Consider the following 115,343-nt stretch of genomic DNA (forward strand, 5'->3'; position numbering starts at 1 on the left):
TGTAGCTCAACTGGTAGAGCAACTGACTTGTAATCAGTAGGTTGGGGGTTCAAGTCCTCTCGCCGGCACCATTTTTTACAACATTCTACACGTATTACTGCGGAGCCGTGGTGTAGAGGCCTAACATGCCTGCCTGTCACGCAGGAGACCGCGGGTTCGAATCCCGTCGGCTCCGCCATTTTTATTAAAACACATGTTTCCACAAGAAAGTGGGAAGGCTAACACTGCTCCACTTTATTTTTTTGGACAATTTTATATGGCTCGGTAGCTCAGTCGGTAGAGCAGAGGACTGAAAATCCTCGTGTCGGCGGTTCGATTCCGTCCCGAGCCACTTTATGTCTTTCAAATCATTGAGATTTGATTGGGCATACAACCTGGAGGCTTAGTGAAGTGGCTAAACACGGCAGACTGTAAATCTGCTCTCTTCGAGTTCGGTGGTTCGAATCCATCAGCCTCCACCATTTTTATTTTTAGTACGAGCCATTAGCTCAGTTGGTAGAGCACCTGACTTTTAATCAGGGTGTCGAAGGTTCGAGTCCTTCATGGCTCATCTCAAATGCCGTTAATCCTTAGGATTGACGGCATTTTTGTGTTATCAAAGAGCGGAACCTTGTCTGATGTGTAGTTGGATCACAAATTGTTCATTATTAGGGATGGGCTTAGCAACATGAGAAAATTAAATTATCGCTTTGATGTGATACAATAAGCTAAGTTAAAGCCAACAAAAATTGATTAGAAGGAAAGGCAACCCGCTATGGATATAAACTTGCTGAAGCAACAGGTTGAGAATATTATCGGGGCTCCGTTACCACTGAAGACACATTCCTCTGCCGTTCAGGTGACTCGGTCTGAAGTTTCGCAGCTGACGGATAGGGAAGTGCAACTGATCGAATTGCTGCTTACTGCGGCAAATGAGGGTGCGAAACCGTTGGTGCCTTCCAAACGGGAGGATGAACTCCGAAGTATCGAGCTCGGTGAATGGATACAGGAACGAGTGGAGCGTAAGGAACTGGGATGTCCAGTTCCAGATAGAATGGCAGTAAAGCCTCTTTTGAAAGTACCTATGCTTCCCTTTTTGCTAAGTGGAGAGAAAAGCTCGGGACTTGTGATTCAATTCTCGAAGTTGAATAAATTACTTCGCAGTTATTTTGGTGGAGATATTGTGTTACTTCCGCTCAAAGAAGACTGGTTGATCCTGGTGAGTGAGGATTTGCTGGAGGATCTCCGTGAAGAGAGTAAGGAAGGTATGTCGGCAGAACGTGAAATGCTTGGCGAATTGTGTCAGGGATTGTATGAACTGATAACGAATGAATGGGTCGGTGGCGGCTTTTATTTGGCTGTGGGTGACCTTGTGACAAGTGATGAATTGATTGTTGGTTCTGTTGTGTCGCTGAGCGAGACGCTGCTTCTCGGACGGATGTTCTATGTGACAGAGCATATTCATCTGCCTTGGGAACTGCAATTGGAGCGTTTGATATATAGCATTCCGGAAAGCCAACGTTCACAGTTCATTGAAGAGAATGGTATTCACTTAAGTGTGTTGAAGGATGAGGAGACGCGGACAACGCTCGAAGCTTTTTTTCAACTAGATTGCAATATGAGTGAGACGGCTAAGCGACTTTACGTTCATCGCAATACATTAATATATCGGATGGACAAGTTCAAACAAGAGACAGGACTTGATGTAAGAACGTTTCAGGATGCGGTTTTAGTTAAGCTCGGACTGTTGCTGTACAAAGTTACGAAAAGGACTTAATTTTTTTGTGCAGTTTGTGTATGGCGGTGTTTAGGCTCCATAGGTTAATATAAATATAGAAATTGTATCCGATTACATTTAAGTCATTGAAACTTACAATAATTATTCCTAGGAGGAAAAACACATGGCAGGCGTACGCTTAGAACACATTTACAAGAAATATGCAGGATCAGACAAAGCAACAGTAGTAGATATCAATCTTGATATTCAAGACAAGGAATTTCTAGTATTGGTTGGTCCTTCCGGTTGCGGTAAATCCACAACTCTTCGTATGATCGCTGGTCTTGAAGAAATTTCTGAAGGTAAATTGTACATTGGCGACCGTGTCGTTAATGATGTAGCTCCTAAAGATCGTGACATCGCGATGGTATTCCAATCATACGCTTTGTACCCACATATGAACGTATATCAAAACATGGCATTTGGTTTGAAACTACGTAAAGTGAAGAAAGAAGAAATCGATCAACGCGTTCGCGATGCTGCGAAAATTCTCGATATCACTCACTTGCTTGATCGTAAACCAAAAGCACTTTCCGGTGGTCAACGTCAACGTGTTGCCTTGGGACGCGCAATTGTCCGCGATCCACAAGTCTTCCTTATGGATGAGCCACTTTCAAACTTGGATGCTAAACTTCGTGGACAAATGCGTGCTGAAATCACGAAGCTGGTTAAACGTTTGGAAACTACTTGTATCTACGTAACGCATGACCAAACAGAAGCTATGACGATGGGTGATCGCATCGTTGTTATGCAAGATGGCTTTATTCAACAAGTTGCATCTCCTGAAGAGTTGTACAACCAACCACAAAACATTTTCGTAGCTGGATTCATTGGATCCCCTACTATGAACTTTGTAACTGGTTCTATTGTAGAACAAGGCGGAGCGGTTTACTTCCAATCCGATCGTTTCAAAGTTGAAATCCCACAAGGCAAAGCTACTATCCTGAAAGAAAAAGGATACCTTGGTGGTAAAGAAGTTATCATGGGTATTCGCCCTGAAGATATTCATGAAGAGCCAATCTTCTTGGAAGGTTCCCCTAACAGCATCTTCACAACAACTGTTGATGTGACTGAAAATCTTGGTCATGAAATGCTATTGTACTTGAACAATGCAACTCCATTGATCGCTCGTGTAGATGGACGTTCCAACACTCGTGAAGGTGATAGCGTGAAATTAGCTATCGACATGAACAAAGTCCATGTCTTTGATAAAGAGACTGAATTGAATGTATTCTACAATTAATCGGTAACGATTAATCCGAAACCGCCCTTCGGGGCGGTTTTTTTGTATTAGAAATAGCACCCGTGATTGATTTAAGAGGCATTTTCATTTACGATGATTACATTGAATTAAAGTATGGGTATGGAACACATATTTACATAATATTCGCAGGCTCATTCAGGAGCTAGGACGAGAGAGCTCAATTCGTCGCTTCGTGATCTGGATGACCAGATGAGAAAGGGAGAACATCATGGTTAAAAAAGTGAAAGTGTCAGAAATGGTTAACCAATTCGGACTAGAGGTTGTCTCTGGAGAAGAGGGCCTGAAACGGCCGATTACAGTAGATGATCTATATAGACCAGGTCTGGAAATGGCCGGTTACTTTGAGTATCATCCACCTGAACGTGTACAGATCTTAGGGAAGACGGAGCTTGCCTTCATTGAAATGCTTCCACCTGATCAACGTAAGGATCGGATGGAGCGTTTATGTAGTAATGAGGAGACACCGTGTATTATTGTAACGAGATCATGGGAGGTTCCTGACGAACTGATTGAAATCAGTAAGAAGAACAACATTCCAATTCTACGCAGTAGTATGGCAACCACGATTCTGTCCAGCCGGATTACGAGCTTCCTGGAGCGGAAACTGGCTCCTACGGCGACCATTCACGGTGTACTAGTTGATGTGTACGGGGTGGGTATGCTTATTACCGGAACCAGCGGGATCGGGAAAAGTGAAACAGCACTGGAATTGGTTAAGCGTAGTCATCGTCTCATTGCCGATGATGCAGTAGAAATTCGCCAGACTTCGGACAACCAGTTACATGGTACAGCGCCGGAGTTGATTCGGCATTTGCTAGAAATTCGTGGAGTCGGTATCATAAATGTAATGACACTCTTTGGGGCAGGTGCAATCCGTAACAACAAACGGATCTCTCTAGTTGTGAAGCTTGAAGCATGGCAGCAAGAGAAGCAATATGACCGCCTTGGACTTGATGAAGAGACCACTCGGATTATTGATACAGATGTGCCACTAGCAACGATTCCTGTCCGTCCTGGACGAAACCTTGCTGTTATTATCGAAGTAGCCGCAATGAATTTCCGTCTCAAACGGATGGGATATAATGCCGCACTACAATTTACTACGAAGCTGACGGAGACAATTGCAGAAGATGTAGATGATTTGGATTAGGAGCGTGAATAATGGGCACTTTGTTATTAAATCCGATTGTTTTCTCAATTGGTAGTTTGAGTGTACGTTGGTATGGTTTGATACTGGGAGCCGGAGCATTAGTAGGATTGCTGCTTGCGATTCGTGAGGGGAAACGTTTCGGTATTCCTTCGGAGTTTTTCATGGATGTGCTGCTATTCGGTGCTCCTTCCGCAATTGTAGCCGCTAGAATTTATTATGTTGCCTTTACATGGGATCAATATAAGAATGATTTATGGAAGGTATTTGCAATATGGGAAGGTGGTATCGCTATTTATGGCGCCTTAATCGGTGCGATTATATGTGCGGTCATCTTAGTTCGTCGTAGGGGATATAATTTCTGGCGTATTGCAGATATTTGTGCACCGGGCCTCATCGTCGGTCAGATGATTGGTCGCTGGGGTAACTTTGTTAACCAAGAAGCCTATGGCGGCGAGACTACGCTGACCTTCCTTAGAGATCGATTGCATTTGCCTTCATTTATCATCGATCAGATGTATATAGATGGCGTTCTCCATCATCCAACGTTCCTGTATGAATCTGTGTGGAGTCTGGGAGTTCTAATTCTGCTCTTTATTCTTAGAAGAGCTAAATTCCTACGTTCAGGAGAGTTATTCTTCTCTTACTTCATTCTCTACTCCATCGGTCGCTTCTTCATCGAAGCACTGCGTACAGACAGCTTGGCGTTCCAAGGTCCTGCGTGGCTAGCCTCATTTATTAATGGGTTATGGTCTCCAATGACTTGGTTCGGCTTCGAGCAGGGGGCACTGGATCCATCTTACGGAAATATAAGAATATCTCAATTATTGCCTATATTAATCGTTATTGGAGCAATTGTGGCAATGGTGCTGAGACGCAAATTGATTGCGAATCTGCCGTATTACAGTGATCCGATTGTTTCCACGAAGATTAGTGAGGTAGACAGTCTACCTGCTGCGGCTTCACAGGAGAAGGGCACTACACCAGCAAAGGGTACGATGGCAGATCATCTAGATGAGACAGAAAAGAAGGAGTAAAGATATAAATGATAGATACAGTGTTATTTGATCTTGATGGAACGATTATTAATACGAATGAATTAATCATTTCGAGCTTCCAACATGTTCTGGATAAGCACATGTCACAGTCATTCACTAGGGAACAGATTATTCCGCATATGGGGATGACTTTGGAGCAACAGCTACAGATTTTTACGGGGAATGATGACGTCGCGGAAATGGTCGTTGACTATCGTGCACATAACGCTATACATCATGATAATATGGTCAAGGAATTTCCGCATGTTAAAGAAGTAATAGCAGCTTTGCATGAACGAGGTATCAAGCTCGGCGTGGTGACGACGAAGATTAGACCTTCTACTTTGAAGGCGTTAGAAATGTTCGGGTTGTTAGAGTATATGGACACTATTGTCACTGTAAATGATGTTGAACATCCGAAGCCTCATCCTGAACCGGTTTTAACGGCGCTAGAAAGATTGAAGGCTGATCCGCAGCGCACGCTTATGGTAGGTGACAGCGCGGCAGATATACAATCAGCGAATGCAGCTGGCGTGAAGTCGGTCGCAGTGGCTTGGTCGCTTAAGGGTGTGGAAGTACTGCAGAAGTACGACCCGGATTATATCCTAAATGACATGACTGATATATACGATGTGTTGGGATGGGAGCCAGAGAAAAAGTGAGAAATATGCGGCGTTATCCAGTTGAGGGTCCAAACGCATTGTGGCAATTGTACCGTACAGTGAGTCCTTGGAAGGGTGTAAAGAATTTCATCTTTATCCAGATTGCACGTTATTGCCCGGTGTTGTCACTGAAAAACTGGATTTACCGTCATATCTTAGGCATGAAGGTTGGAGATCATACCGCCTTCGGCCTGATGGTGATGGTCGATGTATTTTTTCCTGAGTTGATTACGATTGGTCGTAATTCGGTGATTGGTTATAATACAACGATTCTTGCACACGAGTATCTGATCAAGGAGTATCGGCTTGGCGAAGTGAATATTGGCTCGGAAGTGATGATTGGAGCCAATACTACAATTTTACCGGGGATAACGATAGGGGACGGCGCGGTGATCGCAGCAGGCTCTATTGTGCATAAGGATGTGGCAGCGGGTACGTTTGTGGGTGGTAATCCACTACGCGTTCTGGAGCGCCACAGTCAGGAAGAGAGGTCATCTAATTTATAGGTGGCCTTTTTGTCTTTTAATCGAGAGAAAACCATTCATGCAGTGCTCCATAAAAAAGGTGAAGTTCGACGGTTTTGGAGATAAAGGGTATTACTTAAGAAGGCGATTCCTGCGTTGATAGCGAAATGATAATATTGAAGTCATTAATCCATTAAAGGAGTCCTTGAAATGAGTGACATGTCCAACGTTAGTAATGCATTTCATACCTTTATCAAAGAAGCACCCGAACAACAGCAAATCTGGATGGAAACTGTGAAGAGATTGGGTGCGAGCAGCAAACTCGATCCCAAAACGGAAGAACTGGCCTATATAGCTGTTCTTGCAGCTACGAGGATGGAAAGTGGTCTTTCCTTCCATGTGAAACACGCCAAGTCGCTTGGAGCAACGCGAGAGGAAATTATCAGCGCTATATTGGTGGGACTTCCCGCGGTTGGTAATACAGTTATTCAAAGCCTACCAGTAGCTATCAAAGCCTATGATGAAATATAATGATTAAATTGAAGAACGGATCGTTCCGAGGTGGACGATCCGTTCTTTTTCACGTTTAGCGGTTAACTACATTCTCCGGTTACTTAAGTTTGATACTGACATTCTCTTTAATTATTTTGCCTGGATACGTTGTGATATCAAATGTTAGTGGTTGCGGGTAGCTTTCTTGTTTTAAGCGATAGGTTATCGTTTCAAAATCGTCACCGGCAAAACCAATTCCAGAACGTCCAGCTTGAAATGTATGTGTCATCCCATCAGCATCCGTAAATTCGTAGCTTAAGTATAATGAAGAGCCATATTCAGAGTCTCGAAATACTTTTAATTGGAGCTCAGTTGAGTCTTTGCCTGCGGTAACATCAACAAATTGCACCGAGGAATCAGGTACGCTAATTAATTTCTTAGCCTCCGTGTCGATAACGAGCTTCAAATTACTACCGATGGATTCTTCAATACCGGAGAATTGAAAAGTTAACTCGTCTAAGCTAGTGTAATATAGGCTTCTAAAATACATCGAAGAGATAAGGGCTCTCCCGTTAACTGAGCTAGTGGTTGAGCCTGTTGAATCTATAATCCGGTCTCCATCTTGACCCTTTATATTTAGCTGGGGAGCGAAGTAGTTTTGTATTTTTTTATTAGGGACCTCGTTATACTGCAGTTGGATTTCCGTGCTAAGTGGTCTTATCGTTGCTTCTGTGATCGTGATCTCATGGTCGCCTATGGAAGCCTTTTGGTTTATCTCTGAAGTCTGTTCTAAGTCAGCATAAAGACTGGAATCTAACGTGACAGGGATATCAAATTGTACTCGTTTGTCGTCTGATTGCTCGCCCATGCCCCACTTCCCGGAAAATGTGAATTGCTCAGGAGTATGGCCATTATAGAACTCGAGTGTATAGTAACCGTGCTCAAAGTTGGTTGGACTTCCAGGGGGATTCTTCAGTGGATCCGAGAATTGAATCCCAGCCTCCAAATAGTTGCCTTCGGCATCAACAAAACTGGCGTTGTTTGTATGAATCGGCACGTTAGCAGGTAGATTCTCCGAAGTATAGAATACGACCATGGTCCGGCTATCAGCGAGAACACCGTCAATGGTCACCTTTAAGGCGCCATGTGTAACAGTTTGATTCAAAGGTTGGTATAATCCGTGATCTGCGGCTTCCTTCATTTCTGGTGTAAACATAGAGGTCACATAGTCTGGGATATCCATATGACTTCCAAGAACATCTTTATCTTGGGAATGTATCGAACCTCGAATTTGCAAAACTAGGATCAACAATAAACAACAGGCTAGAGCCCCTGCAGGGATTACCCATCTTCGTCTAAGAGAAGAACTTCTTCGTTTCATTCGTCCACTCTCCATTCCGCTCCGTAGTGCGATGTCCAATTTACTCACATCTACAAGCTTCTCGGCCAGTTTACTGTTCTCATATAACTGGATCAAATCGATTTCTTCACGCTCAGCCATAATACCGTTCACCTCCCCAGTCCATCTGTTTCCGAATTTGCTTCAACCCTTGATGCAGCCAAGTTTTGATGGTACCCTCGGGACGGTCAAGGACTTTTGCGATATCCGTAAGTGTCATGTCCTGATAGTATTTCAACATGAGCACATGACGGTACTTCGGTTTCATTTGCTCCAGAGCCATTTCTAAGTCCATACGCACCACACTGATCATTTCCGCAGTACCTGTTGTTGTATCCATCGACACTTCAGGAGTAATTCTTCTACGACGTTTCTGTTCATCTATGCTGCAGTTAATAAGAATTCGAATAAGCCAAGGCATAAAGGAATCGGGGTCTTTAAGCTGAGTACATTTACTCCAGGCACGGCATACCGTCTCTTGTACTACTTCTAAGGCGTCGGCTTCATTTCTTAAATAGCTGTAGGCGATGCCAAACAATTTCCTCTTATGTATCGATATCAATTGGTAAAAGGCATCTTCGTCTCCCCTGCATGCAGCGGCAGCCCATCCTTTCTCTATCATTTGTACGGGCTCCTTTCCGTGTAAACCGTAGTTGAAAAGATAACTGATAGGTAACTCTAAGGTAACTAACTTGGCGCCAAATTATCGAGATAAGTACAACATAGTAGAATCTATTCACTCTTTACATATAAAGACGGCGGGGGGAAGCAAACGGTTTTTTATTGTTATGTAATATTAATTTTTTTCACATAGCGTTCAATTTTGAATAAGAGTTGTAGGGTCTAAGGTGGACAATTCCCCAATTTATAGGAGATAATATTTGTGTTGTAAATTAACAGCAGGGAGCTGGTATAGTGAGTCGGATTGTGAAGGAACGTTTGCCACAATTAGACCTGTTTCGGGCGTTTGCTATCTTTTGTGTTATTCAGGTCCATTCTTCTTCGTTTGCGGCTGCGGAGCAGGCGTTAAATTCACCGATTTTTTATTTCTATAATTGGATGAATATTTTCTTTAAGGTAGGCACGCCTTCTTTTATTTTTCTCAGTAGTTTTGTCTTATTCTATAATTATTTCGATCAACCGGTAAATGGTGCGTTGGTTCGCAGATTCTACAAGAAACGGCTAACGTACATCATATTGCCGTATATATTAGTCTCTTGTTGCTACTATATTGTGCTTGCACATGAACGTGGTATTCTACGCTCAACACCGATTCTGGAGCATTTACAGACGCTTGGCTTTAAGCTGTTAACGGGTACAGCGTATACCCATCTATATTTCGTGTTTATTAGTATCCAATTCTATATTCTATTTCCGTTATTACTATGGTTGTTCCAGTCATTCCGTAAGCATAAAGTGTTGTTGGCCCTTATCCTGCCACTCGGGCTTGCGCTGCAATGGAGCTTTGTATTTTTGAATAAATATCAATTACATCTTCCGAATAAAGGGAGCTACGCCTTATCCTATATGGCTTATTACATGATGGGTGCGGCGTTTGCTATTTACTTCGAGCAGATTAAGGGCTGGCTGAAGACGGATTGGAAAGAGATGTCGAAGCGCTACAAGTTGTATACGGTAGCTCTGTGGTCTAGTTGGTTAATTATTGCTTTCGTTCATGTTCAGTTGTGGTATTCCTATCGTTTGGGTCTGAGCAGACCGAATACGTTCTGGTTTGAATTACTGTGGAACGTTCATACGTTGTTCTCAGCTATTGTGCTCATGAAGGCTGCTTTTATAATTCACCGTAAGGCTCCAGCGTTTTGGGTTAAACTTTTTACTCGTATGGGTGAGATATCCTTCGCCATTTATTTATTCCATCCAGTTGTACTGCTATATTATCGTAAGATAAGAAATCATATCTATCTTCCTGGTGAGTCTTTGCGATATTTACCCTTTATCGTTGGTGGATCACTTTGCGCTCTAATCATCTCATGGATTTTCGTACAGTTCTGTTTCAAGAGGCTGCCGTTCGCATCTCTATTCCTAGGGAGTGTTCCTGCCTCTTTAAGAAAGAAGGAAAGTCCTACCGGGAAGAATTCAGATCACAACCAACCAGCTCAAGCAAATATGTAACGTTTAATCGCCGACTTGGATATCAAGTCGGTTTTTTCTCGTAGAAATGGATACTTTCCATATACGGATAGCACCATGACATACTTAATTTCCACTAATAAAGACGCACTCATGACATGTGCAGATTTTACCACTATACTAATAGTACTATCGTAAATAGTCGATTTATTTGAGTACATATTATGGGTAACAAGCAAGCTTTGGTGCGTTGACGATTCAGGAAAAAGTATGATAAGATATCCCATATTCTTTAATTAGGTAGTATGGTAGCACTTTAATATGATAAAGTGAATTTGAGAGGTGAAGGTCTTGTCGAAACCCAAAGGATTTGAAAAACCGTCCGGCGTTCGTGACTATCTTCCTTATGCAGTGGAGAAACTTCGGGCGATTGAGCGCAGTGTGCTAGATTGTATGGCGGGCTGGGGATACCGTCAAATTATGACCCCAACAATGGAATATTATGAAACGGTAGGCGTGGCAAGCTCTACATCGGACCATAAGTTGTTCAAGTTGCTTAACAACCGGGGAACCTCGATGGTTCTACGTTCGGATATGACGACTCCAATTGCTCGGGTTGTATCTTCTCTATTGCGGGAGGAGCCACTACCACTTCGCCTGTCTTATCATGCGAATGTATTTCGGGCCATTGAAGAAGAAGCAGGGCGGGAAGCTGAATTTTTTCAAACCGGGGTGGAGCTTGTTGGAGATGATTCACCAGAGGCGGATGCCGAGGTCGTAGCACTTGCCGTTGCTTCGTTGCAGGCTGCTGGAGTGACTTCATTCAAAATCGCGCTGGGACATGTGGGATTTCTGAATGGGCTTCTGGAAGATGCGGTTCCGGGAAGGGAAGATGTTCGGGAGGCACTCAAGGAAGGTCTACTACATCGCGATTATGTGGGTTACCGCGAAACACTGGCGCAACTATCCCTTGCTGCGGAACAGCGGGATGAACTGGAAGGGATCCTGAGGCTTCGTGGAGGCAAAGAGATCTGCTCTCAAGCGCGAGAACTAAGTCAGAATCCGCTCGCTCAGGCGTCGGTAGAACATCTTAGTCAAGTTTGGGACGCATTAGAGGATTACGGCGTTGCTCAGCATGTAATGATCGACCTTACCATGATCGGAGATTTTTCTTACTATACAGGAATGACATTTGAAGGTTATGCGGCTGAACTCGGCTTCCCAGTATGTAGTGGCGGTCGTTATGATAAATTATTACAGCAGTTCGGGCGTCCAGCGCCGGCAACGGGCTTCTCACTAAAGACGAATCGGATCTTAGACGGTGTAAATGGAATTCAGGTTGAACCAGCGCTACCGATTCTTCTGCAATACGATGTTGCCCATCGCAAAGAAGCTTTTGCTGAGGCGAAGAGATTACGGAGTGAAGGTCGTAGTGTTGTGATGAAGCATAGCGATGGACCTGACGACCTGATCTGTGATACCGCGGGTAAGGGTAAACGTAAAGGGCCATTGGGACCAGCTTACGGCGAGATAGTCAGTTTTGTTGAGGGGGACTGAACCTTGGGAGAAATTATTAAAGTAGCTATGCCAAAAGGGCGTATTTATAAAAAAGCTGCGGAATTATTTCGCGCGGCAGGTCTACAAATTCCAGTGGATGTCGATGAATCCCGTAAACTGGTCATCTCACTTCCGGAGATTGGTATGGAATTTATTATGGCCAAACCGGTCGATGTGCCAACCTATGTGGAATATGGAGTTGCAGATATCGGCATTGTCGGTAAAGACGTACTCATGGAAGAGAACCGAGATGTATATGAACTGCTTGACTTGGGAATTGCCCGTTGTCGTATGTCAGTCATCGCTCTGCCAGATTGGGAGCCCGGCATACATCAGCGCGTGGCGACGAAGTATCCCAATGTGGCTTCACAATATTTTCGCGAACAAGGTCAGCAGGTTGAGGTTATTAAGCTGAATGGATCCATTGAGCTTGCGCCATTAATTGGATTAGCTGATCGGATCGTTGATATGGTGGAGACTGGCCAGACCCTGCGGGAGAATGGTTTAGTGGAAATGGAGAGCATTTTTGAAATTACGAGTCGGTTGGTTGCCAACCGTGTAAGTTATAGGATGAAGAACGCAGAAATTCAAGCGGTTTGCGATGCACTAAGCCGTGTGATTCAAGGAGGCGTGCAGGGATGAGAATAGTTGCGGCACAGGATTATGATTTGCGTCGGGAAGTAGAGTACGGATCTCCTGAGCAGAATGAAGCTGTTAAACATATTGTGGCGGCTGTGAAGCAAGAGGGTGACGCTGCCCTACTGCGTTTTACGGAGAAATTTGATGGAACAAAGCTGGAAGCAGGGGCGCTACGGGTAACGCAGGAGGAGCTTAAGGCAGCTTATGAACGTGTGGAACCATCATTTGTGACTGCGATAGCGGCTGCAGCGGTTAACATTCGGGCTTTTCACTCTAGACAGAAACGAAATTCTTGGATGGATGTGCAACCTGACGGCAGTTTACTAGGACAAATTATTCGTCCTCTTAAACGGGTCGGTGTATATGTTCCTGGAGGGAAGGCTGCATATCCTTCCTCTGTACTAATGAATGTAATTCCAGCACAGGTAGCTGGTGTGCCGGAGATTGTAATGGTGACACCACCAGCAACAGGTGGGCAAGAGGGAATTGACCCCTACATACTAGTAGCTGCGGCGGAAGCCGGAGTCAATGAGATTTACCGTGTCGGCGGGGCGCAAGCCATCGCGGCGCTCGCTTACGGCACGGAGAGTATTACTCCCGTGGACAAAATCTGCGGTCCAGGTAATATCTACGTCGCTCTAGCGAAACGTGAAGTATACGGGGTAGTGGACATCGATAGTATCGCCGGACCTAGTGAAATTGCTATTTTAGCTGATGATGTTGCGGATCCTGCCTACGTGGCAGCGGATCTGTTATCCCAAGCAGAACATGATGAGATGGCATCTGCCATCTTGGTAACAACCTCACCGGATTTTGCTAAGGCTTGTCAAAGAGAAGTGGAACAACAACTGGCGGAGCTACCGCGGAAGGTAATTGCGGGGGCGTCGATTGAAAATTACGGGGTTATTCTCCTTGTGAATTCGATTGAAGAAGGCATCGATGTCATTAACCGATTGGCACCAGAGCATTTTGAGTTAATTGTGGAGAATCCTATGGGTTATCTCGGCATGATTCAGAATGCGGGAGCAATATTCCTCGGTCCCTATAGTTCAGAGCCCGTAGGGGATTATTTTGCCGGACCTAATCACATTATTCCGACCAATGGAACGGCGCGTTTCTCATCGCCGGTGGATGTAGATGATTTCATTAAGAAATCAAGTGTGATCTATTACAGTAAGCAAGCGTTGCTGGAGAACGGTGAGACCATTATGGAGCTAGCACGAAAAGAAGGGCTGGAAGGTCACGCCCGAGCAATAGAAATTCGGCTTCGCAAAGAAGGAAAGGTGGAATAGGCAATGACAGCAAGTAATGAGGAAGTAAAGGGACGTAGTGCAAGTGTTAACCGTAAAACGAATGAGACAGATATCAAACTTCAATTTGCGGTAGATGGTACAGGGAAGTCTTCACTCGAAACGGATGTACCGTTTCTGAATCATATGCTTGATCTGTTTACGAAGCATGGCCAATTTGACCTGTCAGTTGAGGCGCATGGGGATATAGAAATTGACGATCACCATACAGTTGAGGATATCGGGATTTGTCTCGGGCAGACTTTGCGCGAAGCATTGGGTGACAAAAGAGGAATAAAACGTTATGCGAGTGTCTTTGTCCCGATGGATGAAGCGCTGGCTCAGGTAGTGATAGATGTTAGTAACCGTCCTCACTTTGAATACCGTGCAGAATATCCATCGGACCGGGTAGGCAGCTTTGATGTACAGCTTGTCCATGAATTCCTCTGGAAGTTAGCGCTTGAAGCACGGATTACGCTCCATGTGATTGTACATTACGGTCAGAACACGCATCACATGGTCGAAGCGGTATTTAAGGCGCTAGGAAGAGCGCTCGATGAAGCGACGAGTATTGATCCGCGTGTAAGCGGTGTGCCGTCGACGAAGGGAGTGCTATAGATCGTGGGCATAGCCATCGTTGATTACGGAATGGGCAATTTGCACAGCGTTGGCAAAGCCGTCGAACGTTTGGGGTTTGAAGGTATTGTGACTGGCGATGAGCGGGTGATTCTGGAGGCGGATGGCGTCATATTGCCAGGCGTGGGCGCCTTCGGCGATGCGATGGAACATCTGCGCGAAACCGGATTGGACGCGTTGGTGCGGAAGGCCGCGGCAAGTGGCAAGCCGCTGCTTGGCATTTGCCTTGGTATGCAGCTGCTCTTCGACGAGAGTGAAGAGCATGGCCGCAACACGGGCCTCGGTATTCTACCGGGCCGTGTAGTACGGTTTCAAGGCGGCAACTATAAGGTGCCGCATATGGGCTGGAACCGGCTGGAGTTTAAGCAGCCGGATAGTCCGCTTCTGGCAGGGCTTACGGAAGGACACGTATACTTTGTCCATTCCTATCATGTACTGCCAGAGCGCGGGGATGATCTGCTGGCCGTGACCGATTACGGCCATCCGGTGACGGCTATTGTAGGCCGTGACAATGTGTACGGCATGCAGTTCCATCCCGAGAAGAGTAGCGAGCTTGGCATGGCGCTGCTCGGTAACTTCCTCTCCCTCGCTGAGGGACGTAAGGAGCGGAGCTGATTAGCTGAAAGAGTAAATAGTGTTTTCTGACAGTAGAAGATATATGCAGATCGTAGCGGAGAGGGCGGAATTGTCCTGAAGAAGAGAAGCGGTCGCCTTTGCCTCCGAATTTTCACTGTTAACAGTGACGTATTCAAAAAAATTTGGAGGCAACAGCGATCGTAAGGACAATCCGTCCGCGTAGCGGTCATCTACAGATAAATTTTGATTAATTTGAGCGGAGGAAACAAACTATGTCTTCATTCGTAATCTACCCTGCAATTGATATCCGGGGAGGAAAATGCGTTCGTCTTGTTCAGGGCGACTATGGCCGTGAGACGGTCTATAATGAAAATCCACTAGAAGTGGCTAAATCCTGGGAAGTCCAAGGCGGGAGCTTTATCCACTTAGTTGATCTGGACGGAGCCAAAGCTGGTCATCCTGTTAATGATGAACTAATTGGTCAAATTGCCCGTAGCGTGCAGGTTCCTGTACAAGTGGGCGGTGGTTTACGGACTCTGGAGGACGTGAAGAGACTGCTATCTCTCGGCGTTAGTCGGGTTATTATTGGAACGGCGGCAATTGAAGACCGCGAGTTTACCGAAGCTGTACTTGGTACTTACGGCGATAAAGTAGCCATAGGTATTGATGCCCGGAACGGCTTCGTTGCCACACGTGGTTGGCTCGAGACCTCCGAGGTTCAGGCGGAGGAGTTAGCTAAACAGCTTGCTGCGAAGGGGGCTGAGACGTTTATCTTCACCGATATTTCTCGTGACGGTATGATGCAAGGACCTAATGTGGAGGCCATTGTCTCGCTTGCCAAAGCATCAGGTAGAACGGTTATCGCCTCTGGTGGCGTTACTGTTCAAGATGATCTGCTAAGTCTAGCAGCGCATGCGGATCAGGGCGTAGGTGGGGCCATCGTGGGCAAAGCCCTTTATACAGGAAGTATTGATCTTGCTCAGGCTCTTCTCGCGATAAATAATAAATCTCTACTTTAGAGATGAAAGGAAGTCGATGACCGTGCTGGCTAAGCGAATTATCCCCTGTTTGGATGTGAAGGATGGGCGGGTTGTGAAAGGCGTGAACTTTGTCAATCTACGTGACGCTGGCGATCCGGTGGAACTGGCAGCGCTGTATGACCAAGAAGGTGCAGATGAACTTGTCTTTCTCGACATCTCGGCTTCAAATGAGGGCCGTGCGACGATGATTGAAGTTGTGAAACAAACAGCAGGAGAAATTGCAATTCCCTTCACAGTAGGCGGAGGCATTTCTCAAGTGGATGATATGAAACGTATCCTACGTGCAGGAGCAGATAAGATTGGCATTAACACGGCTGCTGTACTCAATCCTGATCTGATTAGTGACGGAGCACGTCGGTTTGGTTCCCAGTGCATTGTAGTAGCCGTTGATGCTAAATACAATGAGATATGGGGCGAATGGGAAGTATATACACATGGAGGTCGTAAACCAACAGGCATTCGTGCTCTCGCTTGGGTAAAAGATGCGGAATCCCGTGGGGCAGGAGAGATACTCCTAACGAGCATGGACGCCGATGGTACCAAGGATGGTTTTGATCTTCCACTGACAAAGGCGGTAAGCAGTACCATAGGAATTCCAGTCATCGCTTCCGGCGGAGCGGGGAAAACGTCAGACTTTTACGACGTATTTACAGAGGGTCAGGCAGATGCCGCTTTGGCAGCGACTATTTTTCATTATAAAGAGATTGCGATACCCGACCTGAAACAAGGTTTAAAATTAAAAGGGGTGGAGATACGATGAGTCAGTCATTAGAGCTATCACTTCCGCTCGCAGATCTTGCGGACAGTATTAAATGGGATGAGAACGGTCTGGTTCCGGCAATAGTACAGGATGTGGATACCAAAGAGGTACTTACGCTTGCTTACGTGAATCGTGAATCGCTGGGCAAATCCGTTGAAACAGGGCAAACTTGGTTCTGGAGCAGATCCCGCGCGGAACTTTGGAACAAGGGCGCAACTTCAGGTAACACGCAGCAGATCATTTCGATGCGTTATGATTGCGATGGAGATACACTGTTATTCCTAGTAGATCGCAAAGGACCTGCTTGTCATACGGGCGCTGAGAGTTGTTTTTTTCGTACGGTGGCAACAGCGGGTGAGCAAGGGTCAGCCCAAACTTCGACTACTGAAGATGCCCCACGTCAAAGCGACCGTTTCGCGGTGCTTACTGAACTGGAGCAACTGATTGCAGAGCGTTATGAAAGTCGTCCAGAAGGGGCTTATACGACCTATTTATTTGAAAAAGGTCTTGATAAGATTCTCAAAAAAGTGGGCGAAGAGACCGCTGAGTCCATTATTGCGGCTAAAAATGGGGATAATGACGAACTTCGGTATGAGGTAAGTGATTTGATCTATCACTTGCTTGTATTGCTGAGAGAACGGGGATTATCATTGGACGAAATCATGCAGGAACTGGAGCGGCGTCATGAACGTCCGCGCCGTGATTAGGACGAGGTGAAGAAACGATGCTAATCGACTATCATACTCACCATGCACGCTGCGGGCATGCCGTGGGCAATCTGGAGGATTATGTGCGCCGTGGAATAGAGATCGGCTTGTCTCAAATCGGCTTGTCGGACCATATGCCATTGCTACATGTCGATCCAGCTACATATTATCCAGAAATGGCGATGGCCAAAGAGGAACTACCACGCTATGTGGAGGAAGTTCTGGAACTGAAGGAGAAGTATCGTGGCCAAATCGAAGTGAGACTAGGTTTGGAAGGCGATTATATCGAGGGCTGGGAAGCTGAAATTGAAGCCATCGTACAAGGCTATCCATGGGATTATGTGATCGGATCCGTTCATTTCTTGGGAGAATGGGATGTTTCTGACTTCCGCCAAGTACATAATTGGGAAGGTCAGGACATTTTTGCAGTGTATGAACGGTATTATAATGCCGTACAAAAAGCTGCAAAGACTGGGTTCTACGACATTATGGGGCATTTGGATGTGATCAAACGTTTCGGTCAAAAGCCAGATCCGGTGCGGGATAACGAAGTTATTCAGTTGGAGCAGGGCGTGCTGTCGACGATCGCTGGGGCAGGTGTAGCGATGGAACTGAATGCTTCGGGATGGTCTAAGCCTTGTGCAGAGGCCTTTCCTAGCCGGCGAATCCTCGAATCAGCGTTAGAACTTAGAATCCCACTTACCGTGGGTTCAGATGCCCATGATCCGCTGAAACTGGGTGATAACTTGGATGTAGCTCGCCAAACGCTGCTTGAAATTGGGGTAACTGAGCTAGCTACTTTCCAAGGACGGAAACGGATTATGATTCCACTCGTAAATAACTGATAATGAAACTTACTATGCAATCCTGGGAGGATGTTATGGAATCCAAGCTGCGAATCTTTTCCGGCTCATCGAATCCGAAGTTAGTAGGGCAAATTTGTAGGACGTTAGGTGTAGAGCCGGGGCAAGTTACGCTGTCACGCTTTAAAAGTGGAGAGATTTACGTGCATTATGAGGAAAGCATTCGGAATTCCGATGTGTTCATTGTGCAGTCACTCTCTCATCCGATCAATGAGCTATTTGTGGAGCTACTGGTCATGATTGACGCTGCAAAACGAGCCTCAGCCCGAACAGTCAACATTATTATGCCCTATTACGGATACGCTCGTCAGGAGCGAAAGTCTGCTCCAAGGGAGCCCATTTCGGCAAAATTGCTAGCCGATGTGCTGACAACCGCAGGCGCAAGCCGGGTGGTAACGATTGATTTGCATGCTCCGGCCATCCAGGGGTTCTTTAATATCCCTGTGGATCATCTCACTGCGCTCGACTTAATGACGGATTATTTGAAATCCAAGGATATCAGAAATCCCGTAGTAGTATCACCCGACGCAGGAAGGGCCTCTATGGCTGAGAAGCTCGCGAGTGGTCTGGATTCTCCATTTGCCATCATGATCAAGAAGCGTACTGCTCATAACGAGTCTTCCATCACGCATGTCATTGGGGATGTGGAGGGCCATACACCGATTATTATTGAAGATCTCATTGATACGGGATCGACAATCATCAATGTGGTCGAGGCGCTCAAAGAGCGGGGAGCAGAAGATTCATTCGTCTGTGCGACACATGGGTTATTCTCCGGTGATGCACTTGAGCGACTGGATCATCCGAATATTCGGGAAGTCGTCACTACGGACTCCATTGCACTGCCAGAAATTCATGCCTCCAGATTTAAAGTATTGTCTGTTGCGCCTATGCTGGCACAGGCTACGCAGTTTATTATGGAGGGCGGATCTATCGCAGCACTGTTTAAGGACCGTGGGATTTAACCTGGATTTGTAATCTGGATTGGCGATGAGTAGGTATAATAAAGATAACTGTAAAATCCATAAGCATAGAGCGCCGCCCTTCTGGGGCGGTTTTTACTTTGTTTATCATAAAAACAGGCTGATCGCGGACACCTGCCCTTGATCAGCCTGTTTTTGAAAAGTACGTCTAATCCTATGGGTTAAGCAACTTACCTAATACAAGTAATCTAGATAAGATAACAGCTGCTTCCGCCCGAGTTGTATGACTGCCAGGAGCAAAACTTGCTTCGTTCTGCCCCTTCATGATGCCTACCGCAAGCAGCAATTCTACATCTGCACGTGCCCATGCATGCACTTGGTTAGCGTCCTTATACGCGCCAAGCTGAGAAGATTCTTGAGCGACCGCTACTTGCAGCAGCTTCAGCGCCCGAGCTGTCATCACAGCCATTTCTTCTCTGCTGATTTGGGCATCTGGATGGAAGGTACCTTCCTGGTAGCCATTCACTAGCCCGTAATGGGCTGCCGCTGCAATAGCTTCACTATACCAAGCGTTGGACTTCACATCTTGGTACGTAACACTGTTGCCATTACTATGGAGGTCTAGCGCTCTAACAAGCATGGTTGCAAACTCGGCCCGACTTACCGATTTCCCTGGTGCAAACTGATCGGAAGACATACCTCTCACAATGTAACGAGAAGCTAGTTGCTCTATCTCCTTTTTAGCCCAGTGAGCGGTAATATCGGAGAAAGTCAATGGGTTGCTAGCAATGGTAAAGATCCCATTGGTCGTGCTCTTGATGGTAACAGTCGTTGTTCCGTCAGCATTCACCTCGAACAATGCGGGTACATAGCTTAACGTGCCTGATATTGGATCATAGAGTAGTACAACCGTAGTCGCAGGATCTACCTTTCGATTTACAGTCATCTGACGTTCAACGTATGTTGTACCATCATAATGAGTAATCTCAGTTGTTTTACTACCTTCAGTCACGCTTACAGTAAATTTCTTGGCGTCGCCAATGAGTTCTACACCTTGCTTCTTGGCTTGTTGCGCTAACCCGGCTTGCTCTGATTCTGTAATTGGCGATACATGAATAGATATAACCGCCTTATTAGAATCAATAACACCGGCTTGCTTCAATATTTGTTCGGTCAATGACAGCGGGAAGAGATACTCTGCCCCATTGCCGACAACTGCAATAATTGTATCAGGGTTAGTAGTAGCTGCAGCCACTAGCGCAGATGCAGTTAGATTGACGTTTCCATCAGCGCCAACCTTAAGCTCAATCGTTGTCTGGCCAGCTTCAAGCCCTACCTTCAGCGCAGCATCAAATGTGGTTGTAGGAGAACTGGATGGGGTTGTTCCGGACGAACCACCGCTACCATTACCTCCTTGGCCTCCACCCGAACCTGGTTCACCCGGATCACCGGGATCGACAATCGGTGGGTTCTTGAGAGAGGCAAAACCTTGGTTAATTTCATTGAAACGGAATTGTGCTGCAGGATTGGACACCATCTTCATCCGATCTCCGCGAACGATTACATTATCTACTGTTGCAGAGCCCTTCACTTGAGGTGTCACGTCAATTCCGTTCGTGCCAGTACCGTCGATGACGATATTTTGCAAAAGAACATCCTTCATCGTAAAGTCACCGTGGGCGATGAGCCCGGCGTAGGTACTGTCATTTGCGACATTGTTACGCACTATGATTGTGCCTGTCATATCGCTTTCTCCGGCAAATAACCACAAGGCCCCTAGACTGACCCCGTATCCAGTGTCATAACTGCCAGTTCTTGTTAGCGTGTTTCGTTCCACTACAGTAGTTCCCTCAAATGGCTCTGCGCTGAAACGGGTTGAAACTGCAATCCCTGCGCCATTGGTTACCGTATCCTTCACAATATTATCCTGAATTTTGTTATCCTTGCCGCCAAATACGACAATGTTATCCGCAAGCCACGGAATCGATACAGTGTTAAAGCGAGCGGTATTATTCACACTAGGTGTTCTTTCCGTACCGTTTACATCCTTAAGCTTCGGATCTGTAAAGGACCACATGGCGATTCCGTCATCACCTGGGTATCGAATATCGCTCTGCTCCATCATGCTGTTATGGGTACCAACGGCAAAATTGATTCCATCAGCCATCAAATTACGGATACGCAGTCCCATCATATAGAGTCCGTTAGTACGTGCTGTCTCACCAATCGGCTGCGTCAACCATAGTCCTGCTTTGGTATGCTCAATCCATACTTGTTGAATGACCGACTCCGGACCAAATGCTCCGTGAAAAGCATTGGTGAAACCTTCATCGTCCCGCTCATTAATCCCTCCGTCAATCAGCAGATCATATACTTCGATCCGGCCACCATGACCAAAGAATTTGGCGCCATTTAGCGTTGTATACCACATGCCGGCACCACGGATTACTGCATTGTCCAAATTCAGCAGTTCATCGCCGAAGTCGAAGGTGCCTACTGGGAACCAAACCCCAGCACCTCGATTATTCGCAGCCTGTAGGGCCATATTGAATTCCTCAGTATCATCAATTCCATCATTAGCTACCGCGCCAAACTCGGTCACCGAGATGAAGCCATCCGGCATCTCATTAGCGGGTGCGACTTGTTCCATATCGACCAAATCGATAACATAGAACTCTGAATGATTGCCTGAGTCCTTCTTCAACTGGATGGTTGCACCTTGCGGAACGTCCCCGATCAGTGTATGGATTTCATCAAAGAAGCGATGTCCACTTCCTTGGCGTGGATCGTTGGACCATGGATAGCTTCCGTATTCCCATGCATATTTCGATGTTAGGTTCAGTGTTTGCTTAAAGACTCCATCGATATAAAGGGATAGGGTCTCATCAGCACCTAATCCATCCTTGCTATCCGGTATCGAGTACCGGAGTACAAGAGAGTTTGCTGGTTTAGCCAGCGTAAATTCCACATAATCACCGCTATTTTCCAAGCTTACAGCCTTGCGGCCGGAAGCCTCGGAAGCGATACTACGATATTTGCGGGATGGACCTATTAGCGTTCCGTTGGTCTTCATGTCTTCCGCTTCATAGCTAATATAAGGAACCGTAGCTCCCCGGTAAGCCTTGTTCACGCTGCTCTTGACGGTTAGGCTGTCAACTTCCGCCTTAGCCATAGCTTCGCTCGATCCGCTTAACGAAACGGAGTTCATGCCTGCTCGAAGATTCAGCGTTATCTCAGCTGTACCCCAGCTGGATGAGCGCTGAATAGTTAGGTCATCTTGTTGCAATCCGTTTACTGACAGATGCAATAGTTGTTCTACATCAGCGCTATTTCTATAACGGATCAGCCCTGAATATACACCTTCCGTTTCCGCATTCACTGCGAAATGGATGACCGTATCACTCTTAAATGCATCTTTTGCTGGATAGGTAACATCTGAAGTTACCGGCTTGAAGCTCCATAATGCTTCCTCAAGGGAAGGTGGTGCAACGAAGCTGATTCCGGCTGCTTTATGCAACAATAATCCGTTTGATCCCTTGGCATTGGAAAGTATACGATACCCCAATTTATCCTCCATCGTCCATTGAGTGCTTAAATCCACCTTAGAACTGGAGGCTATTGGTTCCAGCTTGTCATTTAAAGCCAAGTAATGATTGGTTGATGTATTTTTGAGCAGATAACGTCCATTATAATCCTCTACTAACCACTTAGAAGAAATATTGCTTTCGCTTGCATCAGCTAATACAATTTTTCCACCACGCTCTGCTAGTACTTTATCTTGTGTACCTGGAACGGATATAACAACCATGTTGGTATCATCTTGAAGCGGAGTTGTTGTATTCAAATTCCGATACTCTTGCATGTTTGGTGTTGTGAATAGCTGAGGAGCCGGTTGAAGCTCCCATTGCACAGAACCCCATGAATCCGGGAATAAGCCGCGTTCTGCATAGCCAGTATTATTTTGAATGTTAATGAACTCATCATCGTAGCCAGTATACTGGCTGCGTAAGGTTACCTTTTCTCCATCTAGTGCCCGTTTGACGGACCAGGATGAAGCGCCGCTATCAGCAGGAGGTCCTTCCTTACTTTCTATGAAGGTGTAGTCCTCGGTTAATGTTAAATAGTGTCCAGTAGCACGATTCTGGATCAACTGCTTGCCATCGGGCCCTGTTGAAATGAGCCAATGAGCATATCCGTTGTCCTCCGTAAGATCACCATACAACACGACTCCGCTGCTATTTTCATAAAGATAGGATGGACCTGTTACACTCTTAATTCGTACTGGTGTCTGCGGAATAGGTTGCGGGTCAATTTGTACTGATTCTGCTATAAAGATAGATTCTGTCCGATCAGCTGCTCCGGTCGCCTTACTTACTTTAAAGACAGGTCTGTCCTGATCATCGAACGTGGCGTATATATAATGTTCATTCGTCCATCCACTCTTGATGTTAACTTCCTCCGCTGCGGATCGCTTCATAAGCACCCATTTGATACTGGCCCAGCCGTCACCCACTTCAGTCCGTGTTTCTACGGCTAGTGCAGGTTCTTCATTTCCTTCGATTCCTGCAAGATTCTCAATGGATAGAGTTCTGCCACTACCTTGGTTCTTCATCGTTACAGGACCGTTAGGGCTACTTTCCTTGAGGAACCAAATGGAATAATCCCCATCGGCTGACCCATAGATTGCTGTACCGATAGCACCTGTGTTGCGATCATCGTTAAGGTATTGATCAGACGAGCCTTTAAGTTTGAATCGATAAAGTGGGTTTTTATCTTTTGTTACAGGGATGAACTTCCACTGTGGGCTTCCCCAATTCGGATTTATTACACTATACTCTGCATACTTAGTTAGATTTTGCAGTGAAATAAACTGTCCAGGCACGCTATCGCTTATATTGCTAATCAAATACAAGTTACCGCCTAGGTTTTTACCGCTCCAGATGTATGCCGCATCCACGTTTGTTAAATCGTCTATTGGAGTGACCTGGATATGGCCGTCAGGCATATCGGCAATGTTCATATAGTGGCCTGTTTCACGGTTTTGGAACAGCTTCCGTCCATTATGCTTCACCACAAGCCATTGGTCGCGCTGATCTTCCTGGCGTATATTTCCGTATTTCAACGTTCCGTCCAGATTCTCATATAAATAAAATGGCTGCCAGTTGTTCTGGATACGAATAAATTGATCGGAACCGTCTATAGGAGTGGAAGGATCGATTAATTCCCATTGAGCCCCAAGGCTATTTGCATCGGATGAAGCAATTGCGGAACCTCCCGCTCCTGTTGAAATATATAGGTCAGGGTTACCCACGTTCTGAATGGTCTTGTAACCGTCATAGCTATCAGACTCTGTTAAGGACCATTGGTAAGTCGCTTCCGTAACGGTTGCGGGTCCAGCTTTGAGCAAACCTCCCTCATCGAGCATCAAGTAATCATTGCTACCTACGTTGCGAATACGTTTGCTGAGATCGTAGTCCTCCACAACCCAGGAGTATTTGGGGTCATTGGTGGAGTTTTCACTGATTGCTCCATATTTAATATTTCCGTTATCATCATATAAGAAGTCGGTAGCCACCTTACCATCCGTATAGGCCCCGATCCGAACGGAGGGTAACTCAGAAATGGAAACAATCTTCCAGAGTGCATTAACTCCGTCTGCTCCTCCTGCCCAATTATTTGAGCGAATATTGTTGTCGTCTCCGTATTGTGGATTTATCCAGTTTCCAGGGAGACCTACATTTTGGAATACCACGTATCCCTGTTTTACTGCAGCTTCCTGTAGCCAATGGCTAAAATCGGAATTGTCGGAGTTTTTCGTGGCAAATATCCCTGCCCAGGATCGTTCTTCTTCATTTTGTGTAATCAGATTACCTGTTGCTGCGTTTCGTATACTAATCTGATTACTGTTTTCTACACTATCTATATACCATTGAGAGTACATATCACCTGCATCTCTAACGCCGCGCATTACTGCACCGGTATCTTTATCTTCATAGATGACTTCATTAGGACGCATATTACTTTGAATCCGCACCGGGGGAGTAGCATCGACCGCAATGAATGCCCATTGTGGACTCTCGAAGGTGATGTTGATATCCGAGCTGGCTTCGGCAAAACCAAGCTGATCTTCCTCATGAATGACTAGGTTACCTTGCGGCATTGTTGCACTACTAATCACCATAAAACCTTCACGAGTGGATTGGTCGATGATCCACTGTACATCGCTAGAGTCACCAGATGACGTAGTCGTCAGTGCTTGATGACGCTGGGATGTCTGCGCAATCGTGATGTAATTACCTGTTTTGACGTTTTTGATTCGGGACAATCCATTTGCCGAGTCTACAATCCAATGTGCTGATTCGTCATGTGGATTTGTCATGCCGTACCTGACTGTGCCGTTTGAGGCTTCGTACAGGTAGTTGTTTTTCCATTTGTTCATAATCATTACGGTGCCTGAAGGAATCTTTGTCGCACCACTACCTCCAGATGCTGCTTGAGCCGAATACGAAGGAATGACTGACAAGATGAGCAGTAGGGACATCAGGCTCGCAAAAAGTGGCCTGAATCGTTTCATACTCGAGACCTCCTTTATAATTTGGACTTCCCTACCATCTTAGGATAATAGCGCTTACAATTTGGTGTGTGTTTTTATGTTAAAGAGGTGTATTTGTACGCAACATGTTTCTGAAGAGACGTTACAGATATTGTAGACCTTATACGCCAGAATCCCCGCGGAATTGCGATATTTTCTGACACAAAATTCACGAATAGCGGATTCAGGGTCCGCAACCAATAGAGCCTTGCAATTAAGGATCATATAAAACTAGTAATTAGCAGTTAAGTATTGCCCTACATGTCGATAATAACCACTTGCATACAGGATGGGAGGAGCGCTTTCACTATGGTATACTGTTTGGAGAGATAGGTAGGATTAAAGACTTAGAAGATATGAAGGAGGTGCCTTGCATGAAAGAGAAAAATCAGCCGGCGGAGAGCGCGGGATCTAATGTGCTACCCATCTCCATGGATGCGGGCTTTTTCTTCCAGAGAGCCGTCTCTTCATTGGACCGCTATCACTATGACAAGGCATTGAAATATTTTCGCAAAGCAGTGGAATATGAACCAGAGAACCCGGTTAATCATTGCAATATGGCGGGGATCCTGTCAGAAATGGGAGATTATGAGGCTTCAAATGCCGCACTATCTGTCGTTCTGAAGGAGATCGATCCGTCTATGACGGAATGCTATTTCTATATGGCGAACAATTATGCGAATATGGACTTGTTTGAAGCGGCTGAAGAGGCTTTGGTGAAGTATTTGGAGGAAGATCCCAATGGTCAGTTTCTAGGGGAAGCCGAAGAGATGATGGATCTATTACAATATGAACTTGATCGACCTACCAAACTGAAAAGTATTAAATCCAGAGAAGGTTTTGTAGAGCATGATCAGGCTCGGGAACTGCTAGAAGAAGGTAAGTTCATCCAAGCGGTGAAGCTACTGGAGGGAGTTGCCGAGAAACATCCTGATTTCCTTGCTGCGCATAACAATTTGGCACTGGGATATTATTATCTTGGTCGGTTCGCGAAGTCGAAGGATACGATCTATGGGGTGCTAGAACAGGAGCCAGGTAATTTGCATGCTCTTTGTAACCTCGCGATATTCTACCAATATGAAGGACAAGAAGAGTTGCTTCAGGAGCTTACTGGACGCTTACGTAAAGTGGTACCGTTCCATCAGGAGCATGTTTTTAAACTAGCAACGACTATGGGAATCTTGGGCGAACATGAGGCAGCTTACTCTCATTTCAAAAGATTACTGCAAGATGAGGAAGTTAATTATGATCCTTGTCTATATCATTATGCTGCAGTGGCGGCATACCATTTAGGTCGCTATACGGAAGCTAAGAGATTGTGGCATCAAGTGAAGAAACTTGATCCTGATTCCGTTATCCCCATGTTCTATTTAAGCCGGATCGAGGGGATAGCAGCCGGAGAGCAGGCTTTACCGATTAGTTATAATTATCATCTTCCATATGAGGAGCAGTTCAGGTTATGGGAGAAGTCGAAGGAATGGCTCCCTAGTGATATGGGAGAGAATCCGATGATTCGTTCTTCTTTCTTCTGGGCACTTCGCCATGGCGATTACAATACAAAACTGCAAGTTATTCAGGCCTTTGGCCGGATCGCTGATAAGGAAGTAGAGGAAGCGTTGCAGGCATTTCTACTTGAGCCGGAAGAGGATCAGTATTTGAAGGATATGGCCCTTTTTGTACTCCGTAGCTTGGGTGTTAAGAAACTATTACCGATGATATCGGATGGCATAACGATAATGGTCGATCCAAGTAAGGTGCCCTCTGAGTTACCAGAATGGAAGAGTGAGTGGCAGTCTGTTGTGGATCTGGCGTTATCAAATATGAGAAAAAACTATGATCTTCAGCAGCGGCATGATCTGGAAACGTTGTGGGTTGATTTTTTGACTCGACTATATCCGGAGACTCCCGTTATACGTCATGTTGAAGGCTGGGCTGCGGCGTTAGAATATTTAACAGCGAAAATGCATGACCGCTCAGTCACGTACGAGGATGTAGCCAAACAATATGGTGTTTCGGTATCTACTGTCCGTAGATGCGTTGGTCGTGTGAATGAAGTGTGCGGGGTTAAGGACAAGATGGAGTCTTTGTTTCCATCAGTTCAGTAGTATTAGGGTTATAACGTGAAGTGAGCATGAACCTCCATCTTTGCTTGAAAGAGGGTAAGATAGGACCCTTTTGGGCAAAACTTGTTATAAGTGTATGTTCAAAAAGTCGGCTACTCAGTACCGAGCGCACGCGTTACTTTGTGATCAATTCTTATTTTCAAGCGGGAGGTTTAAGTTAAATCCATGTATAAATCTATTGTTATTGGAACGGGTCCAGCAGGTTTAACGGCTGCCATTTATCTAGCAAGGGCTGATCTGAATCCGATCGTTATTGAGGGAATTCAGCCGGGGGGACAATTAACTACGACCACCGAGGTAGAGAATTTCCCTGGGTTTCCACAGGGGATTATGGGTCCAGAGCTCATGGACAATATGCGTAAACAAGCCGAACGCTTTGGTGCTGAATTTAGGAGCGGATGGGTTGAAGAAGTCGACTTCACTAAACAGCCTTTCAAAGTGAAGGTTGAAGGTGGCGATGAGCTGGAAGCAGAAACCGTCATTCTGTCGACAGGAGCTTTGGCCAAATATCTAGATATCCCTGGTGAGCAGGACAATATTGGACGAGGGGTTAGCACCTGTGCGACTTGCGATGGGTTTTTCTTCCGAGGGAAGAAACTTATTGTAGTCGGAGGTGGGGACTCTGCGATGGAGGAAGCTAGCTTCTTGACGCGTTTTGCGTCCAGCGTGACGGTGGTCCATCGGCGGGAAGAGCTACGGGCATCCAAGATTATGCAGGAACGTGCCAAGAACAATGAGAAGGTACACTGGGCACTGGGGCGTACGCCGCTAGAAGTTGCCACGGATGAAAAAGGTGCTGTCATAGGTTTGAAAGTGCGTAATAACGTAAGCAATCAGGAAGAACTAGTCGAGGCGGATGGAGTCTTTGTCGCTATAGGGCATACGCCGAACACGAAATTTTTGGGGACTCAGATTGAGATCGATAAGCATGGCTACATTGTAGTCATGCCTGGAACAAGTGAGACGAACATACCCGGTGTCTTCGCATGTGGAGATGTGCAGGACACGCGCTACCGTCAGGCGATTACGGCTGCAGGATCTGGATGCATGGCTGCGATGGATTGTGAGAAGTTCTTGGAAGGTAGCATGGTTCACGATTGGAGCAAGAATTAGAACAAAGGCTGTCCCAAGTAGGTCAAGTAGATGACCCATGGGACAGCCTTTATGTATATTGAAGCTGCTAAATCCAGCCTTTCCCTTCGGCAAGACGAACGGCCTCGATACGGCTCTTCACTTCCAGTTTGTTCATGATTTCCGAAATATAATTGCGGACCGTCCCATAAGAGAGATGTAGAGAGTCGGCGATCTGATTAGCGGTCTGACCGCCAGCGGCGAGCTTCAGAATTTCTCTCTCCCGCTCCGTTAGTGGATTGTTCTCTTTGATGCTGCCGAAAATAAGTTCTGGAGATATTTCTCGGTGCCCTGCCATGACACGGCGGATCGATTCAGCTAGCTTATCGCTGGATTCGTCTTTGAGTAGATAACCATGGACTCCCGTTTTGATGGCACGCTCGAAATAACCGGGACGAGCGAATGTTGTCAGAATGATGATTCGACAGGGGCATGAGTTCTCTTTTAAAATATCAGCGACATCTAGCCCGCTCTTCAAAGGCATCTCGATATCCATCAGACATACGTCCGGCTGTATCCGCTCGATTAGAGAGAGAGCTTCTGCTCCGTCTGCTGCCTGTCCGATGACCTCAATGTCATCTTCCAGATCTAGTAGGGAAGCGAGCGCTCCTCGTAGGAGTCGCTGGTCTTCAGCGATGATAATACGAATCATGCGGTCTCACCTTCCTTCCGTTCCTTAACGATGAGGGGGACTGTAACAAGGAGCCTGGTTCCCCCTTTTTTACCCGGAGATAATCTTAAGGAGCCCTCAATGAGGGAGAGGCGCTCAGCCATGCCCTTTAGTCCGTTACCTTGAAGGGATTCATCTCCCTCATGTTTCAGTCCAACGCCATCATCTTCAATATCAACCCTCACATCCGCATCGGTGACTCCAATTCGGATCAGACAATGCTCAGCTTGGCTATGCTTCACAATATTCGTCATGGCTTCCTTGATACATAAGCTAAGGATATTCTGAGTTAGATCGGATACTCCCTCCAGATTTGCATCCCCTTCTACTTCAAGAGCGATATCCGCTGATTTTAGTATCTCTCCAGCTCCGGCAAGCTCCTCGGCCACGGTAATAGCACGCATATCGGATACTAATTCCCGAACTTGGCGAAGTGCCGCTCTTGAGGTCCGTTGGATTTCCCCTGCTTCAAATTGAGCCCGCTGGGGATCTTTAAGGGCGAGCTTCTCAACAAGCTGACTTTTTAAAGTGATGAGGGACAAGGTGTGTCCGAGCGTATCGTGTAGATCCCGGGCAATCCGCATCCGTTCTTCTCGCTTGATCAATTCCTTGATCTGGGCATTCGCTTGATCCAGTTCCTTCTCTAGATTCTGACGTTGATTCATGGAGCGGATTCCAAATGGGGAAATCATCATAATAATAAGGAAGGGGAGCATGAAAATTAGTGCTGGACCCTTAATTTGGTCCCAAACAAATACCAGCGGCAAGAGCTCTACAGCGGCAAATACGATCATAGCAATATTAAATCTACGTTTCTCCGTAAAATAACCTATAAAATTGGCGGTGAAGAATCCCATGTACAAGTTATATGGATTATAGAACACACTCATGATGACGATAATCAGCATTTGTATTCCAAGCCAGGTCGAGAAAGTAGACGTAGCCCAGTACAACTGACGGTAAGTCACTACAAACAGCGCGATGAGTGCGTACCCTAGAAATAGCTTAACCCCGGTTTCGCTACGGATATTAAAGATCGGTAGGATAATATAAACTAACCAAATGAAAGGGTAGAATCCTAACCTGCTAGGGAAAAGATGAAATCTCTTACGCGTCATCTCATATTACACCACTTCCTGTTTTTTCCGGACATACGTGGATAATATCATAAATATAACGAGGTAGCCCAGTGAAATGATGATGTTACTCCATTCTGGGGAATGCCCACGAACAATTTGCCATGCTCCATTTCCGTAATTGTAGGAGGGAAGCCATTTACTAATATGCTGCATGATTTTTGGTAATACCTCGATGGGCATCCACATACCGCCTGCTACAGCCAAGGCCATATAGACTGCGTTGCTGACACCGCTGGCAGTATCCACGCGTTTCATCGCTCCAACGAGCGTGCCGATGGCGAGGAAGGGGAGGGAACCGATGAGGATCCATAGACCAGAAGATATCCACTGAGAAGCTGACAATGAGACACCGTTCATTAAATAACCTGCAAGGAATATCAAAGTAATCGAGAAGATATGCATCATGGTTTGACCGAACATTTTACCTAGAAAATAGATTTGACCTGGTAGTGGAGTAATCTGCATAAAGGTAGCCCAGCCTTGCGTCCGTTCCTCGACGAGCCTAATTCCGAAGGTCATAATCGATGATCCCATGACACTGAACGTAGTCATAGACATCAGGTAATGCGCCTCCCATAGCTTGGAATCATCGCCTCCTGTATTTACGACTCGGGTGAAGATAAAGTAGAACATGATCGGCATCAACAGAGACCAGAATACATAGTAAGGATTCCGAAATATCCGCAGTAACTCCGCTTTACATTGCATCAGTACCTTTTTTTTCATAGTTAGACTGCCTCCTCATGGTTCTGGGTCAATTGTTCAAAAGCCTCATCGAGACGTCCCTGATCAATTCTCACATCGCGTACAGGTAATCCTCCGGTAAAAATAGCTGCTAGAACGGAGTCCGTATTGTCCGTCGTTACGCAAATTCTACCGTCCTTGTCATAACATTCCGCTATTGAAGGTAGAGCGATCAGCCGTTGCCGGAATTCAGGGCTATCTTGATCGGAGAGGAATGACAGTGAACGTTTCACAATGCGGGATTTGATCTCTTCAGGTGTTCCGTCTGCTACGAGAGCACCCTGGCTGATTAGAAGAATGCGGTCAGCGGCATCATCGGCTTCCTGTAAATAGTGGGTCGTGAATACGACCGTTTTACCTTGTTTGGATAGTTCACGAATGCTCGCCCAGAATTTACGTCGTGCAGTTGTGTCTAGGCCAACCGTAGGTTCATCGAGGAATAGTAATTCAGGGTTACCGGCTAGTGCGAGTGCAAAGCTTAAACAACGCTTCTGTCCGCCGGATAACTTCTCTGCATAGCGGTTCAAGTCGCTTGGAGTCAGTCCGGTTAGGTTGATCAGAAACTCCATTTCCATGGGATTCGGGTAATAGCTGCGAAACAGTTCGATTACTTCACGTACCTTGAGGCGATCAATGACACTAACTTGTTGTAGCATGGCGCCGATCTTTTCTCTTACCTTTATATCTTTGGGATGTTGCCCAAAAATCTTTACGGTGCCTTGTGTGGGTTCCAGCATGCCTAACATCATGGACAGGGTTGTGGTTTTACCGGCTCCGTTCGGGCCGAGAATAGCGACAATCGAGCCTTTATGAATGTTGAAACTGATATGATCTACAGCTTTTTTTTCCTTGAATGATTTGCTGATCTGGTTCATCTCTACAATGACTTCCATCGAAGTTTCGCCTCCATTTATTAACAACGTGTTTTGCTCTTCCTTAAAGATATATGAATAGAAGGTATGACGTTAGTAAGGACTGTCATGAAATGAAGGTGACAACTGTCATAAAAGCACATGGAAATAACCCCCATATATACAGTAACATTCCTGCACATACGGGGTATGGGATTCTTCACAGATAACAATTTACATAAAATCTATCCATTGCCCATCTTCAGGAATGAATACCTGATCGGCTAGCTTCTCCATTTCAAGGCGCTCACGCAAATCAGAACGTGTGACAAGACAGTGATTGATGGCATCCATATGTCCGGCGATAACTTTTGTGTCCGGTGCGTAACGACATAGGGTTACTACATCATGATCATCCATTGTAATGGGCTCACCCATTACAAATCGTGCACCACCAGCGTTAACTACTGTGATGTCTGGGTGATGGGCATCCAAAGCTTCGCGAACATCGCTACACCAAACGGTGTCTCCGGCAATATATAACTTAGGTTCGCCCTCTGCTTGTAGAATAAACCCTGAAACATTACCCGTGAGCTTCCTGATTACTCCTTTTCCGTGCTTCCCGTTAGTGCGAGTCAGAAGAATACTATGAACTTTCAGCTTATCAGTAATCGGAGTGACACTTTGAAATCCAACAGCTCGAAGTTCCTTCTCATTACCGGGCTGGCATAGGATCGGGGTAGACTTGGGTAATTTATCAACTGCTTCTGGATCCCAATGGTCGTTATGTAGATGAGTTACGATTATAATATCAGGCTTCAACCAATAATCGATGGGAAAGGGCAGTGAGATGAGCGGATTTCGTTTATTATTTGGCGTTTTTACGATCGGAGGATATACTCCGGCTTCTCCGAGCATCGGGTCAACGAGGATATTATAACCACCATAATTGAGCCAAAGTGTAGCGTGCCTTACAAGTTGAAATTTCACTGAATACACACTCCTATTCTCCTAAAAACTGTATGCTACAATCATAACAGAATAGTAATATGGCTAAAGTAACCTATTGAAAAGAAAAACGGCGATTTGCTTACGTCATGAAAGGAGTATTACTTAAATGATGAATCATCCCATGATTGACGAGACGGACTTGGCTATTTTGCAGTTATTGCTGAAGGATGCAAATCTTTCATATAAAGAAATCGGACAAGGTGTTCACTTGACGGGTCAGGCGGTGGGGGCACGTGTGCGTAAGTTGGAGGATCTAGGCGTAATTGAAGGATATACTTTGCGTTGGAATCCTGAGCGTCTTGGGTTAGTGGTTCGTGCTTTTGTGACGGTATTCATGAAGTCAGGCTTGGCCCATCAAGCATTTCAGGACTATATCGCCGACAAAGATAGCGTGACAGAAGTACACCGTGTTAGTGGGGAAGGGTGCTACTGGATGTCAGTCCGAGTGGACACGCTGGCCCGGTTAAACGAACTTCTAGACGTCTTGCTGCAGTTTGGAAATTATAAAGTTAGCCTGTCCATAGGTCAGGTGAAATAAGTGAGGTCATTCAGCCCGGAATGACCTCTCCTTTTCCCATGATGAAGTGTGAAGTCCTAGATCTCTTTGCGACGAAAGTAAACGAGACCCGCGGTAAAGAATAGCGTAAAGCTGCCAAGTATGGTGATAGTTAGACTTTCAAGTGGAATATTAAAGGCTCCAAAATCCATTTGTCCGTGTGGTAACATCGCAAGAAGGGGCTGTGCCCATGGATAGAATGGCCCAATTTTATCTGAGTTTAGGATTAGCATATTGGGAATAGTTAGCGAAACATTGAGTGCTAACGGGGCCGCGAAACTGGCCCAACCCAGTGAGACACCAAGTTGAAGTGCTGCAAGCGGCATACAGGCGATCCAGCCGCCAATGATACTAATGGAGATCATGCTCCATGGTATCGGATAAGAAATGGCTAAAGACCAGCTTACAAATAACATACAGATCAGAAGGAACAGTTGGCATAGGGCTAGCAAAGTCATGACAACGGTGAATTTGGCCAAATATACAGCAGTACGTGAGACGGGTAGGACAAGTAGTTGCTTCCAACCTCCACCCGTGTGCTCATAACGGCAAATAAATGCCGAGAACAAACCAGCCATAATTGGCAAGAAGAACATGCCATGGACGAATGACATACTAGCGACTAGATTCGGCCATGGATCCATCCCTTCGGGGGGCATCTGTTCCTGCAGGAACCCTGCAAACATAGCGATCAGGGGACTGACGATGGTCACGAGCCAAAGATGTGACTTGGACATTTTCAACGATTCAGCAGACAGTATTCTTAGAAAAGTCCTCAACTTAATCCACATCCTTTCGATTGAAGTGAACCAATCCGATTAACATAATGATGAATCCAAGACAAAGTCCGGCTGAAATAAACCATGCCTTGTCGGGGCTCGCATAACCCATTACTGGCCAATTGAGCGGGAACCATTCAGACAAGTTGCCGGCGAATGGGGACACAAGGGCAACAGTTACTCCTAATGAGACAGGCAAGGCTTGATTGCGGAAGCTTAGCGACAGCCAGAGCTGTAGGGCTAGCATGGGTAGCGCCGCGAAATAAGGGAAGAAACCCAGTTTGATCGTATCTGTCAGCGGGAAGGAGGACCCAAAGCCAAAGACTAGGCCGAGTATAATCGTTGCAAGCGACAGGAGTATACAGGACATAGATAGTAGAATAAAGCATAGGGTGAACTTAGCGCTGAAGACTGCACTTCGCGAAATCGGCAGGGCAAGCAGTTGCTTCCAAGAGCTCATTTGATGCTCTACATTAGCTACTAGTGAAGCAATGAGTGTACAACCGAGATAAAGAGCGATGGGAACGAAAAGTGAAATATTATCGATTAATCCTCCCCAGAGATCATCAGCATATTGCTTCTTCATATAATCAAAGCGGATTCCGAAATTGAGCGCCTGCATGGCTACGAGACCAAGTGGGGCTAGAAAGACTAGGAACCAAATTCCTTTCCTACGAATCTTCAGGAAGTCCGCTGATAATGAGCGAATCATCATCCCGTCTTCCCCTCCCCAATTACCCGCATGAAGATGTCCTCCAGCGATTTCTTCTTTTGCTCGATTCGATAGATTTCATGTCCATTCTCTACCAACCGTTTGACTAGAAGAGCGACTTCTGGGTCTTGCATACCAGGGAAGGTTAGCGCACCTGCCCGCAGAGTCCCAGTAGCTCCGAATCCTAGATCACGAGCCAACCACAGGGCTGATTCCGGTTCTGAGACGACCAGATCCATATCGTGTTGGGATTGGAGGAGTAGGTTCTGAATCGTATCTTGGAATACCATCTCTCCTTCGGAGATAATACCTACCGTATTTGCCATTTGCTCTATTTCTCCAAGTAAGTGGCTGGAGATTAACACGGTGATACCGTGTTGTCCTGGCAGACTCTTGATAAGCTCGCGGATTTCTTGAATACCCGAAGGGTCGAGGCCGTTTGTTGGTTCATCCAATATAAGGAGTTCTGGATTACCTAGTAGGGAGGCGGCAATGCCTAGCCGCTGTTTCATGCCAAGAGAGAACCCTTTGACTGGACGGCGGGCCTCCTTACTTAAAGAGACGATCTCTAATACTTCATCAATTCGTGATTTTTGCGTACCCAGAATTCGGCGAATAGCCTCCAAATTGTCGATTGCGCTCAGATGTCCGTAGTACGAAGGGTATTCCACTAGAGAGCCAATTCTTCTAAGGATCTCAAGCTTGTCTTTGTGCAGTTCACGGCCAAAAATTCGTATTGACCCTTCTGTGGGTTGGATTAGCCCAAGCAGCATTCGGATAGTAGTTGTTTTACCAGCTCCGTTGGGTCCGAGGAATCCATAAATATCACCTTGGGAGATTTGTAGATTCAAATTGTTTACTGCGGCGCGTCCGCGATATTTTTTGGTTAAATTCTCAGTCTGAATGATTATTTCACTCACAATTTATCACCTCGATAAGCATCATATCGTCCTAAGTTTAAAAACAAGGGTACCCCAAGTTTAAATTTAGTTTAAAAAACTCTAGCATGTCAGCGTAGGTGCGAAGTAAGAAAATCGTACCGAATCTTGCCAAATCGTAAAAAAGCCACGACTCCTGCAGGTTTCTACTGTAGGTAATCGTGACTTTATTGGTTTGTATCCCACGGTATAGTGGGGGGAAGCAGAGTTCCGCAAAAATTAACGGAAGTTTTTCCCTCTAAAACAGAGTAATCAGACAAAATAGAACGTCGGCAACTATTAATCGCTAGACTGGATAAATATAGATCGATGTCCCCTCACTCGAAGACTCTGTGTCCCGGATAAGCCCCATCTCCTGCAGTAGAAGGTCGACGATGGGAAGCCCCAGCCCAGCGCCCTTAGCAGGGGAAGTACTTCTCATACCTGGACCCTGGTCGGATATAACGAGTGCTACTGTTCCTCGCCACTTGGTCAAGCTAATTCCGACATAACAACCACCGCTAGCATGGCGAACGAGGTTCTGAAACAAGTTATCCAGCACACGGCGCAGTCCTTGTTCATCTACGTTCCAATGTAGAGGTTCATCGGGGAGGTTGATATCGGCCTCGATGCCCGCCTTTTCCCATACAGGATACCAGGCTGCTGCACTTTCTCGTACGATTCGCAGTATATCTTGCCTCTCTAGTGACAAGGCGTATCGGCCACTGGCGAGTAAGTTATAGGAAAGTAGGTGGTCGATCAGACCATCCAGATCTCCAATCTTCGTCTCCATGAGGGAGAGAGAGTGTCGTCCCTGCTCTGAAAGTGGTTCTTTGGAAATGGAATAAAGATGGCTGGCCAGCACCGTAAGTGGCGTCCGCAGGTCATGTGATAGATTACTGATTAAGCTTTTGCGAAGATTTTCTTCCTCTTGCTCCCGTTTCTGGCTGTCATTCAGTTCGTCAACCATGTGGTTAAATGCAGTTTCTAAGCGCCCAATTTCATCCGGTTTTCCCTCCTGAATGAGAGCGGGAACCCCGTTCTCTCCGGTATGTGTCATAGCGGCTTCGAGTCGTAGTAGTCGGTGCCGGATGTCCCGGAAGAAGAAGTACGATAAGAGAATGAAGAATATGAGCATTAACGAGAAGAAACCAAATAAGAAACGTGTATCACTTGGTCGTCCCTCAGAAACTATATTCATAAACTTACGAGGTAGTTCAAACACCATGAACCCTCGCCCAGGTTCTTCTTCTCCATCGATAAAGGCCACGATTGTAAATGGATCGGCGTCAACTCGTTGTTTCATAAAGGTGATTGCATCCGATATGGACCATTTCAAAGGTAACGTTTCTTGTTGTGGTAATTGAAGGCGAGTTGTTCCTGTCTGATCGACCCAGAAGAGAGATGCGTCGGGGTACATGGTCTTTAGTTCTTCTAACCGTTTATTTATTTCTTCAGGTGTCGACGTGGAGAGCGCTAGGGCTTCCTTGTGCCATAGAGACTCCAATTCTTTCCCGGATTGATAGACAGGGTTTCTTTCGACCTTGGGCATGGGATAAAGGATACGATTCACTCCCCAAGAGGCAATAAGGCTGATCGGAATGAGTACGGGTATGAACAGTAGGGCTACAGCAATAATTAGGATAAACCTGGTTAGCAGTGAGCTTCGGTACTTTTGAAATGGTCTTAATCTCATGCTCTCACCCGATAACCGATACCGCGGATGGTCTCAATTATCTCGGGAACGGCAGGATCACGTTCAAGCTTTTCTCGCAAATGGCGAATATGTACCATCAAAGTTTTGTCTCCGTCCAGATAAGTGTCTCCCCATACTGCCTCGTAAATTTGCTCCTTCGTCATAATTTGTCCCAAATGACGCAGTAGATAGTTGAAAATATTAAATTGCTTACCCGTTAAAATGATCTCTTCGCCCGTATCTTGATTTACGATCCTATTCTCCTTCTCATGAAAAAGTAGATGTTTGATTTTGAGCGGTTCAGGTGATGGAGATCCTGTTCTCCTCAGTAACACCTCAATGCGTGCAATCAATTCATCAGGATGAAAAGGCTTGGTTAAATAATCATCTGCGAATTGCAGCCCCTGTAACTTATCATCTATTGAAGTTCGGGCGGATAGCATCAGAATGGGAAGCAAAGGATACTGTTTTTTAAGTCGCTGCCCTACAGTGAATCCATCAAGTCCTGGAAGCATGACATCTAAGATGACGAGCTGGTTAGAAGAAGCCTCTTCCAAAGCGCGTTCCCCACTGGTTAGCCAAGTTACAATGTATCCTCGTTCCTGTAGATTCCTGCAGACCCAGTCACCGATTTCAAGGTCGTCTTCAATATATAGCAAACTTGTATTAGTCATAATTTGATCCCTCCGATTCTTCACATCTATCATTCTTGCAAATTTATGTCTAAAAATAAACTCCCTTTTACAAACATTCTTATACTTGTGACTGTAATCACAAGGTCGTGTTCTTGTCTGTGTTACTTTTTGATTGAGAAAGATTATCAATAAAGTCAGGTGGGATCCTATGGGTAAACTCATTGATTTGCGTAAAACCGTATATGAACTGTGTTCAGCCGATCCTGAGATTATGAACATCATGGTGGAGCTGGGTTTTGAACAGTTGGCCAAACCGGGGATGCTGCAGAGCGCTGGACGTTTCATGACCATTCCCAAAGGAGCTAAGCTTAAAAAAATAAATCTTGAACACATCAAATCGATATTTCGCGCGCGAGGGTATGAGATAGAGGAATGAGTTACGCTAACAAAACTAGGTTTACGCTTACGAAGTAAGTTTTGTCCGCTCCATATTCATAGATGCTATGCAAACAAAACTTTTAGGAGGAACAATCATGAGCGAATTAATCAATAACCGTGAATATACGGTGCCAGAACAAGGACGCCGCCAAGAGATGTTGAAGGAAATTATGAAGGATCTGCATGCAGGGAAGAGCGTTGAAGAGGTGAAGGCGCGGTTTCAGGAAGCTGTAGGCGATGTGACAGTCGAGGAAATATCGGCCATGGAGCACATGCTGATGGAGGAAGAGGGGATTCCGGTATCCGAAGTGCAGCGACTTTGCTCCGTGCATACCGCAATTTTCAAAGGATCGATTGAAGAGATTCATCGCCCTTCGAAGCCGGAGGAACAACCGGGTCATCCAGTGCACACATTTAAGTTGGAGAACCGTGAGCTTGAGCGACTGGTCAACTTCAAGCTAGAACTGCATAGCGACAAGTTCCGTGAGGATGATAATGCCGAAATCATGTATAAATTGATAGAGGATTTAAATCTACTATTGGATATCGACAAACACTATAGCCGCAAAGAAAACTTATTGTTCCCTTATTTGGAGAAGTACGGTATATACGGTCCGACGAAGGTCATGTGGGGTGTCGATGATGCGATCCGCGCGATGATTAAGGAAGTCAAAGGTAAACTAATGAAATATGATGGTGACAAAGAGACCCTTAGTATGGACTTGACTCGGATTATTTCGGAAGTAAATGAAATGGTCTTTAAAGAAGAGAATATTCTAATTCCGATGGCGCTAGGTAAATTGACTGAGGACGAGTGGGTAAAGATTGCAGAGGAGAGCGACGAAATTGGCTTTTGCCTAACAGCTCCAGAGGCGAAATGGGTTCCAGAGCGCGCCTCTTCGCCTGATCTCGGAACAGTGAGCTCAGAGGAAGCAGAACAAGCGGGTGACGCTGATCAGTTACGCCAAGGCTTCATCAAGTTTGATACGGGAATATTATCCTTAGCGCAGTTGGAAGGAATAATGAATCACCTACCGATAGATTTGACGTTTATCGACGAGAATGATGTAGTTCGGTATTTCTCACATGGTAAAGAACGGATTTTCGCTCGTACTAAAGCGGTGATCGGACGGACGGTTCAGAATTGCCACCCACCTCAAAGTGTGCATATCGTCAATGAGCTACTGGCTGACTTTAAGTCAGGCAAAAAAGATGCGGAAGACTTCTGGATCGCGATGGGGGATAAATTTATCTATATCCGATATTTTGCTATTCGTGGTGAAGACGACCAATATATGGGGACCTTGGAATTCACACAGAACATCGCCCCAATTCGCGCACTAGAAGGACAGAAACGGATCATGTCTTAAGCACCGAATACACCGCCTTTATGCTCGCTCCTTGCGAGATTTAGGGGGTGTTTTTTTGCCTATATGTGATCTAGATCATTCCCTTAAAGCCTTATGATTACTGGGTTTCTGATTGTCGTCTTCTATTGACCGAATGGGAGGGTTCGCTTATAGTTGGTACGTAGGAATAAACAAATTATTAATGAAAAAGGTGGCTTGTGAAATGTCTGAAAAAATCTACATTGGCGTTGACCTAGGCGGGACAGCGATTAAAGTCGGTATTTGTGATGAAGAAGGACATCTTCTTCATACCTATGAAGGACCAACCGAGACCGAGAAGGGTCCTGACGCGATCGTTAACAATATCGAGCGATATGTCCGTCTCATTGTGGAACAATCTCCGTTTGATTGGGAGCAAGTGGCAGGCGTCGGTGCTGGTGTTGCCGGCTTTACTAACGTACGCGAAGGGATAATTATCTTAGCGCCGAATGTAGGTTTGCGAGATCTTCACATTCGTAAGATTCTGGAGGAACGTTTAGGCAAGCCCATCAAAATAGATAATGATGCTAACGTTGCAGCACTTGGAGAAGCTTGGGGTGGTGCAGGTAAAGGCATCGACAATTGTGTGTGCTACACGCTTGGTACTGGCGTTGGTGGTGGTATTATTATAAATGGTAGCATATATCAAGGTTTCTCTGGTTTGGCTGGCGAGCTCGGTCATATGTCCGTTGTCCCTGATCTGGAAGCCATCCAATGTGGCTGTGGCCAAATGGGATGTTTAGAGACCGTGTCTTCGGCAACCGGTATTATTCGCATGGCCAAAGACGCTGTAGCACGTGGTGATCGTACTTCGCTTGCACAGGTAGAGAACATCATGGCGAAGGATGTATTTGATGCAGCCAAAGCTGGCGATGAAGCAGCGGTGCGTATTGTTAACCGTGCGGCATTCTATATCGGCAAGTCACTGGCGGCTGTCGCTGTCGTGCTCAATCCAGAAATTTTCATTATTGGTGGCGGGGTTTCCAAAGCGGGTGACATCTTGTTTGATGAGATCCGTAGTGTGTGTGCGAAACTTACACCGGAACCCGTTCTTAAGGGCTTGAAGATAGTTCCTGCAATGTTAGGTAACGACGCCGGAATGGTTGGGGCTGCTGGATTATTTATTCGTTCGTAGAAGGATATAGATATATATAGGAATAGGAGAACTTTGCGAGGAGGGAAATGAATGCCGGATAAGGAAGACACTACAGTTTCTTCAGTATCTAATCTTATTATTATTACGGGGATGTCAGGTGCAGGTAAATCTCTTGCTGTACGAAGCTTGGAAGACCTTGGTTTTTTTTGCGTAGACAACCTACCTCCGGTACTGATTCCTAAATTTGCTGAACTGATTGAACAATCCAAAGGGAAAATCGCAAAAGTAGCATTGGTCATCGATCTGCGCGGTCGGGAGTTCTTCACGGCCTTGTCGGAGTCGTTGGGGTATGTGAAGGAGCACTTCACAATTAACTGTGAAATTCTGTTTCTTGATGCGATGGATTCGATCCTCGTACAACGATACAAGGAGAGTCGTCGTCGGCATCCACTTGCACCGGAAGGTATGCCGCTGGATGGTATCACTTTGGAGCGTAAATTGCTGGATGAGCTTAAGGTATCAGCTACTCAGGTGATTGATACTAGTAATATGAAGCCAGCTCAGCTCAAGGAAAAGATCATTTCCCGATTCTCGCATTTGGAGAGCAGCACTTTATCAGTCAATATTACCTCCTTTGGGTTCAAATATGGTATTCCCATTGACGCAGATTTAGTGTTTGATGTCCGGTTTTTGCCAAACCCTCATTATATTGAACAGCTAAGACCAAACACAGGACAAGACAATGATGTATATGAATATGTTATGAAGTGTCCAGAGACACAGGCATTCTTAATTAAGTTACTCGACATGCTGCATTTTCTACTGCCCCAGTATCATAAAGAGGGTAAAAGCCAGGTCATTATTGGGATCGGTTGTACGGGAGGTAAACACCGTTCAGTAGCGGTCGCCGAATATTTAGGCCGGATGCTCGGAACAAGCGAAACGGAAACGGTTCGAGTAAGTCATAGGGATTCCGATCGAGACCGGCACTAAGAGGTGAATTATTAATTCATGAATCGGACAAAAGAAGGAAGAATTCCACGAATTGTTGTGATGGGTGGGGGAACAGGCCTATCTGTCATGTTACGCGGCCTCAAAGAAAAACCACTTGATATTACAGCCATTGTCACAGTAGCTGATGATGGTGGTAGTTCTGGGATACTGCGGAATGAGCTACAGATGCCGCCTCCTGGTGATATCCGCAACGTGCTAACTGCGCTTGCGGACGTTGAGCCACTATTGTCCGATATGCTAAGTTACCGTTTTTCAACCGGTTCTGGACTAGCAGGACACAGTTTGGGTAATTTAATTTTAGCGGCAATCACGGATATTTCAGGCGATTTCGTCACGGCAGTCCGGGAGCTTAGCCGCGTCTTTGCCGTTCGTGGGCGTGTCCTCCCAGCTGCAGGTCAGGCAGTCGTGCTACATGCAGAGATGGAAGACGGAAGTATTATCACGGGCGAATCAAAAATACCGGAAGCTCAAGGCAAGATCAAGCGGATCTTTCTAGAACCGAAGGAAGTCGAGCCCTTACCGGAGGCGGTTGAAGCGATTCGTGATGCCGATGCGATTCTAATTGGGCCCGGTAGCCTGTATACTAGTATTATTCCGAATTTGCTGGTACCCAAGTTGGCAGAGGCCGTTCTAGAGAATACCGAAGCGATCAAGATTTTTGTGTGTAATGTGATGACCCAGCCGGGAGAGACAGATGATTATACCGTCAGTGATCACTTGCAGGCGGTTTATGATCATGTAGGACATCATTTGTTTGATTATGTCATCGTCAATGATGGCGAAATTCCACCGCAGGTTCAGGATTTTTATGCGGAAAAGGGCGCGAAACCTGTCCAAAATGATTTGGATGTGGTTACAAGCCGAGGCTATAAAGTTATCGCTGATACGTTAGTGCTATTCCGTCGGTATTTAAGACATGATGCTGACAAACTAAGCCATCACATTTTTCAATTGGTGGACAACTGGATTTTACGAAAGAGGTGAGTTCCTTGTCATTTGCGGCGCAAACCAAAAAAGAATTAACCATGGTCGAAGCTGAGCCTTGCTGTGAGCAAGCCGAGTTGTCCGCACTCATTCGGATGAACGGTTCGGTTCAAGTGTCGAACAAGAAGGTTATCTTGGACATCTCTACGGAAAATGCCGCGATTGCAAGGCGAATATATTCGTTACTCAAGAAACATTTTCAGGTTCATACCGAACTACTAGTCCGTAAGAAGATGCGCTTGAAGAAGAATAATGTATATATTGTGCGGATTCCGGTTCGTGTTCAGGAGATCCTTAAACAACTGGACATCGTATCGGAAGGATTTATTTTTACATCTGGGATTAATAGCGAGATGACCCGGAGAAACTGTTGTAAGCGGGCATATCTTCGGGGTGCGTTTATGGCGGGGGGGTCTGTTAATAATCCAGAGGGTTCTTCTTATCATTTAGAGATCGCCTCGATGTATGAAGAACACTGTAAGGCTCTAGTTGATCTAGCTAATGAATTTCATCTGAATGCTCGTTGTATTGAGCGTAAGAAGGGCTTTATTTTCTATATCAAGGAAGGCGAGAAGATCATTGAGTTGCTGAGCATTATCGGAGCCCATCAAGCATTGTTTAAGTTTGAGGATGTACGAATCATGCGTGATATGCGCAACTCCGTGAATCGAATTGTTAACTGTGAGACAGCTAACCTGAATAAGACCATCGGTGCAGCGGTTCGGCAGATTGACAACATCAAGTTACTTCAGCAACAAATGGGTCTGCAAAATTTACCCGATAAACTCAGAGAGGTAGCTGAGGTGCGGCTGGCGAATCCTGATATGAATCTCAAGGAAGTCGGCGAGCTACTGAAGGGAACGGTTAGTAAGTCAGGAGTCAATCACCGACTACGCAAAATAGATGAGCTTGCGGAAAAAATTCGCGGCGTCTAATCTCTTTTGCTAGTGTGTTACTGTCTGTGTATGTTATACTGATATAAATAATAGTGTCTATGATGTGAATTTTGATTTCATTGAATTAGTAATAGGGGGTAAGGTTTCATGGTTAAAAACCCGGTAACCGTTCGTTTAAAGACGGGACTTCACGCCCGGCCGGCGGCGCTTTTCGTACAAGAAGCGAATAAATACTCATCTGAGATTTTCGTTGAGAAAGATGATAAAAAAGTTAATGCCAAGAGCATCATGGGAATTATGAGCCTTGCTATTAGCACTGGAACTGAAATTTATATCAGTGCAGAAGGCGCGGATGCGGAACAGGCTGCAAACGCTTTAATAAGTTTAGTCAGCAAAGAGGAATTGGAGAACCAATAATCGTTCTCTTTGCAGGTATTATAAGGGGATAGTACCGGTTGATTTATCAACTGGAGCTATTCCTTTTTAATTTATTTAAAATTTTAGAACCAGTGTTGCAACATTTGTCCAGCGTTTTCGTTTAGAAGTTAAACTTATCAATAAATGGAGGGTATGACCAATGAAAACCTGGCTAAAGCCTGTTGGCGCAGTTCTAATTGCAGGTACTATGCTTGTTGGAGGAACAGTACTAATGGGGTCGTCTAATTTGTCCAATGCAGTGTATGCCGATGAGGTACAGAAGAATGTAATTAATGTTGTAGGAAGCGGAGAGATATCTGTTAAACCTGATATTGCCTACCTATCCATTGGTGTACAGACAGAAGCTGCAACTGCAAAGGAAGCACAAAGTGCCAATGCGGCTAAAATCGCTAAGCTGAACACATTGCTTAAAGATACATGGAAAATCAATGCGAAGGACATTCAAACAGGACAATTCTATGTGCAGCCAAATTACACATATACCGAAAAGGAAGGACAGAAGGTGAAGGGTTACACTGCCCAGCATACACTTCAAGTTTCTTACCGTGATCTCGATAAAATTGGGCAATTGCTTGACGCCGCATCGACTGCAGGGGCCAATGTGATTAATAACATACAGTTTGCTACGGAGAATCCAGATCAGTTTGAAGAGCAAGTGATTCAGAAAGCGATGGCTAATGCCAATATGAAAGCATCTGCTATTGCCAAGGCTGCAAATCGCCAAGTGGGTATCGTACTGACTGTGACTCAATCGAGTAGTGGACCGGCGGTATACAATCAGAATTATGTGATGAAAGAGATGGCAATGGATACCGCGGGTGCAAGCACTCAGATTGAGGCAGGCGAAATCAAAGTAAATACGACTTTAAGTGTAACTTATGAAATGAAGTAGCCTACTTATAGGCACAAAAGTGAGACTGAGACATCGCTAACATGTTTAATGGCGGTGATCTTGGTCTTTTTGTATGCATATGTTGCGAGATCTTCCAATACCTTACGGTTTCCAAACTAAATAAACTATGATAAGATAACTATCTCACCAATCATCCTATGTTTGGAGGTTTAAATCTTGTTACAAAAAACGACGCGTCTTAGCCTTGTTGATCAAGTCATCATACAAATTGAATCTTTGATTGAATCGGGCTCTTGGATGGTAGGAGCAAAAATTCCGCCTGAGCCGGATTTAGTCAATGATTTGCAAGTTAGCCGTAATACATTACGTGAAGGGATACGGGCGTTATGTCATGCCGGAGTGTTAGTGACGAAGCAGGGAGACGGTACTTATGTATCTTCTAACAGCACACTTGGGGTGGCTATTCAACGACGTGCCCGCAAATCAAGCTTGTTGGATACGCTTGAGGTTCGGGGTGCTCTGGAGCGAGAGGCTGCGAAGTTATCTGCTGAACGGCGGACGGAAGAGGATGTAGAGAGAATTCGCTTTTATCAACAGGAGTGCAATTCTTCTAGCGTAAATGGAGACTTAAAGCGATATGTAGCTGCAGACATTAAGCTGCATCAGACCATTGTTGAATCAACCAGAAACCAAATGCTAATTGACTTATATGAGCATATAACGGATGCCATGCAGGATTCGATTACTGCTATTTTAAAGAAGCAATTTGCGGGCAACCTCCCACCGAAACAGCATGATGAGCTAGTAGATGCCATAGTCGCACAAGATGCTGATACGGCAGTAAGGGTTGTACAGTTTTTTATAGATGAGCTGAAAAGAGCAACTGAGATGGAGGAAGTTTAATGAATTCTATATATAATAAGCTTGCGCCTAAAGGAGGAGCAACTTCAACTTCTACAGGATGGCTACTGCTCATTGGGGTTATTTTAATTGCAGCGAATTTACGAGCCCCTTTGACTTCAGTAGGCCCTCTGATTGAGACGATTCGGGCTGACTTAAGTATATCGAATACATTAGCTGGATTGATTACGACGATTCCGCTAATCGCATTCGCATTACTCTCACCGCTGGTCCCCAAATTAGCACGCCGGTTTGGAATGTCTCCTGTTTTGTTTGGAGCGTTAGTGTTGTTGATTATAGGTATTGTGATTCGTTCGGCATGGAATATTGGATCATTATTGCTCGGGACATTTATTTTGGGGTTAGCGATATCTATTTGCAATGTATTAATGCCTAGTCTGATCAAAGCAAAGTATCCCTTGAAAATTGGCATAATGATTGGCGTTTATTCGGTTGCGATGAATCTTAGTGGTGCTATTGCATCTGGGATCAGTGTACCGTTTGCTAACCAAATGGGATTAGGTTGGAAGGGTTCTTTGGGGATATGGGGGATCTTAGCATTTGTAACCCTTCTCTTTTGGATTCCCCAACTAAGGGGTCAGCAACAAAAAGCGAAGATCATGACCTCGAACGAAAAACAAACGAATTTATGGAAGTCTCCGCTTGCTTGGCAAGTGACTGTATTTATGGGACTGCAATCAATGATTTTCTATGTGGTTATTGCTTGGCTTCCGGATATTTTGAAAACTCAAGGGATAAGCGCGGATTCCTCCGGCTGGATACTTTCCTTGATGCAACTCGCTTTACTTCCTATTACTTTTATTATGCCTATTGTGGCTGCACGCATGAAAAATCAAGTTTCTCTAATGATCGTGACGTGGCTTTTCTTTTTTACTGGTATTGTTGGGCTGCTTTCGGGAAATCATTTAGTTCTTCTTTGGGCGATTTTAATCGGGATCGGTGCAGGTTGTTCATTCAGCCTAGCGATGACATTATTCGGACTGCGAACTTCTAATGCGCGTGATGCCGCAGAGTTATCGGGTATGTCCCAATCTGTAGGTTATCTATTAGCCGCACTAGGTCCTACATTATTCGGTTATTTGCACGATTTGAGTAATGGATGGAATGTACCGCTGATCGTATTACTGGTTATAACCTGTTTCTTACTCATTTCGGGTATTGCTTCCGGCCGCAATCGATTAATTGGGGAATAAAATGTATAATAAGAACCCTCATTTGAATAAAATGGGAGAGTGTTCTGTTTTTTATTTCACATCATGTCCAAATACCTCCCTATTCATGTCGAAGTACCTAGAAAAGTGTTGTAACCCGTGCCGAAACAAGGTATAGTAAATATGCAAAAAATGAAACCTACGACATGCAAAAGCCATACCAATGGATATGGTTTTTTTTTCTTAAAATAGATCATAGTATGGATGTTCATATAAATACTTTAAAACACACATCAAATACATTCAAAGGAGTTGGGGCATACATGATTGAACTCGTCCAGGTTGAGAAGCGATTTGCGGGACAAGTCGTTGTGCATCCACTATCACTTACCATAAAGGAAGGGGAATTCCTAACCTTACTGGGTCCAAGCGGCTGCGGCAAGACTACGATTCTTCGTATGATTGCGGGATTTGAGCAACCGACAGATGGAAAAATCCTACTAGATGGTACAGATTTGACAGACCTACCTCCGAATCGTCGGGATCTGAACTTGGTCTTTCAACATTATGCCTTATTTCCGCATATGACGGTTGAAGATAATATTGCCTTCGGACTAAAGATGAAGAAGATGCCCGTGAAGGAACAACAGGAGCGTATTCAGGAAGCTGTCACGATGACACAGTTAAATTCACTTACGAAACGTTACCCACACCAATTGTCCGGTGGACAACAACAACGTGTGGCAATTGCTCGTGCAATTGCGAATAAACCTAAGGTTTTACTGTTAGATGAGCCGCTTGGTGCGTTAGATCTGCAATTACGGAAGAACTTACAATCCGAGTTGAAGCAATTACAGCGGAGTCTAGGTATTACTTTTGTATATGTTACGCATGATCAAGAGGAAGCGATGATGCTATCCGACCGGATCGTAATTATGAATAGCGGACAAGTGGAGCAGATCGGCACACCACGCCAGATCTACGCAAATCCAACTACGCTGTTCTCAGCTACATTTGTAGGGGAGAATAATATTTTCTCTCGTGACGGTAAGATGTTTGCGATTCGTCCAGAGAAGCTGCGGGCACTACGTGATGTTGAGGGTGCTAAACGCACCGGTGAAGTGCTTGACGTGCATTACCTAGGAAGTGTCCATAAGTTAGTCGTACAACTCGATAATGAGCCGATGACGGTCTCGATACTATTTGACTTCAATGACAATCGCCCATGGGAAGTTGGAGAAAGAGTTGGGGTGGATTGGAAGTCGGAAGACGAGGTGATTATCGGATCATGAAGAAATCGAACCTGAGTGTATTGCCGGTAATCTTATGGCTGTGCCTGTTTCTGGTCGTTCCTATGTTAATCGTAGTGGGAATCTCCTTCATGGGGCGTGACGACCTCGGCAATGTGGTGTTAGATTTCAATCTGGAATCATATTCCAGGTTCTTTGATCCGTTGTATCTGGGTATTTATTGGGATACTATCGTATTGTCAGTGTTAACGACGGGTCTATGTCTTCTACTCAGTTATCCGCTGGCTTATTACATTGCAAATGCTGGACCCAAAATGCAAACATGGGGACTCGTGTTGATTACGATTCCTTTCTGGATCAATTTCCTGATCCGCACTTATGCTTGGGTGCTATTGTTACGTACACAAGGAGTCGTGAACAATGTATTACTCGACTTTGGTCTAATCCAAGAGCCGCTGCAGATGTTGTATACGAAGGGCGCAGTTCTACTCGGAATGGTCTATACTTTTATCCCATTTATGGTGTTGCCTCTTTATGTGGCACTGGATCAGATGGATAAGAAGTTGCTCGAGGCAGCAAGCGACCTTGGAGCGTCAAGATGGAAATCGTTCTGGCATATTACACTCCCCCAAACCAAGTCAGGTATTATGACGGGTTCGGTACTGGTGTATGTATCAACTACAGGTATGTTTGTTGTTACTGATATTTTGGGCGGATCCAAGTCCTCCATGATTAGTAACATTATTCAAAGTCAATTTCTAGGAGCGAGGAACTGGCCGTTTGGGTCCGCGCTTTCTGTGATTTTCGTCATTACGTCGCTTATTATGATTGCCTTATTTAATCGGGCTTTGACATCTAAACATATGAAAACAAAGGAGGGGCGGTAATGAAGAGTAAAAATCACCCACTTCTTGGAATTCATTCCTTAATCATGATGGTGTTCATTTATGTACCGATTGCTTTTATTATCGCCTATTCTTTTAATAGTTCTCGGCTTGCTGCTGATTGGAGCGGGTTCACATTCGATTGGTATATCTCTTTGTTCGGCAATCGACATGTGATGGAGGCGCTTAGCAATAGTTTGATCATTGCTGTTGTTTCGACCTTAGTCTCTACAGTACTGGGTACGATCTCTGCGTTAGCTATACGAAAATTGGGTAAAAAGATGAAGGTGGGATTTGGCGGTCTGCTATATCTGCCGATTATTATCCCCGACATTATAATGGGTTTGTCTTTGTTAGTATTGTTTAACCAATTTCAAATGCCACTTGGCAAAATTACAATTATCATCGCCCATATAACATTTAGCATGTCATACGTGCACGTTGTTATCACCACTCGGTTGATCGGAATGGGCAATCAGTTGGAAGAGGCAGCGAGTGATTTAGGTGCAGGGGCATGGCAGACTTTTCGCTATGTAACACTACCGCAGATATTCCCTGGGATTATTGCTGGGGCACTCATCGCGTTCACCTTGTCGTTAGATGACTTTATGGTCAGTTTCTTTGTAAGTGGACCTAGTTCAACTACATTGCCAATTTATATTTATGGCCAGGTGAAGAGAGGTATTTCCCCGGAAATTAACGCATTGTGTACAATCCTAATATTAGTTAGCGTAACCTTGATTTTCTTGGCACAATTTATGTTAAATAGAGGTAAAGGGCAGAAAAAACAATCCGTGCTTCCTTTTTAAAGGGACACGCTTAGGAAAGAGAGGAAGATAAAGAATTGAAAAAAATGAGATGGGCTGGCCTTATGCTAGCAGTAATGATGGTGCTTACGTTGTTGTCTGGTTGTGGATCGTCTAAAGAGACGCTAAATATTTACAGTTGGGCTGATAACTTTGACGAGGAAGTTCTCAAGGAATTTGAGAAACAGTTTGATGTAAAGATTAATTATGACGTATTTGCCAACAACGAAGATTTGCTAGCTAAGATCAAAGCCGGAGGTAATGGCTATGATTTGATCCAGCCGTCCGATTATATGGTGGCAACGATGATTAAGCAGGATCTTCTGGAGCCGCTGAATAAGGACAATATTCCGAATTGGACGAATATCTCAGACACGTATAAGAATCCTTCTTTTGACCCTGATAATAAATACTCTCTTGTATACATGTCAGGGGTGACAGGAATTGCTTACAATACGAAGTATGTGAAGGAAGAAATCAGTAGTTGGGCAGATCTCTGGAATCCTGAGTATAAGGGCAAAGTCATTTTACTGGATGATAACCGTGAGATGATTGGTATGGCGCTTAAAAAAGCAGGACTGTCGAACAGTACTACTGATGAGGCACAAATTACTGCGGCTGTAGACGACTTGAAAACTTTACTGCCGAGTGTATTAGCTTTTGATACAGATAACATCAAGCAGAAAATGATTCAAGAAGAGGGTTGGATTGCTACGGTATGGTCCGGGGATGCTTCAGTCATAGCCCAGAACAACCCTGATGTTGCTTTTGTGATCCCTAAAGAGGGTGGAACAATCTGGTCAGATAACTACGCTATTCCTAAAGGTTCGAAACATAAAGAACTAGCAGAGAAATTCATTAATTACATGCTTGACCCTGAAGTCAGCGCGAAAAATTATGAATCCATCGGATACAGTGACCCTAATACGAAGGCAACACCGTTTCACACTGAAGAATACAATAATGACAAGATGATTAACCTATCGGAAGAGGAACTTTCTCGCACCGAATGGCTAGGTGATGTAGGCGAGATGCTACAAGTCTATGATCGCTTCTGGACTGAACTAAAGAGCGGTCGAGAGTAATTTAATATATCACTGAACAGAACCGGCTTCGCCGTCCTTAAAGGGATGGCAAAGTCGGTTTTTTGTTTATGTTGTAAGGATTTTATTGATGAGTACATGCTTACGAATTGCCACTTCCGGTTGTAGGAGGCATTATTTTATGAAGGACGGGAAATAATTGGAGTATACAATTGAAGGGGGACAACGAAGAGAATGAAGTTGAGGACTACGATGATCTATAGATTGTTAGCGATCTGGATGGCAGTTTTGTTGCTAGGAAGTTTGTTAGTTATTCCTGCGGGAGCTTCACCGACAGTGGGAACGGAGCAGCAGGAGCCTGGTGCGACCCAGACAGTTAACGTCACTGTAAAAGGCAAGCCACTGAAGCAGCGTGGAATTCAAGGTGAAGAAGGGGTGCTGGTTCCGCTGGAGTTAATCCATAAAGGATTAAAGCTCCCGGTTAAGTATGATGCTAACAACAAGGCTTATACGATTAGAAGACAAAATGTAACCGTGCAACTTCAACCTGGAGAAGGTGGGGCGAAAGCAACGGTCAACGGAAGTACGCAAATTTTCCCGTATGAGTGGAAGGAAATTGGCGGCAAGCCCTATGTTTCGGTTAAGGTGCTGACCGACCATCTAGGATATACTTCTCAGTGGAACGCGGCGACAAAGACATTGGATTTAGTGCCACACCGTATGAACGATATTAAGGTGAGCACTGTATCGATTATTAAATCAATTCCTGAGGCAACAATTAATGTACAGTATCCGCAGGTTAGCGGTTTGCGGAACAAGGCAGCCGAAAAACGAATAAATACGTTACTAAAGTCTAAGGCGGACACTTTTGTGGAAAATGCGCTTAAGGAGGCCAAGGCGAGCCAGCCTTCGCCCAATGGGAGCAAGTATGAGTATCTGGGCAACTACACCGTAACTTACAATAGAGATGGCATGCTGAGCATTTTGGAGCAGACTTATGCCTACACCGGAGGAGCACATGGCAATAGCGTCCGGGAAGGGTTTAACTTCCGTCTGAGTGATGGCAAGCTAGTGCCACTGGATGAACTGCTTCGTGCGAACCCGCAGTATCGGAATATCGTGGATCCTTCAATTAAGAAACAGTTTGAGCAAACCGAAGGTTATTTTGGCAACTTCACCACGATTGGTCCTAACCCATCTTACTACTTGAAGGACAATGGCGTCGTCATCTTCTTCCAGTTGTATGAGTATGTACCTTACGTTAACGGTTTCGCTGAATTTTACTTCCCGTTTACAGAGTTGCTACCCGCAGGGGCTAATCCATTTGACTTTAAAGTCTGATCCTACTAACGGAAAACGCAAGTAGATAAAAACGACAGAAGCTGTGCTCTAAGTAGACTTTCTACATGGAGGCAGCTTCTTTATTATTATGCACGGTTGCTTTCTCGCACTGAATATTCATATTCAAACATTAAATCTCATGTAGATTTAGTGTTTTTTTATTTATTTTGAATTTTAAGAGCTTTACGAAAAGCATAAATTAATTTAATTTTCGACAAATATTTTATATCTAAGATGAATGTGAAGGGAAAATAACATTTTGATAAATATGAAGGAAATCCTACGAATGGGAGAAGTGGACGCAGCTATGATTCAGTACTTATGGTTCGACCTAGGCTACACCTTGGTCAAGACAAATCGGGAAGAGGTCTATCAGAAGACGCTGGAAAGGTTTGACGCCATCAGAACATTGGATGAAATTACGATGGCATATCATCGGGCAGATAAATTATTTATGAGGGAGTATCAAGGAGTTCTGGGCAAGGACAGCAAGGTGTTTATGCCCTGGTACACGGGAACTTTAAATTACTTCTTACAGCTTTCGCTACCAATTGAGGAGGTAATCCGGGTTCAGCTGGCTGTGGCAAAGGAACAACCGGTACAGTGGCAAGCTTTCGATTTTACCAAATCAACGCTTCAACATTTAAGAGAACTGGGTTACAAACTGGGTTTGATTTCTAACTGGAATCATACAGCACGTGAAGTACTTGCGCGAAACGGACTTTTAGAGGAATTCGATGAAATTATTATCTCTTCGGAAGTAGGGATTGAGAAGCCTGATTCGGCGATATTTGAATTGGCTTTCGCTAAAGGCAAGGTAACAGCGGAACAGTCCTTGTATATAGGTGACAATTATTACGATGACGTTAGGGGTTGTCAGAAGGTTGGTATGAACTGTCTGCTGATTAATCCTTATGAGAAACAGGGTATCGAAGAACTAGACTACCAGCATGTAATTCCTAACATCCAAGACGTGGTCTCTTACTTGGGGCACTCTCAGGTTCCCCTTGAAATTAAATAGTTTGGAGCAGTCAGGATGGCGACGATTAAGGATAGGATACAGGAACAATTTGAAACTTTAAGTTCAGGGCAAAAAAGAGTAGCTCATTATATTCAAAATCATATGCAGGAAGTCGCGTTGCAATCAGCACATAAGATCGCGATGAAATCGGGTGTTAGTGAGGCTACAGTTCATCGGTTAGCCCAAGCCCTTTCATACTCAAGCTTTTCTGGAATGCATCAAGATATCCAGCAATTTGTCCTTAGGGATCAACGGGCGGTTAACAATTTTGTCCAATCAACAAGTCAGCAAGAGGAAACGTGGTTAGAGAAGCACTTCACACAGGAGATTGAGAATATTCGTGAAACGATGCTGCAGGTGGACAAGGCGCAGATTCATCAGGTGGTCAAGTCGCTGCTGCAAGCTGATCGGATATGGGTTGCTGGGTGGAGAATGGGTTTGTCCGTAACTTCTTTTTTCAGTTTTGTTCTGAAATACATGTTAGGGAACTGTGAATTGATCCCTCAAGGAGGGGTTGCGGAATACGCATCTTATATTCAAAAGAATGATGTCGTGTTTGCATGCGGATTCCCAAGATATTGTACTAGAACATTGAAAGTATCCAAATTAGCGAAGGAGCAAGGGGCGACGGTTATCGTGCTTACCGACTCCATTCTCTCACCTTTTGCGAAGTTAGCTGATCTGACACTATTGGCGCAATGCAAATCTACGGGGTTCCTGGATTCCTATACGGCATCTCTCTCGGTAGTTAACGCCATTATCAACGAAATTTCGTATTTGGAAAAAGATCGGGTGAAACACAACATTGAAAAGATGGAGCTTATGTTTCAGGAGTTCCAGGATAGCTTCGAGTGGATGAGTAGAACGAAGTGATCCAGGGGGAAGGACATTGCGATGGAGTTAACAGTTATCGGTCATTGGGGAGCATACCCCGAGAAAAATGAAGCCACATCAGGCTATTTAATAGAGCATCAGGGAAGAAAAATTTTGTTGGATTGCGGGAGTGGTGTACTTTCAGGGCTGCAAAATTATGTAATGCTTGAGGATTTGGATGCGGTATTCATTACTCATTTGCACGCAGATCATATTGCAGATATGTATAGTTTGGAATTTGCCACCCTGATTCTGATGCAGATAGGAAAGCGTGCCTTACCACTGGATATCTATGTTTATTGTCAGGATCTGACCAAGCTTGATTTTTGTTATCCGGAATATGTGAATGTTCATCCCATTGATCTTCAACGAACTGTAGCTATCGGGGAATTGACCATTACATTTGCTGAAAATGTTCACGATGTTCCAAGTTGTGCGGTTAAAGTCAATTCCGAGGATGGAAAATGTCTTGTTTATTCCGGTGATACAGGGTATTGCCAGAGCATTGTTGAGTTTTCACGAGGTTCAGATGTACTAGTGCTGGAAAGCAGCTTCTACAATATCCAAAAGGGTCTGAATAATGGTCATTTGACGGCTGGAGAAGCAGGGGAAATTGCTGCTATCGCTCAGACAGGACAATTGATACTAACGCATCTTCCTCATTATGGAGACCATAACCAACTGGTAGTTGAAGCCTCTAGCCATTACGACAGACAGATTCAATTAGCTTATTGCGGTATGAAACTGACTATTTAATTTAGAAAGGGGTTCTTAATCTTGACAACATTCAGGAAAAAATTTGCTCTTGGTATATCAACGCTTTCTATTCTGGCAATCATCATTTCGGGGTGCGGTAGTAACACGGGGTCAACAAACACTTCGAATGGTGCATCGGCTGAGAGTCAAACCAATACGGATCAGGCACAGAATACGGCTGGCCAGGCTAAGGCGGGTGGCGCGGTACGTGTTGCGATGACGACCGAGCCGGACAATCTTGATCCTTATCTATCCGCTGCGACGGATACCCAATCTATGATGGACAATGTATTTGACGGATTGTTTGAAGCGGGTGAGAACAGTGACCTGATTCCAGCCATTGCATCGTCCTATCAGGTGTCAGATGACGGATTGACTTATACCTTTACCTTGAAACAAGGCATTGTATTCCATGACGGTTCTGAGCTTACCGCTGAGGATGTGTACTACTCTTACGCTAAATTATCGGGTCTTAATGGCCAAGAGCCGCTATCATCGAAATTTTCTTCAATTGCGAGTATAGATACACCTGATGATTATACGGTTGTTATCCAATTGAAAGATAAGGATGCTGCCTTTCTAGCCGCCAATATCGTCGCGATTGTACCCAAGGATTATGAGCAACAGAGTGAACAACCGATCGGTGCTGGACCTTATAAGCTTGCTGAATATAAACCAGGACAACAACTTGTCTTAGAGAAAAATGAAAACTTCTATGATAAAGAGCATGCTCCAGTACTCGATAAAGTTGAATTCAAAATTATGCCTGATTCAAATTCAGCCGTACTCGCCTTGCAGTCTGGAGACATCGATATGATTCCAGGTATTACGGCACAAGGAGTACTTCAATTAGGCGACGGATATACAGTGGTATCTGGGCCACAAAATATGGTGCAACTCATGGCATTAAATAATTCCGTTAAACCATTAAATGATGTGAAGGTCCGTCAGGCGATTAACTATGCCATTGATAAGGATGTCATTATTCAGACTGTTGCTGAAGGAAACGGGACGAAATTAGGTTCAAATATGAGTCCTGCCATGAAGATGTATTTTCAAGATGGCTTAGAAGATTACTATACGCCGAGTATCGATAAAGCTAAGCAACTATTAAAGGAAGCAGGCTATGAAAATGGATTTGATTTAACACTAACGGTTCCATCAAATTATCAATTTCATGTCGATACGGCCCAAGTCATCGCAGATCAGCTGAAGAATGTAGGTATTAAAGTCACTATTAAGCAAGTTGAATGGAGTAGCTGGCTAGAGGATGTATATAACAATGCCAAGTACGAAGCTACGATTGTTGGATTAACGGGCAAGCTTGATCCACATGAAGTATTAGGAAGATATGAAACAAACTATGCTAAGAACTTCTTTAAATTTAGTAATAGTGACTTTGATAAGTTAGTCAATCAAGGAAAGACAGAAATCGATGAGGTCAAAAGAGTTGATTTATATAAGCAAGCTCAGACCGTATTAACTGAACAGGCAGTGGCTGTCTATATCATGGACCCTAGCCGAACCGTAGCGATGAAGGGCAATTTGCAGGGCTTCAAAATGTACCCGGTGCAAAAATACAATTTTGCCGAGATGTACTACACAGAATAATAAAGTAGGGGAAATGATCCTTGAGATTTTATATTCGAAAGCTGGTTGCATTTGTTTCGACACTGATACTTGTTTCAGTTATTACCTTTCTAGTATTTCAAATCTTGCCGGGGGATCCTGCTCAAATCATTCTAGGTGTGGATGCAGACCCTCAGCAGATTGCCGCCCTGCGTGAAACTATGGGACTTGATCGATCAGCGGGAGAACGTTATCTAACGTGGATTAAGGATACGCTATCGGGTGATTTCGGGACTTCCATTCGTTATCACAGACCGGTAGCCGACATGTTAGTGGAGCGCCTTCCGGTTACGCTATCGCTAGCTTTGTTTTCCCTGGGGTTGACCCTGCTCGTAGGGCTTCCCCTAGGGATCTATATTGCAAGAAAAGACGGTAAATTGTCGGCACTTCTCTTATCACTTTTTACTCAGCTTGGTGTGTCTATACCCTCATTTTGGTTAGCTTTTATTCTTATTTTACTATTTTCCGTAACACTCAAACTATTTCCGACCTACGGATATACGCCTTGGAGTGAAGATCCGATTGGAGCGATCAAATCGCTGTTCTTACCTTCGCTTGCCCTGGCTATTCCGGGGATTGCCGTAGTGATTCGCTATTTAAGAAATACGCTGCTAGATCAATCTCGTATGGACTATGTACGGACTGCAAGAAGTAAGGGTCAACATGAGCAGGGAATCATGTATCGTCATATTTTACGTAATGCACTTATTCCGGTTATTACAATTGTAGGTTTATTAATTGCGGATACACTGGGAGGCAGTATCGTGGTTGAAAACGTGTTTGCACTCCCTGGAATCGGGAGTTTGCTCGTTACCTCAATAGGTACAAGGGACTTACCACTGGTACAAACGATGGTGCTATACATTGCAATTATTGTCGTCAGTATTAACTTTATCATCGATATTCTCTATAAGGTCATCGATCCTCGTATTCGATTGAAAAGGTGAAGATATGAACTTTAAGCAATTATTCAAAAGTAAGCCGTTGGTGATAGGAAGTTCTCTAATTGGAGCATTGCTGATGCTGATGCTTATCAGTTTGTTCTATACGCCTTATGGACCTAACGAGATGAATCCTAGCATGCGTTTGGCGGGTCCGCAGCTAACTCATTTATTCGGGACCGATAACTTCGGTCGGGATATCTTCAGTCGAATCATGAATGGGGCGCAAACCGCATTTCTTATCGGTTTTAGTTCCGTGGCCATTGGATTAGTGTTTGGGGTATTGATTGGTGCGATTGCGGGGTATTTTGGCGGTTGGTTGGACGAAATTATTATGCGCATCATCGATGCCATGCTAGCATTTCCAGGTATACTGCTGGCGATTATGCTAGTATCCGTATTTGGCCCCGGGCTTAATAATACCATTATCGCATTGGGGATTATGAGTATCCCTTCATTTTCGCGGATTGCCCGTAGCGGCTTTATCCAGTACAAGGAATTTGATTTTGTCAAAGCATCTATAGCTAAAGGGGCAGGAGCACTGCGTATTATCTTTTATCATATCCTGCCGAATATGGTGTCATCTCTCGTTGTTGCGACTTCACTAAGATTCTCGGGATCGATTCTAGCGGAAGCAGGATTAAGCTATTTGGGACTTGGAGTACAACCTCCGAATCCAAGCTGGGGCAGAATGCTGAATGAGGCACAACCTTTTATGATAAATGCTCCTTGGTATGTCTTGATTACAGGTATGGTCATTACAATCATGGTTCTTGGTTTCAATTTAATAGGTGACGGAATTCGCGATCTTTACGACAGGAAGGGCTAGGGGGACGATCAGTGGAGCCAGCTCTATTGGCAATGCAGGATATAGAAGTGGCATTTTCCGTTGGGAAGAAAGACTATCCTGCTCTGCAGGGCATCTCATTCGAGGTTCGGGAAAAAGAAGTGTTGGGTATTGTCGGTGAATCCGGTTGTGGAAAAAGTCTCACTTCATTATCAGTGATGGGGCTATTACCTGGTGCGGCTAAAATTTCAAAGGGCAAGATTGTGTTAGGTGACTCGGATGTGACTAACTTGACGGCGGAGGCCTGGTGCAAGATCAGAGGGAAACAAATATCGATGATCTTTCAGGACCCCATGACAGCCTTGAATCCGTTAGTACCCATAGGCAGACAGATTGAGGAGACCGTTCTGATTCATTCGGCTATCTCGAAAAAGGAGGCCAAGCAGCGGGCCCTCGAAATGATGACCAAAGTGGGTCTTTCTAGAGTGGAGCAGCTATATCATGAATATCCTCATCAACTATCCGGTGGAATGAGACAAAGAGTCATGATTGCCATGGCGCTCATTTGCGAGCCGCAGCTGTTGATTGCCGACGAGCCAACAACAGCGCTGGATGTGACTATTCAGGCACAGATTCTTGATCTGCTTCGGCAAATGAACCAAGAGACAGGTACAGCAATTATATTTATATCCCATGATCTAGGAGTCATCCGTGAAGTATGTGATCGAGTGATTGTGATGTATGCCGGATATATCGTAGAGGACGCCCCTGTGGCGGAATTATTAGAAGCGCCCAAACATCCCTATACCCTCGGATTGCTACAGTCGATCCCTGATATAGAGAAGAGAGGTCAGCCCTTGTATACCATATCCGGACGCGTGCCGGCGATTACCGAGCGGTCAACGGGGTGTCCATTTGTGGGACGTTGTTCAAGTGCTTCCCCTACATGTGAACGAAGTGTTCCTGATCTTGCACCCGTGTCGGATACTCATCGTGTTCGCTGCCATCTGTATTCAGAAGTAGGTGAAGTTATATGACTGAACCTTTGGTCCGGGTAAAGTCCTTATCGAAACATTACGAGGTATCAAGACAAGGACTGCTGGAAGAGAAACAATATGTTAGAGCTGTGGACGACATTTCTTTTGAGATTGGTCAAGGGGAGACCTTTGGCTTAGTTGGTGAAAGTGGCTGTGGCAAATCAACAACAGGACAAATGCTGGTCCATCTGTTGCAGCACACGAAGGGGAACATCTACTTTGGTGAACGGAATATTACGGATATTCCGAAAAAAGCGATGAAATCACTGCGTCAGGAACTGCAAATTGTATTCCAGGATCCTTATTCCTCATTAAATCCGAAAAAACAAATCGGCTGGCTCTTAGAAGAGCCCTTAATTATTCATAAAATTGGCGACAAGACAACGCGGCAAAAAATGGTGGCAGAAGTGTTAGAGCAGGTTGGATTGGATCCAAGTTATCTCAAACGCTACCCTCATGAATTAAGTGGTGGACAAAGGCAAAGGGTAGGGATTGCCTCCGCCTTGGTCTTAAACCCTAGGTTTATCGTCATCGATGAAGCGGTGTCTGCATTGGATGTATCGGTTCAGTCACAAATTTTGAATCTACTGAAAGAATTACAGCAAAAACGCGGATTAACCTATCTTTTTATTTCGCATGATCTCAATGTCGTTCAATATATGAGCGATCGGGTAGGCGTTATGTACCTGGGAAAAATAGTAGAAATATTCGATGTCGAGTCAGGTGCTGAACCACTTCATCCATACACTCGGGCGTTATTTTCAGCTATACCCAATGTGAAAGGTGAAAGGAAGGAACGGGTCCTGCTAAAAGGGGATGTTCCTAATCCAATTCATCCGCCGAAGGGTTGTACATTTCACCCGAGATGCCCATTTGCAATGGAGAAGTGTAAGCAGGAGGCGCCAATATTACAACCGCATGATTCTAGTCATCATGTTAGCTGTCATTTATAAGAGGAGGCGGAAGTAGCCGATGAAAATAGGAGTTATATCAGATCTACATGTTGACCTTAATGAGCAGCCTGAAGATTTACTGATTGAAGAGATATTGCTGCAAGTAGTTCGTTCAAGTAGGCTTGATTATCTTATTATAGCTGGAGATATTTCCAATGATGTAAGTCGGAGTATTGCTGTTCTAAATATGCTTCAGGCAGTGTCGGGTATTCCCGTGCTGTTCGTTCCTGGAAATCATGATTATTGGAGTAAAGATAACGGAGTGACGGATACATGGGAAATTTACAGACAGTTTCAGTCCTTTGAAGGATGTCTAAATGAAAAACCGTTTGAGCTGGGCAACGATTGGGTCGTAATCGGAAATTCAGGCTGGTACGATTATACGATGGGTGAGCCGAAATACAGCTTTGAAGATTTCGAGAAGATGCATGCGATGGATCGGACATGGCAGGATAGTATTTATGTCAAATGGGGCATGGGTAACCGTGAAATCCACCGCTATTTCTATCAACATCTGGAGAATGAATTGGAGAAATACCGTAACAAGAAGATTATTATGGTGACGCATATGTTAACTCATCCGCATTTCAAGGCACCTATTGATCACCCGCAGTGGCAGTATTTTAACGCCTTCCTGGGAAGTAATGAGTATGCGACATTGTATCACAAATATCAGGTGCGCTATGGCATTATGGGACATGTCCATTATCGGAAAAGATATACCGAGCAAGAGACAGAGATGATCTGCGCCTGCCTAGGATATCGCAAAGAATGGAGCGGGACAGAAGCGATCAAAGAAATACAAAATTGTCTGCAGATCATTTCCATTTAGGAGACTTATTCGATGATAAAAAATATAGAAGCTGCCTCTAAGTAGAATTTCTACATGGAGGCAGCTTCTGTGTTTAATGGGGACATATCTTATCTAACTTATTTGATGAAATCTGCCATAGAACGCACGGTCAGATTTTCCGCTGCTGAAGGAGAGAATGGCTTACCTTCCTTGCCCCTTGCCTGGAATTGTACAGTGACAGGTTGGCCTGGAATTAGGTCAAAGAAGTTGTCGCTAAAGAGGCCTTCAGTTTGAGTGGACAACCATACTCCTCTGGCTAGAACATCACTTTCTAGCGTGTAGATGCCTGCAGCCTCATCATATGTTCTGCATGTAATCTTTGCAACCGGAAGCTTACTCTCCTGAGTCGCTGTGAAAAAGTACATTTTGCGATCCAGTACTTGATCGCCCTGCTCCAAGGTTGCCCGAAGCACGACTTCCTGATTGTCGCTGGTTCCTATCCACTCGGCTTTGTTTACAGACTTAACTAGCGTCGCGGAGTTTGGTTCCACACTTATTTGCTGCTCCAACGTCTTGAGCAATTGACCACCCAAATCAAATGATTCTATTACAAGCTTACCATCCAATGGGGTCAGAACATCGGACACAACATGAATATCTAAATTCTCGGTGCTACTGCCATCAATGGAGACCATGATGTCACGCATACTATTCTTAATATAATATTGGGCAGCTTTCCAGCGGCCGAAGTAATCCATACTCGCCCAAGAAGCTACCGGCCAGCAATCATTGATTTGCCAGTATAGAGAGCCCATGCAATAAGGCTTGTTTCGGCGGTGGGCTTCGATCGCTGTCTTCATGGCTTCTGCCTGAAGGATTTGGCTCATGTAGAGGAAGGAGGAGAAATCCTTCGGCTCCGGTAAATACATATCCATATACTGTTTGATTAGTCGGTTACCATCATTATTGCGTTGGTGGCACAGCATGACAGCAGATTCCAGCTCCATATCAGAAGGCTCAGCATAGGTGTATACGGATTTCTCTTCCGGGAAGGACTGGAACCCGTACTCACTCATGAATCGTCCAACTTTAGCATTGTAATTCTCAAACAGCTCCGCTGCATGCCATACTCCCCAATAATGAATATCGCCCGTGCTAGATAATGCATGTGAATGCTGATCTTTATTCTCTGTTAAAGCTTGCAGCGGTGAGGAAGGCCAGTAGGCTACATTGTGATGTAACTTGCCTACGGCTTCGGGAAGCAACTGATGGAAAATGGCTTCATAATCAGACCAAATTTGCTCCCGCTGCTGCTCGTTATAACTTTGCTTCCAGCCCCATCCGGCATGCTCGTCAAAATGTGCCCAAGCGGAGTCCATCTCATTGTTACCGCACCATAAGGCAATGGAAGGATGGTTCCGAAGTCGCTTGATATTCTCTTCCGCTTCGATCTGAACGTTGTGAAGAAAAGCTTCGTCTCCAGGATACATGCTGCAGGCGAACATGAAATCTTGCCACACGAGTATTCCGTATTCATCGCACAATTCATAGAATACATCTTGCTCATAGATGCCACCGCCCCATACGCGAAGCATATTCATGTTGCTTATAGCCGCACTGGCGATTTCGTGCTCGTATCTTTCTTTGGTCACCCGCGAAGCAAAGCTATCATTTGGAATGTGGTTAGCACCTTTAGCAAAGACAGGAATACCATTCAACTCGAAGTAAAAAGAACTACCCTTCTCATCCTTCTTCCGAATGAGGTTGATGGTTCTCAGACCGGTTCGTACAGTCCGTTCTGCTAATGAATTGCCCGCGTGATTAAATTCCACTTTGAATTCGTACAGATGTGGCTCTCCTAACCCACGTGACCACCATAGGTCAGGGTTAGTTATTTCGAATTCGTGATTGATGTGGTTGGTTCCCGGGGTGAGATCCACATTTAGCTCCCATTCTAAGCTTTTGGTAGACAGTTTAATTAAACCTGAGTAGGCCTGAGCGCTCTCCACTTCGATGACAGCAGTCAATTTCGCAAGCTGAGGAGTGACCTCTTTTTGCTCCATGTACAGATCGGTGATCTTCACTTCAGACCAAGCTTCTAAACGGGTTTCGCGCCAAATACCACTCGTGACAAATCGTGGACCCCAATCCCAGCCGTAATGGTAAGGGGCTTTACGTGCAAATATGCTGACCTTTTTATCGGCTAACCCTCCACCTTCCGACTGGTCGTTTGGTGCTGGTAAAGCGTACCCTAGAGCCTCAAGCTTAGGTAAGTCCTCTGCAATCGGTGACCGGAAAGTGATATGAAGCTGATTGTTACGGGGGTGCAATAAGTTATGTACATCTACACTCCAAGTACGAAACATATTATCAGCAGACAGCACTGCCTTACCGTTTAAAGTTACATCTGCATAGGTATCGAGACCTTCAAATATAAGCTCCACATGTCGATGATTCAACAAAGCTTCATCCGCATCAAATAAAGCTACATATTCCCAATCTTTCTTGTCGATCCACTGTACATTTTGTTCATTTGTTCCATTGAAGGGATCAGCAATAATTCCATTGTCCAGCAAATCAGTATGAACGCAGCCCGGTACAGTTGCCGGGAGCCACTCTGTATCGTCGCAAGCTTTAAATTTCCAGTTATTCAGGATTAGTTTCATAGGTTCATTTCATCCTTCCGTTTTCGTTTGAAGTGACCTCATTATACAATGGTCCAAAATTAACGTAAACTATATTTGTGTTTATTTTGTTCATAATGTAAAGTTGGTGTAGATAAAGTAAGATTTAAATGCTATTTTTATATAAAAACATACTTTTAGTTAACAAATTGAACACTATTCATAAGGGGTTGTAAATCAGTGAAGAGGAAAATGACCTCACTTGATATTGCGAATCGACTTGGTTTGTCGCGGACGACGGTCTCAAAAGCTTTGAATGGAAATGAAGGGGTACCGGATTCAACGCGCGAACGGGTGTTAAATATGGCAGCTGAGATAGGCTATAAACATTATGGCCGAGAAATAACTCCTGCCCCCGGTAACAGTGGAAGAAATTCTGCAGTTGGATCAGGTACATCAGACGGCTCACTTGGAGCGCTGCGAACCATTGCTCTACTTATTCCTTCGGGTATAGGGATGTCGCAGCAAGGATACTGGGTGGATGTACTTAGAGGAGTAGAAGAAACCGCAAGACATTATGACTGTACGATGGTGCTACACTTTATTTCGCCTCAGGACTGTAAAGAGTTGAAGATTCCGCATTCATTAAGTAACAGAGAGATCGATGGGGTCATTGCAGCGGGGCTGACCTCAAAGGATTATATTCATGCCTTGAAGGAATGGGGTCTCCCTACCGTGTTGATCGATTGTCATGCGGACTTTCAAACGAAGGATATGATTTGTGATACGGTTATGATGGAGAGTGAACAAAGTGTATTCGAACTTACAAGTCATCTAATCTCACTAGGTCATACATCCATTGGATTTATCGGTAATATCCAAAACTGCTTGTCCTTTAATGAACGTTGGTTCGGATTTACCAGAGCTTTAATTCATGCTGCATTGCCTCTGGAGAAGTCGTGCTGTGCGATCGCGGATGTTCCAAGCCATTATTTTGATATCCGGGAAGTGGGAGATGCGCTTAGTACAATGCCGAAGCTTCCTAGCGCGTTGGTATGTGCGAACGATCTAGTTGCTAGACAGGTTATCAAATGGGTGTCGTCCCAAGGAATTCGAGTACCAGTAGATGTATCCGTTACTGGCTTCGATCTGCTGAGCGATGGAGAAGATTCCGAATCGGAGAATCACTTGACTTCAGTAAGGGTGAATGGCAGCGATATTGGTGCTAGAGCTTTTGAACAACTGTTGTGGCGGGCCAATCATCGAGAACGTCCGGCTGAGAATATTCGTATTGCGTGTTCTGTGGAAATAGGGTGCTCAACCGCAACTATTTAAAAAACAAGCCTGAAGTAGTTGAAGCTACCCCAGGCTTGGTATGAATTTAGGATCTTGATGTCCAACAGTACGGGCTCTTAATTTTGCCAGAGGTCGTCTATCTTCACAGGTTGTCCTGTACGGATGGAGCGGTTAGCCGCAATGCCAGTCATAATGGAGAGCGCACCATCTATATGGGAAGCGGCACGATTGAAACGATCCTCCTGCTTCTTTTCAAAAATGTCACGAAGCATAACTGGATCGCCGCCGCCATGGCCACCAGCCCCTTGTTCAAACTCCACAGAATATGGTTCTTTGAAATGAGGGTAAATAACAATACTCATTCCTTCCAACGCGCCTTCATTCTCTTTTTTGCCCCCGGAATTCACATAGGACTTCTCTGTAACACGTACTTCCATACGTCCTTCAGTGCCATTGAAAACAATAATAAAACCTTCCCAAGGCATATAAGCGTTTAGTGAATAGTTCATTACTGCTTTGTTCTTATACTTGACCATTACGCTCATCGTATCTTCAATACTGATATTATCTCCGAACACGCTTTGATCGCGCTGGTACCCATCTTCATGCTCGGCATCTAGATACATACTCTTTAAATGCTCATTCTGATCAAGGTGTAAGGCAAAAGGATCGTTCTGGGCAAATTCACTGCCATATGCACGTTGATAAAAATCAGTGACACCACGTTTCTCGGCGTTTTCCTTACCGTAATACCTCAGGTCGCCCATCGCAAAAACCGTATCCGGTTTAGAATCCAACCAGAAGTTCATTAGGTCAAAATGATGCGTTGACTTGTGTACAAGTAATCCCCCGCTATTACGCTTATCGCGATGCCATCTACGGAAGTAGTCAGCTCCATGTTCAGTATTCAGCAGCCATTCAAAATTCACTGAGAGAATTTCGCCAATCGTTCCATCCATAATAATTTCTCTAATCTTGGTATTATGAGGAGCATAGCGGTAATTGAACGTTACACGAAGATTTTGGCCAGTTCGTTCGATCGCATCAAATATCTCCTTGCATTTCTCTTCATCTGTGGTCATAGGTTTTTCTGAAATGACGTCACAGCCTAGTTCCATGGCTAGAATGATATATTTATGGTGAGTACGATCAATCGTACATACAAGTACAAAATCAGGTTTATGCTCCTCTATCATACGATCAAAATCCTCAGCTTTATAGGTAGCGATAGCATGATAGTTGTATTTGTCCACTAAAAGTTGATTGGCATAATTCATTCTCGTCTGATTGACATCGCATATCGCTACTAACTCTGAAGTTTCTTTATAAGTTGTAATTAATTCACTATAGAAAAATTCGGCTCGACCTCCGGTACCTACGATGACATATTTCTTTTTGGACAAGGTGATCACTCCATTTACTTTGATTTGAATCTATCTTATAGTATATGAAATGTGAAAATCTAAGCTTTTTCTAGTCGTTTCACTAAAAACTATGCCTATTTTATCCTTTCAAAGAATGAGGTATGACTAATGAGTGCAGTGCCATTTTTTGAAATAGAGCAAATCAAGCGGACAGGGCAGTTTAATATGGACTCTGACCACTTTCATGAAACTTATGAAATCTATTATTTGCTGGCTGGTGAACGCTACTATTACATTAACAATCGTATTTACGCACTTCAGGTGGGTGATTTGCTATTTATTAATAAGAATCAACTGCACCGTACAACTAGTAAAGGGACTTCCAATCATGAAAGGATATTGATCAATTTTGATGATCTATTTATTCAGTCCGTGGTGGAGATGGTGGTCAATCGGTTGCCCTTGTTTCAGGGAGAGAGTTTTTTGCTTCGGCCTAGTGTTCATGAGCAAGGAAGGATTGTTGACCTACTCTACATGATGCTGCGAGAGCAACAAGAGGACTCACTCTGGAGTACCCCCTATTTGCAGGCCTTGCTTCTTCAACTTCTGATTATTCTCGGACGAATACGTGAGGAGAAGCCCGAACCTGTGCTCCCTGAAGACAATGAAACGCAACGAAGGGTATATGGCATCATTGAATACTTGAATACTTATTTTGCGGAGAAGCTGACACTTGAGGGGATCGCGGAGAATTTTTTTATCAGTGCAACGTATCTATGCCGTATTTTCAAGAAGACAACAGGGTTTACGGTTATAGAGTATATTAACTATGTGCGAATTAGAGAAGCGCAGGCCTTATTGCGGGATACTAATTGGAAGGTTACGAAAATTGCTGAGCAGACAGGTTTTGATAGCATTGCTCACTTTGGAAGGGTATTTAAACAGATTACGAAGCGTTCACCGCTGCAATATCGAAAGCAGAATAGACCTGAATGATAACGACCTGATGAAGGTGTAAGGACCGTAAAATTTGAGCGTTATGATCATTCATAACGCTCTTGCCGTATTGGAATTACAATTTCAACCATAGTACCCAAGCCGAGCTTGCTTCGGATGCGGAAATTATATTTATTGTTATAAGTTAACTTCAATCTCTTGTTGGTATTAAACAAGCCAACATGTTTCGTTCGTTCCTCATCAGACTCCAGCCGCTGTTGAATTTGACTTAGTCTTAGGGGGTCGATCCCAATTCCGTTATCAATGACCACGATAGAAAGCTGCTCTTCCTTTAGGGTTAGCTTGACTTTGATGAGTCCGAGGCCTTCTTTCTCCTTAATTCCGTGGTAGAGACTGTTTTCCAGAAGTGGCTGCAAGAGTAGTTTCATCGTATATAGCTTAGTTATTTCCTCCTCGTATTCAAAGATCACGTCAAACTTATCTTTATATCGCTTTTTTTGAATATTGATATAACTGATGGAATTGGCTATTTCTTCGCTCCAGGTTACGGTTTTAGTAGGGTTGCTGAAGGAGTAGGACAATAAGTCGGATAAGTTCTCAATCATCTCACTGACTTTATTAGGCTTCCCGGTCAATGCTACAGATTCCCAATATACCGAATGCAAGGTATTATACAGAAAATGTGGGTTGATCTGGGATTGTAGGGCTAATAGTTCCATTACCTGCAATCTATACTTTTTCTCCAAAAGTTGTGTTCGGATATACCGATGCTCGATAAAATGGGTGATCATATTTTGGATAATATAAGTATATTCATCCCTTACCTTTACGGGTGGCTTTGGTAGGACATGGGTGTCATCAGCTGACTTGATGAGCGTCCGAATCATCTTTAGCTGTTTATAATTTCGTCGTACTAAATAATAAGTGAGGAAAAATCCACACACTACGGATATACCTACAAATACAAGCGTAAGGTAAAGGATACGAGAAGGTGTCTTATACAACTCGGAATGAGGAATGACAGAGACATATTTCCATTTATAACGTTCGGATTCAACCTTGGTGATATTGACTTTCCCCTGTGATGTAGTCATATCAAACGATCCTGAAGGGTGATCAGCGATCCACTGAATATCTTTATCCTCAAAGAGCTCTTTATGTTGGTTGGAGAAGATGATGTTGTCTTCTTCATCCAACACAAACAAATGCTGACCTTGATAAGTTGTAATATCGTCTAAAATATTCTCGATGTATTTTGGCCGAATATTAAGAATAATTGCTGTTTTTTGCGGGACCAGTACATTATAGAAAGTAACGATAGGTGTAGGAGTTGTCTCAAACTCATAAAAGCGGATATCCCTTCGGGATGTCCATTTTTTTGCGGAATCAGTATAGTTCATAAACTGGTCATACCATGCCGTATCGTAAAAATGATCCAAAGTTACCAGTCCGTCGACGGAAGATAAAAATCGGTTATGCGGGTTGTCGACATAGAGATAAAATGATTGAATATAGGGTTTTGAGCTTGTAAAGGCATTCAAAAAGCTGGAAATGATCCTGTTCGAGGTCGAACTCTCATAGGTATAATATGGACTTTTAAGTATAATAGACAGCTCGTTAAATATATCCGCATTATCATAAAGGGCTAGATACAGGGTATCTAGTTCATTTAAAATCATTTCAAGTTGTGTTTGAGATTGGAGTAGCAGGAAACTGCTGTTTTGGTTAATATCAGCTTTGATGTCATGCTGTGTCGTAATGGTAGAGAGAGAACCAAGTATAATGATTGGAATAAGTAGTGGAATAAGAAAGGTGGCTAATTGTTTGATAAAGTACTTCTCTCTCATGGAGCGACTTGTCCATTTCTATATTCGCTAGGTGTCTTCCCATAATAGCCCTTGAATGTGCGTGTGAAATTTTTGGCATTGCTATAACCGATCATTTCACTAATTTCATAGGTTTTATAGCTGACATTTTGAAGCAGGTGGACTGCCATCTCCATCTTGACTTTTAGAAGGTAATCTGAGAAGTTCTGTCCCGTTTTTTGTTTGAAAAAGAAACTAAGGTAGTTGGCATTCATATGAACCTGTTTGGCTACTTCTTCAAGTGAAGCTTCGCTGTAATTTTCATTTACATAAGTCTTAATTTTATTGATAATGAGACTTTCATCCCCTTTAAGCCTATCTATCTCCAGCTTTGGAGGTCCCTCGTTAACCGTATTCTCAGTCTCGATATCTTCTTTAACCTTGATAAACACATCCATAAGAACGTGGTATTTGGCGGGCTTAAGCACATAGTTAGTAACTTTGTAATGAAGTGCTTTCTGAGCATATTCAAAATCACGGTAACCGCTAAGAAATACGATTTTGATATTCCGCTTGCTTTTGTATAGATTCTCTGCAAGTTCAATACCTGACATGACAGGCATCTTTATATCTGTAAGAACAACATCGACGCGTTCATCTCCAGCGATAAATTGGAGAGCTTCTTGTCCATTACTAACTTGACCGATAATATCAAACCCGACTTCATCCCAAGGGAAATAACTGGAGAGGGCTTCTCTCGTTTCAACTTCATCATCAACAATTAACAGGTTGTACATGATTTCACCTCTGATGTAATGTAAAGGCTTACAATGTTGAGTATACCAGATTGAATTAATACTATAGTAAGCTATTTCGCAGATAACTTGAACAACTGTAATAATGATTCATTTCACAACAATAGGATACCTTTTCTTGAATAAGCGTGTTTTTTGATACCTTTTTCTAAGATTAGCTCCCTTAAAAACGGTGGAATTGGGGCTTATAATTAAAAGCGCTTACATTAAATGTAGTCAAAGGAGAATGAACGATGAAAAGAAGAAAAATAGGGGCATTATTCTTTGTGACTGTATTGATTCTTACACTTTTTAGTGCCTGCTCCACGGGAAATAAAGAAGCTACTGGAAAAAATAACACGACCGGTGGAACAGTTAGTTCAGATGAGAAAATAACCTTGCGATTTAGTTGGTGGGGTGGAGAGGATCGTCATGCTGCCACCATAGCTGCTATTGAAGCTTATAAGCAGATTGCGCCAAACGTAACGATTGAAGCGGAGTATCAGGGCTTTGATGGCTACGAACAGAAAATTAAGACTCAATTGGCGGGTGGTACCTCAGCAGATATAATGCAGCTTGATCTGCCTTGGCTGCAGGAATTAACAAGTAAAGGAGATTTCTTTCTTGATCTAGGCAACAGTTCGGAATTCGACGCTGCAGGCTTTGATCAGGATTTCCTGAATAATTTCGGTGTGTACAATGACCAGCTTGTTGCAGTACCTACTGGGGTAAATTCTTATTGCATGATTATAAATAAAACCCTTGCAGATAAATTGGGAATTCAAACCGACGTAGAGTGGGATTGGGATTCTATTTATGAGGCAGGAAAGAAGTTACATGAGGAAGATAGCTCTAAATATCTTTTGCTCGCGGACCACGCAGCTTTACGCCAGGATATCGTAACCATGTTGAAGCAACGCACAGGTGCACAATGGGTTAATGAAGATTATACAGTTGGATTTAGCAAGGAAGATGCCGTAGCAAGCTTTGAGTGGCTTCATAAAGCCATGGAAGCAGGGGTTTACCAGCCTATTGGTGAAAGTGATCTCTTCTTCGGTAAGATCGATCAAAATCCGAAGTGGATCAATCAGGAAATTCCAATGGCACCATCGATGAGTAGTACGTTGCTCTCACTTAAGAACGTTTTACCTGATGGTGTTGAGATAGTTACGAGTCTTCCCGTCATTGCTAAGGATGCCAAGGACACGGGGGTGCTGATAAGACCTTCACAACTTTTTGCAATCAGCAATAAAAGCAAGCATCAGGAAGAGGCCTCCAAGTTCTTAAGTTGGTTCATGAATGATAAAGAGGCTGCCGCTATTCTGGGTGATGTTCGGTCCGTTCCACCGGTTAAATCTTCACAAGAGGCGGCTGTAGCAGCTGGGAAAATTGATGCTGCGATTACGAACGCGGTAGAGCTTGGTCTCAGTCATGCAGGAATCGTGGATAATAGTGTAGCCAACAATTCTGAAGTACAAAAGGTACTGGAAGACATCATTCAGAAGGTAAGCTATGGGAAATCGACACCTGAGGAAGCTGCGGATGAGCTTATAGCCAGCTTAACTTCCAAGCTTAAAGAAATTAAAGACAGAAAATAAAAATAGATTCTTGTGATAGGAAGGGAGAGAGTCCGCTATGTCTGTATCTCATTCGTTAGTAGGCAAGACGCAGAAAAGCATGAAGAAAAAAATAAAAGCTAAGAAAAACTATCAGTACATCGGACTGCTATACATTGCACCATGGATTATAGGTTTGCTAATCTTTCAGTTCTATCCGTTTCTGTCATCACTGTATTACTCATTTACGGATTATAACATGGTGAGCTCGGCAAAATTTATAGGTTGGGATAATTATAAGAGAATTTTCACGGCTGATCCTGACTTCTACCAGTCGCTAAAGGTGACGGGAATTTATGTTCTTCTCGTGGTTCCGGTAAAGCTTGCCTTTGCCCTGTTCATAGCTGTACTGCTCAGTGCGAAACTGAAGGGAATCAATTTCTTCAGAACGGTCTATTATCTTCCCTCCATTCTTGGAGGAAGTGTAGCTATTTCTGTATTATGGCGCTTCCTCTTTATGAAGGAAGGGGTTATCAATAATATGCTGGGCTATCTTAACATAGGGCCTGTTGATTGGCTTGGTAGCCCAGATGTGGCTCTGTATACGTTAGGCCTACTGACGGTGTGGCAATTTGGTTCATCTATGGTGTTGTTCTTAGCGGGCATTCAACAGATTCCTAATGATTTGTACGAAGCTGGTTCCATTGACGGAGCATCTAAATTTCGTATGTTCTTTAAGATCACGGTGCCGTTACTTACACCTATTGTATTGTTTAATCTGGTCATGCAGATGGTCAATGCTTTTCAAGAGTTTACCGGGGCGTTCGTCATTACAAATGGTGGGCCAATGAAATCAACCTATTTATACGCTTTGAAGCTATATGAAGAAGCCTTTACGTTCTTCAAAATGGGTTACGCCTCTGCCTTGTCATGGATTCTGTTCCTCATCATCATGGTGGTAACCGCCATCATCTTCAAAACATCCAATAGCTGGGTATACTATGAGGACGGGAGATAATAAATCATGAGAGAATCAAACAGCAAGACTGACTCACTACTTAGATATGCTTTTCTGATTATTCTCGGCCTTGTGATGGTCTACCCGCTCATCTGGTTGTTTACTTCATCGTTTAAGACTAATGCAGATATTTTCGGGTCGAGTAAGTTACTTCCAAGCACCTATGTATGGGATTCTTATGTTCTTGGTTGGCAAGGGACAGGACAGTATGGCTTTCAGGACTTTTTTATTAATACATTGAAATTGGTCATACCTACTGTTGTATTTACAATTATTTCGAGCGTTATAGTGGCATACGGCTTTGCGAGATTCAATTTTCCATTTAAAACGATTCTGTTCTCTATCATGATCGCTACATTAATGTTACCCAACGCATCAATCATGATCCCGCGGTATATTTTATTTAACAAAATGAACTGGTTGGATACGTATTTGCCGTTTATTATACCAGCAGCATTTGCAACTGGCGCCTTCTTCGTTTATATGATGATTCAGTTTATTCGGGGACTGCCTGTAGACTTGGATGAAGCTGCAACCATCGATGGCTGTAATTCATTTTCAGTGTTGACTCGGGTGTTGCTCCCCTTGTGTAAACCAGCCCTCTTCTCCGTGGGGATATTTCAGTTCATGTGGACCTGGAATGACTTTTTTAACTCTATAATTTACATCAGTAGCGTTAAGAAGTTTACCGTATCACTGGGGCTTCGGCTGTCGCTCGATGCATCGTCGGCAGTATCGTGGAACCAGGTGCTTGCGATGTCTGTAGTCAGCGTACTACCTTGCATATTGTTGTTCTTCTTTGCACAGAAGTACTTCGTTGAGGGTATTTCTACTACTGGACTAAAGGGGTAACAATGTTTGAATCTTAGATAAGACCAGACTATCATATAGAAATAAACAAGCCCGGGGTAACCAACCCGGGCTTGTTGTTATGGATGGGGCAATTTCTTGTCTTGATTCCGCTATTCCGTAATTTCGACAGGAATCAGTTTGAACTGTGTTACATCAACGAGTCCGCGATTGGATATACGAATCTCTGGAATGACCGGAAGAGCAACCAGCGAGAAGGTCATAAACGGTGCATTCAAAGGACAACCAAGTGTTTTCCAAGCCGCTTCGAGTTCACTAACCTGCTGAACGACGGTTTCTAGCGGTTGATCAGACATGAGACCTGCGATAGCCATAGGTACCGCTGCTAGAACTTCGCCATCAAGGACGACGATCATACCGCCACCTTGCTTCGCCAATTCATTGGCTGCAACGGCCATATCATCAGGATTTGTACCCATCACGAGCAAGTTGTGACTATCGTGGGCTACGGTGGAGGCAACGGCTCCCCGCTTAAGCTTGAAGCCTCTAGCGAAGGCTAGCGAGATGTCTCCTGTTCCTTGATGGCGTTCGATACAGGCAAGTTGGATCACATCACCCTCAAGGTCGGGTTGAATGATTCCATTGGACACTTGTAACTTAGCGGTTGTTTTGGCTGTGCGAGCACTGTTCTCGATAACATCAATAACTTGGACAGTAGTCTCGTCAAGGCTACTAACGCTTGTGAGCAGAAAGTCTTGCGATTCTAACGGCCGCGCCAAATGGACAGAACTTTTTGCTTTAGCGGGGTAGTCATAGACTGGAAATTCGACTTTGAGTTCTCCGCTATCATATACAACAGTACCATCTGCGATGACGGTTGATGGCTCCATACGGTGAAGATCGTCGATCAACAAGATATCAGCGCATTTACCAGGGGCTATGCCGCCAATATCGCCGTCTAACTTGAAATAACGCGCGGTATTGATACTTCCCATTTGAATAGCAGTTACAGGGTCAACGCCTTCCTCGATTGTTCGGCGCACAACATGATTGAGATGACCTTTCTCTACCAGCGTTTGAGGGTAGGTATCATCTGTAACAAGCAGGATATTATCAGTGCGTACATGATCCTCGGTCACGACTTTAATTACCTCTTTGACGTCCCTCCAAGCTGATCCCTCGCGTACCATGAGGTGCATTCCTAAGCGGAGTTTGAGTAGGCCTTGTTCTTTGGTTACTGTTTCGTGGCAAGAACTTGCACCAGAGGCGATATAAGCTTGTAGCATGGGCTCATCTTCAGCTGGGAAGTGTCCTGTTACGGTTTTGCCTGCACGCAGGGTAGCTTCGATTTCTCCAGCCATCTTGGGATCACCAAAGACTACCCCGGGGAAGTTCATCACTTCGCCAAGACCTTCAACGCCATCCCATGTCATTCCTTCGGCGATATCGGATACTTCTAGCGTGGCACCTGCATCTTCCAAGTCGTCCGTTGCGGGGACACAGGAAGGGTATGTTGTGTATACCTTAAGTGGCAGACCCTGTCCTTCTTCGTGCATCCATTTGACACCCTCTGTTCCGAATACGTTAGCGATCTCATGTGGGTCCATGAATATTCCCGTCGTACCCTTGGCTAACGCTGCTTTGGCGAATTCGGTCACGGTTAACATCGTACTCTCAACATGCATATGTCCGTCCAATAGACCTGGGCTAATGAAGCGTCCAGAAGCGTCAATGACGGTAGTGTTATCACCTATAGTGTGAGAAGCATCTCCGACGTAAGCAATTCTTCCTTGTGCTATCGCTACGTCCATTTGGCTCAGTAGCTCACCTGTATAAACATTGACTAACGTTCCGTTCTTGATAACGAGATCAGCTTTGCTTTTCCCTGTAGCTACATCAGATAATGTTCGGCTGACGTCATATAATGGTTTTCTTTTCTTTCCATTCATAGTATGAGGGCTCCTTATGGATAAGCTGAACTGATATTTTGTTTAGTCCATCTTATGTAGAAATGTATTTTAATATTATAATATAACGCTAAAAACCCTATGATTCAACAAAAGGCTGTCTCTCAAACAGAGTAATGACCCTGTTTGGGAGACAGCCTTAGATTATGTTTCTTATGCGCCTTGTGGCGGAGTGATCTTCTCGATAACTTTGTCTACCAGTCCGTATTCCGTCGCTTCAGCAGCACTCATGAAGTAGTCGCGATCTGTATCCTTCTCGATACGTTCCAGCGGCTGTCCTGTACGCTCAGCTAAGATATGATTCAACTTATCGCGCATCTTAAGGATGCGACGTGCACGAATTTCGATATCCGACGCTTGACCTTCGGCTCCACCTAGTGGCTGGTGAATCATAATTTCACTATTTGGTAGCGCATAACGTTTGCCTGGTGCTCCTGCATTCAATAAGAAAGCTCCCATGGAAGCGGCGAGTCCCACGCAGATCGTGGATACATCGGACTTAATGAACTGCATCGTATCAAAGATAGCCATCCCGGATGTGATAGATCCACCTGGACTGTTGATGTAGAGACTAATATCTTTGCCCGGATCTTCTGCATCCAGAAATAACATCTGAGCGATAATGGAGTTAGCGACGACGTCATTGACCTGGGAGCCGAGGAATATGATTCGGTCTTTAAGCAGTCTAGAATAAATGTCGTAGGCGCGCTCCCCGCGATTACTTTGTTCGACGACCATTGGAATATAACTCACCGATTAAAACCTCCTTAAATTTGGATGAAGCATCGCAGGCCCGGTTACAATACGGAATATCTCCTGTAGCACTCTCCATCAAGTATTGAATTAGTCACATCAATCTCATATTAGACGGAATCGATTGATATTATCCTCATAATAAACAAATTAAAACAGAAAGTCAAAGATAGTCAAACTACTTGTAAAAAAAATCCCCTCAGCGGGGTTGTTTTATTAAATATAATGGCGCGCCCGCGAGGAATCGGACCTCGATCTCAGGCTTCGGAGGCCTGCGTCATATCCATTGGACCACGGGCGCACATTTAGAGTAGCAAAAATGATTATATGATATTGAATTGAAAATTGCAAGCAAGATCTATCAAAACTGCCAGAGTAGACTAGGAGCAGAGTGATGGTTCAATTGTTGAATTTATGTTTATATGATGGGGGACGCAAGAAAGTGTAGAATTAAACCAGCAAGACGTGAAAATTTTTAACCTTTAATTTTGAGACGAATAGAGGCAAGAAGTGCCTTAATTATAGTAATAAAATAGAAAAAGTGAAGTGTTATGGGAAAAGTTCAGCGCGAGAAGAGGCCTCCGCAGAGGGCCGAAATTCACGCTTTTGTGGTGCCGGCATTATTCACGCGTATAAGAGGAAAGAAGTTTGGAGATTATACGGACGTCAGACTTGCAAGAGAGAGAAAAATTGGTTAGAATGTTAGTGGGACTTAAAAAGTTAACCCGGGACGTTTTGAGACCAAGGAGAAACGAGAGAAGACGAAGCTTGCAGGAGTTGAAGGCATGCGTAACATTTTGGAAATGCAACAGCAGCTTCTTCCTGATCTCATGGAAATTCTCAAGAAAAGGTACACCATACTTCACCAGATCATGTTATCCGACGTAATTGGCCGTAGAACCTTGGCAACCTCACTGAACATGACGGAACGTGTGTTGCGTGCTGAAACGGATCTCCTGAAGGCTCAGGGCCTGATTGAAATTGAGAATATAGGCATGAGAATCAGCGATTCGGGCAGGATACTGCTGGAGAATCTGGAGCCAGTAGTGAAGGACATCTTTGGTCTGGCCAATTTGGAAGAGAAGATCCGTAAGGTCTATGGACTGAGGAAAGTAGTGGTTATTCCCGGTGACTGTGAGACTTCTCCGCTCACGAAACGGGAGCTTGGACGTGCTGGTGCTAAAGCGCTTTTGCGTGTGATGCAAGATGGTGACGTGGTTGCGGTCACTGGTGGATCTACAATGGCAGAAGTCGCAGAGCAACTAACCCCACCCGCTAATGTAGTGCTGAAGCAAAGCTGGTTCGTGCCAGCAAGAGGCGGACTCGGCGAGAGTCTAGAGATTCAGGCCAACACGATTGCTTCTGGAATGGCTAAGAGACTTGGCGCAGGTTATAGTCTGTTGCATGTACCTGATTTATTAGGTAAAGAAGCTTATCAGTCGCTGGTACACGACCCCAATATCCACGATATTGTGGCTATGATTCGTAAAGCACGGATTGTGGTACATGGCGTGGGAGACGCTATGGAAATGGCGCGACGCCGTAAGATGGAACCTCCGATGGTCACAGAGTTGCAGAAGGAAGGCGCTTTGGCGGAATCATTCGGTTATTATTTTAACGAAGAAGGCGTCGTTGTTCACAAAATGCTGACTTTGGGACTTCGCTTGGAAGACATCATGAAGACTGACATCGTCATTGGAATCGCAGGTGGCAAGAGTAAAGCGAAAGCCATACATGCGGTGCTGAAGTTCGGGAATGAGAGTATTCTTGTTACGGATGAGGCGGCGGCGTTGGAAATCGTATGTGAACTGGAGAAGAAAGACAGACAGCAAGAGCACAGAATCATTTAAATAATGTAATGAGTTTGATAACTACCGTTTACTCACGGCGGCCTATTCGGTCTGTCTTGAATAATAAAAAAAACGAACATTGGGAGGAACTATTCAATGAGTATTAAAGTTGGTATTAACGGTTTCGGACGTATTGGTCGACTAGCTTTCCGTCGTATTCAAAACGTGGAAGGTATTGAAGTAGTAGCTATTAATGACCTGACAGACGCTAAAATGTTGGCTCATTTGTTGAAATATGATACAACTCAAGGCACATTCCAAGGCGATGTTGAAGTTCATGACGGCTTCTTCAAAGTAAACGGTAAGGATGTAAAAGTTCTAGCTAACCGTAATCCTGAAGAATTGCCATGGGGCGAGCTTGGTGTAGATATCGTTCTTGAGTGCACAGGTTTCTTCACAACTAAAGAAGCTGCTGAGAAACACATCAAAGCAGGCGCTAAAAAAGTTGTTATCTCCGCACCAGCTACAGGTGACATGAAGACTGTTGTTTACAACGTCAACCATGACATCCTTGATGGTACTGAAACAGTTATCTCCGGTGCTTCTTGCACAACTAACTGCCTAGCTCCAATGGCAAAAGTTCTTCAAGATCAATTCGGAATCGTTGAAGGTTTGATGACAACAATTCACGCTTACACTGGCGACCAAAATACATTGGATGCTCCACACGCTAAAGGTGACTTCAGACGTGCTCGTGCAGCAGCTGAGAACATCATTCCTAACACTACTGGTGCTGCAAAAGCAATCGGTCTTGTTATCCCTGAGTTGAAAGGCAAACTTGACGGTGCAGCTCAACGTGTTCCTGTAGCTACAGGTTCTTTGACTGAGTTGGTTACTGTTCTTGAGAAGAATGTAACTGTTGATGAAATCAATGCAGCTATGAAAGCCGCTTCTGATTCCGAAACATTTGGATACACTGAAGATGAAATCGTATCTTCAGACATTAAAGGAATCACTTTTGGTTCCCTGTTTGATGCAACTCAAACTAAAGTATTGACTGTTGGCGACAAACAATTGGTTAAAACAGTTGCTTGGTATGACAATGAAATGTCCTACACAGCTCAATTGATTCGTACTTTGGAATTGTTTGCAAAAATCGCTAAGTAATATTTCTCAAACCAAACATGATCATCAAAGAGGAGCGACCTTCCCAAAGGACTCCTCTTTGGTTCATGATTGAAACGATGTACAAATAGCTTCTAATAGCTTTAAATCGACATTCACACACACAAATATTCAATATATAGAGATAAAGTTTCGCTTAGGAGAACATAAATAGCACTTTAGGAGGAACGTGGGGATGAACAAGAAGAGTGTACGTGATGTAGAAGTAACCGGAAAACGCGTATTTGTCCGCGTTGATTTCAATGTACCGATGCAAGATGGAGCAATCACGGATGATACCCGTATTCGCGAAACGCTTCCAACGATCAAGTATTTGATCGAAAATGGCGCAAAGGTTATTCTAGCGAGCCACATGGGACGTCCAAAAGGCGCAGTTGTTGAATCAATGCGTTTGACACCAGCAGCAGAACGTTTATCCGAATTGCTCGGTAAACCTGTAGCTAAAGCTGACGAAGCAATCGGCGAAGAAGCTAAAGCGAAAGTAGCAGCTTTGAACAACGGCGATGTGCTCGTGCTTGAAAACGTACGTTTCTATCCTGGTGAAGAGAAAAATGATCCAGAACTAGCTAAACAATTCGCAGAACTAGCTGACTTGTTCGTGAACGATGCCTTTGGCGCCGCTCACCGTGCGCATGCTTCGACTGAAGGTATTGCTCATCACTTGCCAGCAGTATCCGGTCTCCTTATGGAGAAAGAATTGTCTGTTCTTGGTAAAGCTTTGTCTACCCCTGAACGTCCTTTCACTGCTATCATTGGTGGTTCAAAGGTTAAGGACAAGATCGATGTTATCGACAACTTGCTTAACATTGCTGACAATGTGTTGATTGGTGGAGGTCTTGCTTACACGTTCTACAAAGCTCAAGGACTTGAAATCGGTCAATCATTGCTTGATGATACCAAGCTTGATGCAGCTCTTGGATTCATCGAAAAGGCAAAAAAATTGGGTAAGAACTTCGTTCTTCCTGTTGACGTTGTCATTGCCGATGATTTCAGCGCGCAAGCTAATCACAGAGAAGTTGATGTAGATAGCATTCCTGCAGATTGGGAAGGCGTAGACATCGGACCTAAAACTCGTGCTATGTATGCAGAAATTATTAAGAATTCGAAATTGGTTGTTTGGAATGGACCAATGGGCGTATTCGAAATTGATATTTTCGCAAATGGTACTCTTGAAGTAGCTAAAGCTTGTGCTACAACAGAAGGTTATACGATTATCGGCGGCGGCGATTCAGCAGCAGCAGCAGAGAAATTCAACTTGGCTGATCAAATGGATCACATTTCCACAGGCGGAGGAGCTTCTCTGGAATTCATGGAAGGTAAGGCACTTCCAGGCGTAGAGGCTTTGAACGACAAGTAAGAATATTATTGTGAACCTAGAAGGAGTGTACCGCATGAGAACACCTATTATTGCAGGAAACTGGAAGATGTTCAAAACCGTTTCCGAAGCTAAAGCTTTCTTCGAAGCAGTGAAGGGAGCTGCGGAAGTTGACGGCGTTGAGGCAGTCATTTGCGCACCATTCACTAACCTTCCAGCTTTGGTTGAAGCAGCAAAAGGAACGTCGATCAAAATTGGCGCTCAAAACCTGCACTTCGAAGATGAAGGTGCATTCACCGGAGAAATTAGCGGGGGAATGCTGAAAGAACTAGGCGTGGACTATGTTATCATTGGTCATTCCGAGCGTCGTGCTTACTTTGGCGAAACGGATGAGATTGTAAACAAAAAAGTTCATGCTGCATTCAAACACGGTTTGACTCCGATCCCATGCGTGGGTGAGAAGCTCGAAGAACGTGAAGCAGGTCAAACGAAGGATGTCGTGAAAGTACAAACTGAAGCGGCTCTTCAAGGTTTGTCTGCTGAACAAGCAGCGCAAGTAGTTATTGCTTACGAACCTATCTGGGCAATTGGTACAGGTAAATCTTCTACTTCGCAAGATGCGAATGAAGTTATTGCTTATATCCGTAGTCTCGTTAAAGATTTGTATGGCAATGATGTGGCTGAGAAAGTTCGCATTCAATACGGCGGTAGTGTTAAACCTGAGAATGTGAAAGAGTATATGGGACAAAGCGACATCGACGGTGCGCTTGTTGGTGGAGCTAGTCTACAACCTGTTTCCTATACGCAGTTGGTTGAGGGGGCAAAGTAAGATGGCAACTCCGAAACCTGTAGCATTGATCATTATGGACGGTTTTGGACTTCGGAATACAGTGGAAGGTAATGCAGTAGCACAGGCCAACAAGCCGAACTATGACCGTTACTTGAAGCAGTATCCGAACACTACTTTGACCGCTTGCGGCGAAGCAGTAGGTCTTCCAGAAGGTCAAATGGGTAACTCCGAAGTTGGGCACTTGAACATTGGCGCTGGCCGGATCGTATATCAGGATCTCACTCGGATCTCCAAATCGATTCGCGATGGGGAGTTCTACGAGAACAAAACTCTCGTTGAAGCCGTTCGTAGTGCGAAGAACAGTGGCAAGAAGCTTCATTTGTATGGATTGCTGTCTGATGGCGGCGTTCACAGTCATATTGAGCACTTGTTCGCAATGCTTGATTTGGCGAAGAAGGAAGAACTGAACGATGTCTATATCCATGCCTTCCTGGATGGCCGCGACGTGGCTCCAGATAGTGCAAAGGGATTCATCGAACGACTTATTGCCAAGATTGAAGAAGTTGGTGTGGGCCAAATTGCCACGGTACAAGGTCGTTACTATGCTATGGACCGTGACAAGCGTTGGGAGCGCGTCGAGAAATCGTACCGCGCGATGGTATACGGCGAAGGCCCTAGATATACTGATCCAATTGTGGCTGTTACGGAATCGTACGAGAAATCGGTATTTGACGAATTTGTAATGCCGACTGTTATCGTTGACGGACACGATCAACCGATTGCTTTAGTTGAGTCTGGTGATTCGGTGGTATTCCTTAACTTCCGCCCTGACCGTGCTATTCAATTGTCGAACGTGTTCACTAATAAAGACTTCCATGGCTTTGATCGTGGACCTAAATTCCCACAAAACTTACATTTCGTCTGCTTGACTCTATTCGCAGAGACAGTTGATGGTTATGTAGCTTACGAGCCTAAGAACCTGGATAACACATTTGGTGAAGTCCTTGTACAAAATGGCAAAAAGCAGCTTCGGATTGCAGAGACCGAGAAATATCCACACGTTACCTTCTTCTTCAGTGGTGGACGTGATGTCGAGCTTCCGGGTGAGACGCGGATATTGATTAATTCACCAAAGGTTGCTACGTATGACCTGCAACCTGAGATGAGTGCTTATGAAGTGGCTGCAGCTTGCGTGAAGGAGATTGAAGCAGATAACCATGATGCTATCATTCTTAACTTTGCGAACCCGGACATGGTAGGTCATTCCGGTATGCTTGAGCCAACAATGAAAGCAGTTGAAGTAACCGATGAATGTGTTGGTATGGTTGTAGACGCTGTAACTGCTAAGGGCGGAGTTGTTATCATTATCGCTGATCACGGTAATGCTGACATGGTATTCGATGAGAATGGCCGTCCATTTACTGCACATACGACTAACCCAGTTCCATTTATCTTGACGGACGAGAACGTTGTGCTTCGCGAAAGCGGAATTCTTGCCGACGTGGCTCCAACACTTCTTGATTTGATGGGATTACCAAAACCCGCTGAAATGACTGGTGTATCTATGATTGCCAGCCGTAAAGCGTAATATTTAACACTTTTCACTCAAACAAACTTAGCTAAGTTAACTCACAAAATAATGACCATAAAAGGAGACTATACAAATGACAATTATTTCTGACGTATATGCTCGCGAAGTCCTTGACTCTCGCGGTAACCCAACTGTAGAAGTTGAAGTATATCTGGAGTCCGGCGCAATCGGACGCGCAATCGTTCCTTCCGGTGCATCTACCGGTGCCCATGAAGCGGTTGAACTTCGTGATGGCGATAAAGCCCGTTACCTTGGTAAAGGCGTACTTAAAGCTGTTGAGAACGTAAATGAGCTAATCGCTCCTGAAGTTATTGGTATGGACGCACTTGACCAAGTGGGCATCGATAAATTGATGATCGCTTTGGACGGTACACATAACAAAGGTAAATTGGGTGCGAACGCAATCCTTGCTGTGTCCATGGCAGTAGCTCGCGCAGCTGCAGACGCTTTGGATCTTCCGTTGTATGTATACCTTGGCGGATTCAACGCTAAAGTTCTTCCAGTACCAATGATGAACATCATCAACGGTGGTGAGCATGCTGACAACAATATCGACGTTCAAGAGTTCATGGTTCTTCCTGTAGGAGCTCCAAGCTTCAAAGAAGCTCTTCGTATTGGAGCAGAAATCTTCCACAACTTGAAATCCGTACTCAGTTCTAAAGGTTTGAACACAGCTGTAGGTGACGAAGGTGGTTTCGCGCCGAACCTTGGTTCGAATGAAGAAGCAATCACTACAATCATCGAGGCTATCGAAAAAGCTGGTTACAAACCAGGTGTTGACGTATTCTTGGGTATGGACGTTGCTTCCACTGAGTTCTACAAAGACGGTAAATACACACTTGCTGGCGAAGGTAAATCTTACACTTCCGCTGAGTATGTTGACCTTCTTGCTTCATGGGTTGAAAAATACCCAATCATTACAATCGAAGACGGTATGTCCGAAGACGACTGGGATGGTTGGAAATTGCTTACTGAAAAATTGGGCGACAAAGTCCAATTGGTTGGTGACGACTTGTTCGTTACAAACACTGAGCGTCTTGCAACAGGTATCGAAAAAGGTATCGGTAACTCCATCTTGGTTAAGGTTAACCAAATTGGTACATTGACTGAAACTTTCGATGCTATCGAAATGGCTAAACGCGCTGGTTACACAGCAGTTATCTCTCACCGTTCAGGTGAATCCGAAGATAGCACTATCGCTGACATTGCAGTTGCGACTAACGCTGGTCAAATCAAAACGGGTGCTCCTTCCCGTACAGACCGTGTTGCTAAATACAACCAATTGCTTCGCATCGAAGACCAATTGGGAGAACTTGCTCAATACAACGGCTTGAAATCTTTCTACAACTTGAAACGTTCTTAATTAGAACGGTTTAATCAGAACCCGGTCGCTTTGAAGTGCACCCCTTAGAATAGACATTGGAAAAACCCCCGGGTTTAGCCGATGAAATTCTAGGGGGTGCATTTTTTATGCCAGCAAAGAAGGGTCAGAAGTTTAAGCATTATCCTGAGTCTCTTAAAGTAGAAGCGGTAGGACTGTTTATTGAGGATGGATGGTGCTACAGAAAGATTGCAGAACACTTAGAAATAAACGATAAAAACCGTGTTAAGGTTTGGGTGAGGAAGTATCGGACAGAAGGACAAGCTGCATTTGAAGATAGACGTGGAGATCCACACAAGGCTGAAACAGAGCAAGAGCGTGAGTTGCGTCGTTTGCAGTTGGAGGTAGATGTCCTAAAAAAGTGGTTACAAATCTTGAATCGGGAGGGTTGCAGGATAGATATGTCGTCATCGACGAACTTAAGCATAAACAAACCGTAAAGGAGCTCTGTGTATATTTGGGGATTAGCAGAAGCGGTTACTATGCTTATTTAAAGCGCAAGAATAAGCATATTGACGAGGATTTGAAGCTTAAGATCCGTATCATTTATGAGCAACGTAACAAGACTGTAGGATACCGTCGTATACAGGATGAATTGTATCGCCAATATCGTCTTGTAGTGAATCATAAGAAGGTTCTACGACTCATGCAGGAGCTAGGTATTCAAGCGATTATACGCCGTAAGTACGTCCATAGAACAAGTCATGAGGCGGCTGTTTCGGATGGAAGGATCGCAGAGAACTTGTTGAACCGAGACTTTAAAGCCGATAAGCCTAATCTGAAATGGGCAACAGACGTTACGCAATATCGTGTTTTTGATGACAAGATTTACTTATCTGCCATTAAAGATCTGTGGAATAACGAAATCGTCGGATACCACATTAGTAGGAATAATGACAATCCGCTTGTCTTAGAGACGTTTCGAAAGGCGTTTGAAAAGCATAAAGACGTGACCGGGCTGATCGTTCACAGCGATCAAGGAAGCCAGTACACGTCTCATGCTTACCATGACATGCTGCCACAGGTTGGAGCCCAAATCAGCATGTCACGTCGAGGGAATTGTTATGACAACGCCTCAATCGAGAGCTTCTTCTCTCATCTTAAAGTCGAAGCACTCTACCCTTATGATATACGAAGTACCGATGAGGCACAAAGAAGAATTGAAGAATTTATTCGTTTTTATAACGAAGATAGAGCACAACGAAAATTAAACAAGCTGACTCCTGTTGAGTACAGGAACCAGCTTGTGTCCTAGGTGTTTTTACAGTGTCTACTAATTGGGGTCTTGACCATTTAGGGGGTCACTTCAAATAGGGTGGTTTTTTTTGTTGAAAAAAAGTTGATAATTTTTAGATAAGTGTATATATTGTATATATACATTAAATTAAAATCCAACAAATTAACAAAGGAAGGTGACCATGAACATTTTACTCTCCCAATCATCTGGAGAATCAATATATTTGCAGATCGTCAGGCAGATCAGGGCTAGCATTCTGCAAGGAGAGTTAGCCCCAGGTACACCGCTTCCTTCCATTCGGCAACTTGCAAAGGATCTTCAGATTAGTGTCATCACAACAAAAAGGGCATATAACGAGTTAGAGCAGGAAGGACTTATTGATTCTGTTGTAGGTAAAGGTTCGTTCGTGTCTGGCGGGAGTCAGGAATTTATTCGGGAACAGCGGCTTAAGATGTTAGAAGATAAAATACGAGAAGTGCTAGAGGAATGTAGAAGTATTCCGCTGAGCACGGAAGAATTAGTGGAATGGATTAAGCTACTGGAGAAAGAGGGCGATAGTAAATGAGTAATGCGATCGAAGTGACAGGGGTTAGCAAAACTTATAAGAACTATAAACTGTCGGATGTGACGTTTGGTGTACCCAAGGGTTACATTACTGGACTAATTGGCCCTAATGGGGCCGGTAAGAGTACGATCATCAAGATGATTATGGGCATGGTTCAACCTGATAAAGGTAGTATTTCGGTCTTGGGAAATGTGTTAAGTCCTCATAGTGGTGACTATAAGGAAGAGATTGGGTATGTTTCTGATGAGAACATATTTTATGATTGTATTACGATGGGGCGGATGAAGCAGATTATTGCTCCTTTTTATAGTCGTTGGGATGAGGATGCCTACACGAAATACATGACTTTGTTTGAATTGCCGGAGCGTAAGAAGATTAAGGATTGTTCCAAGGGAATGAAGATGAAGTTCTCCATCGCGATGGCCTTATCGTATCATCCTTCTCTGTTAATTATGGATGAACCTACCGCGGGGCTTGATCCGGTCTTCCGGCGAGAATTGCTAGACTTACTTTCAGAATACATCATGGATGAAGAGAAGAGTATTCTATTCTCAACACATCTGACAACCGATCTGGACAGGGTAGCGGACTATATAACATTTTTAAATAAGGGAAATCTCGTATTATCAGATACCAAAGACGATGTACTGGAGCGTTATTTGCTCGTGAAGGGTGCAAGTAGTTTATTAGATGCAGATGTGAGAAAAGAACTAGTTGGCGTAAGAGAGACGGCTGTAGGATTTGAGGGCTTGGCTAGAGAACGTAAAAAAGCTATGGAGTTGTTTGGGGATCGCGTCCTGTACCAACAGCCTACTTTAGAAGAGATCATGTATTTTACGTCAAAAGGAGGGAATCAACATGCATAGTATGGCTACTTTATTACGCAAGGATTTTCAGTTGATTCAGCGTTATTTATGGTTAATTTTGATTTATGCTGTTGTATTTTCCTCACTTTTTCATAAGGACAGTCAAATGCTATTCGGTCTTCTCCCCGGTATGATTTTTATTCTATTAAATAGCTTGGATATGCGGATATCTAATCAGCAATTTCTGGTTAGCCTTCCGGTAAATCGAAGATTTTTGGTGATTTCAAAATATACAAACTCTCTGATCTTCATCGTACTTGGATTTGTGCTTTGTATGTTTATAAATGGGATGTCGGATTTATATAATAATGGGCAGATTGGATGGAATCTACAATTTGTTACAGGAATGTTGTTTAGTATGATTCTGGTAGTCTTGATTTATTTACCACTCTACTACTGGCTAGCGCATAGAGGGGCTCAAATTCTAAATGTGGCCATGATGGCCGTAGTGATGGGTGGAAGTACGGCTATTGCAGGGATTATTAATGATAGTGACTCGGTTGAACTTATGAATTGGATGGTGTCCCATCAAGCGGCCGTATGGTGGTTCGGTCTTTGCAGTGTGCTCCTCTGTCTATTCATTTCATACCGGATTTCACTGCAAATTTTCATGAAAAGAGATCTATAAGTAGGCGGATGATTAAATTACACCTCTTTTGGGGTAATCTTGAGACAGGAACTCATTATGAAGTCCCGAATCCAAGAACCTCAATTTTTAAAAAATAGGAGAGTGTGACATCATGTCGATAAATCAAGTGAACAGTGGGCGATTTCAAGGGAAGTGTGCCATCGTGACGGGAGCCGGGTCTGGAATAGGTAAGGCGGCAGCGATTAAGCTTGCTAAGGAAGGAGCTAAGGTAGCTCTCTTTGATCTTCTGAATGATCGAACCCAAAGTACGGAAGCAGAGATTAACAATATTCACCCCGGAATGTCCCATGCCTTCGATGTGGATGTGTCTGACCCGGTGCGAGTAGAACAGGCTGTTCGTGAGGTAGCTGAACATTTTGGTGCTATCGATATAGTGTTCGCTAATGCAGGTATTAATGGTGCCGTGGGACCTATTGAAGAAATTAGTATTGAGGATTGGCAGAAGACGATGAGCATTAATCTGAACGGTACCTTTCTAACTGTCAAACATACAGTGCCCTACCTGAAAAAGCAGGGCGGGGGGAGTATCATTATCACCAGTTCCATTAACGGTAATGATCGTTTCTCAGGTTTTGGGATGTCGGCGTACAGTACGACGAAAGCCGGACAAGTCGCTTTTGCCAAAATGGCGGCGCTAGAGTTAGCCAAGTATAAGATCCGGGTAAATGTGATTTGCCCAGGTGCGATAGCCACGAATATTGACTCCAGTACGGAAGTTAGTGAAGATTTGAAAGAGATTATTATCCCTGTGGAGTATCCGGAAGGAGCTCAACCCCTCGCGGACGGACCAGGTGAAGCCGAGAATGTTGCGGATTTGGTGGCATTCCTAGCCTCAAATGAAGCGATACATATCACCGGGGCGAGGATCGTCATTGATGGGGCAGAGTCGTTACTGTAACGAGAAGATACATTAAGACAAAGGTGGCATAGCCACATGCTCAAGCAGATCATGCTTGGGCTTTTTTTTGTATTCAAAAAAATGAGTGTTTTATTCATGGCGAAGTACATTGACACACATAGTAATATTTTATATGATACACCTGTGAGGTGAACAATCATGAAGGAAAACAGTATTAGCAGCGATTTAATTCGGGGCAATATCGATACCATCATTCTTCGGGTGTTATTTGACGGAGACAATTACGGCTATGAAATTATTAAAGCTATTGCGAAAAAAAGCAACGGTAAATACGAGTTGAAAGAACCTTCGCTGTACACAAGCTTAAAAAGGCTAGAGTCTAATCAACTTATCCAGTCTTATTGGGGCGATGAAAGCCAAGGGGGTAGGCGCAAGTATTATAAGGTGACAGCAGCTGGGATGGAGACATATCAGCGCAATCTCGCCGATTGGAAGATAGCCAGGGAATTAATCGACAAGTTATTAGAGGATTAGGTACATACCTATGAATACCTAAATACCTACGAGGTAAGTTGACGTGCATTAATCTTGTTGGAGGGATCAGAATGAATCCATTACAAAGTTACGTGGACCAGTTATTTAAAGGACATAAGGATAATAAAGAAACAAATGATTTGAAGGCAGAGATTTTAAGTAATCTTGAAGCTAAAGTGGCTGACCTCACATCGGGTGGTATGGAGCATAAGCAAGCAATAAGAGTTGCTACCGAAAGTATCGATAGTGTCGATTTTTTATTGGATAAGGGGAACATAAAAATTTATTTCACCAGATACGTAACAGAGTTACTACAAATCGCTTTGTTGTATTGTCTAATTGCGTGGATTTTAACCATACCACTTAGAATCGTTGGTGAGGGAACTTTGCTAAATGGGCTTCTTTTAATTGCCGTTATTGTAATTGGAGTGCTATTTTTGATCTTAAGATTTATAAAAGCAAATCGGTTTGTGAATATGACATTCATATGTGATATGGAAGTTGTGAAGCGGTACCGGAGATCCATTTGGTTGATCTGGAGTCTATTTATTACGGTGTGGACACTAGGTAATGTAGCCATTGATTTTGGTAGCAATATCTGGTTTTCGCATCAGATTAAAATGGGGGGTCCTTATCAATTTGCTGTATTAGCAATCAAGTATGCACTTCCGTTTGTTTCTGTCATCATTCCTTTGCTATTTCAAGCTTCGTCGAAACTAATTGTAAAATATGAGGTAGGTGAGCGTGATGAAGACTAGAAATATGATCATCATGGTTCTACTTGTTCTTGGGATTGGCTTATTTGCAGTGGTACAAGGCTGGATCATCCCTCAAAAGGAACAAAATGAGCAGCGATATATAACCGAGCAGCAAGATCCACGTACACACGACATCGGTAATGTCTTGAAATTCAAGAGTAAATACATGGGCGATTTCTCTAATTTCGATCATTTGATCAGTTCGTTACCTTTGAACCATATTGAAAGAACATATCAACTTTATTCCGATCAATTAACAGCTCAAATCAATTATAAAGATACGGTATCGGGCATCGGAAGAACAATGGTAGAACAAAGTCTGATCTATAATGCAACGGCTGCTTTTGCACTGATTGACAACCTTAATACGATTAATTTTGATTTCATGGATTTAGACTATCAAGTCACACGTCAGGATGTTGAGAGTTGGTATGGTGTCACAGTTTCAACTTTATTAGACGAAGATACATGGCGAACAAAGGTTCAAGAACAACTTGACGACGAAGAGTATGTACTCAATTGCTCAAAAGCGATTCTTATAAATGCTTATTTCTCAGATTAAACAAGGCTGTAACATATAATTAGAAATGCAAATAGGCGTACCTCAGTCAGATGATTAGAGTCATTAGTCATCGGAAAACAGAAATCCATCCCGCTAGTTGAAGGGGATGGATTTCTTGTTGAATGTTCTTTTTTAACGATCAGAACAGAGGGAATACATATTTGACCAAGAAGTAAAGTGCTCCGAAAAATATGATGATATAAGCTGCGTATTTAATAAAGGTAGACGCGACAACGCTGGAATCAGATTTCTTTTGTACCTCCCGATGTTCCACTTCAACACTTCTGTCTTTGTAAGCCGGTTCCATCATCAATCTCTCCTCTCGAATTTGAATGTTATCATTTCCTGTAGCTAATTTTGTATAGCCTCCATTAACCGAGACATTCTTGCTTGAAACAAAAGGCAGTACGCTACTTGCCCGATTGGTTATTATCACTATGCTATAATGATTCCAACCAAAGTGGATAAGATCGTAGCCTAAGATGAGAAGTGTTACGGATTTAATCACATTGAGAGTTGCTCGATTAATTCCTTAGAGTCATTCCGCACATTACCTACTGCCGAAGAAACCGGATACGCGCTCATTTTGGATGCGTCATATGGTTTCAATAATGCCAACAAGGATTGGACATCGTTATTGTTTCTTCCAAGCCAATCCGCCTCATCTTCAGGACGTAAGATCACTGGCATCCGATCATAGATATCTTCCATCAGACGGTTTGGGGTAGTGGTGATAATCGTACAGGTGCTAGTTTTTTTGCCTTCCGCATCCACCCAAATATCGTATAGTCCGGCCATTGAAAAAATACTTCGATCCGACATCACAATCCGCATAGGTTGTTTACCGTCATCCTGTTTCTTCCACTCATAAAATCCATCGGCTGGAATGATGCAGCGACGTGTACTAATCAACTTCTTGAACGACGGCTTCTCCAGCAGTGTTTCTGCCCGGGCATTAATTAGCTTACTTGCGTGCTTATCGTCTTTGGCCCTAGATGGAACCAATCCCCAGCGAAGCTGTCCGATCCTGTTGCCTGAACTAGTGTTAATCACTGCCGGAATGTATTGCATAGGAGCAACGTTATATCTCGGACCATATTGGGCCATGGCCACATCATCTGTCATGTATCTGATCATTAATTGTTCTATTGTAACTGTAATTGTATATCGTCCGCACATGAGCACCACTCCTAGGACAAGGTGAAATCTATTGTTCGAGTTTATGTTAGATATCCATTGATGACCATTATAGTATAATATGTAGGGTTGAATGTCTAATTCAACAGCTATAGTGTTGAGAATCCGAAATATATAGTATAGTTATTCAGAAGCTTGGACCAGGAGGCGTTCTTCGTGATATTGGTAAGTTCTTGTCTGGCGGGACAAAAGGTAAGATATAATGGCACAGATTGCTTGAATGGGAACATTCAAAGGTTGTTAGATGAGAATAAGGTGACCATGGTGTGCCCAGAGTTGCTTGGAGGCTTCTCGATTCCTAGGGAACCAGCCGAGATTGTTGGCGGAAATGGTGAAGATGTGCTCGATGGGCGTGCAAAAGTCATTAGTAAGACAGGAGCGGACGTCACAGATATGTATATAAAAGGGGCTATCGAAACGCTTATTATAGCTCGTGAAGTTTCAGCTTCAATCGTGATCCTGAAGGAAAACAGTCCTTCGTGTGGAAGTTCCATGATTTATAATGGCGAATTTAAAGGTGTAAAGTTGGCTGGTAGCGGGGTTACTACGGCTCTGCTCAGAAAAAATGGGATCGAAGTCATTTCGGAAGAGGCGCTCTTCCAAACCTCTGCGCATCTTTTTGAGTAAATACATACTACTTGCCTCCCAACGGGAGGTTTTTTCTTATAGTTAGAGCCAAAATTGAAATCGCAACGTCTAATTAGTATAGAGTTCAAGAGAAGTAGGTGAAGGACATCATACATTTGGTCAAAAAAGCTCAGCAGGGTGACGAAACGGCTTATTTGGAGTTATTTCAACAGTTTGAAGTAGACATATATCGTACGGCTTATGTGTACTTGAAAAACCAAGAAGATGCTTTGGATGTAGTTCAAGAAACCGCATATCGATCGTTCAAATCCATTACGAGCTTAAAAGAATCGAAATATTTTAAAACCTGGCTTATCAGAATTGCGATTAGTTGTTCTATCGATTTACTTAGGCAGCGGAAAAAGGTGGTTCAGCTAAAGCCGGAATACTACGAGGGGAAAAAGGATGGGGAAGATGATAACCTCCCACTATCCTTATCATTGAAAGACCTAATTGATCTGTTAGATGAGGATGAGAAGAGTGTCATCATTTTAAAATTTTATCACGATTATACGATTCAGCAGACTGCGGAAATCTTATCTATTCCACTGGGGTCAGTTAAGACGATTCTATATCGAGCTTTGAAAAAACTCCGCCGACTAACAGAGGAGGGTGATTTGTATGAACAATAATATAAAACAAGAAATCGATAAAATCGAGATCCCACCACAACTCCATCTGAGAAGTCAAATGGGGATTAAGCAAGCAAAGCTTGAACAAGTAGAATCCAGACAAAGCATGAAGCGATGGACCCCTCGAAAGACCATAGTTGCGCTGGTCGTAGCCTTCATTCTGATAACAACAGCTATTTTTAATACTCAAGTTATAGCGGCAATCCAAAAAGCTCTACAGTATTTCCCTGGAATAGGGATGGTTGTGGAAGAAGAGATTCCTCAGGAAAGGTATGTGCTTAAGGAGCCCATTACTACGGAAGTGGAGGGGGGATTCGTTGTGATAACGGGTATGGTTGTTGAAGACGAAATGACCGTTATTACGATGTCCGGAGAAAATACAACTAGGCTTCAAAGTATCAAAATAATCAATGAAGAAGGAATAGAGTATAACTTGGAATCTGGCGTAACAAGTAGTACGTCGGGCCAATGGGGAGGGTCCTTTTGGCAACAGGGGAAGTTGGACCTCAAAGGGAAGGTACAAATTATTATAGAAGATAATCCAGAAATCATCATTCCACTTACACTCACAAAGGCAGAGACATATAATAGTTATCAAGATATGGGAGAAACGGACACGAAGAACGGAGTGACCATCACTGCAATTGCTAGCCGCATTGGGGGGACTGCTAGAATTTCTTTAGTGTCACAAGTTCCTCAGGAAATTAAAATTATTAATTTTGGTATACAAGGTATACACGGGGATCAGAAGATAGACGTTATAGATGAGAAAGGAAATAGGCATGAAATAAAACAGTTTATGGTGTCTTCAAGCATTGCAAGCGAACATTATGTTAGTTCGCCTATCTCTGAACTAAATCGGAGTAAACCATTGCTTTCAAGTCCAGCAAACGAGTTTTACTTCGAATTATCTGATAGCGATGTTCCAACCTATAACCTAACGATCCCTGAGATTAACGTGACTTATAATGATAAAGTCAAGATCTCTTTAGATATTCCAAGCGATACGACTGCGGATAGTGACAAAACATTCGAAATCGCAGGTTTCCCCGTTAAAATAACAAAACTTGAAGTTGTAGATAAGGATCAGCTTAGAATGTACGTAGACCTTAACTTTAATGAGGAAGCTACGGAATCGTTGATTAATTTTAAGATTGATGCTCAAAGTTACATGGGCAAATTTAATGAACACACAAAAGCACTAGAATATCTTCAATTTGATATTAAGCCGGGTAGCAAAGTGATGAAGTTAACGATAAATGATCCAGAAGTGGTGATAAGAGGTCCTTGGAATTTTGAGTTACCTACGAATAAGTACTTTGGAACAGATAAATAGATTTAATAGTTAAGTTATTTTACTTACTTAATATCTTTTGTAAAATAACTTACTTTTTTATAATAGTCGGGTTATAATGAAGACATCTAGAGATCATGGAGGTATGAATAATGAAAGTTGAAATATGGTCCGATTATGTGTGTCCGTTCTGCTATATAGGAAAACGTAAGTTTGAAGCTGGATTACAGCAGTTTGCACATAAAGAAGAAATTGAAATTGTTTATAAGAGCTTTGAGCTTGCGCCGGATATGCCTGTTGATGGTAATCCGAATGTATATGAAATGCTTGCATCCAAATATGGCATGAGCCGCGAGCAGGCCATCGCCAATACGAACAATATTACGGAGCAGGCAAAAGAGCTGGGTCTGGATTATTATTTCGATCGTACAATTCAGACGAACACATTCGACGCGCATCGCTTATCCCATTTTGCAGCATCCAAAGGGAAGCTTAAAGAGATGACGGAACGTTTACTGAAGGCTCATTTTACCGATACGCTACATGTTGGTAATCAAGAAACACTAGCTGATTTGGCTGCTGAGGTGGGACTTGATCGTGCTGAAGCTCTCCAAGTATTGAAGAGTGGGGAATTCAGTAACGAAGTGCGTGCGGATGAGCAGGAAGCAATGCAGATTGGCGTTAGAGGTGTTCCGTTTTTTGTTATTAACCGCAAATATGCTGTATCTGGGGCGCAATCAAGCGATACATTCCTAGGTGCACTGCAGAAAGCTTGGGATGAAGAACATCCATCTTTTACCGTACTTGGTGACCCAGATGTTGATTTATGTACGGATGGTAGTTGTATCGTTCCGGGGCAAGATAAGTCTTCATCTTGATTCAAATGAACTAAAAATACTCTCATTACTAAAGAAAACGGCTGAACATACGTCGTTTTCTTTTTTTGTCCGATTTTATTAAGATGAAGAAATGATTTCATAAATATGATAGATCATTTGGGGGAATTCCCCAGAGAATCAATAATTGTGTGACCGTGTAGTCAAAAATCGACAAATTCCGTTCAATCTAGGTGAACATTTCTTTACCTATAAATCCCTCTCATATATGCTAGCTTAGAAGACTAACCAGAACTTAAATCGATATATTTGGGGGAATTAAGATCATTAAAATAATGGCGGATTCAACTTGTGACTTAACTGACGAGATAATTGAGAAATATAACATTGGGATCGCGCCATTAACGATAAGTATAAATGGTAAAGAAAATAGAGATAAAATCGATATTAAAGCGGATGATTTCTACGCTATTCTTGATAATCTTGAAGAAAGCCCAACTACATCGATGCCAAACCCTTCAGAATATTTGAAAATTATTGACCAAGCTATTACAGATGGATGCACAGAAATATTATGTATCTGTATGTCGAGTGGGACCAGTGGATCTTATCAATCTGCTGAATTGGCGAAAGAATCTTTCTTTGAAGATCATCCGGATTCTTCGATTAAAATTCATGTAGTAGATTCAAGATCGATGAGCCAGGGTAGTGGATGGTTAATTTTGAAAACGGCTATGTTGAGAGACAAAGGGTTTAGTTTTGACGAATTAGTTCATTTTAATGAAACCTTTAAAAGAAATGTGAAGCACTTTCTCTGTGTGGATGATTTAAATCACTTAATTAGAAGTGGGAGACTGACAAATGCTAGTGCCTTAATTGGTAGGATTCTGAAAATCAAACCGATCATGTCGATGAGAAATGGCAAAGGCGCAATTGTAGCAAAGGAAAGAGGACTTAAGGGAGTCCTGAACCATTATGTGAGAGAGTTTACTCTGAGAAATGACTGGGATATCACAGACTTCATTATTATAGGGTACACTTCAGAGCGAGCAATTGCTGAAACTCTATTGGATAAGATCAGACAAGAAACAGAATTCACAGGTGAAATTTTTATTATGCAAATGGGTGTGGCCGTAGGTACGCATGTAGGTTTAGGGGCCGTTTCCATGTTCTTTATTGAGCAGGGACATAAGAGAGATGGTTTGTTGATCAATGAAATTCATGCTATTACCGAAAAGAAAAATGAATTTATGAAGAAAATAAAGAAAAAACAATAAAAAAAAAGGTAATAATAAATTATAGAGAAACATTTGTAGGAATGATGAACCAATTCAAGGCGATGAGAGAACGCTGAGAGGAGTGATTGTATGACAATAGCACCAGATAAAAATAAACTGTATCCTAATGAAAATATAAGAACCGTTTGTTACATTAAGAATTTGCCCAGTAGGCCAAACGTTGAGATTGGTGATTATACTTATTACAGCGACAATAAGAATTCACCTGAGAATTTCTATGACCATATTCAGCATCATTATGAATTTTTAGGAGATAAGCTGATAATCGGTAAGTTTTGTGCCATTGCTGAAGGGGTTACTTTTATTATGAATGGTGCTAATCATCGGATGGATGGGATTACAACATATCCTTTTAATATTTTTGCTGGAGGTTGGGAGAAGGTCACTCCAACACTAGAGCAGTTACCTTTTAAAGGTGACACAGTGATTGGTAATGATGTATGGTTGGGTCAAAATGTCACAATTATGCCAGGGGCAGTGATGGGTGACGGGGCGATTGTTGCTTCGAACTCAACTGTTGTAAAGGACATTGAACCCTATACCATTGTTGGCGGTAACCCTGCAAAGGTAATTAAGAAGCGCTTCAACGACGAAACGATTATAGCTTTACTTAAGCTTCAATGGTGGAATTGGGATGAGCAGCAGATATTTGATCATCTTGAGCAATTAGTGTCGGTTCATGATATGGATACACTAAAGAAGTTGCTGAATTCGGTGAATTAAATGGGGAAGCCCCCTGATCGGATAAAACACAAAAACAAGATCTCTCTTCAAATGAAGGAGATCTTGTTTTTGTTGTTTGTACTTATTGTTGATCGGCTTGCTCATCTTTTACTTCTTCTCGAAAGCCATCAATTGCGTTAAGGCGTTTTGCATTCTTTTTTTCGATTTGATGCTTCTGTTCGCTCGAAAGCTCTTCAGAGAATTCGGTTAAATATTTTTGGCCTTCGCGGAAATTTGAAACCGTATTCTGAATGCTTTCATTCAGTTTCTGAACATTATCAGACCGATCGTCGGGTTTTGCCAAGGGTGCACCTCCTGAACATAAAATTGTAATGTGCGTTGAACACCTTGGTTATTTTCCCGCGTGATGGGTTGTTTTATTCGTTGAATATTTGTTGTAACATTCACGTAACACCCCTAAGTTAGTATACGTGTCAGGGGGGAATCAATATGAAAACGAAAAGAATATTATCGATCGTTGTAGTTACTGCAACTGTAGTAAGCTTGCTCGCAGGATGTACAGACGACCAAAATGTCAAAGGGAGAGAGGTGAATTCACAGCAAGAAAGTCTAGATTTTAAATTTAATGTAGATCCTACAACCTTTAAGCTTGAGGTGGAATCCGGCGGTATTACGGAGACCGTATCTGAGCCATTAACAGAAATGAAGGTATCCGACTTAAATAACAATGGTGATAAAGTGACCTGGACGTATCCTGAAAAGGACATCGATGTTGAAATTGAACAAAAGGAGCAATATATAGATTTAACAATAAAATCGAATAAAAAAGATGGAAATTCCTTCGCATGGCCATTAGTAAAAGGAGAGGGATATATGCTTCCGCTGCACCAAGGGAAGTATATTCCGAGTGGTGATGAAGTTTGGAAAGAGTATTTAAACGAAGAAACAGTGAAAGTAATTGAGTCTTTCTCTATGCAGTTTTTTGCAGTGGATAAGAGTAAATACTCATTAGTTTATATAATTAAAAATCCTTATAATAATGAGATTTCGTTTGATACAGAACAAGGAATTGAGTTTGCTTTTAATCATGAGTACACTTCGATAAATGAGACTAAGGAATATGGGTTTAGGATATATCTTACGGAGAAAAATCCGGTGAATGTTGCAAAGACTTATAAGAACTATCTGATTGAAAAGGGAGAGTTCAAAACTCTCGCGGAGAAGGCTAAAAAAAATAGCAATATTGAAAAGCTATATGGCGCTCCGCATGTTTATTTTTGGGATAGAAGTGTGATTTCTGAGGAAAATATTAAATGGGATCAATTTAGGAGCGAATTTCCTGTCCAATTGAAATTATGGATTCAAGATTTATTAAATACTAAGGTGGAAGATGGGGCAGAACTTGGATCAGCGTATGATGACATGACTTCCTTAGATTATATAGACAAGTATACCAAAAGCAGAATTTTAAAAAGCTTGAGCTCCGTAATACAGTTGAAGGAGTTTTATAACGCGGAAATATTTACGGATACAGACAAAGAAACTCAAGGATTATTAAACAAAGGTGTGGAGAATTTAAATCCTGTAGAATTGATTGAATTAAATAAGATGCTTCTTAAAAGCGTCCTTGGAAATCTAGTTGACCCCATAGATAAATGGGCAGATGCAAATACAGTTGATGTGATAAAGGCTATGAAGGATTCGGGCATAGACAAAATGTGGATCGGTTTGGATGACTGGCAAGAAGGATTTATCAAACCAGAGTTGGTACAAGAAGCAAATGATCAAGGATATCTAATTGGCACCTATGATTCTTATCATTCGATCCATAAACCAGGTGAAGAGCAGTGGGAAACAGCTAAGTTTACGGATACTTCGCTATTTGAGGATGCTACCGTAACCAATAAGGACGGTAACAAAATTGAAGGATTCCAAGGTGTAGGTAGAAAATTGAATCCGACTTTGGCAATGCCCAGTGTAAAAGAGCGGGTTAACTCTATTTTAGATACGGGATTACCATTTAACTCATAGTTTTTAGACACAGATGGAACTGGTGAGGTATTCGATGATTATTCACCTGCGCATATTACCACGGAAGAAGAAGATATCAAGGCAAGAATGGAGAGAATGGAATATCTTCAAGCAGAGCATGGAATGGTTGTAGGTACGGAGGGCGGGAATGATTTTGCTAACAAAAGTATCGCCTTTGCACATGGAATAGAAATGCCGTCATTTTCCTGGATGGATAAGGACATGAGTAGCAACAAAAATAGCGATTATTACGTAGGAAGATATTACTCTAGTACGGGCGGAGTTCCTGAATTATTTGCTAAACAAATACCTTTAAAAGATAACTATAAAAAGTTATTTTTGGATGAAACGTATAACATCCCATTGTACAAGCTGGTCTACAACGATGCAGTGGTTACAGCCTATTGGTGGGGATGGGGGACACTGAAAATTGAAGATGAAATATCAAATAGAATGTTGTATGAAGTACTTTATAATGTCCCGCCTTTATATCACATAGATAAAGATGAGTGGAAAAAGCATAAAGAAACCATCATAAATCACTCTAAGGTATGGTCGGAATTCAGCAAAAAGGCAATAACTAGAGAAATGACTGACTATAAGGTTCTATCAGACGATAGGCTGGTTCAAATGACGAAATATGGTGAGGACTTAAGAGTTGTAGCCAATTTTTCGGAAACTGAATTTATGTTTGGAGCCTCAAAAATACCAGCTAAATCATTATTAATAATGGATGGGGATCGTGATTCGATATATAAGCCAGAAGTGAAATCAGCGAATTAAATAGCAGCCGCCCGGGTTAACCTTCTTAGGTTAGTCGGGCGGTTATTTGTATTATGGGAGGACATGATCGTACTAATCAATAGGTAACTTGACCGTAAAGGTTGAACCTACGCCAAATTCGCTTTCCACCTCAATCGTACCCCCACATAAGTTGATAATACGACTGACTAATGAAAGACCGAGTCCGTTTCCTTCGCCAGACCTGGCATGATCTCCTTGATAGAACTTTTCAAATATGTGCTTCCTTACATTCTTCTCCATGCCGATACCATTATCGGATATTGTGATTGAAATATAGTCATTTTGTGGTACAAGATTTACCGATATTTCTCCGCCCGCTTGCGTAAATTTAATCGCATTTCCTAATAGATTCAACCACACCTGCATCATAAGTTCTTCGTTACCGTAATAATGAACTTTCTCAAGCTCAATATTAAGCGTCATTTGTTTAGGTTCCCACAGGGTCTCTAATAGTAATATGGCTTGCCTTAGTTGCTCATCTAATCGATATTCCTTTTTCTCGGATATTACTTCTTGATTTTCGAGTTTGGAAATTTTCAGAATATTGCCGGAAAGCATGGACAATTGCCGCGCACTACCTATAATCATCTCTGTATATTCATCATGTTCTTCTTCTGTGATGGTCTTATCTTGTAACAATGTGGCATAGCCTTCAATGGAAGCAATAGGTGTCTTAAATTCATGAGATACATTTACTACAAAGTCATTGCGTAGCGTTTCGATGCTGCGTAATTCTTGGGCCATAATATTGAAATGATGCGCCATTTCACTAATTTCATTAATTCGATGGGATTCATTTAACTCAATTTCAAAGTTTCCCTTGGCGATTTCTTTTGCAGCATTGCTGAAAATAGTAATCGGGGATAATATTTTTTTCCCTACCATGATCGTAATGATGCTACCGATAACAAGACTGAGCAATACAATGACTAGTATGGGTGAAAAAGGAACTCTACCGTGTTGAGTTGTATTTGAGAAATGAATGTACAAAAACGCTAATGGTGCCATAATCAGTAAGGATGACAAGATAATTAAAAATACTAATGACACAAAATACCACCAAAGACTTTTGAAGATAGACTTTTTCATGTCGGTTTCACCGCCTTATAACCCAGACCTCTTACGGTGATAATCTCAAAATCGGCACAACCCTTAAACCGCTCTCGCAAGCGGTTAATATGCACGACTACCGTGTGTTCATCAGATTCAGAATCCATACCCCATATTTCGTCCATCAACTGCTGCTTGGTGAAGGTCTTATTCGGATACGATAATAGTTTGTACAATAAATAAAACTCTTTCTGTGGAAGAAGAATGCTTTCTTCATACTGAGATACGGTTAACGAATCATAATCCAATAGAGTATTCCCACATTCTAATTTACGGTCACTCACAATCTTGGCCCGGCGTAGCAGTGCTCCGACTCGTAGTATCATTTCATTAACATCAATTGGCTTTACCATATAATCGTCTATTCCAACGAGAAACCCTCGTTGCTTGTCAGCAAAGTTTTCCTTTGCCGTTACCATTAAGATGGGAAGATTAAAGTTTGCTTCTCTGAGGGTTTTGGTAAGTTCGTAACCGTCCATATGCGGCATCATAATATCTGAAATGATCAAATCTACATATTCCTTATCTAAAATAGAGAGTGCATCTTTCCCATCTTCCGCAGATAGTGCGCGATAACCATTTCTGGTAAGAACCGTGCAGAATAACTGACGTAATTTCTTGTCATCCTCAACGACTAGGATATTAAACATAAAGGTACCTCCGAAGGTATTTGTGATATGAAAAGTAAATGAAACGTCTCAACACCAAAAAGAAATGTCTAGACACCAAAATCAGTGAACAACCTTTGATCGAATGGACGCCGCTGCGGGTCGGAGGGTTCTTACAATCGCTGTTAAAGCCCTATTTCTTGAATAAAAAAGGATTATCGGTTGAAATAGGGCTTTAAAGGCGAACACTACCGTTTCTTCAGAATCCCTCCGACCCTTCGCTCTGTTCGCTTGTACAGTCAATCACTGATTTCTAAATTGAGCCATTTCATTTATAGGCTTGTACGAATATTAGTATAACGCATAAATATAAAGTAAATCTCAACCGCTAATGTGTGGCAGTTGTAAGAAGGAAGAAGTTTAACTTGAAGAAGTTTAACTTGAAGAAGATTAACTTAGTTTAGGTTTAGTTTATATATGGTTGATATACTGAGTACTATAAACAAAGAGAGAAAGAGTATCAGGAGGGAGAAACATCGGTATGTTACAGCTAAAAGATATTACAAAAAGTTATAAGACTGGGGAATTCACGCAAGTTGCCCTGGACAAGGTAAGTCTTAATTTCAGGGAGAGCGAATTTGTTGCTATCCTCGGACAGAGTGGGTCTGGTAAGACGACCTTATTAAATGTGATCGGTGGTCTTGATCAGTACGACAGTGGAGAGCTAATTATTAACGGACAATCCACCAAAAACTTTCAAGATGGAGAATGGGATGCTTATCGTAATAATAGTGTAGGCTTTATATTCCAAAGCTATAACCTGATTTCACATCTAAGTATCGTGGATAACGTTGAAATGGGGATGACACTTAGTGGTGTTCCCGCAGCGGAGAAGAATAAGAAGGCAATGGAAGTGCTTGAAAAGGTCGGCTTGAAAGACCATGTACACAAGAAACCAAACCAGTTGTCAGGTGGTCAGATGCAGCGTGTTGCTATTGCGCGTGCTCTTGCGAACAATCCTGATATTATTCTGGCGGATGAACCAACAGGTGCGCTAGATTCAGAGACTAGTGAACAAATCATGGATTTGATTAAGACGATTGCGGAAGACAAGCTTGTCATTATGGTTACTCACAATCCTGAATTGGCAGAACAATATGCGGATCGTGTAATCAAGTTCTCCGATGGTAAGGCGGTATCGGATAGCAATCCTCTAGCCAATCAAAAGTTAACATCCAATTATAAACTCAAGAAAACAAGCATGAGCTTTCTTACAGCATTAAAACTATCGGGTAAAAACATAGCAACTAAGAAGTGGAGAACCGGATTAACTGCTTTTGCATCTAGTATTGGTATTATCGGCATTGCGTTAATCCTCTCATTATCGAATGGATTTGATAAGCAAATCAGTTCTTATGAGACGGGAGCACTCTCTACTTTTCCAATTACGATTAGTCAGACTGCCATGAACGTTGATATGACACAAAATCCTTCATTTGGTGGTACTGACCTTACTGCTTATACGGAAGAGAAGGCACTATTCCCATACGATCCAACAGAGAATTCTATTCTTCACAATAATGTATTATCTACTGAGTATATGGATTATCTTGAGAAGATTGACCCAGCACTTATCGATGGAATATCTTATACTCGTACAGTGAATATGAATATGTTGAAGTTGGACGGAGACAAGGCAACAACATTGAATAAGGGGAATCTAAGCTTTTCTTCCTATCCCAGTAAGCATGGGGATGCCGCAGGCAGCTATTTAGAGCAATACTATGATCTACTTGAGGGAAGCTTCCCAACAGAGATGACGGATCTTGTTCTCATAGTGGATGAATATAATCGTTTGGACAATGCCTCACTTGATGCGCTGGGTATTAAGCATGACACAGACCGCGTAGATTTTAATGATTTGATTGGTTATGAATTGAAACTGATTAAGAATGATGATTATTACGTCAAAAACGGTGAACAGTTTACCGTTAACGGTAATGTTTCGAATTTGATTGATATGTATAATAGCGACAAAGCGACAACTTTAAAAATCGTCGGTGTTATTCGCGGTCAGGAAGAATCCAAGATGTCTACGCTACCTGCCGGAGTTGCATACTCTGATGAACTTGCAACCTATTTTATTGAGGATGCGAAAAACTCAGAGATCGTTAAGGCACAACAGGAAGCAGATTATAATGTGATTACTGGAGAGTTATTGTCTCAGGATGCAACGGGTGGAAGTGCAATGGCAGGGATGCGTCCAGGTGCAATGCCGGCCGGTGGAATGGCATCAGCTATGTCTGCAGGCTCCAATGTCGCTCCAACCAAAGATGAGATGTTAGCTACCTTGGGTGCAACAGAGATTCCAGCTTCTATTTCACTATATCCGGTTGATTTTGGAGCAAAAGAAAAGATCACTACTTATCTGGATGAGTGGAATAAAGACTTAGAAACAGAGAACAAAGTGGTATACACAGATATGGCAGCCATTGTTACACGTATTTCTGGTGGGATTATGGATGGTATTACCATGGTGCTTGTGGCATTTGCGGCAATCTCTCTCGTGGTATCGTTGATCATGATTGGTATTATCACTTATATTTCTGTTATGGAAAGAACGAAGGAGATTGGTGTTCTTCGCGCCTTGGGTGCAAGGAAGAAGGATATCACACGAGTATTTAATGCAGAGACCTTTATTATTGGTGCTTGCTCAGGATTACTTGGTATTGGTGTTACGTATCTGTTAACATTCCCAGTGAATGCTATACTTTATAATCTCACTGAACTCTCGAACGTTGCCCAACTTAATCCGATTCATGCATTATCGCTAGGTATTATTAGTGTAGTGCTTACGATGATTGGTGGTTTCATTCCTGCTAAGATGGCAGCGAAGAAGGATCCGGTTACGGCTTTACGTAGCGAATAGGTTGAAAAATAGTAGCAGCTCAATATCAAAATCAGTGCTTCAAATATATAACCGTAGATTGATGGCCGCTACGCGGACGGATTATCCTTACGATCGCTGTTGCCACCGGATTTCTTGATTTGAAACCGCATAAAGCGGTTGAAATCCAGTGGCAAAGGCGACCGCTGCGCTTCTTCAGGACAATTCCGTCCTCTCCGCTACGATCTACTTATACTTTTAGCAAGCACTGCTTCTAATATAGAGCCATACTAAAAAGGAATAAAAAGGGTTCAACCTCGTAGCAATACGGGGTTGAACCCTTCTTTTTTACGTCAATTAACTACGTCTGAATGTCAGGAACAAGTGCAGAGTGTTTGCTGTCCCTAATGATATGCCCTTGACCCAGTTCGAGCCTAATGAAGCCGGCCATATGTTGTGCTTGAAATAGGATAGGGGAGTTGCAGCCCATAATAATGATGTTCTTTACGTCCGAGACACTTTCAGAAGGTAGTTGAAACGATTGAATATAGTCATATTCTTCGCAAAGCGTCGTATGAATGGCGTTCATTAGTCTGTCGTTGTTTCCTTTACCCATCAAGTTCAAAATGATCGAACCATGGGGATGTAGTTTTTCTTTTGTGAGAGTGAAGAATTCCTTAGATATCAGATGCTGGGGGGTTCCTTTTTCGTTGAATGCATCGATAATAATGTAGTCATAAGTTTGTGGTTGCTCCCCCTTAAGTGTATTGCGACCATCCCCAATAATTACATTATCCTCGCTGTATCCAAAATACTTCCTACTTAACTCCACAACTTGATCGTCGAGTTCGGCGATCTTGAATCTTTTATCCAAATAATGACCAGCAATACTTCCAATCCCGTGACCAATCATAAAAACGTCTTCGAAAGACGGGTTGTTACACTCCATAAGGTGGATGATGGCCCGAGGATATTCAAACAAAATGCGCTGCGGATCATTTAAATCCATCGCACCTTGGATCGCCGCATTTGCAAACTGCAGGACGCGAAAGTTTCCCGTTTCCCCGTATAATTTTGTCGTGTCGTAAACTTGTAACTCTTGATTATTAGTGACTTCTTTAAATAGGTATTGCACCAAATCATCGATCTCCTTTAAGACATGCTGTATGGTGTCAGTATACCACTGAATTGAATTATTTCTTCGAAATGAATATAGCGCTGAAAATATAGAAATATGGACTCGTTCCACAATACGATTCATACACTGTTGCAAGAGGCTGTAATCCGGTTCTAATATGAACCAGGTATAGCGGAAATAAACATGAAAGGACCCTGGGAACGCAAAAATAAACGCGCGTTTATGAATTGAAATCGCTTTTATTGGAAGCGTTCTTCTACCAAAACGGACAAAAAGGAGGAGAGAGAAAAGATAAAACTGACATTTATATTTCGATGATGAGTTTTTGTTAAAAAGAGAAACGTTTCTCTGGTAATCCTTACGTGGTTAATTCCAAAAACATGGCTAAGTTTTGGGAGGTTAGAAGGTGAAAAATAAGTTGAAAATACGTATGGTTGCAATCATGATGACGATTACGTTAGTAAGTTCACTTATGCCAATCATGTCAGGCGCGACGACAGAACCTATAGACTCTAACTTAATTGTTGAAACCGCAATTAAACCGTCGATTGGCGGTGCCTTACAATTAATAGATCATAATGGACAAAAAACACTAGGTGATCAAAATGGAAATCCTATTCAATTACGTGGAATGAGCACGCACGGCTTACAATGGTTTCCGGAAATTATCAATGATAATGCTTTTGCGGCACTAGCCAATGACTGGTACGCTAATGTCATTCGACTAGCTATGTATGTGGGGGAGAATGGATATGGAACAGAAGCTAACAAAGCGATAATTAAAAAAAGAGTTATTCAAGGAATAGATTATGCGATAGCAAATGATCTGTACGTGATTGTGGATTGGCATGTACATGCACCGGGTGATCCAAGAGCGGAAATATATAGTGGCGCTAAGGAGTTCTTTGAGGAGATATCCGGATTATATCCGAATAACGAACACATTATCTATGAATTAGCGAATGAACCAAGCTCCAACAACAACGATGGACCGGGCATTACGAATGATAGAGATGGATGGCTAGCGGTCAAAGAATACGCAGATCCCATCGTGAGTATGTTACGTGATCCTGTGAACGGGAATGCTCAGAACAACATTATTATTGTTGGTACTCCCAATTGGAGTCAACGGCCAGACCTAGTAGTTGATGAACCAATAGATTCCCATAACATCATGTATACAGTACATTTTTATACAGGTACACATATGCCTGCCTCGGACAGTACAGATAGAACCAATGTGATGAGCAACGCAAGATATGCACTCGACAACGGGATTGCCATATTTTCAACGGAGTGGGGTACAAGTCAAGCTAGCGGTGATGGCGGACCTTACTTGGATGAAGCTGATATATGGCTCGATTTCTTAAATGAGAACAATATTAGCTGGATAAACTGGTCTTTAACGAATAAGAATGAAAATTCAGCGGCTTTTATGCCTTTAGAGTTGGGCAAACAAGATGCAACGAGTCTAGATCCAGGTAGTGATCAAGTTTGGTCTTTACCAGAATTGTCGGTTTCGGGTGAATATGTAAGGGCTAGAATTAAAGGAATCCCTTATGAGCCGATAGATCGGAATAAATATTCCCAAGTCTTATGGGATTTCAATGATGGAACAACACAAGGTTTTGGTGTAAATGGAGATAGCCCGAATAAAGAGAGTATTACATTAAGTAACGCAGATAATGCTTTACAAATAACAGGCTTAAATATTAGCAATGACACTAGTGAAGGAAACTATTGGGCCAATATCCGACTTTCCGCAGATGCTTGGGGGAAATCGGCTAATATCTTGGGTGTGGAACAACTATCTATGGATGTTATCGTAGATGCGAAGACAACGGTATCGATTGCCGCGATCCCGCAAGGGCCCTCAGCAGGATGGGCTAATCCGACTCGGGCAATTCAGGTAACGGAAACTGATTTTGTTCCTTATGGAGATAAATTTATAGCAACTCTAACGATCACTACAGATGACTCTCCATCACTTGAGACGATTGCTATGCATACAGACAACAACATCATGACGAATCTGATTCTGTTCGTAGGGACAGAAGATGCGAATGTGATTTCCTTGGACAATGTTACTGTAACGGGTACAAAGGTTGAAATTCCGGTTATTCATGATCCTAAGGGAACAGCCATACTTCCATCTGACTTTGAAGACAAGACGAGGCAAGGTTGGGATTGGAATCCGGAGTCGTCAGTTAAGGATGCTCTTACAATAGAAGAGATACAGGGTACAAATGCTCTTTCTTGGGAGTTTGCATATCCTGAAGTCAAGCCTTCTGATGGATGGGCCTCAGCTCCACGATTAGAGTTATATAAGGAAGGATTAGTTCGTGGAGATAACGATTATGTGATGTTTGATTTGTATATCGAGCCTCAGCGGGCAAGTTCAGGAGCCATGGCAATTAATCTAGTATTTCAGCCGCCTGCTGGGGGATTTTGGCAGCAAATTCCGGGAAGTTATAACATTGAATTCGATGACCTAGATTCAGCTTCTATAACTGACGCAGTGTATCACTATAATGTAAGTTTCAATATAAGAGATCTGACTGGGATTAAAGATGATACGGAATTGCGTAATATGATTCTTATTTTCGCGGATGTTGAGAGTGAATTTGCGGGGAGACTGTCTATCGATAATGTCAGGTTTACACAAGGTTTGGTGGCGACTGCTGGAGATGGTCTGGTCAATCTGGAATGGGAGCCGGTATCGCATGCTGAATATTATAACGTGGAGCGTTCGACGACCTCTGGTAGTTCATTCTCTACAGTAACCTCAGCAGTATATGGATCAAATTATGTGGATACCGAAGTAGTGAATAACACAACGTACTATTACATTGTTACTGCCGTCGATCGTGACGGAGGAACCTACAGCTATAGGGAAAGATCCGCTATGCCTGGAGCGATACTTCCTATCCCTTCAATCCCTAACGGACTTTCGACGAATGCAGGCGATAGCCAGGTCACGCTAACTTGGAGTGCAGTACCAGGTGTAAAATACTACAACGTGAAACGGTCGACAACTTCAAGTGGACCCTATACGACTGTTGCAGCCGTAACAAGCGGAACAAGTTATACGGACAGCGGACTGACCAATGGGACGACATATTACTATGTTGTATCTGCTGGAAATGAAGCTGGCGAAAGTGCTAATTCTACTGAAAAGCAAGCTAAGCCATTCAAAGCAGGCAGTGATAGTAACAGTAATAATAACAATAACAATAGTAACACAAGTAATAGCGGTGGAAGCGCACTTCCAAGCAACGGAGCGATTGCCCTTCCAGCAGCTGATAAAGACGGTAAAATAGTTGTCAAAATTGCCAAAGGAGTGACAAAAGTAATTTTTTCAGCTAATTTAGCAGTGATTGATGATAAGGTCATCATAGAGCTTGAGAATGAGGATATTACGGTTCAAATTCCTGGAAAAGTCTACAAGCACCTTCAGAGTTTGTTCACTGCGGATGAGCTGAAAGGAGCAACAATTTCGTTCCAAATGGTTCCGCTGTCCATTGCGGATCGTGCTGCTCTACTTGGCAGAGTAACAGCTAAGAACAAAGCTGATGTGGCGGCAGCAAGTGAAATCTTCAATTTTTCAATATCGATCATTAGTAAAGACGGCAAAGAAATAAAGCTGACTCAATTTGAACAGCCAATCACGATAGCTCTAAAAGTAAATGCTGTTGCAAACAAAGAACTGATGGGTATGTACAGCATTGCTGATGATGGCACATTAGAGTATGTCAGCGGAAGGCTTGTGGATGGTAAAATGAGTGCCGAGATCAGTCACTTCAGTAAGTACGGCGTTCTAAGCTATGATAAGTCGTTCATTGATGTGACGAAGACGCATTGGGCCTCACAAGTCATTAAGCAATTGGTAGCAAAACAAATTATCGAGGGTGTAAGTGACAATCAGTTTGCACCTGATAGATTCATTACGCGTGCAGAATTCGCAGCGCTGATTGTTCGAGCACTGGGTATCGAGGAGAGTGGACAAAAGCAATTCAGCGATGTGGGGGCATCGGACTGGTATTCAAGCGCAATCGCAGCAGCAAGTGAAGCTGGTATAGTAAATGGACGCAACGCTTCGAAGTTCGATCCGAACGCCACCATCACTCGTGAAGAAATGGCTGTCGTTCTGGTACGCGCTTATGAGTACAGCAATGGTGGAAAGGTTTCTGCAGAAATTGCAAAAGTCTTTGCCGATCAAGCTAATATCAGTTCTTGGGCACAAGATGCTGTAGCAGCAGCACATTCGCTTGGTTTGATTAATGGACTCACAAACAATCAATTTGCCCCAAAAGATAAAACAACACGTGCGGAAAGTGCACAAGTGATCTCTAGGTTAATTGCTGAGTAGGTCTTTGGGATTTCCTTGAAGTTTATCTGAAATGAACAAAAAACCTTCCCGAATAAGCTGTACCCTATCGAGATTTTTTTAAAAGTGTCTACTCGATAGGGTACAGTTTACTATTTAATGACAAAGCGTCAGACCAAGAATAAAATTCTGGTCTGACGCTTCAATGATTCCACTATCGTGACCCAGTAGTGTAATGATTTAGCTAGTTTTCTTTATCGATAATCAGGTATCGCTAAATATTGTTAACATTATACTTCTTCCAAATGTTATGCATTTTTATCGGCCAACTTTTTCCTGATTTTTCTCCAGAAGCCGTCATTCCTCCGATTAATATGCTTCTCATTGTAGATCAATAGACTATAGGAGGACCACAGCGTAGAAGTTCGAATAATTACATATGCGCCCATCGCGATCAAAACAACACACACTGGATAATAAGGGACCAATGCGCCTTCGGAGATCCCTTTATTCTCTAGCAAAAAAGCCATTCCGCCTACCGCCACCATACCAGCACTGACGATGATCATAGCTGCGTACCTACTCTTCAATCGATTCAAACGTTCCGTCAATTGCTTTACACAAACCTGATCTAGCATAAGAGCTTCTTTCCCCAGCACATGGTACCGTTCCTCATCTTTCAGTATGGCGGACACGAGAGCAACGACGCCCCCTGCCGCCAACAAAATGATAAGAAAGGAATAAACGACCGGCTCCTGTCGAAGCATCAAATACGGCAAACAAGCCATAATTAGCAGGCACACGCCTGTCGCAATGCGATTGGATGACTTCTGCTGATGACTCAAATACCCTTCCGCCATCTCTTGGCTGACATAAAAACCATGCTCTTCAACGCCGCCCTTCACCTCGCCCTCCTTCAGCAAATAATCGATGGATACCTCAAACAGGTTTCCAATCATAAGCAGCTTTTCGGTTTCGGGGAACCCTTGTCCGTTTTCCCACTTACTGACTGCCTGTCTGGTTGTGCACAATTTTTCGGCCAGTGCTTCCTGTGAATAACTTTTTTCTTTTCTAAGTTGCAACAATTTTTCGCTAAAAGACATAGGCTTACTCTCCTTTGCTATTTATGACCTTAATTATAGAAAAACAATGGAATCAATGCTATATGATTGAGGTTGCGTTTGCGCCACTTGCGGTTGCAAATGCGTAGTACTCAGTAAATTGGAATAAACGGTTCTAAGCATCATCGGTTTCCCTTAGTGGGTCTTTGTTTCTGTATTTAACATTTCTTTTAGAACTATTGCTTGACTGGAACGTAGGATAACATAACTATGAGGTTATTTGATATAAGGAGTTGTCGAAATTGAGTAAATATGAGATAAACAGTGATTTTAAAAAACTAGAAAAAACAAAACTACCTTTTTATCCAATAGTATTACCGGTTTTAAACAAGTTAATGGAGAGAAATAACAATAAACTACCATTACCAGATCAAGTAAAAGTAACGAAAAAGCAGATCGATGGATATAAGGGTGATAAGATTTCTATTAGAATATTTGAGCCCAAAGATATTGGAGATAATGATCGTTGTTTAATTTATTTTCATGGAGGAGCATTTGCGTTAAAAGAAGCACCTTATCACATCAATTTGTGTATAGATTATGCTCTTCAAACGCCTTGTAAAGTTGTATTTGTTGATTATAGGTTGTTGCCAAAGAACCATTTTCCTGTGGGCCTTGAAGATGGTTATGCTGCTTGTAAGTGGGTCTATAATCATGCTGATACGCTAGGAATTAATAGAAATAAAATTGCAGTGGGTGGTGATAGTGTAGGTGGCGCTTTAGCTGCAGGTGTAACCTTAATGGCACGTGATCGAGACGATTTGAAATTTTGCTTCCAATTACTGATTTATCCTGTTACAGATGCAAGACAGAACACAGAGTCCATAAATAAATATACAGATACTCCCATGTGGAATTCTAAACTTAATAAAAAGATGTGGGATTTATATCTTAAAGATAGTGTGGATGGCAAAAAGGAATATGCCTCCCCTATGGAAGCAACCTCATTTACAAACTTACCTAATGCTTATGTGGACGTAGCCGAGTTCGATTGCTTACGAGATGAAGGAATAAACTATACTGAAGCTCTTCAAAATAGTGATGTTCCTGTTGAACTCAATATCACGAAAGGGACTGTCCATGGGTACGATATGGTAGAAACCAGCCAGATCGTACTTGAAAATAAAGCGAGAAGAATTAGAGCGCTACAAAAGGGGTTTGATCACATTTAATCGTAGCCTTTGTGGCTACGTTAATTGAAACACGTCAATTCAGACGTGTTTTTTTGCGATTTTCTTATATAGATAAGTCGAATAATGGAAAGTCAACTTTACATACTATTAAATGGTTGTATAATGAAATTAAGGAAAGCTAGCTTTACATGTGAGGGGTGGAAATTTGAAGAACCGCTTAGAAGAGATACGCAAAGAACGTGGGATTAAACAAGAAGAACTTGCGACTGCATTAGAAGTATCAAGACAGACAATTGGTTCATTAGAAAATGGCAGATATAATCCCTCGATTATATTAGCATTCAAAATTGCACGTTATTTTGGGATGAACATTGAGGAAATTTTTATCTATGAGGAGGAGTCCGTATGAAGAAAATGAAAAGTGTTTTTATTAGTATTCTAGGTGTTTTGTTATTTGCGGTTGGTTTTTATTTCATGAAATCTTTCGATGAGCCACAGGGTATTTTGAAAGCATTGCCGTATCTCTTAATTGGTATTGGGTGTGGAGCGTTTGGGCATGGAATTGGGGATATTTTCAGTAAATGGGCTGCTAAAAAAAATCCTGAAATGGCTAAACAAATGGAGATTGATCAAAAAGACGAGCGTAATATTATGCTTGCCAATACAGCAAAGGCAAAGGGATATGATATTATGACCTACGTTTTTGGCGCTTTGCTTATGGCATATGCCTTAATGGGTGCTTCTATGGAAATAATAATTCCTTTCGTTATTGCTTATCTGTTTGTCCAAATGTATGCAGTATTTATTCGCGTGAAAAAGGACAAAGAAAATTAGATGGTTGTGGTATATGAATCGAGAGTTAATAAGTATAGGCTGCACTAGATCATACGTGATTTGGGGCAGTCTTTTTTTTTTTGCGGATCTTATTCCGTTAATATTTGTATGCAAAATCACGGGTAGATTTCAACTAACTCTCAAAAAAATACATTTTGTCATGTGACAAAATTAATGACAACGGTCACTATGACGAGGGTGTCTTTTTGCGTATAGTAGTCTATTAGTAGAGTTTTTTTATAGCAAAAATATCGAAAAATATTAGTGGGAAATGTTGAGGTAAGAGCTGGTCCTGAACAAAGTTGTACTCGGAAAGAGTATTAACATGAATTTGAAAGGTCAGCTTGTTGAACAATCAACAGAAGGGACACATGACTAATTTTTAGGAGTGAATAAATTGAACCGATATTTTAAAAAGATAAGTCTTGTTCTGGCTGTTGTAGTATTACTTCAAATCTCATTGCCAGAGTGGTTAACGTTATCCCAACCAATTAAAGCGGCAGCTCAGGGCCCTATCATTGTAAGCACTAGTCCGGCAGATGACTTTCTAAGCGTAGTACCAAGTGCTAAACTAACCTTCACGTTTGATGAGAGCATTACTAAAGTGAATGGATCCGCGACCATTACTATCTATGAATATGATACGAATACCGTGTTCGAAAGCTTCGTGGTTGCCTCCAGCGGAGCAGTTACAATCGATTCGACAGGAAAAGTTGTAACGATCCAACCAAGTAAACCTTTTCAAGAGAATACGGAGTATTACGTCAATATTGAGCCGGGCGCATTCGCTAACGTTTCTAACGGCGCGAATTTCAATGGAATTGCATCAACTTATGAGTGGAACTTTAAGACGGGAGTGCAAGTAAACCGCATTCCACCGGTACTTCAAGCCCATTCTCCCGCACTAGGGGCACTGGATGTACCTATTACATCATCAGTCTCGATGACTTTTGATGAAGAGGTATATGTAGCTAGCGGAGAATTTAGTTTAGTATCGGACTTAAGCTCTACTACCTTAGATAATAGACAAATCCCGGTAACATCTAATCAGGTGACAGGCAGTGGCTCCAAGACCATTACGATTACACCATCAGTAGCATTGTATCCAAATACGACTTATACATTTTCGATTCCAAATGGAGTTATTCAAGATAGTTCAGGCAATAAATATCCTGGTTATAGCTGGAGTTTCAAGACAGCTGCCGCTCCTTTGAAAGCGCCACCAACTGTAACCAAGCTGGAATATAGCGGAAGCACGATTACGATGACATATAATGAAGCTTTAAATGAAAACTCTATTCCGGCGGTAAGCAGATTTTATATTACGGTGAATGGCGTGAATCGTCCCGCAACAGCGATATCAATCTCGGGCGTGACAGTGAAGGTAACGTTGTCTAATGTCATAATGAATGGACAAGTCGTTAAGCTATCTTATTCGAAACCGTCGAGTGGTGGTATTCAGGATTTATTGCAAAATCAAGCGCTTGAGATTGCTAATCGTGATGTTACGCCATTAGTGGATCCAATAGCTCCCACATTAGTTATAGTATCGACGTATCCAATTAATAATACTTCTAATGTTCTGACAGATAGTGATTTTACTGC

General features: G+C 43.3%; 103 protein-coding genes, 5 tRNA genes and 1 pseudogene (1 of these 109 running past the window's edge). 82 read left to right on the plus strand and 27 right to left on the minus strand.

Annotated elements, in window-relative coordinates:
• The first annotated feature begins 101 nt into the window (after window positions 1-101).
• The 11 genes from EJP82_RS16400 to EJP82_RS16450 all read left to right on the plus strand — a co-directional run bounded on the left by EJP82_RS16400 (window position 102) and on the right by EJP82_RS16450 (window position 6,861).
• Window positions 102-178, plus strand: a tRNA-Asp gene (locus tag EJP82_RS16400).
• A gap of 80 nt (window positions 179-258) precedes the next feature.
• Window positions 259-331, plus strand: a tRNA-Phe gene (locus EJP82_RS16405).
• 45 nt (window positions 332-376) lie between these two features.
• Window positions 377-461 (plus strand) — tRNA-Tyr (locus tag EJP82_RS16410).
• 16 nt (window positions 462-477) lie between these two features.
• Window positions 478-550, plus strand: a tRNA-Lys gene (locus EJP82_RS16415).
• 204 nt (window positions 551-754) lie between these two features.
• On the plus strand, window positions 755-1,756 hold the full coding sequence (locus tag EJP82_RS16420) for a PucR family transcriptional regulator (RefSeq protein ID WP_127193162.1): 1,002 nt from the start codon (window positions 755-757) through the stop codon (window positions 1,754-1,756).
• A gap of 124 nt (window positions 1,757-1,880) precedes the next feature.
• The gene (locus EJP82_RS16425) at window positions 1,881-2,999 is read left to right on the plus strand and encodes an ABC transporter ATP-binding protein (RefSeq protein WP_127193163.1); all 1,119 of its coding nucleotides are present in this window, start codon (window positions 1,881-1,883) and stop codon (window positions 2,997-2,999) included.
• 229 nt (window positions 3,000-3,228) lie between these two features.
• Window positions 3,229-4,170 (plus strand): HPr(Ser) kinase/phosphatase, encoded by a 942-nt coding sequence (gene hprK, locus EJP82_RS16430; protein ID WP_127193164.1) that lies wholly within the window; start codon window positions 3,229-3,231, stop codon window positions 4,168-4,170.
• Between the two features lie 11 nt (window positions 4,171-4,181).
• Window positions 4,182-5,204 carry a prolipoprotein diacylglyceryl transferase gene (lgt, locus tag EJP82_RS16435; protein ID WP_127193165.1) on the plus strand — a complete coding sequence of 341 codons (1,023 nt, stop codon included), beginning with the start codon at window positions 4,182-4,184 and terminating at the stop codon, window positions 5,202-5,204.
• Between the two features lie 8 nt (window positions 5,205-5,212).
• Window positions 5,213-5,866 carry a pyrophosphatase PpaX gene (gene ppaX / locus EJP82_RS16440; protein WP_127193166.1) on the plus strand — a complete coding sequence of 218 codons (654 nt, stop codon included), beginning with the start codon at window positions 5,213-5,215 and terminating at the stop codon, window positions 5,864-5,866.
• The gene (locus tag EJP82_RS16445) at window positions 5,863-6,372 is read left to right on the plus strand and encodes an acyltransferase (protein WP_211350149.1); all 510 of its coding nucleotides are present in this window, start codon (window positions 5,863-5,865) and stop codon (window positions 6,370-6,372) included. Before ppaX ends, EJP82_RS16445 begins: the two co-directional genes overlap by 4 nt.
• Before the next feature lie 168 nt (window positions 6,373-6,540).
• Window positions 6,541-6,861, plus strand: a complete 321-nt coding sequence (locus tag EJP82_RS16450; protein WP_127193168.1) for a carboxymuconolactone decarboxylase family protein — start codon at window positions 6,541-6,543, stop codon at window positions 6,859-6,861.
• Between the two features lie 79 nt (window positions 6,862-6,940).
• On the opposite strand, the gene EJP82_RS16455 is transcribed toward EJP82_RS16450, so the two are convergent.
• Together EJP82_RS16455 and EJP82_RS16460 are read right to left on the minus strand one after the other, a co-directional pair.
• Window positions 6,941-8,323: a DUF4179 domain-containing protein gene (locus EJP82_RS16455; protein ID WP_127193169.1), complete on the minus strand. Its 1,383-nt coding sequence runs from the start codon at window positions 8,321-8,323 to the stop codon at window positions 6,941-6,943.
• On the minus strand, window positions 8,316-8,843 hold the full coding sequence (locus tag EJP82_RS16460) for a sigma-70 family RNA polymerase sigma factor (protein ID WP_127193170.1): 528 nt from the start codon (window positions 8,841-8,843) through the stop codon (window positions 8,316-8,318). Before EJP82_RS16460 ends, EJP82_RS16455 begins: the two co-directional genes overlap by 8 nt.
• Window positions 8,844-9,136: 293 nt before the next feature.
• Between EJP82_RS16460 and EJP82_RS16465 the strand changes: the two genes are divergently transcribed.
• The 11 genes from EJP82_RS16465 (at window position 9,137) to EJP82_RS16515 (ending at window position 19,344) form a co-directional block, all read left to right on the plus strand.
• Entirely contained in the window at window positions 9,137-10,354 is a 1,218-nt protein-coding gene (locus tag EJP82_RS16465; RefSeq protein WP_127193171.1) for an acyltransferase, read from the plus strand.
• 309 nt (window positions 10,355-10,663) lie between these two features.
• Window positions 10,664-11,869: an ATP phosphoribosyltransferase regulatory subunit gene (locus EJP82_RS16470; RefSeq protein WP_127193172.1), complete on the plus strand. Its 1,206-nt coding sequence runs from the start codon at window positions 10,664-10,666 to the stop codon at window positions 11,867-11,869.
• Window positions 11,870-11,872: 3 nt separating this feature from the next.
• Window positions 11,873-12,511 carry an ATP phosphoribosyltransferase gene (gene hisG, locus EJP82_RS16475; RefSeq protein WP_127193173.1) on the plus strand — a complete coding sequence of 213 codons (639 nt, stop codon included), beginning with the start codon at window positions 11,873-11,875 and terminating at the stop codon, window positions 12,509-12,511.
• Complete coding sequence (gene hisD, locus EJP82_RS16480; protein ID WP_127193174.1) at window positions 12,508-13,800, plus strand: histidinol dehydrogenase; 1,293 nt, start codon at window positions 12,508-12,510, stop codon at window positions 13,798-13,800. Before hisG ends, hisD begins: the two co-directional genes overlap by 4 nt.
• Before the next feature lie 3 nt (window positions 13,801-13,803).
• Window positions 13,804-14,415, plus strand: coding sequence for an imidazoleglycerol-phosphate dehydratase HisB (hisB, locus tag EJP82_RS16485; protein ID WP_127193175.1), 612 nt, complete (start codon window positions 13,804-13,806; stop codon window positions 14,413-14,415).
• Window positions 14,416-14,418: 3 nt separating this feature from the next.
• Window positions 14,419-15,048 (plus strand): imidazole glycerol phosphate synthase subunit HisH, encoded by a 630-nt coding sequence (hisH, locus tag EJP82_RS16490; RefSeq protein ID WP_127193176.1) that lies wholly within the window; start codon window positions 14,419-14,421, stop codon window positions 15,046-15,048.
• 233 nt (window positions 15,049-15,281) lie between these two features.
• On the plus strand, window positions 15,282-16,028 hold the full coding sequence (gene hisA / locus EJP82_RS16495) for a 1-(5-phosphoribosyl)-5-[(5-phosphoribosylamino)methylideneamino]imidazole-4-carboxamide isomerase (protein ID WP_127193177.1): 747 nt from the start codon (window positions 15,282-15,284) through the stop codon (window positions 16,026-16,028).
• A gap of 22 nt (window positions 16,029-16,050) precedes the next feature.
• Window positions 16,051-16,809, plus strand: a complete 759-nt coding sequence (gene hisF, locus EJP82_RS16500) for an imidazole glycerol phosphate synthase subunit HisF (protein ID WP_127193178.1) — start codon at window positions 16,051-16,053, stop codon at window positions 16,807-16,809.
• A complete protein-coding gene (gene hisIE, locus EJP82_RS16505) occupies window positions 16,806-17,516 on the plus strand; it encodes a bifunctional phosphoribosyl-AMP cyclohydrolase/phosphoribosyl-ATP diphosphatase HisIE (RefSeq protein WP_127193179.1) in 711 nt (236 codons plus the stop codon). Before hisF ends, hisIE begins: the two co-directional genes overlap by 4 nt.
• A 17-nt stretch (window positions 17,517-17,533) precedes the next feature.
• The gene (gene hisJ / locus EJP82_RS16510) at window positions 17,534-18,361 is read left to right on the plus strand and encodes a histidinol-phosphatase HisJ (protein WP_127193180.1); all 828 of its coding nucleotides are present in this window, start codon (window positions 17,534-17,536) and stop codon (window positions 18,359-18,361) included.
• Between the two features lie 35 nt (window positions 18,362-18,396).
• Window positions 18,397-19,344, plus strand: coding sequence for a ribose-phosphate diphosphokinase (locus EJP82_RS16515; protein WP_127193181.1), 948 nt, complete (start codon window positions 18,397-18,399; stop codon window positions 19,342-19,344).
• Window positions 19,345-19,516: 172 nt separating this feature from the next.
• On the opposite strand, the gene EJP82_RS16520 is transcribed toward EJP82_RS16515, so the two are convergent.
• Window positions 19,517-25,876 carry an S-layer homology domain-containing protein gene (locus tag EJP82_RS16520; RefSeq protein WP_127193182.1) on the minus strand — a complete coding sequence of 2,120 codons (6,360 nt, stop codon included), beginning with the start codon at window positions 25,874-25,876 and terminating at the stop codon, window positions 19,517-19,519.
• Between the two features lie 392 nt (window positions 25,877-26,268).
• Between EJP82_RS16520 and EJP82_RS16525 the strand changes: the two genes are divergently transcribed.
• Complete coding sequence (locus EJP82_RS16525) at window positions 26,269-27,999, plus strand: tetratricopeptide repeat protein (protein WP_127193183.1); 1,731 nt, start codon at window positions 26,269-26,271, stop codon at window positions 27,997-27,999.
• Between the two features lie 183 nt (window positions 28,000-28,182).
• A complete protein-coding gene (gene trxB / locus EJP82_RS16530; RefSeq protein ID WP_127193184.1) occupies window positions 28,183-29,130 on the plus strand; it encodes a thioredoxin-disulfide reductase in 948 nt (315 codons plus the stop codon).
• 67 nt (window positions 29,131-29,197) lie between these two features.
• Here the strand turns inward: trxB and EJP82_RS16535 are convergent, their stop codons facing one another.
• The 5 genes from EJP82_RS16535 to EJP82_RS16555 form a co-directional block, all read right to left on the minus strand.
• On the minus strand, window positions 29,198-29,800 hold the full coding sequence (locus tag EJP82_RS16535) for a response regulator transcription factor (protein WP_127193185.1): 603 nt from the start codon (window positions 29,798-29,800) through the stop codon (window positions 29,198-29,200).
• Complete coding sequence (locus EJP82_RS16540; protein WP_127193186.1) at window positions 29,797-30,936, minus strand: sensor histidine kinase; 1,140 nt, start codon at window positions 30,934-30,936, stop codon at window positions 29,797-29,799. The genes EJP82_RS16535 and EJP82_RS16540 overlap by 4 nt, the downstream gene beginning before the upstream one ends.
• Window positions 30,937-30,942: 6 nt before the next feature.
• Window positions 30,943-31,683, minus strand: a complete 741-nt coding sequence (locus tag EJP82_RS16545; protein ID WP_127193187.1) for an ABC transporter permease — start codon at window positions 31,681-31,683, stop codon at window positions 30,943-30,945.
• 2 nt (window positions 31,684-31,685) lie between these two features.
• Window positions 31,686-32,594 (minus strand): ABC transporter ATP-binding protein, encoded by a 909-nt coding sequence (locus EJP82_RS16550; RefSeq protein ID WP_127193188.1) that lies wholly within the window; start codon window positions 32,592-32,594, stop codon window positions 31,686-31,688.
• 192 nt (window positions 32,595-32,786) lie between these two features.
• Window positions 32,787-33,542, minus strand: a complete 756-nt coding sequence (locus tag EJP82_RS16555; protein ID WP_127193189.1) for an MBL fold metallo-hydrolase — start codon at window positions 33,540-33,542, stop codon at window positions 32,787-32,789.
• 130 nt (window positions 33,543-33,672) lie between these two features.
• Between EJP82_RS16555 and EJP82_RS16560 the strand changes: the two genes are divergently transcribed.
• Entirely contained in the window at window positions 33,673-34,101 is a 429-nt protein-coding gene (locus EJP82_RS16560; RefSeq protein ID WP_127193306.1) for an Lrp/AsnC family transcriptional regulator, read from the plus strand.
• Between the two features lie 56 nt (window positions 34,102-34,157).
• Here EJP82_RS16560 and EJP82_RS16565 read toward each other — a convergent pair whose 3' ends face one another.
• The 5 genes from EJP82_RS16565 to EJP82_RS16585 form a co-directional block, all read right to left on the minus strand.
• Window positions 34,158-34,898 carry an ABC transporter permease gene (locus EJP82_RS16565; protein WP_127193190.1) on the minus strand — a complete coding sequence of 247 codons (741 nt, stop codon included), beginning with the start codon at window positions 34,896-34,898 and terminating at the stop codon, window positions 34,158-34,160.
• Between the two features lies 1 nt (window position 34,899).
• Complete coding sequence (locus EJP82_RS16570; RefSeq protein WP_127193191.1) at window positions 34,900-35,613, minus strand: ABC transporter permease; 714 nt, start codon at window positions 35,611-35,613, stop codon at window positions 34,900-34,902.
• Entirely contained in the window at window positions 35,610-36,530 is a 921-nt protein-coding gene (locus EJP82_RS16575) for an ABC transporter ATP-binding protein (protein ID WP_127193192.1), read from the minus strand. Before EJP82_RS16575 ends, EJP82_RS16570 begins: the two co-directional genes overlap by 4 nt.
• A 304-nt stretch (window positions 36,531-36,834) precedes the next feature.
• On the minus strand, window positions 36,835-38,223 hold the full coding sequence (locus EJP82_RS16580) for a sensor histidine kinase (RefSeq protein WP_127193193.1): 1,389 nt from the start codon (window positions 38,221-38,223) through the stop codon (window positions 36,835-36,837).
• Complete coding sequence (locus tag EJP82_RS16585; protein WP_127193194.1) at window positions 38,220-38,897, minus strand: response regulator transcription factor; 678 nt, start codon at window positions 38,895-38,897, stop codon at window positions 38,220-38,222. The genes EJP82_RS16580 and EJP82_RS16585 overlap by 4 nt, the downstream gene beginning before the upstream one ends.
• A gap of 169 nt (window positions 38,898-39,066) precedes the next feature.
• Between EJP82_RS16585 and EJP82_RS16590 the strand changes: the two genes are divergently transcribed.
• The 24 genes from EJP82_RS16590 to EJP82_RS16705 all read left to right on the plus strand — a co-directional run bounded on the left by EJP82_RS16590 (window position 39,067) and on the right by EJP82_RS16705 (window position 62,190).
• Complete coding sequence (locus EJP82_RS16590; RefSeq protein WP_127193195.1) at window positions 39,067-39,294, plus strand: DUF1858 domain-containing protein; 228 nt, start codon at window positions 39,067-39,069, stop codon at window positions 39,292-39,294.
• Window positions 39,295-39,391: 97 nt separating this feature from the next.
• Window positions 39,392-40,666 (plus strand): DUF438 domain-containing protein, encoded by a 1,275-nt coding sequence (locus EJP82_RS16595; RefSeq protein WP_127193196.1) that lies wholly within the window; start codon window positions 39,392-39,394, stop codon window positions 40,664-40,666.
• A 202-nt stretch (window positions 40,667-40,868) separates the two neighbouring features.
• Window positions 40,869-41,819 (plus strand): ROK family glucokinase, encoded by a 951-nt coding sequence (locus EJP82_RS16600; protein ID WP_127193197.1) that lies wholly within the window; start codon window positions 40,869-40,871, stop codon window positions 41,817-41,819.
• Window positions 41,820-41,870: 51 nt separating this feature from the next.
• On the plus strand, window positions 41,871-42,773 hold the full coding sequence (rapZ, locus tag EJP82_RS16605) for an RNase adapter RapZ (RefSeq protein WP_127193198.1): 903 nt from the start codon (window positions 41,871-41,873) through the stop codon (window positions 42,771-42,773).
• An 18-nt stretch (window positions 42,774-42,791) separates the two neighbouring features.
• Window positions 42,792-43,778 (plus strand): gluconeogenesis factor YvcK family protein, encoded by a 987-nt coding sequence (locus tag EJP82_RS16610; RefSeq protein ID WP_127193199.1) that lies wholly within the window; start codon window positions 42,792-42,794, stop codon window positions 43,776-43,778.
• Between the two features lie 5 nt (window positions 43,779-43,783).
• A complete protein-coding gene (gene whiA / locus EJP82_RS16615) occupies window positions 43,784-44,713 on the plus strand; it encodes a DNA-binding protein WhiA (protein ID WP_127193200.1) in 930 nt (309 codons plus the stop codon).
• A gap of 108 nt (window positions 44,714-44,821) precedes the next feature.
• The gene (locus tag EJP82_RS16620) at window positions 44,822-45,091 is read left to right on the plus strand and encodes an HPr family phosphocarrier protein (protein ID WP_091235902.1); all 270 of its coding nucleotides are present in this window, start codon (window positions 44,822-44,824) and stop codon (window positions 45,089-45,091) included.
• A 160-nt stretch (window positions 45,092-45,251) separates the two neighbouring features.
• A complete protein-coding gene (locus EJP82_RS16625) occupies window positions 45,252-46,004 on the plus strand; it encodes an SIMPL domain-containing protein (RefSeq protein ID WP_127193201.1) in 753 nt (250 codons plus the stop codon).
• Between the two features lie 174 nt (window positions 46,005-46,178).
• Window positions 46,179-46,868: a FadR/GntR family transcriptional regulator gene (locus EJP82_RS16630; protein ID WP_425464352.1), complete on the plus strand. Its 690-nt coding sequence runs from the start codon at window positions 46,179-46,181 to the stop codon at window positions 46,866-46,868.
• Window positions 46,868-48,079: a CynX/NimT family MFS transporter gene (locus tag EJP82_RS16635; RefSeq protein ID WP_127193203.1), complete on the plus strand. Its 1,212-nt coding sequence runs from the start codon at window positions 46,868-46,870 to the stop codon at window positions 48,077-48,079. Before EJP82_RS16630 ends, EJP82_RS16635 begins: the two co-directional genes overlap by 1 nt.
• A 281-nt stretch (window positions 48,080-48,360) precedes the next feature.
• Window positions 48,361-49,329 carry an ABC transporter ATP-binding protein gene (locus EJP82_RS16640; RefSeq protein ID WP_127193204.1) on the plus strand — a complete coding sequence of 323 codons (969 nt, stop codon included), beginning with the start codon at window positions 48,361-48,363 and terminating at the stop codon, window positions 49,327-49,329.
• Complete coding sequence (locus EJP82_RS16645) at window positions 49,326-50,174, plus strand: ABC transporter permease (RefSeq protein WP_127193205.1); 849 nt, start codon at window positions 49,326-49,328, stop codon at window positions 50,172-50,174. Before EJP82_RS16640 ends, EJP82_RS16645 begins: the two co-directional genes overlap by 4 nt.
• Window positions 50,174-50,980 (plus strand): ABC transporter permease, encoded by an 807-nt coding sequence (locus EJP82_RS16650; protein ID WP_127193206.1) that lies wholly within the window; start codon window positions 50,174-50,176, stop codon window positions 50,978-50,980. Before EJP82_RS16645 ends, EJP82_RS16650 begins: the two co-directional genes overlap by 1 nt.
• Before the next feature lie 35 nt (window positions 50,981-51,015).
• Complete coding sequence (locus EJP82_RS16655; RefSeq protein WP_127193207.1) at window positions 51,016-52,062, plus strand: ABC transporter substrate-binding protein; 1,047 nt, start codon at window positions 51,016-51,018, stop codon at window positions 52,060-52,062.
• Window positions 52,063-52,254: 192 nt separating this feature from the next.
• On the plus strand, window positions 52,255-53,361 hold the full coding sequence (locus EJP82_RS16660; RefSeq protein WP_127193208.1) for a PdaC/SigV domain-containing protein: 1,107 nt from the start codon (window positions 52,255-52,257) through the stop codon (window positions 53,359-53,361).
• A gap of 286 nt (window positions 53,362-53,647) precedes the next feature.
• Window positions 53,648-54,382, plus strand: coding sequence for an HAD family hydrolase (locus tag EJP82_RS16665; RefSeq protein WP_246054203.1), 735 nt, complete (start codon window positions 53,648-53,650; stop codon window positions 54,380-54,382).
• Window positions 54,383-54,397: 15 nt separating this feature from the next.
• Window positions 54,398-55,255 carry a MurR/RpiR family transcriptional regulator gene (locus EJP82_RS16670; RefSeq protein WP_127193209.1) on the plus strand — a complete coding sequence of 286 codons (858 nt, stop codon included), beginning with the start codon at window positions 54,398-54,400 and terminating at the stop codon, window positions 55,253-55,255.
• A gap of 21 nt (window positions 55,256-55,276) precedes the next feature.
• A complete protein-coding gene (locus EJP82_RS16675; RefSeq protein ID WP_127193210.1) occupies window positions 55,277-56,011 on the plus strand; it encodes an MBL fold metallo-hydrolase in 735 nt (244 codons plus the stop codon).
• 21 nt (window positions 56,012-56,032) lie between these two features.
• Window positions 56,033-57,622, plus strand: coding sequence for an ABC transporter substrate-binding protein (locus EJP82_RS16680; RefSeq protein ID WP_127193211.1), 1,590 nt, complete (start codon window positions 56,033-56,035; stop codon window positions 57,620-57,622).
• Window positions 57,623-57,642: 20 nt separating this feature from the next.
• Entirely contained in the window at window positions 57,643-58,587 is a 945-nt protein-coding gene (locus EJP82_RS16685) for an ABC transporter permease (RefSeq protein ID WP_127193212.1), read from the plus strand.
• 4 nt (window positions 58,588-58,591) lie between these two features.
• Window positions 58,592-59,410: an ABC transporter permease gene (locus EJP82_RS16690; RefSeq protein WP_127193213.1), complete on the plus strand. Its 819-nt coding sequence runs from the start codon at window positions 58,592-58,594 to the stop codon at window positions 59,408-59,410.
• Between the two features lie 11 nt (window positions 59,411-59,421).
• Complete coding sequence (locus EJP82_RS16695; RefSeq protein WP_127193214.1) at window positions 59,422-60,405, plus strand: ABC transporter ATP-binding protein; 984 nt, start codon at window positions 59,422-59,424, stop codon at window positions 60,403-60,405.
• Window positions 60,402-61,358: an ABC transporter ATP-binding protein gene (locus EJP82_RS16700; RefSeq protein WP_127193215.1), complete on the plus strand. Its 957-nt coding sequence runs from the start codon at window positions 60,402-60,404 to the stop codon at window positions 61,356-61,358. The genes EJP82_RS16695 and EJP82_RS16700 overlap by 4 nt, the downstream gene beginning before the upstream one ends.
• A gap of 19 nt (window positions 61,359-61,377) precedes the next feature.
• Complete coding sequence (locus EJP82_RS16705) at window positions 61,378-62,190, plus strand: metallophosphoesterase (RefSeq protein WP_127193216.1); 813 nt, start codon at window positions 61,378-61,380, stop codon at window positions 62,188-62,190.
• A gap of 98 nt (window positions 62,191-62,288) precedes the next feature.
• Here EJP82_RS16705 and EJP82_RS16710 read toward each other — a convergent pair whose 3' ends face one another.
• Window positions 62,289-64,817 carry a beta-mannosidase gene (locus EJP82_RS16710; protein WP_127193217.1) on the minus strand — a complete coding sequence of 843 codons (2,529 nt, stop codon included), beginning with the start codon at window positions 64,815-64,817 and terminating at the stop codon, window positions 62,289-62,291.
• A gap of 198 nt (window positions 64,818-65,015) precedes the next feature.
• Here EJP82_RS16710 and EJP82_RS16715 point away from each other — a divergent pair, with 198 nt between their 5' ends.
• Window positions 65,016-66,110: a LacI family DNA-binding transcriptional regulator gene (locus EJP82_RS16715; RefSeq protein WP_127193218.1), complete on the plus strand. Its 1,095-nt coding sequence runs from the start codon at window positions 65,016-65,018 to the stop codon at window positions 66,108-66,110.
• Between the two features lie 77 nt (window positions 66,111-66,187).
• Here EJP82_RS16715 and EJP82_RS16720 read toward each other — a convergent pair whose 3' ends face one another.
• On the minus strand, window positions 66,188-67,474 hold the full coding sequence (locus tag EJP82_RS16720; RefSeq protein ID WP_127193219.1) for a Gfo/Idh/MocA family protein: 1,287 nt from the start codon (window positions 67,472-67,474) through the stop codon (window positions 66,188-66,190).
• Window positions 67,475-67,603: 129 nt separating this feature from the next.
• Between EJP82_RS16720 and EJP82_RS16725 the strand changes: the two genes are divergently transcribed.
• Complete coding sequence (locus EJP82_RS16725) at window positions 67,604-68,431, plus strand: helix-turn-helix transcriptional regulator (RefSeq protein ID WP_127193220.1); 828 nt, start codon at window positions 67,604-67,606, stop codon at window positions 68,429-68,431.
• A 47-nt stretch (window positions 68,432-68,478) separates the two neighbouring features.
• Here the strand turns inward: EJP82_RS16725 and EJP82_RS16730 are convergent, their stop codons facing one another.
• Complete coding sequence (locus tag EJP82_RS16730) at window positions 68,479-70,239, minus strand: sensor histidine kinase (protein WP_127193221.1); 1,761 nt, start codon at window positions 70,237-70,239, stop codon at window positions 68,479-68,481.
• A complete protein-coding gene (locus EJP82_RS16735; protein WP_127193222.1) occupies window positions 70,236-70,994 on the minus strand; it encodes a response regulator transcription factor in 759 nt (252 codons plus the stop codon). Before EJP82_RS16735 ends, EJP82_RS16730 begins: the two co-directional genes overlap by 4 nt.
• Before the next feature lie 251 nt (window positions 70,995-71,245).
• Between EJP82_RS16735 and EJP82_RS16740 the strand changes: the two genes are divergently transcribed.
• From EJP82_RS16740 to EJP82_RS16750, 3 genes are read left to right on the plus strand one after another with little or no spacing between them, the layout of a single operon-like run.
• Entirely contained in the window at window positions 71,246-72,589 is a 1,344-nt protein-coding gene (locus EJP82_RS16740; protein WP_127193223.1) for an ABC transporter substrate-binding protein, read from the plus strand.
• A 37-nt stretch (window positions 72,590-72,626) separates the two neighbouring features.
• On the plus strand, window positions 72,627-73,565 hold the full coding sequence (locus EJP82_RS16745) for a carbohydrate ABC transporter permease (protein WP_127193224.1): 939 nt from the start codon (window positions 72,627-72,629) through the stop codon (window positions 73,563-73,565).
• Between the two features lie 6 nt (window positions 73,566-73,571).
• The gene (locus EJP82_RS16750) at window positions 73,572-74,417 is read left to right on the plus strand and encodes a carbohydrate ABC transporter permease (protein WP_127193225.1); all 846 of its coding nucleotides are present in this window, start codon (window positions 73,572-73,574) and stop codon (window positions 74,415-74,417) included.
• Window positions 74,418-74,527: 110 nt separating this feature from the next.
• On the opposite strand, the gene ade is transcribed toward EJP82_RS16750, so the two are convergent.
• From ade to EJP82_RS16765, 3 genes are all read right to left on the minus strand, one after another.
• Window positions 74,528-76,324 carry an adenine deaminase gene (gene ade / locus EJP82_RS16755; protein ID WP_127193226.1) on the minus strand — a complete coding sequence of 599 codons (1,797 nt, stop codon included), beginning with the start codon at window positions 76,322-76,324 and terminating at the stop codon, window positions 74,528-74,530.
• Between the two features lie 171 nt (window positions 76,325-76,495).
• The gene (gene clpP / locus EJP82_RS16760; protein ID WP_127193227.1) at window positions 76,496-77,095 is read right to left on the minus strand and encodes an ATP-dependent Clp endopeptidase proteolytic subunit ClpP; all 600 of its coding nucleotides are present in this window, start codon (window positions 77,093-77,095) and stop codon (window positions 76,496-76,498) included.
• Between the two features lie 226 nt (window positions 77,096-77,321).
• Window positions 77,322-77,396 (minus strand) — tRNA-Arg (locus EJP82_RS16765).
• Between the two features lie 484 nt (window positions 77,397-77,880).
• On the opposite strand from EJP82_RS16765, the gene EJP82_RS16770 reads away from it, so the two are divergent.
• The 15 genes from EJP82_RS16770 to EJP82_RS16840 all read left to right on the plus strand — a co-directional run bounded on the left by EJP82_RS16770 (window position 77,881) and on the right by EJP82_RS16840 (window position 91,177).
• Window positions 77,881-78,945: a sugar-binding transcriptional regulator gene (locus tag EJP82_RS16770; RefSeq protein ID WP_127193228.1), complete on the plus strand. Its 1,065-nt coding sequence runs from the start codon at window positions 77,881-77,883 to the stop codon at window positions 78,943-78,945.
• A 96-nt stretch (window positions 78,946-79,041) separates the two neighbouring features.
• Window positions 79,042-80,052, plus strand: coding sequence for a type I glyceraldehyde-3-phosphate dehydrogenase (gene gap / locus EJP82_RS16775; protein WP_127193229.1), 1,011 nt, complete (start codon window positions 79,042-79,044; stop codon window positions 80,050-80,052).
• A 193-nt stretch (window positions 80,053-80,245) separates the two neighbouring features.
• On the plus strand, window positions 80,246-81,427 hold the full coding sequence (locus EJP82_RS16780; RefSeq protein ID WP_127193230.1) for a phosphoglycerate kinase: 1,182 nt from the start codon (window positions 80,246-80,248) through the stop codon (window positions 81,425-81,427).
• A gap of 34 nt (window positions 81,428-81,461) precedes the next feature.
• On the plus strand, window positions 81,462-82,214 hold the full coding sequence (tpiA, locus tag EJP82_RS16785) for a triose-phosphate isomerase (protein ID WP_127193231.1): 753 nt from the start codon (window positions 81,462-81,464) through the stop codon (window positions 82,212-82,214).
• A gap of 1 nt (window position 82,215) precedes the next feature.
• Window positions 82,216-83,763, plus strand: coding sequence for a 2,3-bisphosphoglycerate-independent phosphoglycerate mutase (gene gpmI / locus EJP82_RS16790; protein WP_127193232.1), 1,548 nt, complete (start codon window positions 82,216-82,218; stop codon window positions 83,761-83,763).
• 76 nt (window positions 83,764-83,839) lie between these two features.
• Window positions 83,840-85,129 carry a phosphopyruvate hydratase gene (gene eno / locus EJP82_RS16795; RefSeq protein WP_127193233.1) on the plus strand — a complete coding sequence of 430 codons (1,290 nt, stop codon included), beginning with the start codon at window positions 83,840-83,842 and terminating at the stop codon, window positions 85,127-85,129.
• Between the two features lie 107 nt (window positions 85,130-85,236).
• Window positions 85,237-85,587 (plus strand): helix-turn-helix domain-containing protein, encoded by a 351-nt coding sequence (locus EJP82_RS16800; RefSeq protein WP_127193234.1) that lies wholly within the window; start codon window positions 85,237-85,239, stop codon window positions 85,585-85,587.
• Window positions 85,509-86,402: an IS3 family transposase gene (locus EJP82_RS16805; protein WP_127193235.1), complete on the plus strand. Its 894-nt coding sequence runs from the start codon at window positions 85,509-85,511 to the stop codon at window positions 86,400-86,402. Before EJP82_RS16800 ends, EJP82_RS16805 begins: the two co-directional genes overlap by 79 nt.
• Before the next feature lie 163 nt (window positions 86,403-86,565).
• Entirely contained in the window at window positions 86,566-86,949 is a 384-nt protein-coding gene (locus EJP82_RS16810) for a GntR family transcriptional regulator (RefSeq protein ID WP_127193236.1), read from the plus strand.
• A complete protein-coding gene (locus EJP82_RS16815) occupies window positions 86,946-87,815 on the plus strand; it encodes an ABC transporter ATP-binding protein (protein ID WP_127193237.1) in 870 nt (289 codons plus the stop codon). The genes EJP82_RS16810 and EJP82_RS16815 overlap by 4 nt, the downstream gene beginning before the upstream one ends.
• Window positions 87,808-88,443 (plus strand): ABC-2 transporter permease, encoded by a 636-nt coding sequence (locus EJP82_RS16820; protein WP_127193238.1) that lies wholly within the window; start codon window positions 87,808-87,810, stop codon window positions 88,441-88,443. Before EJP82_RS16815 ends, EJP82_RS16820 begins: the two co-directional genes overlap by 8 nt.
• A 112-nt stretch (window positions 88,444-88,555) precedes the next feature.
• Window positions 88,556-89,362 carry an SDR family oxidoreductase gene (locus EJP82_RS16825; protein WP_127193239.1) on the plus strand — a complete coding sequence of 269 codons (807 nt, stop codon included), beginning with the start codon at window positions 88,556-88,558 and terminating at the stop codon, window positions 89,360-89,362.
• A gap of 159 nt (window positions 89,363-89,521) precedes the next feature.
• Window positions 89,522-89,857: a PadR family transcriptional regulator gene (locus tag EJP82_RS16830; RefSeq protein ID WP_127193240.1), complete on the plus strand. Its 336-nt coding sequence runs from the start codon at window positions 89,522-89,524 to the stop codon at window positions 89,855-89,857.
• Window positions 89,858-89,928: 71 nt separating this feature from the next.
• Entirely contained in the window at window positions 89,929-90,615 is a 687-nt protein-coding gene (locus EJP82_RS16835; protein WP_127193241.1) for a permease prefix domain 1-containing protein, read from the plus strand.
• Entirely contained in the window at window positions 90,605-91,177 is a 573-nt protein-coding gene (locus EJP82_RS16840) for a DUF4825 domain-containing protein (protein WP_246054219.1), read from the plus strand. The genes EJP82_RS16835 and EJP82_RS16840 overlap by 11 nt, the downstream gene beginning before the upstream one ends.
• A gap of 139 nt (window positions 91,178-91,316) precedes the next feature.
• Here EJP82_RS16840 and EJP82_RS16845 read toward each other — a convergent pair whose 3' ends face one another.
• Together EJP82_RS16845 and EJP82_RS16850 are read right to left on the minus strand one after the other, a co-directional pair.
• Complete coding sequence (locus tag EJP82_RS16845; RefSeq protein WP_127193243.1) at window positions 91,317-91,685, minus strand: hypothetical protein; 369 nt, start codon at window positions 91,683-91,685, stop codon at window positions 91,317-91,319.
• Window positions 91,682-92,356, minus strand: coding sequence for an SOS response-associated peptidase (locus EJP82_RS16850; protein ID WP_127193244.1), 675 nt, complete (start codon window positions 92,354-92,356; stop codon window positions 91,682-91,684). The genes EJP82_RS16845 and EJP82_RS16850 overlap by 4 nt, the downstream gene beginning before the upstream one ends.
• A 174-nt stretch (window positions 92,357-92,530) precedes the next feature.
• On the opposite strand from EJP82_RS16850, the gene EJP82_RS16855 reads away from it, so the two are divergent.
• The 6 genes from EJP82_RS16855 to EJP82_RS16880 all read left to right on the plus strand — a co-directional run bounded on the left by EJP82_RS16855 (window position 92,531) and on the right by EJP82_RS16880 (window position 97,784).
• Window positions 92,531-93,001, plus strand: a complete 471-nt coding sequence (locus tag EJP82_RS16855; protein WP_127193245.1) for a 2-thiouracil desulfurase family protein — start codon at window positions 92,531-92,533, stop codon at window positions 92,999-93,001.
• A 98-nt stretch (window positions 93,002-93,099) separates the two neighbouring features.
• Window positions 93,100-93,633, plus strand: a complete 534-nt coding sequence (locus EJP82_RS16860) for a sigma-70 family RNA polymerase sigma factor (protein WP_127193246.1) — start codon at window positions 93,100-93,102, stop codon at window positions 93,631-93,633.
• Window positions 93,623-94,969: a hypothetical protein gene (locus tag EJP82_RS16865; protein WP_127193247.1), complete on the plus strand. Its 1,347-nt coding sequence runs from the start codon at window positions 93,623-93,625 to the stop codon at window positions 94,967-94,969. The genes EJP82_RS16860 and EJP82_RS16865 overlap by 11 nt, the downstream gene beginning before the upstream one ends.
• A gap of 110 nt (window positions 94,970-95,079) precedes the next feature.
• Window positions 95,080-95,805: a DsbA family oxidoreductase gene (locus EJP82_RS16870; RefSeq protein WP_127193248.1), complete on the plus strand. Its 726-nt coding sequence runs from the start codon at window positions 95,080-95,082 to the stop codon at window positions 95,803-95,805.
• Between the two features lie 293 nt (window positions 95,806-96,098).
• The gene (locus EJP82_RS16875; protein WP_246054206.1) at window positions 96,099-97,040 is read left to right on the plus strand and encodes a DegV family protein; all 942 of its coding nucleotides are present in this window, start codon (window positions 96,099-96,101) and stop codon (window positions 97,038-97,040) included.
• A 90-nt stretch (window positions 97,041-97,130) separates the two neighbouring features.
• On the plus strand, window positions 97,131-97,784 hold the full coding sequence (locus EJP82_RS16880) for a Vat family streptogramin A O-acetyltransferase (protein WP_127193250.1): 654 nt from the start codon (window positions 97,131-97,133) through the stop codon (window positions 97,782-97,784).
• Window positions 97,785-97,866: 82 nt separating this feature from the next.
• On the opposite strand, the gene tlp is transcribed toward EJP82_RS16880, so the two are convergent.
• Entirely contained in the window at window positions 97,867-98,088 is a 222-nt protein-coding gene (gene tlp, locus EJP82_RS16885; protein WP_127193251.1) for a small acid-soluble spore protein Tlp, read from the minus strand.
• A 146-nt stretch (window positions 98,089-98,234) separates the two neighbouring features.
• Here tlp and EJP82_RS28725 point away from each other — a divergent pair.
• Window positions 98,235-100,559, plus strand: a pseudogene (locus EJP82_RS28725) (glycoside hydrolase).
• A 72-nt stretch (window positions 100,560-100,631) separates the two neighbouring features.
• Here the strand turns inward: EJP82_RS28725 and EJP82_RS16895 are convergent.
• Both EJP82_RS16895 and EJP82_RS16900 read right to left on the minus strand, forming a co-directional pair.
• Window positions 100,632-101,669 (minus strand): sensor histidine kinase, encoded by a 1,038-nt coding sequence (locus EJP82_RS16895; RefSeq protein WP_127193252.1) that lies wholly within the window; start codon window positions 101,667-101,669, stop codon window positions 100,632-100,634.
• Window positions 101,666-102,340 (minus strand): response regulator transcription factor, encoded by a 675-nt coding sequence (locus EJP82_RS16900; RefSeq protein WP_127193253.1) that lies wholly within the window; start codon window positions 102,338-102,340, stop codon window positions 101,666-101,668. The genes EJP82_RS16895 and EJP82_RS16900 overlap by 4 nt, the downstream gene beginning before the upstream one ends.
• 499 nt (window positions 102,341-102,839) lie before the next feature.
• Here EJP82_RS16900 and EJP82_RS16905 point away from each other — a divergent pair, with 499 nt between their 5' ends.
• Complete coding sequence (locus tag EJP82_RS16905; protein WP_127193254.1) at window positions 102,840-105,227, plus strand: ABC transporter ATP-binding protein/permease; 2,388 nt, start codon at window positions 102,840-102,842, stop codon at window positions 105,225-105,227.
• A 319-nt stretch (window positions 105,228-105,546) separates the two neighbouring features.
• On the opposite strand, the gene EJP82_RS16910 is transcribed toward EJP82_RS16905, so the two are convergent.
• Window positions 105,547-106,320 carry a spermidine synthase gene (locus tag EJP82_RS16910; protein ID WP_246054222.1) on the minus strand — a complete coding sequence of 258 codons (774 nt, stop codon included), beginning with the start codon at window positions 106,318-106,320 and terminating at the stop codon, window positions 105,547-105,549.
• A gap of 409 nt (window positions 106,321-106,729) precedes the next feature.
• On the opposite strand from EJP82_RS16910, the gene EJP82_RS16915 reads away from it, so the two are divergent.
• Window positions 106,730-110,692 (plus strand): carbohydrate-binding domain-containing protein, encoded by a 3,963-nt coding sequence (locus tag EJP82_RS16915; RefSeq protein ID WP_127193255.1) that lies wholly within the window; start codon window positions 106,730-106,732, stop codon window positions 110,690-110,692.
• Between the two features lie 266 nt (window positions 110,693-110,958).
• On the opposite strand, the gene EJP82_RS16920 is transcribed toward EJP82_RS16915, so the two are convergent.
• Entirely contained in the window at window positions 110,959-111,753 is a 795-nt protein-coding gene (locus EJP82_RS16920) for a helix-turn-helix domain-containing protein (RefSeq protein ID WP_127193256.1), read from the minus strand.
• 260 nt (window positions 111,754-112,013) lie between these two features.
• Between EJP82_RS16920 and EJP82_RS16925 the strand changes: the two genes are divergently transcribed.
• The 4 genes from EJP82_RS16925 to EJP82_RS16940 form a co-directional block, all read left to right on the plus strand.
• Window positions 112,014-112,943, plus strand: a complete 930-nt coding sequence (locus EJP82_RS16925; RefSeq protein ID WP_127193257.1) for an alpha/beta hydrolase — start codon at window positions 112,014-112,016, stop codon at window positions 112,941-112,943.
• A 166-nt stretch (window positions 112,944-113,109) separates the two neighbouring features.
• Window positions 113,110-113,313 carry a helix-turn-helix transcriptional regulator gene (locus EJP82_RS16930; protein WP_127193258.1) on the plus strand — a complete coding sequence of 68 codons (204 nt, stop codon included), beginning with the start codon at window positions 113,110-113,112 and terminating at the stop codon, window positions 113,311-113,313.
• Complete coding sequence (locus tag EJP82_RS16935; protein ID WP_127193259.1) at window positions 113,310-113,738, plus strand: DUF6442 family protein; 429 nt, start codon at window positions 113,310-113,312, stop codon at window positions 113,736-113,738. The genes EJP82_RS16930 and EJP82_RS16935 overlap by 4 nt, the downstream gene beginning before the upstream one ends.
• 397 nt (window positions 113,739-114,135) lie before the next feature.
• Window positions 114,136-115,343, plus strand: partial view of an Ig-like domain-containing protein gene (locus tag EJP82_RS16940; RefSeq protein ID WP_170220214.1) — the 5' end (the start) only. The gene runs 2,524 nt beyond the window's last position; 1,208 of the gene's 3,732 nt are visible here — the first part of the coding sequence; its start codon is at window positions 114,136-114,138; its stop codon lies beyond the right edge, outside the window.

Origin of the sequence: Paenibacillus anaericanus, from assembly GCF_003994475.1 — a bacterium.
In the GTDB taxonomy this organism is placed as follows: Bacteria; Bacillota; Bacilli; order Paenibacillales; family Paenibacillaceae; genus Fontibacillus; species Fontibacillus anaericanus.

Bases quoted from the DNA above. Each gene is read 5' to 3' on its own strand.
- EJP82_RS16585 (WP_127193194.1), bottom strand. From the start codon at position 38,897: ATGACTAATACAAGTTTGCTATATATTGAAGACGACCTTGAAATCGGT.
- EJP82_RS16745 (WP_127193224.1), top strand. From the start codon at position 72,627: ATGTCTGTATCTCATTCGTTAGTAGGCAAGACGCAGAAAAGCATGAAG.
- hisD (WP_127193174.1), top strand. From the start codon at position 12,508: ATGAGAATAGTTGCGGCACAGGATTATGATTTGCGTCGGGAAGTAGAG.
- EJP82_RS16840 (WP_246054219.1), top strand. From the start codon at position 90,605: ATGAAGACTAGAAATATGATCATCATGGTTCTACTTGTTCTTGGGATT.
- EJP82_RS16535 (WP_127193185.1), bottom strand. From the start codon at position 29,800: ATGATTCGTATTATCATCGCTGAAGACCAGCGACTCCTACGAGGAGCG.
- eno (WP_127193233.1), top strand. From the start codon at position 83,840: ATGACAATTATTTCTGACGTATATGCTCGCGAAGTCCTTGACTCTCGC.
- hprK (WP_127193164.1), top strand. From the start codon at position 3,229: ATGGTTAAAAAAGTGAAAGTGTCAGAAATGGTTAACCAATTCGGACTA.
- EJP82_RS16550 (WP_127193188.1), bottom strand. From the start codon at position 32,594: ATGGAAGTCATTGTAGAGATGAACCAGATCAGCAAATCATTCAAGGAA.
- EJP82_RS16870 (WP_127193248.1), top strand. From the start codon at position 95,080: ATGAAAGTTGAAATATGGTCCGATTATGTGTGTCCGTTCTGCTATATA.
- EJP82_RS16875 (WP_246054206.1), top strand. From the start codon at position 96,099: ATGGCGGATTCAACTTGTGACTTAACTGACGAGATAATTGAGAAATAT.
- EJP82_RS16460 (WP_127193170.1), bottom strand. From the start codon at position 8,843: ATGATAGAGAAAGGATGGGCTGCCGCTGCATGCAGGGGAGACGAAGAT.
- EJP82_RS16820 (WP_127193238.1), top strand. From the start codon at position 87,808: ATGCATAGTATGGCTACTTTATTACGCAAGGATTTTCAGTTGATTCAG.
- EJP82_RS16650 (WP_127193206.1), top strand. From the start codon at position 50,174: ATGAAGAGTAAAAATCACCCACTTCTTGGAATTCATTCCTTAATCATG.
- gpmI (WP_127193232.1), top strand. From the start codon at position 82,216: ATGGCAACTCCGAAACCTGTAGCATTGATCATTATGGACGGTTTTGGA.
- tpiA (WP_127193231.1), top strand. From the start codon at position 81,462: ATGAGAACACCTATTATTGCAGGAAACTGGAAGATGTTCAAAACCGTT.
- EJP82_RS16690 (WP_127193213.1), top strand. From the start codon at position 58,592: ATGAACTTTAAGCAATTATTCAAAAGTAAGCCGTTGGTGATAGGAAGT.
- EJP82_RS16675 (WP_127193210.1), top strand. From the start codon at position 55,277: ATGGAGTTAACAGTTATCGGTCATTGGGGAGCATACCCCGAGAAAAAT.
- EJP82_RS16425 (WP_127193163.1), top strand. From the start codon at position 1,881: ATGGCAGGCGTACGCTTAGAACACATTTACAAGAAATATGCAGGATCA.
- hisB (WP_127193175.1), top strand. From the start codon at position 13,804: ATGACAGCAAGTAATGAGGAAGTAAAGGGACGTAGTGCAAGTGTTAAC.
- EJP82_RS16735 (WP_127193222.1), bottom strand. From the start codon at position 70,994: ATGTACAACCTGTTAATTGTTGATGATGAAGTTGAAACGAGAGAAGCC.
- EJP82_RS16670 (WP_127193209.1), top strand. From the start codon at position 54,398: ATGGCGACGATTAAGGATAGGATACAGGAACAATTTGAAACTTTAAGT.
- EJP82_RS16780 (WP_127193230.1), top strand. From the start codon at position 80,246: ATGAACAAGAAGAGTGTACGTGATGTAGAAGTAACCGGAAAACGCGTA.
- gap (WP_127193229.1), top strand. From the start codon at position 79,042: ATGAGTATTAAAGTTGGTATTAACGGTTTCGGACGTATTGGTCGACTA.
- EJP82_RS16455 (WP_127193169.1), bottom strand. From the start codon at position 8,323: ATGGCTGAGCGTGAAGAAATCGATTTGATCCAGTTATATGAGAACAGT.
- EJP82_RS16450 (WP_127193168.1), top strand. From the start codon at position 6,541: ATGAGTGACATGTCCAACGTTAGTAATGCATTTCATACCTTTATCAAA.
- ppaX (WP_127193166.1), top strand. From the start codon at position 5,213: ATGATAGATACAGTGTTATTTGATCTTGATGGAACGATTATTAATACG.
- EJP82_RS16850 (WP_127193244.1), bottom strand. From the start codon at position 92,356: ATGTGCGGACGATATACAATTACAGTTACAATAGAACAATTAATGATC.
- EJP82_RS16770 (WP_127193228.1), top strand. From the start codon at position 77,881: ATGCGTAACATTTTGGAAATGCAACAGCAGCTTCTTCCTGATCTCATG.
- hisA (WP_127193177.1), top strand. From the start codon at position 15,282: ATGTCTTCATTCGTAATCTACCCTGCAATTGATATCCGGGGAGGAAAA.
- EJP82_RS16635 (WP_127193203.1), top strand. From the start codon at position 46,868: ATGAATTCTATATATAATAAGCTTGCGCCTAAAGGAGGAGCAACTTCA.
- EJP82_RS16935 (WP_127193259.1), top strand. From the start codon at position 113,310: ATGAAGAAAATGAAAAGTGTTTTTATTAGTATTCTAGGTGTTTTGTTA.
- EJP82_RS16600 (WP_127193197.1), top strand. From the start codon at position 40,869: ATGTCTGAAAAAATCTACATTGGCGTTGACCTAGGCGGGACAGCGATT.
- EJP82_RS16520 (WP_127193182.1), bottom strand. From the start codon at position 25,876: ATGAAACGATTCAGGCCACTTTTTGCGAGCCTGATGTCCCTACTGCTC.
- EJP82_RS16580 (WP_127193193.1), bottom strand. From the start codon at position 38,223: ATGAGATTAAGACCATTTCAAAAGTACCGAAGCTCACTGCTAACCAGG.
- EJP82_RS16830 (WP_127193240.1), top strand. From the start codon at position 89,522: ATGAAGGAAAACAGTATTAGCAGCGATTTAATTCGGGGCAATATCGAT.
- EJP82_RS16640 (WP_127193204.1), top strand. From the start codon at position 48,361: ATGATTGAACTCGTCCAGGTTGAGAAGCGATTTGCGGGACAAGTCGTT.
- EJP82_RS16515 (WP_127193181.1), top strand. From the start codon at position 18,397: ATGGAATCCAAGCTGCGAATCTTTTCCGGCTCATCGAATCCGAAGTTA.
- rapZ (WP_127193198.1), top strand. From the start codon at position 41,871: ATGCCGGATAAGGAAGACACTACAGTTTCTTCAGTATCTAATCTTATT.
- EJP82_RS16540 (WP_127193186.1), bottom strand. From the start codon at position 30,936: ATGACGCGTAAGAGATTTCATCTTTTCCCTAGCAGGTTAGGATTCTAC.
- EJP82_RS16420 (WP_127193162.1), top strand. From the start codon at position 755: ATGGATATAAACTTGCTGAAGCAACAGGTTGAGAATATTATCGGGGCT.
- EJP82_RS16665 (WP_246054203.1), top strand. From the start codon at position 53,648: ATGGGAGAAGTGGACGCAGCTATGATTCAGTACTTATGGTTCGACCTA.
- EJP82_RS16545 (WP_127193187.1), bottom strand. From the start codon at position 31,683: ATGAAAAAAAAGGTACTGATGCAATGTAAAGCGGAGTTACTGCGGATA.
- EJP82_RS16865 (WP_127193247.1), top strand. From the start codon at position 93,623: ATGAACAATAATATAAAACAAGAAATCGATAAAATCGAGATCCCACCA.
- EJP82_RS16560 (WP_127193306.1), top strand. From the start codon at position 33,673: ATGAATCATCCCATGATTGACGAGACGGACTTGGCTATTTTGCAGTTA.
- EJP82_RS16815 (WP_127193237.1), top strand. From the start codon at position 86,946: ATGAGTAATGCGATCGAAGTGACAGGGGTTAGCAAAACTTATAAGAAC.
- EJP82_RS16900 (WP_127193253.1), bottom strand. From the start codon at position 102,340: ATGTTTAATATCCTAGTCGTTGAGGATGACAAGAAATTACGTCAGTTA.
- EJP82_RS16905 (WP_127193254.1), top strand. From the start codon at position 102,840: ATGTTACAGCTAAAAGATATTACAAAAAGTTATAAGACTGGGGAATTC.
- EJP82_RS16810 (WP_127193236.1), top strand. From the start codon at position 86,566: ATGAACATTTTACTCTCCCAATCATCTGGAGAATCAATATATTTGCAG.
- EJP82_RS16835 (WP_127193241.1), top strand. From the start codon at position 89,929: ATGAATCCATTACAAAGTTACGTGGACCAGTTATTTAAAGGACATAAG.
- EJP82_RS16710 (WP_127193217.1), bottom strand. From the start codon at position 64,817: ATGAAACTAATCCTGAATAACTGGAAATTTAAAGCTTGCGACGATACA.
- EJP82_RS16740 (WP_127193223.1), top strand. From the start codon at position 71,246: ATGAAAAGAAGAAAAATAGGGGCATTATTCTTTGTGACTGTATTGATT.
- trxB (WP_127193184.1), top strand. From the start codon at position 28,183: ATGTATAAATCTATTGTTATTGGAACGGGTCCAGCAGGTTTAACGGCT.
- hisIE (WP_127193179.1), top strand. From the start codon at position 16,806: ATGAGTCAGTCATTAGAGCTATCACTTCCGCTCGCAGATCTTGCGGAC.
- EJP82_RS16705 (WP_127193216.1), top strand. From the start codon at position 61,378: ATGAAAATAGGAGTTATATCAGATCTACATGTTGACCTTAATGAGCAG.
- EJP82_RS16620 (WP_091235902.1), top strand. From the start codon at position 44,822: ATGGTTAAAAACCCGGTAACCGTTCGTTTAAAGACGGGACTTCACGCC.
- EJP82_RS16610 (WP_127193199.1), top strand. From the start codon at position 42,792: ATGAATCGGACAAAAGAAGGAAGAATTCCACGAATTGTTGTGATGGGT.
- EJP82_RS16595 (WP_127193196.1), top strand. From the start codon at position 39,392: ATGAGCGAATTAATCAATAACCGTGAATATACGGTGCCAGAACAAGGA.
- hisJ (WP_127193180.1), top strand. From the start codon at position 17,534: ATGCTAATCGACTATCATACTCACCATGCACGCTGCGGGCATGCCGTG.
- EJP82_RS16725 (WP_127193220.1), top strand. From the start codon at position 67,604: ATGAGTGCAGTGCCATTTTTTGAAATAGAGCAAATCAAGCGGACAGGG.
- lgt (WP_127193165.1), top strand. From the start codon at position 4,182: ATGGGCACTTTGTTATTAAATCCGATTGTTTTCTCAATTGGTAGTTTG.
- EJP82_RS16645 (WP_127193205.1), top strand. From the start codon at position 49,326: ATGAAGAAATCGAACCTGAGTGTATTGCCGGTAATCTTATGGCTGTGC.
- EJP82_RS16895 (WP_127193252.1), bottom strand. From the start codon at position 101,669: ATGAAAAAGTCTATCTTCAAAAGTCTTTGGTGGTATTTTGTGTCATTA.
- ade (WP_127193226.1), bottom strand. From the start codon at position 76,324: ATGAATGGAAAGAAAAGAAAACCATTATATGACGTCAGCCGAACATTA.
- EJP82_RS16570 (WP_127193191.1), bottom strand. From the start codon at position 35,613: ATGATGATTCGCTCATTATCAGCGGACTTCCTGAAGATTCGTAGGAAA.
- EJP82_RS16590 (WP_127193195.1), top strand. From the start codon at position 39,067: ATGGGTAAACTCATTGATTTGCGTAAAACCGTATATGAACTGTGTTCA.
- EJP82_RS16800 (WP_127193234.1), top strand. From the start codon at position 85,237: ATGCCAGCAAAGAAGGGTCAGAAGTTTAAGCATTATCCTGAGTCTCTT.
- EJP82_RS16625 (WP_127193201.1), top strand. From the start codon at position 45,252: ATGAAAACCTGGCTAAAGCCTGTTGGCGCAGTTCTAATTGCAGGTACT.
- EJP82_RS16825 (WP_127193239.1), top strand. From the start codon at position 88,556: ATGTCGATAAATCAAGTGAACAGTGGGCGATTTCAAGGGAAGTGTGCC.
- EJP82_RS16660 (WP_127193208.1), top strand. From the start codon at position 52,255: ATGAAGTTGAGGACTACGATGATCTATAGATTGTTAGCGATCTGGATG.
- EJP82_RS16525 (WP_127193183.1), top strand. From the start codon at position 26,269: ATGAAAGAGAAAAATCAGCCGGCGGAGAGCGCGGGATCTAATGTGCTA.
- EJP82_RS16880 (WP_127193250.1), top strand. From the start codon at position 97,131: ATGACAATAGCACCAGATAAAAATAAACTGTATCCTAATGAAAATATA.
- EJP82_RS16750 (WP_127193225.1), top strand. From the start codon at position 73,572: ATGAGAGAATCAAACAGCAAGACTGACTCACTACTTAGATATGCTTTT.
- EJP82_RS16730 (WP_127193221.1), bottom strand. From the start codon at position 70,239: ATGAGAGAGAAGTACTTTATCAAACAATTAGCCACCTTTCTTATTCCA.
- EJP82_RS16920 (WP_127193256.1), bottom strand. From the start codon at position 111,753: ATGTCTTTTAGCGAAAAATTGTTGCAACTTAGAAAAGAAAAAAGTTAT.
- EJP82_RS16700 (WP_127193215.1), top strand. From the start codon at position 60,402: ATGACTGAACCTTTGGTCCGGGTAAAGTCCTTATCGAAACATTACGAG.